121 protein-coding genes and 9 pseudogenes (1 of these 130 running past the window's edge) are annotated in these 112625 nt (G+C 52.2%); 35 read left to right on the plus strand and 95 right to left on the minus strand.

Going from position 1 to position 112625, the window contains the following annotated elements; genetic code table 11:
* Positions 1-227: 227 nt before the first annotated feature.
* From BHE81_RS26520 to parM, 13 genes and pseudogenes are all read right to left on the minus strand, one after another.
* Positions 228-545 carry a hypothetical protein gene (locus tag BHE81_RS26520; protein WP_110246719.1) on the minus strand — a complete coding sequence of 106 codons (318 nt, stop codon included), beginning with the start codon at positions 543-545 and terminating at the stop codon, positions 228-230.
* 34 nt (positions 546-579) lie between these two features.
* A complete protein-coding gene (locus BHE81_RS26525; protein WP_004118476.1) occupies positions 580-834 on the minus strand; it encodes a DNA polymerase III subunit theta in 255 nt (84 codons plus the stop codon).
* A 184-nt stretch (positions 835-1018) separates the two neighbouring features.
* Positions 1019-1210, minus strand: a complete 192-nt coding sequence (locus BHE81_RS26530) for a hypothetical protein (protein WP_001568047.1) — start codon at positions 1208-1210, stop codon at positions 1019-1021.
* A 42-nt stretch (positions 1211-1252) separates the two neighbouring features.
* Positions 1253-1759 carry an antirestriction protein ArdA gene (locus BHE81_RS26535; RefSeq protein WP_001568046.1) on the minus strand — a complete coding sequence of 169 codons (507 nt, stop codon included), beginning with the start codon at positions 1757-1759 and terminating at the stop codon, positions 1253-1255.
* A 42-nt stretch (positions 1760-1801) separates the two neighbouring features.
* Positions 1802-2230: an antirestriction protein gene (locus tag BHE81_RS28500; RefSeq protein WP_004152356.1), complete on the minus strand. Its 429-nt coding sequence runs from the start codon at positions 2228-2230 to the stop codon at positions 1802-1804.
* A 680-nt stretch (positions 2231-2910) separates the two neighbouring features.
* Complete coding sequence (locus tag BHE81_RS26545; RefSeq protein ID WP_001568044.1) at positions 2911-3678, minus strand: hypothetical protein; 768 nt, start codon at positions 3676-3678, stop codon at positions 2911-2913.
* A gap of 53 nt (positions 3679-3731) precedes the next feature.
* Positions 3732-4151 carry a DUF1380 family protein gene (locus BHE81_RS26550; protein ID WP_041937750.1) on the minus strand — a complete coding sequence of 140 codons (420 nt, stop codon included), beginning with the start codon at positions 4149-4151 and terminating at the stop codon, positions 3732-3734.
* 9 nt (positions 4152-4160) lie between these two features.
* Positions 4161-4382: a hypothetical protein gene (locus tag BHE81_RS26555; RefSeq protein WP_001568042.1), complete on the minus strand. Its 222-nt coding sequence runs from the start codon at positions 4380-4382 to the stop codon at positions 4161-4163.
* The gene (locus tag BHE81_RS26560) at positions 4382-5083 is read right to left on the minus strand and encodes a DNA methylase (protein ID WP_011977792.1); all 702 of its coding nucleotides are present in this window, start codon (positions 5081-5083) and stop codon (positions 4382-4384) included. Before BHE81_RS26560 ends, BHE81_RS26555 begins: the two co-directional genes overlap by 1 nt.
* 71 nt (positions 5084-5154) lie before the next feature.
* Positions 5155-5324: pseudogene (locus BHE81_RS26565) on the minus strand (hypothetical protein); the annotation flags it as partial.
* Positions 5325-5519: 195 nt separating this feature from the next.
* Positions 5520-5750, minus strand: a complete 231-nt coding sequence (locus BHE81_RS26570) for a hypothetical protein (RefSeq protein ID WP_001568040.1) — start codon at positions 5748-5750, stop codon at positions 5520-5522.
* A 62-nt stretch (positions 5751-5812) separates the two neighbouring features.
* Positions 5813-6484 (minus strand): plasmid partitioning/stability family protein, encoded by a 672-nt coding sequence (locus BHE81_RS26575; RefSeq protein ID WP_032435767.1) that lies wholly within the window; start codon positions 6482-6484, stop codon positions 5813-5815.
* Between the two features lie 2 nt (positions 6485-6486).
* Positions 6487-7458 carry a plasmid segregation protein ParM domain-containing protein gene (gene parM / locus BHE81_RS26580; protein ID WP_011977821.1) on the minus strand — a complete coding sequence of 324 codons (972 nt, stop codon included), beginning with the start codon at positions 7456-7458 and terminating at the stop codon, positions 6487-6489.
* A 233-nt stretch (positions 7459-7691) separates the two neighbouring features.
* Here parM and umuD point away from each other — a divergent pair, with 233 nt between their 5' ends.
* Entirely contained in the window at positions 7692-8123 is a 432-nt protein-coding gene (gene umuD, locus BHE81_RS26585) for a translesion error-prone DNA polymerase V autoproteolytic subunit (RefSeq protein WP_001568036.1), read from the plus strand.
* A complete protein-coding gene (locus BHE81_RS26590; RefSeq protein WP_149888858.1) occupies positions 8123-9394 on the plus strand; it encodes a Y-family DNA polymerase in 1272 nt (423 codons plus the stop codon). Before umuD ends, BHE81_RS26590 begins: the two co-directional genes overlap by 1 nt.
* A gap of 81 nt (positions 9395-9475) precedes the next feature.
* On the opposite strand, the gene BHE81_RS26595 is transcribed toward BHE81_RS26590, so the two are convergent.
* From BHE81_RS26595 to BHE81_RS26610, 3 genes are all read right to left on the minus strand, one after another.
* Entirely contained in the window at positions 9476-10450 is a 975-nt protein-coding gene (locus BHE81_RS26595; protein ID WP_011977819.1) for a ParB family protein, read from the minus strand.
* Positions 10450-11655 carry an AAA family ATPase gene (locus tag BHE81_RS26600; protein WP_011977818.1) on the minus strand — a complete coding sequence of 402 codons (1206 nt, stop codon included), beginning with the start codon at positions 11653-11655 and terminating at the stop codon, positions 10450-10452. The genes BHE81_RS26595 and BHE81_RS26600 overlap by 1 nt, the downstream gene beginning before the upstream one ends.
* Before the next feature lie 1037 nt (positions 11656-12692).
* Positions 12693-13559 (minus strand): replication initiation protein, encoded by an 867-nt coding sequence (locus BHE81_RS26610; RefSeq protein ID WP_004118283.1) that lies wholly within the window; start codon positions 13557-13559, stop codon positions 12693-12695.
* 535 nt (positions 13560-14094) lie between these two features.
* Between BHE81_RS26610 and BHE81_RS28430 the strand changes: the two genes are divergently transcribed.
* Together BHE81_RS28430 and BHE81_RS26615 are read left to right on the plus strand one after the other, a co-directional pair.
* Complete coding sequence (locus BHE81_RS28430) at positions 14095-14208, plus strand: hypothetical protein (RefSeq protein WP_014343462.1); 114 nt, start codon at positions 14095-14097, stop codon at positions 14206-14208.
* A gap of 128 nt (positions 14209-14336) precedes the next feature.
* Entirely contained in the window at positions 14337-14594 is a 258-nt protein-coding gene (locus BHE81_RS26615) for a hypothetical protein (RefSeq protein WP_013214010.1), read from the plus strand.
* Positions 14595-14651: 57 nt separating this feature from the next.
* Here the strand turns inward: BHE81_RS26615 and BHE81_RS26620 are convergent, their stop codons facing one another.
* From BHE81_RS26620 to BHE81_RS26650, 7 genes and pseudogenes are all read right to left on the minus strand, one after another.
* Positions 14652-15431: a site-specific integrase gene (locus BHE81_RS26620; protein ID WP_013214009.1), complete on the minus strand. Its 780-nt coding sequence runs from the start codon at positions 15429-15431 to the stop codon at positions 14652-14654.
* A gap of 183 nt (positions 15432-15614) precedes the next feature.
* Complete coding sequence (locus BHE81_RS26625; RefSeq protein ID WP_011977814.1) at positions 15615-16619, minus strand: hypothetical protein; 1005 nt, start codon at positions 16617-16619, stop codon at positions 15615-15617.
* 29 nt (positions 16620-16648) lie between these two features.
* Positions 16649-16852: a hypothetical protein gene (locus BHE81_RS26630; RefSeq protein WP_011977813.1), complete on the minus strand. Its 204-nt coding sequence runs from the start codon at positions 16850-16852 to the stop codon at positions 16649-16651.
* A 45-nt stretch (positions 16853-16897) separates the two neighbouring features.
* Complete coding sequence (locus BHE81_RS26635; protein WP_011977812.1) at positions 16898-17419, minus strand: hypothetical protein; 522 nt, start codon at positions 17417-17419, stop codon at positions 16898-16900.
* 57 nt (positions 17420-17476) lie between these two features.
* The gene (locus BHE81_RS26640) at positions 17477-17869 is read right to left on the minus strand and encodes a hypothetical protein (protein WP_011977811.1); all 393 of its coding nucleotides are present in this window, start codon (positions 17867-17869) and stop codon (positions 17477-17479) included.
* 36 nt (positions 17870-17905) lie between these two features.
* Positions 17906-18850 (minus strand): hypothetical protein, encoded by a 945-nt coding sequence (locus BHE81_RS26645; protein ID WP_011977810.1) that lies wholly within the window; start codon positions 18848-18850, stop codon positions 17906-17908.
* A gap of 160 nt (positions 18851-19010) precedes the next feature.
* Positions 19011-19259, minus strand: a pseudogene (locus BHE81_RS26650) (hypothetical protein); the annotation flags it as partial.
* A gap of 159 nt (positions 19260-19418) precedes the next feature.
* Here BHE81_RS26650 and pifC point away from each other — a divergent pair.
* The 5 genes from pifC (at position 19419) to BHE81_RS28440 (ending at position 26130) form a co-directional block, all read left to right on the plus strand.
* Positions 19419-20507 (plus strand): transcriptional repressor PifC, encoded by a 1089-nt coding sequence (gene pifC / locus BHE81_RS26655; RefSeq protein ID WP_041937753.1) that lies wholly within the window; start codon positions 19419-19421, stop codon positions 20505-20507.
* Entirely contained in the window at positions 20508-22694 is a 2187-nt protein-coding gene (locus BHE81_RS26660) for a KAP family P-loop NTPase fold protein (RefSeq protein ID WP_011977808.1), read from the plus strand. It abuts the gene before it with no gap.
* A 597-nt stretch (positions 22695-23291) separates the two neighbouring features.
* Positions 23292-24074, plus strand: coding sequence for a hypothetical protein (locus tag BHE81_RS26665; protein WP_048295721.1), 783 nt, complete (start codon positions 23292-23294; stop codon positions 24072-24074).
* A 92-nt stretch (positions 24075-24166) separates the two neighbouring features.
* Positions 24167-25309 (plus strand): hypothetical protein, encoded by a 1143-nt coding sequence (locus tag BHE81_RS26670; RefSeq protein ID WP_011977806.1) that lies wholly within the window; start codon positions 24167-24169, stop codon positions 25307-25309.
* Between the two features lie 398 nt (positions 25310-25707).
* On the plus strand, positions 25708-26130 hold the full coding sequence (locus BHE81_RS28440) for a hypothetical protein (RefSeq protein WP_011977805.1): 423 nt from the start codon (positions 25708-25710) through the stop codon (positions 26128-26130).
* A 50-nt stretch (positions 26131-26180) separates the two neighbouring features.
* Here BHE81_RS28440 and BHE81_RS26680 read toward each other — a convergent pair whose 3' ends face one another.
* Positions 26181-27521, minus strand: a complete 1341-nt coding sequence (locus BHE81_RS26680; protein WP_041937752.1) for a hypothetical protein — start codon at positions 27519-27521, stop codon at positions 26181-26183.
* A 308-nt stretch (positions 27522-27829) separates the two neighbouring features.
* On the opposite strand from BHE81_RS26680, the gene BHE81_RS26685 reads away from it, so the two are divergent.
* Complete coding sequence (locus tag BHE81_RS26685) at positions 27830-28411, plus strand: hypothetical protein (protein ID WP_011977803.1); 582 nt, start codon at positions 27830-27832, stop codon at positions 28409-28411.
* A gap of 183 nt (positions 28412-28594) precedes the next feature.
* A complete protein-coding gene (locus tag BHE81_RS26690) occupies positions 28595-29527 on the plus strand; it encodes an Abi family protein (RefSeq protein WP_048295723.1) in 933 nt (310 codons plus the stop codon).
* 59 nt (positions 29528-29586) lie between these two features.
* Here BHE81_RS26690 and BHE81_RS26695 read toward each other — a convergent pair whose 3' ends face one another.
* Complete coding sequence (locus BHE81_RS26695; RefSeq protein ID WP_048295724.1) at positions 29587-30291, minus strand: hypothetical protein; 705 nt, start codon at positions 30289-30291, stop codon at positions 29587-29589.
* A 176-nt stretch (positions 30292-30467) separates the two neighbouring features.
* Between BHE81_RS26695 and BHE81_RS29080 the strand changes: the two are divergent.
* A pseudogene (locus BHE81_RS29080) lies at positions 30468-30584 on the plus strand (IS3 family transposase); the annotation flags it as partial.
* Between the two features lie 57 nt (positions 30585-30641).
* On the opposite strand, the gene BHE81_RS26700 reads toward BHE81_RS29080, so the two are convergent.
* Complete coding sequence (locus tag BHE81_RS26700) at positions 30642-30920, minus strand: hypothetical protein (protein ID WP_048295725.1); 279 nt, start codon at positions 30918-30920, stop codon at positions 30642-30644.
* A 147-nt stretch (positions 30921-31067) separates the two neighbouring features.
* On the opposite strand from BHE81_RS26700, the gene BHE81_RS26705 reads away from it, so the two are divergent.
* The 4 genes from BHE81_RS26705 (at position 31068) to BHE81_RS26720 (ending at position 35966) form a co-directional block, all read left to right on the plus strand.
* Positions 31068-32315 carry a hypothetical protein gene (locus BHE81_RS26705; RefSeq protein WP_048295726.1) on the plus strand — a complete coding sequence of 416 codons (1248 nt, stop codon included), beginning with the start codon at positions 31068-31070 and terminating at the stop codon, positions 32313-32315.
* 683 nt (positions 32316-32998) lie between these two features.
* Positions 32999-34960, plus strand: a complete 1962-nt coding sequence (locus BHE81_RS26710; protein ID WP_048295727.1) for a tetratricopeptide repeat protein — start codon at positions 32999-33001, stop codon at positions 34958-34960.
* A 362-nt stretch (positions 34961-35322) separates the two neighbouring features.
* Positions 35323-35553 (plus strand): type II toxin-antitoxin system VapB family antitoxin, encoded by a 231-nt coding sequence (gene vapB, locus BHE81_RS26715; RefSeq protein ID WP_001261276.1) that lies wholly within the window; start codon positions 35323-35325, stop codon positions 35551-35553.
* On the plus strand, positions 35550-35966 hold the full coding sequence (locus tag BHE81_RS26720) for a type II toxin-antitoxin system VapC family toxin (protein WP_048295728.1): 417 nt from the start codon (positions 35550-35552) through the stop codon (positions 35964-35966). Before vapB ends, BHE81_RS26720 begins: the two co-directional genes overlap by 4 nt.
* Before the next feature lie 169 nt (positions 35967-36135).
* Here the strand turns inward: BHE81_RS26720 and BHE81_RS26725 are convergent, their stop codons facing one another.
* From BHE81_RS26725 to BHE81_RS26735, 3 genes are all read right to left on the minus strand, one after another.
* Positions 36136-38274, minus strand: coding sequence for an AAA family ATPase (locus tag BHE81_RS26725; RefSeq protein ID WP_048295729.1), 2139 nt, complete (start codon positions 38272-38274; stop codon positions 36136-36138).
* Positions 38275-38692: 418 nt separating this feature from the next.
* Positions 38693-38815 carry a hypothetical protein gene (locus tag BHE81_RS28990; RefSeq protein ID WP_256046161.1) on the minus strand — a complete coding sequence of 41 codons (123 nt, stop codon included), beginning with the start codon at positions 38813-38815 and terminating at the stop codon, positions 38693-38695.
* Positions 38816-38914: 99 nt separating this feature from the next.
* Positions 38915-39265 carry a hypothetical protein gene (locus BHE81_RS26735; RefSeq protein ID WP_167878626.1) on the minus strand — a complete coding sequence of 117 codons (351 nt, stop codon included), beginning with the start codon at positions 39263-39265 and terminating at the stop codon, positions 38915-38917.
* Between the two features lie 451 nt (positions 39266-39716).
* Between BHE81_RS26735 and BHE81_RS26745 the strand changes: the two genes are divergently transcribed.
* From BHE81_RS26745 to BHE81_RS26755, 3 genes are all read left to right on the plus strand, one after another.
* Positions 39717-40265, plus strand: a complete 549-nt coding sequence (locus BHE81_RS26745; RefSeq protein ID WP_001567366.1) for a thioredoxin fold domain-containing protein — start codon at positions 39717-39719, stop codon at positions 40263-40265.
* A 46-nt stretch (positions 40266-40311) separates the two neighbouring features.
* Positions 40312-40746 (plus strand): cell envelope integrity protein TolA, encoded by a 435-nt coding sequence (gene tolA / locus BHE81_RS26750; protein ID WP_001567367.1) that lies wholly within the window; start codon positions 40312-40314, stop codon positions 40744-40746.
* Positions 40747-41016: 270 nt separating this feature from the next.
* A complete protein-coding gene (locus BHE81_RS26755) occupies positions 41017-42420 on the plus strand; it encodes an ISNCY-like element ISKpn21 family transposase (protein ID WP_001567368.1) in 1404 nt (467 codons plus the stop codon).
* Between the two features lie 28 nt (positions 42421-42448).
* On the opposite strand, the gene BHE81_RS26760 is transcribed toward BHE81_RS26755, so the two are convergent.
* Positions 42449-43081, minus strand: coding sequence for a DUF6904 family protein (locus tag BHE81_RS26760; protein ID WP_149888832.1), 633 nt, complete (start codon positions 43079-43081; stop codon positions 42449-42451).
* 225 nt (positions 43082-43306) lie between these two features.
* Between BHE81_RS26760 and BHE81_RS26765 the strand changes: the two are divergent.
* Positions 43307-43774, plus strand: a pseudogene (locus tag BHE81_RS26765) (helix-turn-helix domain-containing protein); the annotation flags it as partial.
* Positions 43775-43840: 66 nt separating this feature from the next.
* On the opposite strand, the pseudogene BHE81_RS26770 reads toward BHE81_RS26765, so the two are convergent.
* From BHE81_RS26770 to BHE81_RS26790, 5 genes and pseudogenes are all read right to left on the minus strand, one after another.
* Positions 43841-44218, minus strand: a pseudogene (locus BHE81_RS26770) (Tn3 family transposase); the annotation flags it as partial.
* Between the two features lie 38 nt (positions 44219-44256).
* Positions 44257-45795 carry an IS66 family transposase gene (tnpC, locus tag BHE81_RS26775; RefSeq protein ID WP_016808813.1) on the minus strand — a complete coding sequence of 513 codons (1539 nt, stop codon included), beginning with the start codon at positions 45793-45795 and terminating at the stop codon, positions 44257-44259.
* 49 nt (positions 45796-45844) lie between these two features.
* Complete coding sequence (tnpB, locus tag BHE81_RS26780) at positions 45845-46192, minus strand: IS66 family insertion sequence element accessory protein TnpB (RefSeq protein WP_004114612.1); 348 nt, start codon at positions 46190-46192, stop codon at positions 45845-45847.
* Positions 46189-46566, minus strand: a complete 378-nt coding sequence (gene tnpA / locus BHE81_RS26785) for an IS66-like element accessory protein TnpA (protein WP_004114613.1) — start codon at positions 46564-46566, stop codon at positions 46189-46191. The genes tnpB (BHE81_RS26780) and tnpA (BHE81_RS26785) overlap by 4 nt, the downstream gene beginning before the upstream one ends.
* A 90-nt stretch (positions 46567-46656) precedes the next feature.
* A pseudogene (locus BHE81_RS26790) lies at positions 46657-49260 on the minus strand (Tn3-like element Tn3 family transposase); the annotation flags it as partial.
* A gap of 163 nt (positions 49261-49423) precedes the next feature.
* Between BHE81_RS26790 and BHE81_RS26795 the strand changes: the two are divergent.
* Together BHE81_RS26795 and BHE81_RS26800 are read left to right on the plus strand one after the other, a co-directional pair.
* Entirely contained in the window at positions 49424-49981 is a 558-nt protein-coding gene (locus tag BHE81_RS26795) for a recombinase family protein (RefSeq protein WP_001235713.1), read from the plus strand.
* A gap of 182 nt (positions 49982-50163) precedes the next feature.
* A complete protein-coding gene (locus BHE81_RS26800) occupies positions 50164-51024 on the plus strand; it encodes a broad-spectrum class A beta-lactamase TEM-1 (RefSeq protein WP_000027057.1) in 861 nt (286 codons plus the stop codon).
* Positions 51025-51166: 142 nt separating this feature from the next.
* Here the strand turns inward: BHE81_RS26800 and BHE81_RS26805 are convergent.
* Positions 51167-51409: pseudogene (locus tag BHE81_RS26805) on the minus strand (alcohol dehydrogenase catalytic domain-containing protein); the annotation flags it as partial.
* 94 nt (positions 51410-51503) lie between these two features.
* Entirely contained in the window at positions 51504-52688 is a 1185-nt protein-coding gene (tet(D), locus tag BHE81_RS26810; RefSeq protein WP_001039466.1) for a tetracycline efflux MFS transporter Tet(D), read from the minus strand.
* A gap of 95 nt (positions 52689-52783) precedes the next feature.
* On the opposite strand from tet(D), the gene tetR(D) reads away from it, so the two are divergent.
* Positions 52784-53440, plus strand: coding sequence for a tetracycline resistance transcriptional repressor TetR(D) (gene tetR(D) / locus BHE81_RS26815; RefSeq protein WP_000113282.1), 657 nt, complete (start codon positions 52784-52786; stop codon positions 53438-53440).
* A gap of 11 nt (positions 53441-53451) precedes the next feature.
* Positions 53452-54156 (plus strand): IS6-like element IS26 family transposase, encoded by a 705-nt coding sequence (locus BHE81_RS26820; RefSeq protein WP_001067855.1) that lies wholly within the window; start codon positions 53452-53454, stop codon positions 54154-54156.
* Here BHE81_RS26820 and BHE81_RS26825 read toward each other — a convergent pair.
* The 3 genes and pseudogenes from BHE81_RS26825 to BHE81_RS26835 all read right to left on the minus strand — a co-directional run.
* A pseudogene (locus BHE81_RS26825) lies at positions 54128-54661 on the minus strand (alcohol dehydrogenase catalytic domain-containing protein); the annotation flags it as partial. The gene BHE81_RS26820 and the pseudogene BHE81_RS26825 sit on opposite strands and share 29 nt — an antisense overlap.
* A gap of 45 nt (positions 54662-54706) precedes the next feature.
* Positions 54707-54982 (minus strand): metal/formaldehyde-sensitive transcriptional repressor, encoded by a 276-nt coding sequence (locus BHE81_RS26830; protein WP_002437846.1) that lies wholly within the window; start codon positions 54980-54982, stop codon positions 54707-54709.
* Positions 54983-55186: 204 nt separating this feature from the next.
* The gene (locus BHE81_RS26835) at positions 55187-55516 is read right to left on the minus strand and encodes a hypothetical protein (RefSeq protein WP_002210543.1); all 330 of its coding nucleotides are present in this window, start codon (positions 55514-55516) and stop codon (positions 55187-55189) included.
* 277 nt (positions 55517-55793) lie between these two features.
* Here BHE81_RS26835 and BHE81_RS26840 point away from each other — a divergent pair, with 277 nt between their 5' ends.
* Positions 55794-56171: a GNAT family N-acetyltransferase gene (locus BHE81_RS26840; protein WP_032738601.1), complete on the plus strand. Its 378-nt coding sequence runs from the start codon at positions 55794-55796 to the stop codon at positions 56169-56171.
* A 200-nt stretch (positions 56172-56371) separates the two neighbouring features.
* Here BHE81_RS26840 and BHE81_RS26845 read toward each other — a convergent pair whose 3' ends face one another.
* Both BHE81_RS26845 and BHE81_RS26850 read right to left on the minus strand, forming a co-directional pair.
* Positions 56372-57031: a type A-1 chloramphenicol O-acetyltransferase gene (locus BHE81_RS26845; protein WP_011152976.1), complete on the minus strand. Its 660-nt coding sequence runs from the start codon at positions 57029-57031 to the stop codon at positions 56372-56374.
* A 206-nt stretch (positions 57032-57237) separates the two neighbouring features.
* Positions 57238-57942 carry an IS6-like element IS26 family transposase gene (locus tag BHE81_RS26850; protein ID WP_001067855.1) on the minus strand — a complete coding sequence of 235 codons (705 nt, stop codon included), beginning with the start codon at positions 57940-57942 and terminating at the stop codon, positions 57238-57240.
* Positions 57943-58082: 140 nt separating this feature from the next.
* Here BHE81_RS26850 and BHE81_RS28445 point away from each other — a divergent pair, with 140 nt between their 5' ends.
* From BHE81_RS28445 to BHE81_RS28450, 3 genes and pseudogenes are all read left to right on the plus strand, one after another.
* Positions 58083-58238 carry a hypothetical protein gene (locus BHE81_RS28445; protein WP_000075580.1) on the plus strand — a complete coding sequence of 52 codons (156 nt, stop codon included), beginning with the start codon at positions 58083-58085 and terminating at the stop codon, positions 58236-58238.
* Positions 58239-58286: 48 nt separating this feature from the next.
* On the plus strand, positions 58287-59279 hold the full coding sequence (locus BHE81_RS26855) for a hypothetical protein (RefSeq protein WP_001145103.1): 993 nt from the start codon (positions 58287-58289) through the stop codon (positions 59277-59279).
* A 56-nt stretch (positions 59280-59335) separates the two neighbouring features.
* Positions 59336-59467, plus strand: a pseudogene (locus tag BHE81_RS28450) (ISNCY family transposase); the annotation flags it as partial.
* Here BHE81_RS28450 and BHE81_RS26860 read toward each other — a convergent pair.
* Positions 59464-60075: a DUF2913 family protein gene (locus BHE81_RS26860; RefSeq protein WP_000176305.1), complete on the minus strand. Its 612-nt coding sequence runs from the start codon at positions 60073-60075 to the stop codon at positions 59464-59466. The pseudogene BHE81_RS28450 and the gene BHE81_RS26860 sit on opposite strands and share 4 nt — an antisense overlap.
* A gap of 53 nt (positions 60076-60128) precedes the next feature.
* Positions 60129-60410, minus strand: coding sequence for a hypothetical protein (locus BHE81_RS26865; RefSeq protein ID WP_001568067.1), 282 nt, complete (start codon positions 60408-60410; stop codon positions 60129-60131).
* 181 nt (positions 60411-60591) lie between these two features.
* Here BHE81_RS26865 and BHE81_RS26870 point away from each other — a divergent pair, with 181 nt between their 5' ends.
* Positions 60592-60918, plus strand: a complete 327-nt coding sequence (locus BHE81_RS26870; RefSeq protein ID WP_004201125.1) for a C2H2-type zinc finger protein — start codon at positions 60592-60594, stop codon at positions 60916-60918.
* 945 nt (positions 60919-61863) lie between these two features.
* Here BHE81_RS26870 and BHE81_RS26875 read toward each other — a convergent pair.
* The 29 genes from BHE81_RS26875 to BHE81_RS27010 all read right to left on the minus strand — a co-directional run bounded on the left by BHE81_RS26875 (position 61864) and on the right by BHE81_RS27010 (position 92268).
* A complete protein-coding gene (locus tag BHE81_RS26875; protein WP_158656803.1) occupies positions 61864-62565 on the minus strand; it encodes a RepA family replication protein in 702 nt (233 codons plus the stop codon).
* 504 nt (positions 62566-63069) lie between these two features.
* Positions 63070-63321, minus strand: coding sequence for a hypothetical protein (locus tag BHE81_RS26880; RefSeq protein WP_103468676.1), 252 nt, complete (start codon positions 63319-63321; stop codon positions 63070-63072).
* A gap of 37 nt (positions 63322-63358) precedes the next feature.
* Entirely contained in the window at positions 63359-64951 is a 1593-nt protein-coding gene (gene tnpC, locus BHE81_RS26885; RefSeq protein WP_044596437.1) for an IS66 family transposase, read from the minus strand.
* Positions 64952-64981: 30 nt separating this feature from the next.
* Positions 64982-65332, minus strand: coding sequence for an IS66 family insertion sequence element accessory protein TnpB (tnpB, locus tag BHE81_RS26890; protein ID WP_021567584.1), 351 nt, complete (start codon positions 65330-65332; stop codon positions 64982-64984).
* Positions 65329-65736 (minus strand): IS66-like element accessory protein TnpA, encoded by a 408-nt coding sequence (tnpA, locus tag BHE81_RS26895; protein ID WP_048242260.1) that lies wholly within the window; start codon positions 65734-65736, stop codon positions 65329-65331. Before tnpA (BHE81_RS26895) ends, tnpB (BHE81_RS26890) begins: the two co-directional genes overlap by 4 nt.
* 98 nt (positions 65737-65834) lie before the next feature.
* Positions 65835-66383: a phospholipase D family protein gene (locus BHE81_RS26900; protein WP_227678548.1), complete on the minus strand. Its 549-nt coding sequence runs from the start codon at positions 66381-66383 to the stop codon at positions 65835-65837.
* Positions 66384-66413: 30 nt separating this feature from the next.
* Positions 66414-68606, minus strand: coding sequence for an F-type conjugative transfer protein TrbC (gene trbC, locus BHE81_RS26905; protein ID WP_064357960.1), 2193 nt, complete (start codon positions 68604-68606; stop codon positions 66414-66416).
* Between the two features lies 1 nt (position 68607).
* Positions 68608-69699, minus strand: coding sequence for a thioredoxin fold domain-containing protein (locus BHE81_RS26910; protein ID WP_172622156.1), 1092 nt, complete (start codon positions 69697-69699; stop codon positions 68608-68610).
* A 306-nt stretch (positions 69700-70005) separates the two neighbouring features.
* Positions 70006-70191, minus strand: a complete 186-nt coding sequence (locus BHE81_RS29190) for a DUF6504 family protein (protein WP_227538285.1) — start codon at positions 70189-70191, stop codon at positions 70006-70008.
* Positions 70192-71229: 1038 nt separating this feature from the next.
* The gene (excA, locus tag BHE81_RS26915) at positions 71230-71853 is read right to left on the minus strand and encodes a plasmid IncI1-type surface exclusion protein ExcA (protein WP_087843235.1); all 624 of its coding nucleotides are present in this window, start codon (positions 71851-71853) and stop codon (positions 71230-71232) included.
* Between the two features lie 65 nt (positions 71854-71918).
* On the minus strand, positions 71919-74063 hold the full coding sequence (locus BHE81_RS26920; RefSeq protein ID WP_103468673.1) for a DotA/TraY family protein: 2145 nt from the start codon (positions 74061-74063) through the stop codon (positions 71919-71921).
* A 41-nt stretch (positions 74064-74104) separates the two neighbouring features.
* Complete coding sequence (traX, locus tag BHE81_RS26925; protein ID WP_103468672.1) at positions 74105-74686, minus strand: conjugal transfer protein TraX; 582 nt, start codon at positions 74684-74686, stop codon at positions 74105-74107.
* The gene (traW, locus tag BHE81_RS26930) at positions 74683-75879 is read right to left on the minus strand and encodes a conjugal transfer protein TraW (RefSeq protein WP_103468671.1); all 1197 of its coding nucleotides are present in this window, start codon (positions 75877-75879) and stop codon (positions 74683-74685) included. Before traW ends, traX begins: the two co-directional genes overlap by 4 nt.
* 9 nt (positions 75880-75888) lie before the next feature.
* Positions 75889-78936: a conjugal transfer protein gene (locus BHE81_RS26935; protein ID WP_103468670.1), complete on the minus strand. Its 3048-nt coding sequence runs from the start codon at positions 78934-78936 to the stop codon at positions 75889-75891.
* 9 nt (positions 78937-78945) lie between these two features.
* Positions 78946-79509 (minus strand): conjugal transfer protein TraT, encoded by a 564-nt coding sequence (locus BHE81_RS26940; RefSeq protein ID WP_149888859.1) that lies wholly within the window; start codon positions 79507-79509, stop codon positions 78946-78948.
* A gap of 43 nt (positions 79510-79552) precedes the next feature.
* Complete coding sequence (locus BHE81_RS26945) at positions 79553-79954, minus strand: DUF6750 family protein (RefSeq protein ID WP_032440588.1); 402 nt, start codon at positions 79952-79954, stop codon at positions 79553-79555.
* 55 nt (positions 79955-80009) lie between these two features.
* On the minus strand, positions 80010-80543 hold the full coding sequence (gene traQ, locus BHE81_RS26950; protein WP_064357947.1) for a conjugal transfer protein TraQ: 534 nt from the start codon (positions 80541-80543) through the stop codon (positions 80010-80012).
* Between the two features lie 9 nt (positions 80544-80552).
* A complete protein-coding gene (gene traP, locus BHE81_RS26955) occupies positions 80553-81272 on the minus strand; it encodes a conjugal transfer protein TraP (protein WP_103468721.1) in 720 nt (239 codons plus the stop codon).
* 6 nt (positions 81273-81278) lie between these two features.
* Positions 81279-82619, minus strand: a complete 1341-nt coding sequence (gene traO, locus BHE81_RS26960) for a conjugal transfer protein TraO (protein WP_103468720.1) — start codon at positions 82617-82619, stop codon at positions 81279-81281.
* Between the two features lie 3 nt (positions 82620-82622).
* Positions 82623-83588 carry a DotH/IcmK family type IV secretion protein gene (locus tag BHE81_RS26965; protein WP_416333003.1) on the minus strand — a complete coding sequence of 322 codons (966 nt, stop codon included), beginning with the start codon at positions 83586-83588 and terminating at the stop codon, positions 82623-82625.
* 148 nt (positions 83589-83736) lie between these two features.
* A complete protein-coding gene (locus BHE81_RS26970) occupies positions 83737-84405 on the minus strand; it encodes a DotI/IcmL/TraM family protein (protein ID WP_196548568.1) in 669 nt (222 codons plus the stop codon).
* Between the two features lie 71 nt (positions 84406-84476).
* Positions 84477-84830: a conjugal transfer protein gene (locus BHE81_RS26975; RefSeq protein ID WP_103468718.1), complete on the minus strand. Its 354-nt coding sequence runs from the start codon at positions 84828-84830 to the stop codon at positions 84477-84479.
* Between the two features lie 33 nt (positions 84831-84863).
* Positions 84864-88079, minus strand: a complete 3216-nt coding sequence (locus tag BHE81_RS26980) for an LPD7 domain-containing protein (protein WP_103468717.1) — start codon at positions 88077-88079, stop codon at positions 84864-84866.
* Positions 88080-88096: 17 nt separating this feature from the next.
* Entirely contained in the window at positions 88097-88363 is a 267-nt protein-coding gene (gene icmT / locus BHE81_RS26985) for an IcmT/TraK family protein (protein ID WP_032440577.1), read from the minus strand.
* A complete protein-coding gene (gene traJ / locus BHE81_RS26990; protein ID WP_077255878.1) occupies positions 88360-89547 on the minus strand; it encodes a plasmid transfer ATPase TraJ in 1188 nt (395 codons plus the stop codon). Before traJ ends, icmT begins: the two co-directional genes overlap by 4 nt.
* Positions 89525-90292 (minus strand): type IV secretory system conjugative DNA transfer family protein, encoded by a 768-nt coding sequence (locus tag BHE81_RS26995; RefSeq protein WP_416333002.1) that lies wholly within the window; start codon positions 90290-90292, stop codon positions 89525-89527. The genes traJ and BHE81_RS26995 overlap by 23 nt, the downstream gene beginning before the upstream one ends.
* Before the next feature lie 47 nt (positions 90293-90339).
* Positions 90340-90807, minus strand: coding sequence for a DotD/TraH family lipoprotein (locus BHE81_RS27000; RefSeq protein ID WP_032440575.1), 468 nt, complete (start codon positions 90805-90807; stop codon positions 90340-90342).
* 22 nt (positions 90808-90829) lie between these two features.
* Positions 90830-91309: a lytic transglycosylase domain-containing protein gene (locus BHE81_RS27005; RefSeq protein ID WP_064357937.1), complete on the minus strand. Its 480-nt coding sequence runs from the start codon at positions 91307-91309 to the stop codon at positions 90830-90832.
* A 731-nt stretch (positions 91310-92040) separates the two neighbouring features.
* Positions 92041-92268 (minus strand): hypothetical protein, encoded by a 228-nt coding sequence (locus tag BHE81_RS27010; protein WP_103468714.1) that lies wholly within the window; start codon positions 92266-92268, stop codon positions 92041-92043.
* A 609-nt stretch (positions 92269-92877) separates the two neighbouring features.
* Here BHE81_RS27010 and BHE81_RS27015 point away from each other — a divergent pair.
* The 5 genes from BHE81_RS27015 (at position 92878) to BHE81_RS27035 (ending at position 98009) form a co-directional block, all read left to right on the plus strand.
* The gene (locus BHE81_RS27015; RefSeq protein ID WP_103468713.1) at positions 92878-93720 is read left to right on the plus strand and encodes a helix-turn-helix domain-containing protein; all 843 of its coding nucleotides are present in this window, start codon (positions 92878-92880) and stop codon (positions 93718-93720) included.
* A gap of 59 nt (positions 93721-93779) precedes the next feature.
* Complete coding sequence (locus BHE81_RS27020) at positions 93780-94709, plus strand: glycosyltransferase family 9 protein (protein WP_103468725.1); 930 nt, start codon at positions 93780-93782, stop codon at positions 94707-94709.
* On the plus strand, positions 94702-95196 hold the full coding sequence (locus BHE81_RS27025) for a molybdopterin-dependent oxidoreductase (protein WP_103468712.1): 495 nt from the start codon (positions 94702-94704) through the stop codon (positions 95194-95196). The genes BHE81_RS27020 and BHE81_RS27025 overlap by 8 nt, the downstream gene beginning before the upstream one ends.
* Positions 95193-96884: a hybrid sensor histidine kinase/response regulator gene (locus BHE81_RS27030; RefSeq protein ID WP_103468711.1), complete on the plus strand. Its 1692-nt coding sequence runs from the start codon at positions 95193-95195 to the stop codon at positions 96882-96884. Before BHE81_RS27025 ends, BHE81_RS27030 begins: the two co-directional genes overlap by 4 nt.
* A gap of 183 nt (positions 96885-97067) precedes the next feature.
* On the plus strand, positions 97068-98009 hold the full coding sequence (locus BHE81_RS27035; protein ID WP_103468710.1) for an Rpn family recombination-promoting nuclease/putative transposase: 942 nt from the start codon (positions 97068-97070) through the stop codon (positions 98007-98009).
* 150 nt (positions 98010-98159) lie between these two features.
* Here BHE81_RS27035 and traI read toward each other — a convergent pair whose 3' ends face one another.
* Entirely contained in the window at positions 98160-100088 is a 1929-nt protein-coding gene (gene traI, locus BHE81_RS27040) for a TraI/MobA(P) family conjugative relaxase (RefSeq protein ID WP_103468709.1), read from the minus strand.
* Positions 100089-100090: 2 nt separating this feature from the next.
* Positions 100091-100402, minus strand: a complete 312-nt coding sequence (gene mobA / locus BHE81_RS27045; RefSeq protein ID WP_103468708.1) for a plasmid mobilization protein MobA — start codon at positions 100400-100402, stop codon at positions 100091-100093.
* A gap of 289 nt (positions 100403-100691) precedes the next feature.
* On the opposite strand from mobA, the gene BHE81_RS27050 reads away from it, so the two are divergent.
* Entirely contained in the window at positions 100692-101111 is a 420-nt protein-coding gene (locus tag BHE81_RS27050) for a MobC (RefSeq protein ID WP_227538284.1), read from the plus strand.
* 290 nt (positions 101112-101401) lie between these two features.
* Here BHE81_RS27050 and BHE81_RS27055 read toward each other — a convergent pair whose 3' ends face one another.
* The 20 genes from BHE81_RS27055 to BHE81_RS27150 all read right to left on the minus strand — a co-directional run.
* Positions 101402-101722 carry a hypothetical protein gene (locus BHE81_RS27055; protein ID WP_032440568.1) on the minus strand — a complete coding sequence of 107 codons (321 nt, stop codon included), beginning with the start codon at positions 101720-101722 and terminating at the stop codon, positions 101402-101404.
* A gap of 53 nt (positions 101723-101775) precedes the next feature.
* Positions 101776-102009, minus strand: coding sequence for a hypothetical protein (locus BHE81_RS27060; RefSeq protein ID WP_032440567.1), 234 nt, complete (start codon positions 102007-102009; stop codon positions 101776-101778).
* Positions 102010-102166: 157 nt separating this feature from the next.
* Entirely contained in the window at positions 102167-102451 is a 285-nt protein-coding gene (locus tag BHE81_RS27065) for a hypothetical protein (RefSeq protein ID WP_103468707.1), read from the minus strand.
* Positions 102452-102494: 43 nt separating this feature from the next.
* Entirely contained in the window at positions 102495-102935 is a 441-nt protein-coding gene (locus BHE81_RS27070) for an antirestriction protein (protein WP_040027871.1), read from the minus strand.
* A 200-nt stretch (positions 102936-103135) separates the two neighbouring features.
* Positions 103136-103441, minus strand: coding sequence for a hypothetical protein (locus BHE81_RS27075; protein WP_103468706.1), 306 nt, complete (start codon positions 103439-103441; stop codon positions 103136-103138).
* A 61-nt stretch (positions 103442-103502) separates the two neighbouring features.
* Positions 103503-103913 carry a DUF1380 family protein gene (locus BHE81_RS27080; protein WP_103468705.1) on the minus strand — a complete coding sequence of 137 codons (411 nt, stop codon included), beginning with the start codon at positions 103911-103913 and terminating at the stop codon, positions 103503-103505.
* Positions 103914-104530: 617 nt separating this feature from the next.
* Positions 104531-104761, minus strand: a complete 231-nt coding sequence (locus tag BHE81_RS27090) for an Hha/YmoA family nucleoid-associated regulatory protein (protein ID WP_004187345.1) — start codon at positions 104759-104761, stop codon at positions 104531-104533.
* Positions 104762-104858: 97 nt separating this feature from the next.
* Positions 104859-105197 carry a hypothetical protein gene (locus BHE81_RS27095; protein WP_011091056.1) on the minus strand — a complete coding sequence of 113 codons (339 nt, stop codon included), beginning with the start codon at positions 105195-105197 and terminating at the stop codon, positions 104859-104861.
* Between the two features lie 190 nt (positions 105198-105387).
* Positions 105388-106248, minus strand: coding sequence for a DUF4942 domain-containing protein (locus BHE81_RS27100; protein ID WP_103468703.1), 861 nt, complete (start codon positions 106246-106248; stop codon positions 105388-105390).
* Between the two features lie 72 nt (positions 106249-106320).
* A complete protein-coding gene (locus BHE81_RS27105; RefSeq protein ID WP_103468702.1) occupies positions 106321-106500 on the minus strand; it encodes a cobalamin biosynthesis protein CbiX in 180 nt (59 codons plus the stop codon).
* Positions 106501-107106: 606 nt separating this feature from the next.
* Positions 107107-108390, minus strand: coding sequence for a DGQHR domain-containing protein (locus BHE81_RS27110; RefSeq protein WP_103468701.1), 1284 nt, complete (start codon positions 108388-108390; stop codon positions 107107-107109).
* Positions 108391-108453: 63 nt separating this feature from the next.
* On the minus strand, positions 108454-108720 hold the full coding sequence (locus BHE81_RS27115; protein WP_020805667.1) for a helix-turn-helix domain-containing protein: 267 nt from the start codon (positions 108718-108720) through the stop codon (positions 108454-108456).
* Between the two features lie 44 nt (positions 108721-108764).
* Complete coding sequence (locus BHE81_RS27120) at positions 108765-109214, minus strand: JAB domain-containing protein (protein ID WP_103468700.1); 450 nt, start codon at positions 109212-109214, stop codon at positions 108765-108767.
* Positions 109211-109696 (minus strand): DUF3085 domain-containing protein, encoded by a 486-nt coding sequence (locus tag BHE81_RS27125; protein WP_227538282.1) that lies wholly within the window; start codon positions 109694-109696, stop codon positions 109211-109213. The genes BHE81_RS27120 and BHE81_RS27125 overlap by 4 nt, the downstream gene beginning before the upstream one ends.
* A 21-nt stretch (positions 109697-109717) precedes the next feature.
* On the minus strand, positions 109718-109981 hold the full coding sequence (locus BHE81_RS27130; protein ID WP_103468699.1) for a hypothetical protein: 264 nt from the start codon (positions 109979-109981) through the stop codon (positions 109718-109720).
* Positions 109982-110125: 144 nt separating this feature from the next.
* Entirely contained in the window at positions 110126-110605 is a 480-nt protein-coding gene (locus BHE81_RS27135) for a hypothetical protein (RefSeq protein ID WP_103468698.1), read from the minus strand.
* Complete coding sequence (locus tag BHE81_RS27140) at positions 110598-110843, minus strand: sugar ABC transporter substrate-binding protein (protein WP_103468723.1); 246 nt, start codon at positions 110841-110843, stop codon at positions 110598-110600. The genes BHE81_RS27135 and BHE81_RS27140 overlap by 8 nt, the downstream gene beginning before the upstream one ends.
* A gap of 392 nt (positions 110844-111235) precedes the next feature.
* Positions 111236-111376 carry a hypothetical protein gene (locus BHE81_RS28460; protein WP_167877745.1) on the minus strand — a complete coding sequence of 47 codons (141 nt, stop codon included), beginning with the start codon at positions 111374-111376 and terminating at the stop codon, positions 111236-111238.
* Entirely contained in the window at positions 111366-111809 is a 444-nt protein-coding gene (locus BHE81_RS27145; protein ID WP_103468697.1) for a plasmid partitioning/stability family protein, read from the minus strand. Before BHE81_RS27145 ends, BHE81_RS28460 begins: the two co-directional genes overlap by 11 nt.
* Positions 111810-111811: 2 nt before the next feature.
* Positions 111812-112625 carry the 3' portion of a plasmid segregation protein ParM gene (locus tag BHE81_RS27150; RefSeq protein WP_103468696.1) on the minus strand. The gene runs 161 nt beyond the window's last position, so the window shows 814 of its 975 coding nt (coding positions 162-975); the start codon falls outside the window, past its right edge — the gene reads right to left on this strand; it ends in the stop codon at positions 111812-111814.

Genomic DNA, 112625 nt, shown 5'->3' on the forward strand with positions numbered 1-112625 from the left:
GCTCGACGACTGGACAGCGCAGCTGGCCGGGAGCCGAAGGTGTCCAGTGCGGGTGTGCTTTTAAAGCCTTTAAGGGTTAAAAAGAGACATCACAGCAGGAAGAAGAAGAGAAAGCAGACAGACAGCAGGGAGCAAGCCGGAAACGTAAAGATGCAGGCTGGAGAGAATATGTTTTTCATGCCGCCGGAAAGAAGCCATGATAAACCGGCGGCATACCAGACGGGGCGTCAGGAACGGAGCTTATTTTCCTTCCTGAACTGCGCAACGCTATACCAGATTGAAGCCAGGAAAGCGAAAACGGTGATCAGGACACGAAATTCTTCACCCGGCTCTTTCCCCTTCAGCATCAGCGTTATGATGATGCCGGCAACGATAATCCACGCAATGCCACTCCAGAGGCGCAGCTTATCCGCCACGACATTAATCAGAACAAAAGCAACGGCCAGGATAGCCCCCCACAGAGCCGGAACAGGCTGAAACGGAATAAAAAACAGGTTAATACCGGTTAAAAGCGTCACGGCTGCAAACATCAGAGACATACGCATAAAATTTCCTCCCTGGACACACTGACTATAAGAATCACTTCTGCTGCTCATCTCCGGGTTTATTATATTCGGGCGCATTTGCGCGCGGCAGCTGCTGACTGTTCAGTCGATGTACGCGGAGCCGTTCACGGAAATACTCGCGCAGGTGCTCAGGCTGTTCCCGCTCAACAAGTTCCGGCACGACGGGCTTGCTCATCCTTTCCTGCCAGGCGACAGCAGCGGCCACCTTATCAACGGCAACTTTGTCCTGCTCCTCTTTTGAAAAAGAGGCAATATTCCACTGCGACATACGCAAATTCCGCAAAAGAAGAAAAGGTATTCAGATATTACGCTCTTAATCCTTAACTGGCGACCTGTAGAGGTGAGGCCGGTACGCAGCGCCGCAGGCGTGGCGAACCGCCTCACCGGCAGGCGAAGCCTGCCAGGATTTTCGCGCGGCCGGAAGCGGCAGAGGTTCCCCCCTGCCCTGTGATTTATCGTGCCTTTCCCCCCTGAAGAATGAAATGGCCGCCAATATAGACGGCGCACTGACAGGTCATGTATTCGCAGATTTCATCCATCACCTGCGCAGTGGTCAGTTCCCGCTGACCGGCATCGCGGCGGCGGGCATTAATCAGGGCTTTGTACTGTCGCAGGATATCGCGGCTTTGTGGTGCAAGTTTCATGTGCTTTCTCCTTAACCGGCGGGCTTCCCCGCCGGATAGTAATCAGTTGCTGAATACATAGCCTTCATGGAAGACATAGCCGCTGCTGAACAGATCCCGCGCATAAGCCTCATAATCGAAATAGACGCGCAGGGATTCAGGCACCTCGTTTAACAGGCCGTGATCCTCCACAAAGCCATAAGCAAAATCCGCCTCGCTTTCAGCCTCGCCACAATACGCCTCATCAAAGGCGTCATAGTCGCACTCGCCGGTATAGTCCGCCCAGGCCACAAACGCGGCAGCGCGTCCTTCGTCCTGCGCCTGCCGGAATGCCTCGATAAACGCCCACTTAACAGAGGATTCAGAGGCAAACTGAGACGGGATCCCTTCCCAGTCCTGAAACATAAACTCGGGGTCATCCTCGGCGGCATGCAACGCCCGGCAGGCGTCATAAAATTCGTCTTCGTCGTCGAAGTCGGTTAAATCAAACCATTTGCCAAAAATACTGCCGCCGTTGTACTGGTGATATGTGCCCACGTAGACGGCCGGAACGGTTACTGATGAAGTCATTTTTGTCTCCCTGCGGGGCGGTGTAACCGCCCCGGTCGTTAATCAGTCCAGCGCGGCGTAAATAGCACTGCATTCGGGGTGAAAGGTGATGTGATTCCAGAGCTGGGCATCACGCAGCATATAAAGGCGAGTCAGCGCCGGGTTACTGCTGTCATGATGGGCCGCCAGACGGCGATTAATCGCCAGGCTGGTCAGAATAATGCCCGCCGCGTCGGCGCTGACAGTGCGATCAAACCAGTTTTCGCTACTGACCAGATGTACCCGGCCACAATCCGGCATCATGTAGCCGCCCCCCTCCGGCAGGCGAATAAAATGCCAGAAGCCGCCCTCATAGCCGGGCATCCATTTTTTGGCCAGAGCGTACACCTGTAATTCCGCGAGCATGAAATCCGTGCCGAACAGGTACGGCATAAAAGACAGGCGGTCGGACTCCTCAACATTCAGGACCGGGCATGTATTCACATACTGCATGGATAAACCTCCGTAATCACATAGACTGCGGCACCGGGTTGTGCCGTGCCGACACGACAGCCCGGCGAAAAGCGGAAGATGCAGGGGCGACACCGGAGGCCGCAGCGCAGATATAGCGCGAAGCTGGTCTGGACGGTTTTCGAGCGAAACCTGAGCGAGAAAACGACGGGAAGAACGGCGAGCATCATAAAAAAACTGCGACCGGGCGAGGATGGCGGCGTCAGCGCACCCTTGCATCTGCAGCGGCCGGGCTAAAGTGAAGGCACGGCACAACCCGTCGCGATGCAGGAGGTTGAATACAGGGTTTCTCTCCCCCGTTTTTCGACCACCGGGAGAAAAGCGGAAGCAGATGTCGCAACGCGACAGACGCAGGAATAAGGCCACGGACCGGAGGGATGGGGCCGGGTGAAGCGGAGCCGGCGGCAACGGCAAGCCGGCGACTGCCTTATCCGGGGATGGCGGCGCCAGCGAACTCCAGCCTCTGCGGCTGCCGGGCTAAAGTGAAGGCACGGCACAGCCAGCACACGGCACGGCGATAACAGAGGGTTGTGTTCACCCAAAAGGCCCGGAAACCGGGCCGGGTGGACGCGGAGCCGGCACGGCGACATCCTTATCGCACCACTCCTCCTGTGCCGGCAGGCTGACAAGGGAGGGTCCCCCTCCCCTGACGCTCCGGGCTGTCACTCCTGAGTTCTGCTGGCGCGGGCCTCTCTCACCATTTCCCTTAAAACCCGGCGATCAAACCAGCGCCGGACCGGAGTGTCCGTAAAACGCAGCTGATCAGCGATAACCCCTGCGCTCCTGATAGTTTCCTCCCGCTCGTTAACCAGGGTGAGCAGGACCGGGCAGAATCGCGCATCGCGAATAAGAATGGCATCGAGGACCTGATCCAGCCTGTCGGTTTCGTCTTCGTCCAGGCAGTTATCATGATCATACTCCACGGCCAGCAAGCGCCAGTCACCGATCCGCCTGTCCATCAGACGGGGAGTGACGGACGGCGTAAGCGCGGCGGCGATGCGCTTCGTATCCCGGTGGACGATTTCCGATATCTGCGTGAGGGAGGCTTTCAGAAAGGCCAGCAGATCGTCACATTCCGCCGCTGTCAGCCACTCCTGAGCGTAAGGCAGGCGGATAACCTGACAGTCAGCCAGCCGCTCCGGATGCGGATATGCCTGCACCGGAAAGAGATGCAGACGAGCCGGGGTTCCCGCCAGCCGCCGGGCGCTGGCGAGCAACAACGCTGCCCGGCCATACGTCAGCGGCTGACAAAGCTGTTCCGTAAGCGTGAGGATTTCCACGCCACTGAGAGAGCCGCAGGCGGCAAGCCAGCCGGGTACGGTTTCGGGGGCGACGGGCGCCATATCAACAGTGTCGGGCCAGCCAGCCTGGCGCAGCATCCGGTCGCCGTGACGCAGAATAAGCGTGTTAAGGGTTTCTTTTTTCATCATTATCGTCTCTGTCCGGGTTATATCACCCCGCCGCGTGGCGGGGCGATCTGCTGTCAGCTTTTCAGTAATGCCCGCACTTTTGCTGTATCCGCCAGGCGGCGCATTACGCTTTCCGGCACCGGGAGATTGCGATCCCGTGCGGTCCATTCCCTGTCCCACAATGCCTGTTCGGCGGTAATCAGCAGGGTTTCAAGCAGGTCAACCGGCACAGTCACCCTCTGCCCGTTCTCTTTCACCTGGTCTATCAGTGCCATCACCAGGCCGGCTGACACGCCCGACTCAAGCCGTTGTTCTTCCGGTATAGTGTCCATGCGTTCCAGTACTGCCCTTACGTCATGTTCTGAAAAGGAATATTCCATCCCGTCAGCCAGTGCTTCAATATCCGCCGGGGCCCAGATAATCAGGTTCAGCGGGGTTTCTGCGGGATATTGCTCATTCAGCATCCTGCAAAGATCTTCACGGGTTCCGTACATGTTCTCTCCTCAATCCAGAAAGCTTTCATCGAGCATCAGTGCAATATTGAACGCCTCATCCATCAGGACGCTGAGACGTCGCAGACTGATACCGGCAAGCCGTTCCGCCAGTCCGTCGTACCGGTAGTGGTACGTGTCTTCCAGCACTTTCAGGGTGGTTTTCAGGTCGCAAAGATTGTTCGCCAGCCCGGCCATATCGCGGCGCAGGGCTTCGTGTCCGTCGTAATTCATTACGCGGCCTCCGGGAGCCATTCATCGTTCGCCGCCGGGGTATTTACGGCCCGGTGCATGGCGTCCAGTCGTTCGGTTCCGGCCCGGTGGTACTGCGCCAGCATTTCGATGCCGATATAGCGGCGTCCGGCACGGTATGCAGCGACGCAGGTCGAACCGCTTCCGGCAAACGGGTCGAGAACAATCGCGCCCGGAGCGCTGAATGACTCAATCAGCGGCTGTAGCGCCTCCACTGGTTTCTGCGTCGGATGCAGGGTATTACCGGTATACGGGAAGGGCAGCACATCCGGCAGCGGTTTAAGGGGCGGCACGGGGCGGCCTTTGGCAAGGACATAAGCCCCTTCATGGCAGTAGTCCACAAATCCGCGTCGGGCCCTGGCGTTACGACGGTTGGAGGCATAGTTTTTGGTGAACACAAGCTGGCCCACGGCATAGAATCCTGCCGCCTTCCACGCGGCCATAAAGCGGTCCACACGGTTCCAGCTGTAGAAGCTCACCATCAGTGCGTCTTTTTTAAGGACGCGGTACATCTCCAGCGTGGCCGGTTGCAGCCATTCGTCCGTCACATCCCCGGCAATCTGTCTGCCCTGACGGTCCTTAAAACCGACGAGGTAAGGCGGATCGGTCACAATAAGGTCCACGGCACGGTCGGGGAATCCGCGCATCACATCAATACAGTTCCCGAGAATGAATCTGGACATGGCAGCACTCCTGTAGTCTGAGGGGGCAGGAGGCATCACCGCGATACCGTTCCCTGCCGCACGCTGCCTGTTCATCGCGTCCGGTCACGGGTCAGGCCGACCGTGGAATACCGCAGCCGTCCGTCTTTTGGACGGCAAGGATATGCCGCGAAAGCGGCTTGAAGGGCGTTCCTTAAAAGGGCGAGGGACTGGCGCACACTCTCAACGACGCCGGGCCGGAGCGGAAAAACCGCCCGTCCCGTACCAGACCGGACGCGAGACACTGGCAGCGGGCGGCAGGCTGGCGTTAACTCCAGGCGAACGGGGAATTACCGGCATACCTGTCCACAAATCCGGGGCTTAAAATTGTGGATAACCTGAAGGCAAACGACGGAGAAGCGCGGGAGAACAGACGCCACCACGTCTGTTCTTTTTTTGAACAACCGGAAAGTTTGTATCAGCGGTTCAGGGATTTATCCCCGGCCAGGGACAGGCCAATATAGACGCCAGCCCCCCAGATGACCTGCGACAAAATGAAAACCCACTGCGGAACGTCGAAAACCAGAAGCGGAAGCAGACATACCGTCACAATGCCAATCAGCCGGCTGCCAAATTTTCTGCGCACCGGTTCACTGCTGTCGACGGGAATGCGGGCGAGACGGAGAACATTTCTGAATCCTGGTGACATGAGAACCTCCCTGGGATGCCAGTCATTTGAAATCGGTATAGTAGTGGATGTGATTCGTACTGTTAGTCACCGAATGCACGCCGCATATTTTTCTTTATTTCCCGGGTATCCGCCCCGGACACCGGCGCGGCAGATGCTGCCGGCGTATCCGGTACTGCAGCTGCAGCCCTGTTCACGTCAGCGGTGCCGGCCATCTGCTGAACCAGAGCCTGCAGCTCACTGACCGAGGTGGGCGGTACCGGCATACTGGCCAGCAGGCGCGGCAGTTCAGGCGCCGTCGTGTGGAGGGCAAGACCGGTGATAATCAGGTTTCTCAGCAGATCCCCACGCAGACGGGATGACGCTTCCGTCAGCACACTTTCCACCCGTTCCCCACTCCGGCCATTCTGAAGCGTCAGGGTGTAACGCCGGCGCTGGTATTCCGTCTCCGGTGACACGGGCAGAGCAGCCCCACCATTTTCGGGCTCATCCGGAAGGCCGGTGAGTGAGGACCAGGTTCCGGAGACCAGGGCCATCACGGCGCAAAGGCGGACAGCGCTCAGCTGCCCGGCAAAGAACACCGGGATCAGCGCCGGTAAACGGGCATCCACCTGGTATACCACCGCCCCGGCGGTGGCGGCGGTACGGATGAACTCACCGCGCAGGGGCTGTGAGATGGTGCTGATGGTTGCCATCGCCGCGATGTCGGTGCGATCGTCGCTGTGCAGATAGAAAGAATACTGGCCGTCCGGCACGTTTAGTCCTCTTTATTGTAAAGGGCAATCTCCCTGGCCAGCGCCATCTGCGGATCGCCTATAACCTCGATACGGTCATGAGCCAGAGGCCAGGCCTGACGGATAGCTTCTTCTATGAGGGAAGCCCCTCCCCCGACCAGGAATACCCGGTTAACGTTCCTGAAGGCCGTCAGCTCACTGGTGACACGCGCCCCCAGGGAAGTGATCGCCTCTGTTATTTTGTTCCGAACCTCGTCGATTTTACCGGCATCGTTGATCACACGCTGCAGATACTGACGATCATTGCGGTTGCGGATGATAGTGTCAGCGATGAGGGCGCTGGTTTCGCTGTCTGCCGCACGCAGCGCGCCTGCAGCTGCGCGGGTGACCTGTGACACGCCGACAGACGGATTACCGTGCACCGCACTGATATCATCAAACTGGCCGACAATCACACCGGCATCGAGCGTGGTACCACCGAGATCGATAATCAGGGTGGTCTCAGCGGGGCCGGGTTTCAGCTCCGCGAGACGGGAGAACGCCGCCGGTAGTGATTCCGGCATCACCTTCACGTCCGTTACGGTAAATGCCCTGCCCTTATTCAGAACCAGCTCACGCATCAGGTTTTCCCGTTTGCGTCGTATGTTCTCCTCGTTCCGCTGGCAGTCCCCGTCGTAATACTCACTCAGGGGCAGCGTCACGGTCAGGCTCACCGGCTGCGGCTCCAGTCCGCTGTTCAGCAGCGCATGATGCACGGCCAGCAGGTTGAGATCACCGTACTGATATTCCACGTTTGTTGTCGGGATGGCATCCCGGCTGACGCTGTCCCAGGTGTATTTCAGCGTACCCACCTGATAGTTGAACGTTGCCGCACTGAATTCCGCCACTTTCCAGCCATGCCGGAAGGAGTTCGCAGAAACCCGGGTCTGAAGCTCATCGCCTTCAAACCATGCCAGCTTAACATTAGTTGAACCATCATCGCAGTAAATATTCATCAATATGCTCCGTTAGTTACACTCAATTTGATACCAATTATAAGAGCAAGATGAAAAAAACAAAGTAACATTTCTCAATATGAGCAATACAAAAATATCAAAATGATTAATATAAGCATTTTGAACACCTTTATTTACTCAAAATGTTCTTAAGGCATGCGATCTGGATTATCGTCACGCTGTTAAATATACTGTATGCATAACCAGTAAAAATTAGAGTGTCAGGAGGAAAGATGAAACTACAACTTTTCAGCACCGGGAAAGAACTCCCGCCACAGGCCCATCCATTGTTTGCCGATCTGGCCAGCTGCGGTTTTCCCAGCCCTGCTGCTGACTATGTCGAGTCCGATCTGGATCTCCATGATTACTGCATACGGCATCCGAGCGCGACGTACTACCTGCGTGCCAGCGGAGACAGCATGGCCGACGGCAGTCTGTACAATGGCGATCTGCTGGTTGTGGACAGTGCTGAAAAGCCGCGGCACGGCGATATCGTTGTCGCCAGCGTACAGGGGGAGTTTACGGTGAAACGGCTTCTGCTGACGCCGCGGCTGACGCTGCAGCCCATGAATGCCTCCTGGTCGCCGATTTATCCTGATCCCGACGAGCTGGATATCTTTGGCGTCGTCACGCATATCATCCACCGCCCGAGGGAGATGTACTGATGTTTGCCCTGGCCGATGTGAACAGCTTCTATGCCAGCTGTGAACGTGTTTTCCGCCCGGATTTGAAAGGAAAGCCGATAGTCGTCCTGAGCAACAACGACGGGAACGTAATCGCTCGCAGTGCCGAGGCGAAGCCCTGGATCAAAATGGGAACTCCGTGGTTTCAGATAAAAAACGAAAGGTACCCGGAAAAAATATATGCGTTTTCAAGTAATTATGAACTTTACGCCTCGATGTCGGCGCGCGTGATGAACTGCCTGGAGGAACTGGCCCCCAGGGTGGAACAGTATTCCATTGATGAGATGTTCCTCGACCTGACCGGCGTGGAGCACTGTATGGGGCTTGAGGACTTCGGCCGGCAGCTGCGTCAGCACGTGTATGACTGTACCCGCCTGACCATTGGCGTGGGCGCCGGACCAACGAAAACCCTCGCAAAATCAGCCCAGTGGGCCTCAAAAGAGTGGAAACAGTTTCGTGGCGTACTCGCGCTGACCAGGGGAAATCCGCAAAGGACGCGGAAACTGCTTTCACTGCAGCCGGTTGAAGAAATCTGGGGGGTGGGTAACCGTATTGCACGCAAGCTAAATGTGCTGGGCATAAAAACCGCGCTCGATCTGGCTCTGACGAACCCGGCCTTCATCCGCAAAAATTTTTCTGTGGTCCTTGAGCGAACGGTACGGGAACTGAACTGGGAAAGCTGCCTTTCGCTTGAGGAAGCCCCTCCGACGAAACAGCAAATTGTCTGCAGCCGCAGTTTTGGCGTGAAGATCACGGAGTACGAGTCACTCCGTCAGGCTATCTGTCAGCACGCAGAGCGGGCCTCTGGAAAACTGCGTAAAGAGCACCAGTATTGCCGGCATATTTCCGTTTTCATCAAAACGTCTCCGTTCGCCATTAAAGGGCCTTACTACGGCAACGTGGCTACGGAAAAACTTCTTACACCCACTCAGGACACCAGGGACATCATTGCAGCCGCTACAACGGCTCTGGAGCGTATCTGGAGGGATGGGCACCGGTATGCCAAAGCCGGAGTTATGCTGAATGACTTCACCGGCTCCGGCGTTTCGCAGCTGCAGCTGTTCGACGAACGCCCGCCACGCCCTCACAGTGCTGAGCTGATGAGGGTTCTGGACGGGATCAACAACTCAGGGCTGGGTAAAGTATGGTTTGCGGGGCGGGGTATGGCCTCGGAATGGCAGATGAAACGGGAGATGCTTTCTCCTGCTTATACGACACGATGGTCAGATATTCCTGCAGCGAAACTGGCGTGAAACTATGGCGATTTCACCTTGAAATTCTCAGCCTAAACTGCCTAATTACAATAAGTTAGATGTGAAATCGCCATGGCGAAATTATTGACTCAAATTTCTGTCAAGGACCTCGTTGATAGCCTTGTCCAGTTCATCCTGAATCACTTTTGACATACGGCTAAACTCATAAGTCAGCGTGCGCCCTTTCACACGCTTACGCGCGAACTTGTCCTTTTCTTCAAAAGACCAGAGTGGGGAAACCACTGACTTTTCCTTGGGAGATGGATCGATTAATGCCTGAGATGCCTGAGAAATCAGCTTCAGAATACTGGCTTTCTGTTCGTCTTCTGGTCGCTCGCCATCATTCAAAATTGCATCGAGCTGAGCTGATACAGCCTGAATGAGTTCTTCAGGAGTTAATCCCTTTTCACTAAGTTTTTCATTAACTTCTAAAAGAAGTTTATAGTCACTAAACGATAGCTCCGACTGAACCGGGAACAGAGAAATTAAGTCTTGCGGTACGGCCGCCGCCTGCAGCGCCCTGGTAACTTTAGCCTGAGATAACCCCTCCAGTTCAGCAATTTCCTTTTGATTAAATCCGGACTCTTTAAGAGCGATCAATCTCAGCCCAATCTCCCGAAGATTATGTTCTTTAGCTGTCTGGATATCTTTAGCCAGTTGGCGAGCTTCATCAGCTGATAAATGTTCTTCGGTAACCATTACATCAAGGCCTGTACGGACAAAAATTGCTGAGGCTCGCCGTCTTGAACCATCCAGTATCTCAATCCTTTCACTTTGCTTAATACCAATACAGGGAAAGAACTGCTGAAACTTAATCGTCTGGATAATGGATTTCAGGGACTCCCTGGTCAGTGCAAGTTGATCTCTTCCATTGTTTTCCTGGTTAACGAATGTCTTACTTTCAACTTCAGATGCAGGCACCCGAACAAACCTGAACGTTACCTTCCTGCCGGTTTTTAAGGTAAATACCTGGCTTCTACCGGTGTCCGTCATTTCCGCTATTGACGCCTGGGTATTTAACTGTCTGCCGATGGTTTTTCTTTTCTCATTCGACATCACATACCTCCGTTAGTACGAATGAACTCGATGCGATCAAAGACTGCCTTCGCAAAGTCTTCCGCTGCTGATTTTGCGCTTTTTAGTGCCTCTGTACTTCCATCATAGGTTGCTGGATTTGCTGAAATAACTGTGTCAAAAGTCTCCCCACAGCGTTCGAAACCATCCAGTCTCGGCAGAACCATGTCTAGCATATCGGCACCGAAAACCTCTTTGGCCTGACTATGGCAAATTTTGTGATCAGACTTGTTCAGGATCTTGGACATGAAGCCGACATTACCGATGAGATTGCAGGTGTGCCCATCCATTTCAATGGAATCTATGAGGGCAGGGAGGCTGGCCACAAACTTTAGGGAAGAATGAAAATCAACCGTCGCCGGTGGAAGAGGGGTCAACATCAGGTCTGCCGCTCCAATGCAGTTTTTCAGGAACGCATCAAGGTGAGGACCACTATCAAGGAAAATAAAGTCGTAGTCATGCTGGAGCTTGTCGATAATGTTCTCTTTAAGCACCGCATGAATATTTTTCCCTGGCAGATGTTCTTCACACAATCCCTTCCAGCCTTCAGCAAGGAATGCATCGTCAATGGAAGCGGGGATTACATCAACACCAGGGATAATAGACGGTACTATAAAATCGGAAAGTAATTCTTCTCGAGACACGTTCTGGAGCATGGCCTGAGCAGCCGTATTTTCAACCAAGCCCACTGAATTCTCATGGCTCAGGAACATTGTCAGAGATGCCTGCGGATCGAAATCGATGGCCAGAATACGCAGGTCTTCGAACAGAAGCTGAGGATGAGCTCGAAAAGCATGTGATAATGAAGCGGTAGAAACTGTCTTGGAACCACCACCTTTAAGATTACATACAAAAATCGTAAAGGCTTTATCGAAGCGATCCCTGTACTTCGGTACTTTACGATGGTTATACAGATCGATGACATTCTGAATCGTCATCGCGTATTTCATCGTATTACCAGAAGGTTTCTTTTTAAAAATGTAGCCACCGGCTTCCATTTCGGCCACAGCATACTCAACACTGCCTTTACTGAGCTTAGGCAGCTTATACAGAGCGGCTTTGCTGTATTCCTGATAGAACTCGGTAAGCTTCAATTCCTCTTTTTGCTGGCGGATACTTTCGCTCAAAGATGTCAGAAGCTTACCTGCACGTGTAGCGACTTTCCGTAACTGCTCAATATTGTCCATTTATCACCTCATGACGTTTTTTGTCATTTTGAACAAAAAGAGTCATGTTGCAAGCAAAAATTCATATTGTTTTGATTTCGCTCTCAACAGGAGAGGGGGGAAGCTCGACGGGCGTGCTACTAAATCACACTGCAGCAACACGCAGACGCACTTTTGACCATCAACAACAACTCATACAAAAGGGCTTTGAGAAAGGTATCCAACTTGCAAGACAGGAGGGTCATTCAGAAGGATTCTGATTTTAGTTACGACCAGTGCAATGCTGAGCCTTATGTATCAGCGCTCGCCGCAGCCATGTAACCGAGCGTAGCGAGCGAACTGGCGAGGAAGCGAAGAGGAACCGTTCCGGCAGATAGCTCTTACGCTCAGCACAAGAAGAGTTTTCCATCCTCTGTGGGAAACAGGTCAACTTTATGGACGCTCCGGACTATGGGAAACAGGTCAACTTCGCGGACGGTCCGGACTATGGGAAACAGGTCAACTTCACGGGCGGCCGGGAGTGTGGGGAACAGGTCAACTTCGCGGACGGCCCGGACTATGGGAAACAGGTCAACTTCGCGGGCGGCCGGGACTGTGGGAAACAGGTCAACTTTACGGACGGCCCGGACTATGGCAAACAGGTCAACTCCGCGGACGGCGCGGACTGTGGGAAACAGGTCAACTCCGCGGACGGCCCGGACTATGGGGAACAGGTCAACTTTGCAGACGGCCGGGACTATGGGAAACGGGTCAACTTTGCAGACGGCCCGGACTATGGGAACAGGTCAACTCCGCGGACGGCCCGGACTATGGGAAACAGGTCAACTCCGCGGACGGCCCGGACTATGGGAAAAAGGTCAACTTTGCAGACGGCCCGGACTATGGGAAACAGGCCAACTTTGCAGACGGCCGGGACTGTGGGAAACAGGTCAACTACGCAGACAGCCGGGATTGTGGGAAACAGGTCAAGTTAGGCAAGCACTATGGGAAATACAGCAAGTTTAGTTCCCCCCATATGTCAGCAACAAACTAAGGGGGGAGGGAAAATAAATTACAGACTATTGTTTTTTATCAAGAAAATTAAACAGCAAGCGACCATCTTCTTCAGTGGTATATGTTACCTTTAATGGCGTCTTCTCATTAATTTTCTTCAGAGCAGGTTCCAGGAAGGTACGCTTCATTTCAGCAATATTGTTTTTCTGCGAGGCAGGGAGCATAAACCTTTCACATAACCAGTCATGTGTGGTGATCCAGACACCAGTGCTCCGGAACTGACACAGGCTTTCATAAAGCCGGATGACACGAACACTATTAAGCTGGCCACAGTCATAGAGAGAATAGGTAGTGAACTGGGAGGTTAAGCCGACAAGGAATGGCATGACCTTGTAGTTAAATTCAATCTGCCAGGAACCCCGGCCTCGCTTCATTCCTGCTTCAGCCAGCCACGGACGCTTAACTTCTTCAAACTCACCTTCTTTTGGATAAAAGGTAACCGTTGATTCGCCCAGAGCATTTACCCCAGCCTTCACATCACGACTGGCGACAGACGTAGCGACATTGAAGTATTTGACGTAATCGGAAACGCTGATTTTGAAGAGCGGCAATACGTCAGAGTCATCTTCCTGGCTGTCGTTAAAATAGGCCTGCATGAGGCATAACCACAGCACACGTTTTGCCTGAAGAGGCAGGTAATATGCTGCTTCAGTCAATTCGTTAGATTGCTTTATACTGGCGCGTTTTTTAAACGTTTTAGTAGCTGGCAAGAGTGCTTGAGTATCCATTTCAATGCCTATGGGTAAATTTTTACCCACCCATAATGACAGTGAAAACAGAAATTGCAAGCTATCGCGATACTTATCCACCGGAAAAATCTGCACTTTATCCACAAGTGGATAATTGAGAACTGAACTTGACCTCTTTCCCATAGCTTGTTGATGCGTATCCCATAGCTTGTTGACACAAAACCCACTGATACGTGATTAATTTCCCATATTATGTTTACCAGTTGCCCATACAGGCCCCCTCTCAGGCCGCACTGTACGCGGCTTTCAGGCTCCCTAAAAGATGTAAAATATAGAAAAACAATAAAAAAGTACTTTATAAAAATATGCCCGTGGATAAGTGGATAACCACGAGGGGGAGGTGATTTTTCAGGCATTTAGCGTAAGCAGAATTTATAAGTTCTGTTCCCTGGTGCTTCCTCGCTCACTCGGGGCTTCGCCCTGTCGCTCGACTGCGGCGAGCACTGCTGGCTCGATCATATCCGTGGCCGGAAGATACTACTCCTCCCCCGAGTCGCTCTCCAGAGCCCGCTACAGCGAGACAACCCCCACGAAGATTTCTATCGTCCCTGCAGACATATTCGAATCGTTTTTATTAACCCTGGCTCCCGTCGTGACAGAACACTACGTCCTGTAAAAGGGGGACTAAGGCCCCTGAATCACACACCTGAAATTAATAATGCGGAGTTTTACGATAATGTCATTGCTGGAAACTTTCCTGACCGCTTCTCCCGCTTCTCAGGGGGCAACAATCCTGTTCCTTGCCATGCTGATCTACTGGCAAAAGCGATAAATCCATGCGGGCTGGCCTTTGGCCAGCTTCGCTGTATAAGGGGAAAAATGCGGCATATCCAGACATTTCACTAGGCAATTTGAATTCAGATATCTATGCTTGGGATCCGGTCAACAGGAGGTAACAAGATGAAACTTGAAACTATACATATAGATAATACCGTAAGAAGTGGTCTTAATTCTTTCACTGACGGGGTGATTTTTCGTGATACAAAGGTATTGATCACGCTCAATCTCCCGGATGGACAGAAAACCACTATTGAGGGGGAATGGCGGCATATGTCGGACGCCAACAGGTTGTCAGAACGTATTACGATGCTTCAGCATGCAATCTATGAGCAGTATGAGGAATACAGAGCAGATATTCCCGTCAGCTGGTCCAGATAACGTCTGACAGACCTCACCGGCGAGCAGGACGTTCGCCAGCATCATTCTCCTAAGTACTTAAATATTCCCTTTCAGCATGGCTACCGCATCCGCTTCGGGCATCTGAAACTGAACTCGATGCCGAGCAGCAACATCAAGTGCGAACACCTTCGTATAGACTTCCGTCGAGCTAATCGATTTGTGGCCCATCAGGCTCTGCAAAACCTTCAGTGGTATGCCGGCATACAGCATATGCATCGCGTAGGAATGACGGAACGTATGGGGGGTTACCGGTACTGAGAACGTCACCCCGTCGGCCGCTGCGGCCTCCACCGCTTCGCTAAGCCAGGTGCGCACGGTACGGTCTGTGATCTCCCAGATACGCGCCTTCTCCATTCTGCCGGTGCGCTTGTTTCGTCTTTCCAGCGGAATTTTCAGGGTGGCCACCATCATCTGCAGCTGGCTGACGTAGTGGTGATCGGAAAGCGGAACCAGGCGATGAGCCTGGCTACCGGCGGGAACTCGGCCGGCCGTTCTGGCGGCTTTCTCGGTGCGCTGCTTGAGCGTGGCCAGCTGCACGAACGGATACGGCGGCGCCAGCGAAAAATCCCCCCGGGTCAGCGCGAGCGCTTCATTAATGCGCGCGCCGGTGTTCCACAGCGTCGCCAGCAGCATCTTGCGGTGAAGATCCGGCACGTAATGGAGTAGGGCGCTCACTTCCGGCGCCAGCAGGTATTTCGGCAGTTCATCCTGCACGAGCGCCATCTGGCGCAGGGCGAGGGCGGCAGGGTAATCGATGGCCACCGGGAGCAATGTTCCGGGAGATTGCGGAGATCCAACTGGAACCAGGTTATTCATAATTTCTGTTAACTTTTTTCTTTGCCGAGAATTTTCTTCGTAATATTACCGGAGTCAGGATGACTAGCCAGCCAGAAAACAGACGAAGTCGCAAACAAAACTACTCCGTCAGTGATTACAGACACGATATTTTCGGGCACTGGTTTCAGTCCTCTTCAGTGGGTGGCTATGGAACGGGAACATTCATGCCACCAACATCCACTTGATAAAGTACAGAAAAATCACCACGCCCCCCCAGAATAAGGTCAGGTTAGCGACTTTCCCCCACAGGATAGAAAGGAGCTTTGTCTGCAGGTCAAGGAGGTATTCACTTTGCGAGGCAAGATCCCTTTCGAGCTCAACGATTTTTTCCTGCGACTGACTACACAGGGTTGCCAGCCGGATAACCCCGGTTGCCCGTTGCGCCACCTCCAGGTCAGAATCCCCGCTCTGCGGCAGAGACAGTTTTTCTGCCCGCAGTGGCAGGGCGTCACATTTCTCGTCCGGGAGCTGGCCCCCTTTCCTGTGCAACAGATGATAAAATGGACGATTCCTAAGTGAAGTAATTAACTGTTTTTGCGACCGTTTTTTGCCTTCGAGCTGCACGATTTTTTCCTGCAGCCCGCGATAACAGTCTTCCAGCCGGCGTACCGCGGATACCAGGGGCTCCACCCGGAGCGTTGAACACCTGCCCCGTGGCAACTGCAGTTCGTCTGCCCGCAGCGGCATTGAGCTGGTTTCCCCCGGCGGGAACCGGAAACCCAGCCCACGCCACAGTCTGCTCCGGCGGATCAGATTGTGAATGTTTTTCGCATCCACGGACGAAATGTGGATTTGTCTGACCAGCGTTTCCGGCGGCAGGGAGCGGGTCCAGAGCACCATCTGCTGCATGATCCAGCTGCCCACTCCCCGACCACGGGGTAAAAATTCATTCAGCATAAATTCAACACTGAACAGTTCCACACGGCCGTGCTCGAACTTCGCGACAATGGTCTGCGGTGTACTTTGTCCGTCACCGTACAGCGTCAGGCTACAGGTGATCCACAGATATGCCCCTGGCGAGTCCTCAGACCCGTAACGACATTCCTCCACCCGTCTGACGACCACAACCACCGTTTCGTTGCCCGCGCTCCCCGCCGGGACGGTCAGCAGCCACATGCCGTTATCATCAACAGACGTTTTTATGAAGGTTTTAGTTTTCGCTTCCATACCGGTCTCTTTGTCCCGTTGCGTAACTGTTACGTGGATGAATGGGTAATTCCCGTCAGTTCTGGTCTGCCATAAAACGGCCAGCGCTTGTCGCCCTGCGAGTAAACCTCGATCCACACCAGTGTGCCCTGCTCAAAATACAGGTGACAGCCGTCACTGGCGCTCAGGGTCGTCATCATCGGCAGCTGCGCAGCGGAAAACGAAACGCCCGGACCTGGTAATGCCGGCATCATTGACTGTTATCCTCCGTCTCCAGGAATGGCTCATTTGTGTTCAAATTAATCACAGTTCTGACCCACGATAAATATCGTCAGTCCCCCGGGAACCTTCATTGCGGCCAGTTCAGTACAATTCCCGGCCAGGATCTTCATGTTTTCCGCTGTGGCATCCACCGGATAAAGCGCCTGTGTCAGGAGTGACAGATTATGCTCACTGCAGGAAAGCCCCGCGCGGTGAAGACATGACAGGTACCCTTTTTTAACTGCTGCGGCATCGGCGGCATCCATCATATTGAAGTAATCCAGAGGCGCCGGCGAAAATTCCTCCTCCGCGACGGTTTCAAGAAACCGTAGCATCTCCGGGCGAACTGGCAGGGGCAGAACCGCGGCCTGAAATTCGTTACAGCTGAATCCACCGCAACTCTGCGTCGCCAGTCGCCAGCCATCGGTGTTACCGTTCGGCACAGTTACCGTAGAGGCCAGAACCAGCCCCGGCCAGCGATCTTCCCGATCAAACCCGTAATCAAAACACTGCTCAGGAATGTCCCGCAGATTCTTGCCATGTTGTCCGGGCGCTATCATCCCGAACCTGATTTGGGGAGTATGCTTATACACAGACTGGGCCTGTTCGTTAGTACTTTAGTTGAGAAACAGCGCTGGCATTTCATCTGACATCATCACATGGCGGGTCCGCTTCCCGCGAAAAATACGGCGCATCATCGGCGTAAAATCACAGGGCTCCCAGCCATAAGGCCAGGTATAGTAAATCCCGTCCTTCAGCTTACTGTCGCGTCGCTCAGGCCCTGCAACGATACGTCTGACCTCCCTGTTCAGCGCCTCACCGCGCAGGCCATACTGCCCCAGGTAGCGGCGCAGCCGCGTTCTGGGCATCCGCGGGTCAGTTTTCACGTAACCATTAACATCCATATGCTGCGTGGCGGTGATGATAGTCATGCCGTACCTGCGTATGGTGCGGAAGGCGGCGGCCATCACGTCCGTTTCGGTCTCTGGTTCGTCATATGTTCTGTTCATCTGGTTTCCTGTTATACGTTGCCGTGATGCACCGAATCATTCATCATTTTTTTCTGTATGTTCAGTAGCGTTATCCGGAGGGGTAGCTTCGGCCACTTCTTTCAGTATTGATGACCATCCCCCGGCAAACCATTCGCCCGGATCTTCACCACTGAGTACCTGCTGCAGCCAGCGGGAAGGGGAGCGACGTCTGGCGTCACGGAACCAGACCGGATGGTGCTGACCCATGACTGACCAGAAATCAAAATCCGGCTCCGGGGGGGAGAACACATACGCATTCATGACCAGATTCCCGCCGTGTTGTCTGAGGAACAACAAAAATTCTTTCAGGTTTACATACCCCCCCGGCCCCATACCGGCACCAAGGAAAAACGCCTCTGTTACCACGCCGGCAGTGATACGGCCGTTCTGCTCATGCTGGCGCAGGATCATCAGGGTGCCATCATGGCGCCCACCGGCGATGCGGATGAACTCAAAGACATACCTTTCATCATCATCCGGGAAGAAAAACTCCTCCCAGCTGACACCAAAATACGTCCCCAGGATCACCAGCGGGAACATCTTCCCGTCACCGGTGGTCAGCCAGTCTGCACTGGCGCCGAACCGGCTTTCAATCCGTTCAGCCAGCTCACGGGTTAACTCACCGGCGCCATCGATACAGTCCAGGAGCAGTCCCGGGGAAACATGTAACCGGTGAGCTATCCGTACCTGGTCGGCGATCCGCGTCGGCCCGGGTTGCCCGGCCCCCGGGAAAAAGCCGTCAGCGGACAGACGGTCAAACAGGGCGCGCAGACGCCCGCCACATTCCTTCTGCCACTGTTGCCGGCTGGAGAGGATTTCCGGAGAGGTGGTCCCGGCAGGATACTGTCTGGCCAGCGCCAGGCGGATCTCCCCTTCGAGTGAACGTTCATTTTTCATCGCTGACTGCTCAATGCGTGCAAACAGCGCATCGTCAACATTTCTGGCCTGGATCTTCGCCATGACTCCTTCCTTATGCAAAACGTATTCAGGACTGGTAAATGGTCTTTGAAGTAAACATGAAACCTGATTTACCGCTATAACAATAAATGTATACATTATGATTCATTTTGTACACAAAGGAAGAAATCAGCACATGACAAGGCATAAAACAGTCACGCGGCTAAATTACCGGATGGCCGTTTCCGGCAGATCCGATTTTTTTGCGTATAACAACTTTCCGGAAGTGTACCACGGTCAGGGAATAAGCAAAGCGGCGTTTTCCGGTGGTGAGCGGCCGGTTACGGGGCAGGGGAGGGACACAACATATAGGGTCACAGACAGCTGGAAAAACCGCTACATCTTGTGTTGCCGGGCCGCTGTGCGCCGGTGGGGTTCGCAGAGATCCGGAACTCAGGGTTTTCGGATCTGCGGAGAAATGAGAAGAGGCAGGCGTTGTTGTAGCATTAAAATGCTCACATGCAGTAATTTTAGAAGCATCACAATTTTCAAAAACTAAAAAACTGATTAATAGCTAATGATGGAATGCTAGGTTAGCATTAAGAACAAAACAAACATGAAAGGAACGATGATGCTCAGCCAGCTTAACCTGCGTTTTCACAAAAAGCTGATCGAGGCGCTGAAAGTGCGTGCCGGTCGCGAAAATACTTCGGTCAACGCCCTGGCGGAACGCTTCCTCGATAACGGACTGAAAACGGTCGCGCCCGGCGACGGGTATTTTCAGCTGGTAGCGGATCCGGATGCCACCGTCCGGCAGCTGTACCGGCATATCATTCTCGGCCAGACCTTCGGCACCGCTCCGGTCTCCCGGGATGAGCTGCGATTCATCCTGACCTATGCCCGGGAGGCCTTTATTTGCGGCCAGAACAGGCTGGCCACACTTCCTGCCCTGGGCACGCTGCTCAACATCACCCGCGACCTGCTGGCCTGGCAGGTTGAGAACGACCGTCCGGTTGACGGCCACTACCTGAAGGGGATCTTCCGCCTGACCGGAGAAAACTGGATGGAAGAGTTTGACGCCTTCCGGGCAGCGCTGCGCCCGGTCGTGGATCAGATGTATGGCGAACACCTTCTGCGTCCGCTGGAGAGTGACTGCTTTAACTTCGCCGATATTCCCGACAGTGCACTCGCTGGTATTTTTACCCTGCCGCGTCTGAAAGCCGTTTTCCCGCTGATGCTGCGCGGGCTGGACTGGAGCGGGGAGAAGGCCAGAGACCTGGCTCAGGAGCTGCGCCCCGTGATCCCGGCCGTAACGGAAACCATTGAGGCCGGTACGCTGCGCCTTGAGATCCGCATCGACGGCCAGCACCCCGGCGCGCGCCCGGGCGCCTGGTATGAGACACCGCGGCTGCATCTGCTGATCACCGGGCAGGACTTCGTGGTGCCGTACGGCTGGGAAGTGTTGTCCGAAATGCTGGGCCTGTTCAGCCTGTATGCCCGCTATCCTGAAGCGCTTGCGCACGGCCACCAGGGCGAGCGCGTGATGTTCTCCCCGCCCGGACACGTCACAGAGGAAGGGTTCTTCGGTACCGACGGCCTGCGGATTTTTATGCCGGCGGAGGCCTTTGCGACGCTGGTCCGGGAGCTGAGCACGCGATGCTCTGAAGGCAATCTTGCGGAGGCCCTGACCGGGCTGCGCTGCCTGTACGGAGATCTGTAGATGGCCACTGAAAATGCACTGGCCCGCGCCGGCTTTGAAGGCCCGGTACTGAAGGCTGAAGATGACCGTTACGGGTATACGGCGATAGCCGAAGGGCTGGCCCGTAGCATCAGCGCCCTGGATGAAAATGTCAGCACTGTGATTGGTATCGAAGGGCAGTGGGGCTCCGGCAAAACCAGCCTGCTGAATCTTCTGACGGACAAGCTTAAAGCTCAGGTACCGGCCACCACGCAGATCGTGGTCTTCTCCCCCTGGGTCAACTCACCGGATGAAAGCCCGGTTAATGCGCTGATGATGACCATTGCGGCCAGGCTGGCGAAGCTGGATACGTCAGCCATGGCGCAGGCTGGAAAGGTTGCGCCCCTCGCAGAGGATATCCTCAACTACGCGCAGCAGACTTCACGCCGGCTTGCGCCTGTGACGCGATTCGCCGGTAATTTTATTCCGGGTCTGGGGCTTGTCGCAGACGGTATGGATGCCCTCGCGAACACCGGCCTGAGCGGGCGGGAAAAAACCGCGGCTGAACTCCGGGCTGACATTGAAGATAAAATTGCCGGGCTGGGCGTCAGCTTTATCGTTGTGATTGACGATCTGGATCGTCTGGAGCCTGCGCAGGCAGTGGAAGTGCTTCGTATGGTACGGTCGGTTGCTGACTTCTCACGATTCCGCTACGTGATGTGCTATGACCGGGACGTCCTGGCGCATGCGGTTGAAACTGGCCTCGGTGTGCAGAACGGCAAACGCTACCTGCAGAAAATTATCCCGCTGTCGTTCAGCCTGCCCCGACCGGAAAACTTCGCTTTACGCAGGGAGTTTCACCGGGGAGCCATGACTATCTGGCAGGAAGTCTCCGGTCCTGTAACTGATAATGAGTCTTCAGAACTCCTTTCTCACTATGTGGATGTCTATGGTGAGGGGCTCAGTACGCCCCGTGAAGTCAATCAGGTACTGAACTCTATCCGGTTCCGCTATCCGGGGCTGCGTGATTATGTATTTTATCCCGACCTGTGCCTGCTTCAGCTGATTTCAGTGGTTAACCCTCTCTTCGCCGGCTGGGTCGAGCACTACCTCACCGTATGGTCTGTGGTTGAAAACCGGGACGGCATTGCACATGAAGACGAACAGAAAGCCCTGATTGCTGAACTTGCAGAGGCGCTAAAGAAATTTGGCGCGTCCCGCGCCGCTTCGGTATGGGAGCTGCGTGCCTGGATGCCAGGAATATCCGGGTTTGAATATGACCATCTCCGGTTGTTTGAAACTATTCCCCTTCAGGATACTGAACGCTACCGCCAGAAACGCAGGCTCTGCAGCGGTGAGTACTGGCGCTATTACTTTTCATATTCTTCACCCCAGAACGTTATGTCTGATGAAGATATCAGCAGCATTATGAAACTTGCAGCATGTAATTATGCGGGGCTGAAAAAACGTCTTCTGGACAGTGTGACCAGTAATGGTGTGTCATCCCGGACCTGGTTTGAACACATTCTCACGCGTCTTTCGCCTTCCGTTACGGTCGGAGCAGAAACCAGCGCAAAACGCAATTTGGTAAAATTCTTCTTCAGCTGCAGTGACCAGGTTCTGCCATGGTACAGGGCGCGGGATATCTTCTTTCGGCAGGAAAAAATCGGTATCGATGGCCTTGTCAGCCAGCTGGCTCTGCAGATGATTACCAGGGACCGCAGGCGGGCTATCAGTTTTATATGCCGGTGTTTCCGACAAACCCGTGCATTTGTCTGGGCGACAGTCTTTCTGCGCAATATCCGGGCTAACTCCGCTCAGGGCGACGCTGTTTTCACCCAGGATGAAATCACCATTTTCTGTACTGCGCTCAGTGAGCGACTGCAGGAAAAGCACATCCAGGAAAAAATGCCTGATGTACCGTATCTGGCTACCTTCTTGTATGCATGGCGTGACATAGCAGGCGAGCAAACCGTCGCGCAGTGGATCTCAGGAGTTGATCAGTCTGATCGTGATTTTCTGAAGATGTTGCTTAATCTGCGCACGGCAGTCAGCAGCAGTAATCAGGGTGATTATCTGCGGCTTGACCTGGATGTGATCGGTACTGTTTTTGGTATCACAGGGCTTATGGAGCGGTTTGAGGATATAAAAGCCAGGCAGGAAGCCAGCCTGACGGGTATGATAAGCGGGATTGAAGACGCCATCTTACTTAATAAAAATACTATCTGAAGCTTTCACTATTACGGCAACTGGCTACGTTCATTCGCCAGAGGGGATGGCTTCCTTCCAGACCGGAGTGCGTCGAGGTAATAAATGTCCGCTTGGTGCCAGGAGCAGACATTGATAACATTGAGATATGTTAATTTATGGGGAGCAGGTCAATTGACTGCAGCCTCCAGTTTTGGCGGATAGGCGGCCACTGTAGTTCTTACCAATCATTGAACTCTCCATGGACTGAGTGACCGCTGCCCTGCCAAGGTCGGAGATTCAGCAGAGCTGATCGCAATGGTAAGCAAGTTTCGTTGTGCCCATACTGCTAAAAGACCGCTATTCCAAGTTGAGTGCGAACAGGATTGTTCCGAGTCTTCAAAGCCGCGTTATAGCAGAACCAGCCAAGATAGATAACGTGGTTTGGAACTACTGTTGGGCTGGCTCATGCAAAAAACCTATTGGCTTGAGCACACAGATTTATGCAGCAGCGTCTATTGAGAATCGAACACTAAAGGCTCCGGCGCGATCGAGTTTTAGTGCATTGGTCAGTGCTTTCGCTCCTAAGACGCGATAATATTTAGGGAAAATAATTCATATCAAACAGAGAGGTTGGGAGTGACCAAGAGGGATGACTTCAAAGCAGCCACGAAATTAGCGCTTGCCCGTCGGGCTGCACATTTTTGCTCCAATCCGCGTTGTCTCAAGCTCACGATCGGGCCCCACTCCGACCCAAACAAAGCTTTGACTTCGGGTCACGCTGCACATATTCATGCGGCCTCCGAACTGGGGCCACGCTACAAGACCTCGCAGACCGTCGCAGAACGAACGTCCATAGATAACGGTCTGTGGCTTTGTCGGGAGTGCGGAGTCATTGTCGATGGTGACGACTGCGCTTACGACGCGGACTTGCTTCGCAAGTGGAAGCGAGACCACGAGAATATGGTATCAGAGGTCCGCACCGAAGGATATTCACGCAGCCTTGCCTTGCTTCAATCTGGGCGCATGGAACCGCAGATAGCGAAGGAAATCGTCTCTGCAATGACGGACCGTCGTTCGTTATGGGCCACATTCGATGCCGAATGTCCCGACCACGTACGACAGTCGCTTGATGAACTTCGTCGACGATTCACCGCTATTCGAGGGAATCTCCTCGACGGAACAGCACTTGATGAAATACTACTGTCGCTAACCAAGACGATTCTGATTTTCTTCGACGCGATGAAGTCAGTCGACCTTAGAACATTACGATGTAGTTCAGGTAATCCTGAGTGGCTCCATTTCAATGACGCACTGTCAGCACTTCGGAAATCCATAGGAATGCAGATTGCCAACCTTGCAAATGCCTACGGCATTGCCTTGTGCAAAGATCTTCAGAGTATTGCTCCGACCAGAATCTAGCCATCCTTTCACACAGGGTGCGCGTAGGGGGCCCATGAAGGCCCAAATAATGCAAGCCCGGGGCTTGCCAGCCTTGTTTGAGGAAAATCTTAGTGAATCCAGAGCAGATCGAGTTCAACAAACTTTTGAGCCAAAACCAGAAAGAAGCCAGCATAAAAGCATGCTTGCGAGCCGGCGACGATAAACTTAAGTGTTCTGGGAAAATTATCCACGCCCACTCTATCCAACGGGGAAAAATACTCGAATCTATCGCAGATGTAAGCGGAGAAAACGAGGGGAAAATATACCACCTTGGCTTAGCGCCGGCAGAGGACATGCAATCTATGCAGCCGGAATTCAAGCTACAAGGAATCAAAAAATTCAGCACCTTCACCGGATTCTGCGGCGGCCACGACAAAGCCATATTCCAACCGATTGAAGATGTAGCGTTCAGTGCAACGAACAAGCAGCTGAACATATACGCCTATCGGGCTGCAGCCAAGGAATTACACTCCATCCTTGAGTCAAAAGCTTTTTGCGAAGTTCTGCTGGGTGACAAGTTAAACGTTAATGACTTTCCAGCGCACTTCCAGATGACGCTACCGCAGATCAAGTCAGGCGAAATCAAGGTCCCTGACTTCATTCTCGAAGCCATGTTGCAAGGGGAGAAGAACCATCAAATTCGGGTACTGCACATGCAGTGCGAACATAGCATTTCTGAACTGCAGCAAATCTGCGACGAGTTGACAGACACTATCGAACGCGAGGAGTCGTTGGGATTCGAGCACGTCTACCATGTCCTCGACGGTGCTTTCCTTGTAGCATGCTGCGCGTCGTTTATCCCATACTTCGACCATGATGGCAGTCGGATCATATCCAAGCAGGAGGAGCAGCGAATGGCTCGATCAAGCGCAGCGAGCAATGCTGAAATAAAGAACGTGATGCTCAACGTTTTTCCGGAAGGCGATAAAACCCATGTCATCTTCACCTTCTCTAAGGGTAACCAGAGTTTCAAGGCGTCGATAGAACGACTGCTCAAGCTAGAGGATGAAGCGCTGAAGATTGGCCTTTCAAACATCGTGCTCAACTACGTTGAGAACTCCGCCTACGGTCCGAAGTACATTAACGATAACTTCAGCCCTGAACAGATCAAACACATTGCGGAGGTGTTCGCGGTCTCCGTATTCGACAGAAGTAAGTTTCGAAGGAGCGGTATCAACCTATTTGTTGGAAGACCAACCGCTGCGACCAAGTAACTTACCCCTAGAGGTTTTTTTCTGCGCTTGGCATATCCGCCTAGGATTTATTGCACACCTTGCGCAAAGGGCTGGCCACATTGTCGCTATTGGCCAGCAGTTTTCCCTTGTGATCCGTCAACTCGGCCGTCGCCCCCAACAGTGTTAGGCAATCCTGACCTGCTCACAGTTGATTTTTACACGTCAATGTTAGTCCTACATCCCTGCGGTTATGGCAAATGCCAACTTCCGCTGTTCGCTCATAGCGGACGTGGAACAGCGCTCTATTTCGCCCTGTTCTGTGATGTCGCAGGGCATGATGAACAAACCATTAAAGCCTTCTGGGCCAGCATAGCGCGCTTCTGGGTACTTGGTATCGTCGACAGGATTATTATCAGCAAATTAACCAGCTGCCAGGTGTGTTGGGATATGCTCCTGCTGACGGACTCAGTGAAGCCCATGCGGTGGGACTTTACAGCCGTGTCGCGGTGTTTCAGGATGAAAGCGGCCAGCAGGGACTCAGTCAGGTGCTGCTGACTCTTCGCACCGAGAATACGCGGGCGCTGCCGGCAGGCGCTTTTGAACAGTTTGAACCGCCGAACTGTATTGTTCACATTCTGACACCTGACCCAGGGTTCGGCGTACCAATTATTGGCCAGTTTAATTTCCTGTCAATGGGCTTCCGTTTCCGGGAAGAATCCTGCTCTCTGCACTGTTACACCGTGGAGGACTCCCGGGTCGGGGCCACCCAGACCCTGACGGAAGTAGCGGAAGCGCTCGTCAGTAACGTTGATGCCCCTCTCCGGGCCTACGCTTTACACCTTCCTGTCACAAGTCAGTAAGTTCCAGGCCGCTGCTGCGGCCTTTATTCTTTTATCTGGAAAGTGTTTATTCAGGAGAAGAGGTGTTCCTCAAGGCCAGCGCTTTCGTGTGTAAACCCGGCAAGTTTGAGGTTGTCTATCACACGCGAAGGATAGTTACGCCCTCCAATACTTTGGGACCAGATCTCTGATAACTCAGCTTCAATCGCCTGCGCAGTATCTGAAAAAGCAGCGGTCAACTCTTCTTTATAATATTCGTAGCAACGGTCATGTTCTTCACTGAAACGAAAACTCCGGACCTCCATTAATGCCTGTAGTCCGGCGACTCTCTCTGGCGTTGCCCACTGCATGAAACTGGCAAGAGAGGATTTGGTATCTCTAATCATTTTCATTTCATGCATCATCTCCTCGAACAGGTTCACAGGTACTACCGGGGTATCTGTAACTCCGGATATATCGTTACGTAATTCATCCTCCAGAGCATCCCGATCCCATGCCACTTTCCAGAAGTCATTGAGAATTAGCAAATCACTCATAGCCAAACCCGGAATAGTTACAGGCAGACCGATAATTCGTGCCAAATCTCTGCAACCTTGAATCATGTTCAATGCCTCCGTCAGTTCCCTGCTGCCGATGTCATTTTCAGATTTGATAGTTTGTATGATGTCATCAAGGCCTGCAGCCGGATCAGACCATGAATGCCGTGGCGGCAACTGAACGGCGATAGCATGAAGATCTTCACGACTGAGATTTTTGGTGAAAACGCCGGTGGAGTATTCCCTCTCCAGCCACTGAGTCAACCCGGCAAGTTCTTCCAGTTGCTCACGAATGACACGAAATTGGTCACGCAGAACTAATACATTGATAACACTGACATCTGTCAGATGTTTCTTGGCTTCCGTACTGTAACTGTAGCGAAATGTCTGACCGGTGGGATCTGTTTCACCAATACAGCGAATGAGAGGTTCCAGCGCTGACAGCTTTTCCTTATAACGCCGATCAAACGCAACCGCATGGCCTGAAAAAAAAGCCCATAGTTTCAAAATATCGTGCTGATTCAGCACCTTGTCTACTTCTGTATCGGGCGCAAGCGGCTGTTTTCTTAGTTTCGCAAGCCGGCTGAGATCCTCTATCTGACCCTTTATCGTTAATTCCACGGAGTGTCGCAGATTGAAACAGATAGGATAAATAAGCGTATCAAGCATTGCTTTTTGCCCCGAGGTAAGGGCATCAATGAGCAGGAATACGCTGTCAGCGAAACCATCAGCGTAGAAATAAAGGTCCGGACAACCGTTGTCTCCCACGCAGGCATTGTAAGCCCCCAGTGCATAATCTCCACGGAACAGGGCATTCCAGTTCCGTTGAGGTAGCTGTGAATCTGAACTTCCGTTAACTGTTGTTGAATCAACCATATGCATCCACTCTCTGTATAAAGCTTGCCGTTATAAACTGACCGGGCTATGTCAGAATGATTATCCCGCCGGACAAAGGTTTACTGCAACCCAGATAAAGAGTCGGTGAACGGGAGATAAAGATCAGTAGATCCGGGACAACCTTTTTTCGGATCTCCGAAAAATTAAGAAAGTGATAAAGGCATCATAATTAATTACATGCATCAAATTACACTTTAAAACATCAAATATAAAATATTGCATCACAATTACGCATGTGAGATGCTATAGCCAGTTTGCAGTCAATTGTCGTTAACAGGGTGCCCATAATGAAAGATGCCAAATCAAAAGACCCCTCTGAGTTGTTTAACACCATTACGGTGCGTAATGTGCCAGCTGATGTGGATGAAGCGATCACGAGGCAGGCTAAAGCCGCCGGCAAATCAAAGAGTGATTTTGTGCAGGAGTTTCTGACGGCAACGTTTGGCGATCTGATTGGCAATTTCATCCGTACCAGTGAACTGGTTGCCCTGATGGACCAGGAAATGGCGAGGATGGCCGGAACAGAACTGAGCGAGTATGTGTACGATCTGGAAATGACCCAGGCTGGTCACAGGGAGTTCTGCCGTATTCTCGGGATAAAGAACAACGATGATCTGCAGCGCATTATGCTGGCGGGTATGCCTTTCCTTGAGATACGAGCCAGGCAGTTGACGGGGGTTGGATACCTCGCAAGGGGGAACTCGCTCTATGCAGCACTGCTGGTCAATGCGGTATCGCGTGATGAAGAGACGGTACTGACGCTTCGCCAGTCACTCTTTAATATGATCCCTGAAAGTACCTTTCAGGAAATAGTTAATGAGCTGCGCAAGGCGATGCGAATGGAAACGTTTGAATGGTCGCTTATCTGAGCAGGTATATAAACGAGGGAAGCCCACCATAGGTGGGCTTCCGGTAACGCTTTGCCTGTAGTGCAACGCGACTAGAACCAGTAAAGGGGAAGTTAGCGCCGCAGGCGGATTCGTCAAAAATGATACATCCACTCAGCACGCAGGTCAACCCGACTGCGGGAGATAAAGTAATAAGGATCAGCAATGCCGCAGAATACCCCAATGAATACAGTGCTGCCTCTCATTTCCACTCCCCGGCTTGGTAGCTATATTGCCACGTTTAAACCTGTCGGCGATAATGAGCTGTACGGAACCTACGTCTGGAGCCAGCTTGCCGGTGGGTCGGTTTACCCGCTTTTGCAAAATCTTGAAATCACTCTGCGTAATGCTATCGATGCTGAAGCAAGAAGGCGTTTTGGCGAAAAATGGTGGGACAACCCTCAGTTCCGATGCGGGAAGATAATCACAACTACCGCTTTTTACGGAAAAATTCTGCGTGCCATTAAAAACCTTGACGATGCGTGGAAAAAGAGCCAACGGAAGAATAAACTCCCGACTCACCCACTTCCGCAGTGGAGCCATGATCAAATCGTGGCTGCGACGGACTTCAGTGCATGGCATTTCATTCTGAATAATGATTTTGCGGCACCTAACTCAACACAAAACCGGCATTACCTGTGGCCCGTTTCAACTGGCAGGGTTTTCAGACAGTACAGCAGAGTTTCTCGGGTTGAGAAAAAAGCCCGCACAACTCTCCAGGACCTGATCGTTGAAATGCGAGAATACCGTAATCGACTTTCACATAATGAACCTATATGGGTTAAAGCACCGAATGTATCTGACGCTGCCACCGCAATTGACACTATTCGCAATAAAATCAGGAAAATAGAGTCTTTGATAGGCATCATATCTCCTGATAAGCACCACATAATGGATAAAATGGGGCTGTTTAGTCATGCGTTGCGTATCTGCTCAGTACAGGAACTGGCAATCCATAATTTAAGCCAAACCTATTGCCCTCTGACACGACGACAAAAACGTAATCTTCGTGGCGTGATTTCCTTAGCAGGAAAACTAAACCGGTCACAAATGTTTGAGTACCACAACCGGATATATGCGCTTTACCAGGTCAGATAAAGCCGTAGATAAATGATAAATCTTGCTGTCCAAGTATGATATCAACCACCAAACAGGGTTTACCCTGGCTGGGATGTTAAAGTCTGTTTAACATGGCGCTTTCGCTCTTTCAGAAGTACCAGGGAAACTGAATGTGGTCCATCGGAAAGAGGTGATGCAGGAAAACCACATTGTCTCCTGAGGCATCTGGCCAGCGAAGATGCCCGCAGGCCCAGCGGTGTGATATAACGGGCCCGGATAGAGAGTAGTTCAGAACTGCTGCTACCGTACGCAAGGGCGTCGGAAAGATTACGAATATGGATGCGAGCATCAAGCAGCATTACCGGAAGTTCCATGATCCGATACATGTCCCATGCCCGCAGCGCTCGCCAGTCTCCCTCCACTCCCGCCAGACTGATTTCAGGGATCTTTGCGCTCGGAATGATCACCGGTTCTGCACGCGGAGCATCATTTTCTTGTATTTTCCCTTTATCAACAGCAATGTCTGCGCAATTGACTGCAAACGATTCAAGAATAAATATCAGTTGCGAACCAATAAAGCGTAACTCTGACGCCTGCTTCCGGTCACTCAGCTCCTGCTCATGCAGCCGTTTTTTCTCCGCCAGGATTTCGTCAAGCTGCGCTTTTTCTTTTATCGCTTTCTTTTCACGTGATCTGGTCAGTAGATGAGTCATCCAGACTATTGAAAGCGCCCCGGCATAAGGCCATCCCTGAGATAAAAAGCCCCAGAAATTAACCACCTGTTTCATCTGTTCAGTCGCCATCGAGCCTCCTCAATAAGACAGCCAGCTTTGGAAATAATGTCATATTTTTCACCGTTCTGCCTGGTCGGATGCCATCAGAACCGGAGACTGGGGTTTTCGGATGCGAAGTGAGAAAGCATATTTATATGATTATGGGGTTAATCCAAAGAAGGGGGGAGATGAAGCGTTTCTGAAAAAAAGATCGGGTCCGAACGGATATATTCGATTACATTGATGTATTCTACAACCGCAGTCGGCGCCAAAGTCACCTTGGCGCCGACAGTCCGGAGGCCTTTGAACCGGCCTTGTGGTGAAGACTGGATGAAGGGTCAGTCCAGTCAGACAGAGCTAATTTAGTTAAGGGATAAGCCCTAGCTTTGATTATCGGGGTTAAGATTTGAAGTCGTATTTTTCTCCTTAGGGAAGGCGGACCCATTGCAGCGAACCTCACCTTTGACGAACCTGTTACCCAGCGTCACAAATCCATCGATTTCAGCATCGGTTGTTCCATGAAGGTCCGGGTATAGTACTCTTAACTGTTCATCAGTTATGTTTGCGGTCTTTGCTCTGCTTAATACAGCGTGCCCCTCAAGGAGTCGCGCGGTTCCAAAGGGGTTGGTAAGCACTTGTTTTATAGTTTCTACAGACATCTTATTCGATCCTTTATATTGAATGGCGCATTTATTTTAGAAGGACGCGAAGATATGACTCAACCCTCGACTCGTCGCTTAAGATAGGGGTGGGGTTTTATGCCTGCTTCATTTAAGATCTGGTTTTTAATCTTTCAGGTGGATACTATGTCGAAAAAAGCAAAAAATAATGAGGAATTGATTAAGGTCGCTATGGCCAAAAATTCACTAAAAAATTTGGATAAATTTTTTATTCATCAGTGCATGGTGAGGAGATTTTTCAAATATAATCCGGAAGTTTTTAAAAAACTGAAAGAATTCAGGAGCCAGTTGGAGCGTATCGCTGAAAAAAATCTGGTATGTTCTGTGTCGCGAGCCCATGTTGTTTATTATGTAATGAATGCAATGCAGAATAGAAGAATGTTGACATTTCTTAAAAACGGCAGCATTACCGAATGTCGCAATTTTCTTTTTAGTCTGATCGAGCCGATAGACTCTTTATTCATGGTCAAGATTGAAGACCTGTTGGATGATGAAGTTGTGTATGAAATCATAGATTTGATGATTTTTACATGGCCGACTATTGATGATATATTGAGTAAAACGAATATGCTCCGTTATTTCACGTTTTACGCTTCAACTATCGTTATAGATTTCCAAAAACTGATGGTAATGCAGAAACTGGCTGAACAGGAGGAGATCCCATTGTATGCGATTAATGCTGAGTTTTCCCCAGAGTTGACAAAGTGGACTGGAGTTTCATTCAACCTCCTTGCAAAATATCCGGCGAATGTTTATGAAAGACATGGCTTAGGTAAAATATATCGGGACATTTATTGCCTTTTTAATTGTGGTGGAGCCGTAAGGAAGTTCAATTCGAATAATGTTACTATTATTGATGATAGCATTGGTAACGTGGTAGTTGATGGAGAAAAGAGCAATGGCAGGATGTATCTTTCAGTTCCTTACACCGAATTACCAGTCGATATTGATGAAGCCATGAGAATATTTAAAAATACTGTATCTAATCTATTAAAAGATAATGGGGTTTATCGCTACAATACGGGAGATGCGGACTACTGGCATTCGAACTTCTACAACAAAAATGATGGTGCTTCCATGCCAAGCACCCGGAATAAAAATAACATCGTTCTTCTTAAGCAGATAAATTCTATTTTAAAATTACAATCTGGATTGCTGGTCTGGGACAAGGTAAACATTGATGAGAAGTCAATAGAAGACTCATGTGAAGAGGTCGGTAGGTTGATTGAAAATAATAATGTTTTTACACGTTCTGAAAGCACACTGGCCAATGACTATGAATACGTTGCATCATTGATAAATCCAGAATCAAAATCTGGCGGGGATCTGTTGAGTAAAGTTTTATCAAAAAAAAATAATATCGTGGTGAAATAGCGAATGATATCAGCTGTTAGCTAATGGTGAAATGGGTGAAGTGAAACCGGTTTAAATGACGTTACGGAGATAACAGCATGCATTCAGAACACACGAGTTTAACCGATGTATTTCTGGAGGCTGTTTCCGATTGTTACTGGTTGCCTGGCGACTGACGAGCATGCTGATGGATCTGGTGCTGCTGGTGATTATTGTTACGGGACTGGTAGTCTACAGGTGCTGGCCATTTAAACGAAAAACGTGACATTGTGCAAAAGGCATAGAAATGATGCCTTTGACAGAGTGCCTGCTATTGACGACAAAAACGATGGCAATCAAAGATTGTCGGTGTGGTGAATCCCCCTGTGCGGCGGGGCGGAAACAGCATTGTTTTATCTGTTAAACCGAATGCGCGAGTCATGGTGGCTGACCAAAGACTTACCGGGAGGTACTCGGCACTACACCCACATTTGAGCCCACATTAGCTAGCGGTTGGCTCAAAGTCTGCTGAGTGCCAGAAGCGGACGTTAATCACATCATGTAGTGTTAGCCAATTGGCTCTGTTTTGCTGAAAATGTGATTTGCTAAAAGTGTACTTTGCTGGACATCAGCACAGGGCTTTTGGTAGATATTCACGTGTAATATAACTTACAATCAGTAAGGAAATGACTTAGGTCTTCATTTACATAGACTGGAAACCATTCATGAATTACCTCGATGATTTGCCTAAGCGGGATCAGAATCATGTTCACGATACAATGGCTAAGACTGCGTTCGAAGCTTTTATCGCTTCGTCAGGTGTGGTTCTCAAACAGAGTTCAGATGACAATGATTACGGCACTGATTACCAGCTCGAAATAATGCATGATGGAATGGCGACCAATGTCCGACTTCAGGTGCAGCTAAAAGGTACTGCTGCAGGTTTTAATACAGATGGATCTGTCAGTATTTCAGTTAAACGTTCAAACCTGAATTATCTCCTGATGAGTCCGGGTTCACTTTATGTCTGTCTTCATATTCCGACAAACACGCTGAAGGTTACCTCTGCTCAGAGTGTACTAACCCGCTATCAAAATATGGGCCCAAGCTGGCAGTCTCAGAAATCCGTCACCGTCAATTTCGCTGAAGATTTGACCATTCAGCACCTTATCAAGATTACCTCACTGGCCCGCCTTAGCGCACTTGACGCGCGCAACCGACGCGTAGCTCATAGGAAAATGAATGAAAATGACATGGTAGACCATGTAAGGGAATTGCTAACAGTTTATGAAGTCGCAGATGATACTGCCTCTGCGGTTCATCAACTTATAAACCTTTACAATAGTAATCAGACTGAAGTTATCAGTGCTGCATATGAACGATTCAAAACAGTATTAGGCGAAGAACATCCAGCAATGATGTTTTGCTATATGGCCGAGATTGATCTTGCAAGTGCTAATAAAATTTTTGACCGTCAGCGCGTTGAATTAGGTATTCTGAAATTGAAGGCTTATTCGCTTGCTGATGGTGCAGATCGTGCTGGGTTGCATTACTCCATTGGTAATGGATTTGCTGCCCTGAATGATTTCAACGAAGCACTAGAAGAATATAAAATAGCATGCGAGCTCAATAAGCAGAACTCTGACAATGAACTCATGGCGATGATTTTCAAAAATATGGGGGGCACCTATGCTGCTCTCGAAAATGAAAATCAGGCTGTCGAGTGTTACCTGCAGGCATTGAAACACAATCCTTATCTGGCTGAAGCCCATTATGCACTGGGTCTTTATTATCACAACACTGGCCAGTTCGAAAAGGCTTTGGAACAACTGGATAAAATTGTGTTTTCCAGCGATACGCAAGGAAGTTTAATTGATCTTCAGGGCTGGCGTATATCGGCTCTCTTCAATGTGGGTGAAGGCAGGTCTGCGTTTAGAGAAATTAACGCCCTATTGAGCCAGGCAGATAAGGCACAGTGGATATGGCCATGGTGTTTAAAAATTGTCTCGCAGTTTGGCCGTGAATCAATCGAGAATGCGAAGCTTAGTCTTACCTTTTGGGAATCGGCTTTGCGCCATTCTCCTGAAAACCCTTTAGTTCAACGAGAATTGCTGCTGGCTATAATCTACCTGCGAAATCGCAACATAAATGTTCATAAAACTTATCTCCAATTTAAAAATGATCTTGAGGCCTGCGCAAATAAAATAGGGTCAGATGCAGCAAGTGTACTGTGGGATCTGCTGGGTCATTGGGCAGAGGATGAGGAACTGGGAGATGAAGCCATATTATGTTTTGAAAAAGCCTATTCTCTTCAGAAAGGCGATTACGGGTTATGTCTTTCAATCGCGTTGAATAAACAACACAGGTATGAAGAAAGTAAAAACTTGATGAAAATCTATACGTTAGCCTTCCCTAATGACGATCAGGGATGGTACCGATTGGCGAGCACTTATGATTTGATGGGGCAATTGGAGAAATGCATTGAGCCTTATCTTCATAGCTTGTCTCTTAATGTCGATAACGACCATGCATGGTTTAATCTGGGTGGTGCCTTCTTCAATATGGGTAATTACCCGGAAGCACGGCGAGTCTGGAAAGAAGCAGTAAGTAGATTTCCGGACCATGAACTAACTGCGAAAATCAGAGCTGATATCCCCTTCATACTGACCGATGAGCCATTACAATAAAAAACAACACGAATAGCCACGGCTAAAGAGTATTCGCAAGAAGATGGTTAACTTCCGCTTCTCGCTCATAGCAGCCTGTCAATCTTCACTAAAACCATTCTAAAGTCCAATCTTGGCGTTATCCACTCTGCTCTCTTGAGATATTCACTGGCAAAGATCTGACTCTGGTATTTTTCGGATCTGCGGTGGAGAAATGAGAAAACAGGATATGTACAGCATATCCATATGCCGCGCATCTGCATATGGCAGACATACGCATATGCCAGTCATCTGCATATGTGACACCTATACAAGCCAATCCGGCATGCATATACTGCACATATGCACTCACACATCATGCATGATCAGTTGGAGGAACATCCATGCGCACAGTTTCGATATTTAAAAACGGCAATAACCGCGCCATCCGTCTGCCCCGGGACCTGGATTTTGACGGCGTCAGCGAGCTGGAGATCGTCCGGGAAGGGGACAGCATCATTCTGCGTCCCGTCCGGCCGACCTGGGGCTCGTTCGCGCAGCTGGACAGGGCCGATCCGGACTTTATGGCGGAGCGTGAGGATGTGGTCAGCGATGAAGGACGCTTTGAGCCATGAAGAAAACCTGGATGCTCGACACTAACATCTGCTCGTTCATCATGCGCGAGCAGCCGGCAGCGGTGCTGAAGCGCCTGGAACAGGCGGTGCTGCGCGGTGATCGCATCGTGGTCTCGGCTGTGACGTATGCCGAGATGCGCTTCGGCGCCACCGGCCCGAAGGCCTCGCCGCGCCATATTCAGCTGGTCGACGCGTTCTGCGCGCGCCTCGATGCCATCCTGCCCTGGGACCGGGCCGCGGTGGACGCCACGACGGACATCCGGGTGGCGCTGCGCCTCGCCGGGACGCCGATCGGCCCGAACGACACGGCCATTGCCGGGCACGCTATCGCGGCCGGCGCCATCCTGGTGACGAATAATACAAGAGAGTTTGAGCGGGTGCCTGCCCTGGTGCTGGAAGACTGGGTGAAGTAAACCCCTCTTTTCGACGTCAGGAGGTAAAGGCTCCAGGAAACAGCCCGTACACGGGCTGTTTTAGCAGATATCTACAGCAAGCTGTCCTGGACTGTAGCGTGTCTTAAAAGATCAGACTATCAGGGAGCGAAGGTCTCTCTTCCGAAATTATGGCGGTAAAAACAGTGGATCAGGCGGTACGAGAAACCGAGCTCTGGTTTGCTGCCGGTGGCAGGGCGATTATATTGTCACATTCCGTAATAACGTACTCCGGGATGAGATCAAATCTGGACGGATCCAGCTGACAGATGAATTCATTTTCAATGTGGTACGTTTCGTTAACGAATTTTCGTATTACCGGATGGTCCTGATCCAGTTCCAGTAAACGAAATACCTGCAGTTTTTCATAGCCGTTACGACAGCGATGGTACAGGTGTTTTATTTCATCTGGGCTGCTGACGAGAGCCTGAAGTCGCGGGTAATCAAAGCTGTCCACATACTCCCGGATATCCTGCCGGGCCTGCTGAAGTTTCTCAGGTGCCATTTCGGGGTAGCCCGTGCCCGCAGCTACTGGCTCGCGATGATCCAGCGGGACGATGCGTCGATGGAATAGATTGGACAGGAGCTGATAAGCATCGCCACTTTCGTCAACGATTTCAAAGTAGCGGCGAAGATAGATGAGCTTAATGATCTCCTCACAGTCTGCTGACTCGACGATGGATTTGCAGATCTGCATGAACGTCATGATATCGCCGTCGTTAACGGGTAATTCCTCCAGGACTCCGGCAGACAGACGCAGGCAGGAGGCGGTCACCAGATTATTGAACAGTTTTCTGACCGACTTCAGCGTGTCAATCACTGGCTCCACGTCATGCGTCAGCATGAGTACAGTCCGGTTCTTCAGGCATTCTCCGCTTGCGCGCCTGAACAGCATTTCGAGAATGGCGAACTTCTTGTTTTTGTCGAAAGAGGAGATGGGATCGTCAAGGATAATCAGTCCCGGATTTTTTGACAGGCATTCATACATGAACAACACAATCGCAAAGGCGTTCCGTTCTCCATAGCTGAGATGCTGGCTGCCACCGCTGACGTACCCGTCAAAATCCATGTGTCGTAGTCTGAGTTTTCTCTGGTCTCCCTCACCGGCAATATCCACCCTGTATTTATAGCCTGCATAAGTAAGGAAATTATTGATGTTTGTTTTGTGCTGTGCAATCAGCCGGACCATGCTGTCCCGGTGCCGATTAATCCTTCCTTGCAGCGGTCCGGCAAGGTTTATCAGGTCCTGAAGGGCCGCGTTCAGTCTGTTGGTGATCCCCTGCGTGTGTTCGCATTGCAGATCGGGGAAGAACTGCAGGTCAATCAACCTGGCAGTGAGCACCTCCCGAATGTTCTGCTGTTCCTGCAGGCTGAAAACATTCAGGCCTCTCAGCGCAGTAAGTTTCTCTGTCAGCGTGTCGGTCTGGCGTTTAAGCGCCACCAGGTACTCGATATGTTCGGCTTCTGGACCGTTCTGAAGCAGGGTGATGGACAGAAGGCGTTCTCTAGCCTCCTCCGTCAGGTAATTACCGAGGTTTTCCACTAGTCTGATGATAGCGGTCAGGTTTTTAATGGTGGATTTATCGTATTCCTCACTGACCTGGCGGATTTGCGCTTCCTTTTCCCTGATATCACCAGTACAGAACGGACAACAGCCATCTGAAATGGGTGAAAACTCGAGTCCCTTTGTCTGCCAGTCAATCCAATCAACGCGACGTTCACTGCGGATGTAGGGTTGATAGTTCTCAAGACCAGCCGGAATGTGGTGTATTTTATTTCCGCCTGATAGTCCTCTCATACCGGTAGAAGAACGTGAAATCCCGGAACTGGTTGATTTGAAGGCATTACTGAGTTCCTGCAGATGGTCTATCAGCGAGTTAAGCTCGGCATGTTCCGTGAAAACCTCCCGGATCGTTTGTGTCATCTCTTCTATTTCACGCTCTCTTTCCGCATGGGCTTCATTGCGGATAAGAATATTAAAGCTGTCACTAATGAGCTCGTCCGGTTGGAACGTAAACTGACCGACGTATTCCTCGTTAAAGCACATCACATCCCCAATCCCGTCAGCACCGATTACAGTGGGCCCGGCTTTATCGGGATTTCCTCCGCGCAGCCGGAAGGGCATCAGTGCCTGCAGTCCTTGTGTATTGTTCTGAGCCGCACAGCTTATGGCCCGTGACAGCGTACTTTTACCGGTACCATTAGGCGCAAACTTAATGTTAAGTTTATCGGGCGTAAGAATGATACGGGCTCGTACGATGTTATTGCAGTGGTGTATTTCAATGTCCATTTATCTGTCCTTTGCCAGTTATTCTGGGGGACTTCATATCGTGCCGCAATATGTGCCCGCATGCCGTGATGCAGATACATAATTGAGTCTGAAGGTAAACAGACAGCAAAAGCGTGATTTCAGGTAGTTTACTTCCACTTAATGCTCCAATTATAGTGTGCTTCAGTCATATACCCAGAGAACGTCAACGATGCGCTCAGCACGCCTTTTATTATCTGTAATACCGTTGCTTCTGGTAGCCTGTACCACAACAAAATCAACTGAGTCGGGTAAACCAACCGCCTCATCAGAAAAATCAGTAGATCTATTAGGGGAACTACGTGCCGGGCCGAATGCACCTGATGCAAAAAACCTAACACCTAAACCATAAGCAACAGGGTAATAAGCGGAACTTCCCTAAATAATCTGTTTTACGATATCAGTCTATGGTCGGACCGTCATAACCCCGTTGCCGCTGAGAACGCTCCAGCTCCAGCTCTTTTTCGTGCTGTTGTTGCTGAGACATCTGTTCGGCGGCTACCGCCATCTCATGACGCTGCACGACTCAGTTACCCACTCAAGCGTCGCGATAGCTTTCGCTAATCGCGTGTACTGGTGCAATATTTGCCGCTACCAGCGGCTGCGATCAGGAAAGTCTTTTTCATTGAGTTTGTTCTTTTATGTGAATTGTTCGCACATCACTCCCCGCATACACTTTGCAGGTATGACGGTTTGGCCGTGGTTCCGATTCTGCAATGCCGCCGTTGGCTAAATTAAAATCCATATGCCCGGATACGGACGCGTTTAGCGTAGCGGGGGAGCCGTCAACCGAGAGGATCATGCAATCCGCATCTATTTCTACGGTGTGCTCGCCAATTTTGTACAGTCGACCAGCGGGCTGGCCATCGTCGGCCATTGCGAACGTAATACCTGCCGCCACTATGGCGGCTATCAGTAAAGTCTTTTTCATAATCTTGCCATTAGCACAAAGGAAATTGTTAATGATGGTCAATTATTGACCTTGACGTACAATAATTTTCGATATCCAAACTAACCCCCTATAGTGTGACATGCAAGATAGCTGCTCTCCAGGACATGCCAAATGAGTGGAAAGATCAGTACCGTAAGGGAGAGCGACGGAGGACTTTACTTTTGCTGCGGGATAAGCGTCCAGCGGATGGTTTCCATCAGAAGTTGATAGTGCACAGACGGGCTTTTATCCAGCCGCAAACCCTTCTCCCAGCATTCATCCGAAAATTTTTCCGCTTCATTACCGTTACGCTCTATAGGCAGTGGAAAAAAGAGCGCGTATGGTATCTGGACACACTATAGCACCCTCGCGGATCAATGATGGAGTCGCATAAACAGGAACTATTGTTTTTTACAGATGATAAAAATATTCAAATCTGGCATGAACCAGGCATCAACAACCTGAAATTAATACTGAATAGGGAACAGGGATTATGAGTTTTTTTCTTAAATCATTAGCCGCAGGTGTTTTTACGATAGCCAGCTTCAGTGTTGGGGCTACAACTGCTCCTGTTTTAGACACAACGCCACAGATGGCCTATGAGGATATCTCTCGCTCCTTAACTGAATTGCAGCCGATTACGTTTCAGTCTGGAGTGGAAAAATATAAAATATTAGTTTTTGTAGATAATCAATGTGTTTATTGCAGCTATGTTGTAAAAAACATCAAGAAATACACTGATGCAGGGCTGACTATGTCATTTCTGACGGTGGTTCCATCATCCATCAAAGACTCAGTCATTGAAGATATGGGACGAGTATGGTGTGCATCAGATCGTCAGAAAAGTTTTCAAAATGCGATGGCCGGTTTTTTGCCAGACAATGATAGCTCAGAAAAATGTAAAAATCTGGTGATTAAACAATCTGAACTTGCTGATAGACTGGGCGTTACAGTAACTCCTGCTATGGTAGTGCTGGAGCCGTCTGTGCATACTTTCCTGGGTAGTGTTTCTCCAGATAAAATTCTCTCTGAACTCCAGTAAAAGGACTAAGCGAATGGTTACCTGGAGATGAAAACTGGAGTTTCACATGAATTTAAGAGCGTTCTCAGCCCCCATACTCACCCTGGTGCTACTTATAACAGCCTGTTCAAACCATACTCAAAAAACAAACGTCAGGGTAATGCCCGGCAACGATAAATCAGCGGAAGTTGATGATCTTTTAGGTAACCTAGGGTCTCCAACATTTCCCCCGGAGCATTCAAAAATAGTCGTATATGCAGCACAAATACGGAATGCCATTGTTGCCGAAATGTACGAACCCGATGCGTATAAAGGAAAAACCTGCTCTATTCGTATCTATCTTCAGCCTGATGGTTCAGTGAACAGTGCGACAGCAAAAGAGGGTGATGCAAAATTGTGTAAAGCAGCCATTTCAGCGATTACACGAGCGAAAATACCCGCCGCACCAGATAACGAAACATATCAGAGGGTCAAAAATGCCGCTCTTGATTTCAGACTATAGAAATGAAGTTTGAGGTGGTTATTGAGGAAATGCCCTATTGTGATCTATCCGTAATCCGTTTTTTCATCGCAAAGGTCGGGTTGTTGCAGCGACACTGATATGTCGCTGCAAGCTTTGCGATCTCAATGTAATTGACTAATATTTAACATAAAACGCATTAAGCGTAGTTGCACTGTAATGGCTCAATAGTAATGTCCGCCTGTGGCTCAATTCAGATGTCCGCGCTATGGTAAGCTTCACTGGTCCGTTTAAACTACCGGGAGGCATATCATGAGCGCAGAAAGCTCAGGAGTGTTTACTTTGAAAGAGATCAACCGGATCAAGATTATACAGGACGTCATTGAACGTCGCATCACAACGCGCCGTGCGGCCGAGCACCTCGGTATCAGCGACAGGCAATGCCGCAGACTTCTTGCCCGTTACCGTGAAGGCGGACCGCTTGGTATGGCCAGCAGACGATGTGGCATGCGTGGTAACCGCCAGTTGCCACCCGGGCTCGCAGATCAGGCTCTGGAACTGATCAAGACGCGTTATGCTGATTTCGGTCCGACTCTGGCGCGTGAAAAGCTCGAAGAACTCCACGGACTGTTTCTTGGCAAAGAAACTGTCCGGCGCATCATGGTGCGGGCTGGCTTATGGGTTCCCCGTAAACAACGTGCCGCAAGGATCCCTCAACCACGGTACCGGCGTCCGTGTACTGGTGAGCTGATACAAATAGATGGCTGTGATCACGACTGGTTTGAAGGCCGTGGCCCGGCCTGCACCGCGCTGGTCTATGTTGATGATGCAACCAGCAAACTGATGGAACTGTTGTTTGTTAAATCGGAGTCCACGTTTTCTTACTTCGAAGCCACGCGGCGCTATATCGATAAGCATGGTAAACCGCTGGCACTGTACAGCGATAAAGCCGGTGTTTTTCGTGTTAACAATAAACACGCCACAGGCGGAGACGGGCATACTCAGTTTGGGCGAGCCATGCATGAACTGAACATCCAGACTATCTGTGCAGAAACCAGTCCCGCCAAAGGGCGTGTAGAACGAGCTCACCTCACTTTACAGGATCGTCTGGTCAAAGAGCTGCGGTTACAGGGCATTTGTTCAATGGAGGCTGCAAATGACTTCGCTGAGGCCTATATGGCTGACTATAACCGCCGTTTTGGCAAAGTACCGCGACATGATTTTGACGTACACCGTGCTGTAGAACATGATGAGGACCTGGGGCTTATTTTCACTGTTCGTGAAAAACGTAAAGTCTCAAAATCGTTGACGATACAATATGATAAAATGTTGTACCTGATTGAAGACAGCGAACTGAGTCGCCGTGCAATAGGTAAATATATCGATGTGTATCACTATCCTGATGGCAGAAAAGAGCTGCGCCTGAACGGTACGCTACTTCCCTACTCTACCTACGACCGACTGTCAGAAATCGACCAGGGCGCGATTGTCGATAACAAGCGTCTTGGCCGAACCCTGGAGTTTATCAGTCTGGTGCAGAGCAAGCGGGATAACACGCGCTCTCAGTCAATTCCCGCTGGAGATGGCCCTTCCCGACGACGGCCAAAGCAGGAAGGGAAGAAATCCCAGCGCTCACTGGATAATGATGACATGCTCGAAGCACTCAAACAGCTTCAGTCACGTTCAGAGGACATTTTTGGTAAAAGAGCCCGCTGATGGTACTCACTGGCCGGACAGTGGTTGCTCACCAGTTGATATTGTCCGGCCAGACCCATGATGTATTATTCATTTCGTTCAGCATCTTTATGTCCTGCTTTTCACGGGCATACTTACCCCATAATGAATGAAAAGAACGAACAATACTGATTAACTGCTTTTTTCTTTGCTCCGGAGATAGGCTGATAAAATGGCAGCACCTGCTGTCAATATTATCCTCAATGAAATTAAAATCAGAGTCTGATGCATATTTTACTGTTAGCATAATATCATTCGACGTTGTTCTCTCAGACTCTGTTAATGCTGATTCTATCAGGTATTCAAAGGCATACATGACAGACAGCTGGTTTTTGTCTGTCTGAATATAACCCATTGAGTTTCTGAGTATTGAGGACTGTACCAGGACCAGAGGCCATAAAAGCTCAACACCATAAAGCTTATATGTATCATGTTGATCATACTGATGTTGCTCAACACGACGATTACCTTCCCGTGCTTTACGAATATCATAGGCAAGGGATAACATAAATCCGTCTTTAACTTTAATCAGTGGGCTTTCATCCACGATGTAATGAATGAGTTCATGTAATTCATTCAGGGCTTCTGAATCTCCCCACAGTATAAAACCTGCATTGTTCGGCGTTAACTCGTATCGAAGCATGGGCTCAATCATCCTGTTGTTTCAGTCGGAGGAAAGTCTATCAGTAAAGAGAATGAGAGATCAAAGTGGTCATTTTAATTGAGCTGGATAACGGACATTTCAATTGAGCCTTGACACATATTGTCAGCACAAAGCGTTATTGTCGTCTCAGCACAATTCACACGCGTCGTGTACGCTAAGCCTTCATTTTGCTCAGCACAGGACCGCGATCTTATGTTGGTGACTATGACAGACAAAGAACTTTACCGGCTTGGCATCATTCAGCGAGTATTTGACCGGGCTTTGCTTCAGCGCGACGCAGCAGACATACTTAAGCTCAGTGTTCGTCAGGTGCAGCGTCTTGTGCGTCTGTACCGGACAGATGGCGCAACCGCATTTGCATCTTCCCGCCGTGGACGTCCTGCAAACAACCGGATCGATGAAGAAACACGCTGTAAAGCCCTGGATTTGATCCGGTGCCACTATTCAGATTTTGGCCCAACGCTCGCAACCGAAAAACTGGCTGAACGCCATCATATATATCTCTCCGTTGAAACCATCCGTAACTGGATGACAGCCGACGGTCTCTGGCGTCCTCATTCCCGCCGGCGAACCCGGGTTTACCAGCCGCGCTATCGTCGCGACTGTTTCGGCGAACTGGTTCAGATCGATGGCTCTCACCATGACTGGTTCGAAGGAAGAGCCCCAAAATGCGGGGTCTGACGCTCAGTGGAACGAAAACTCACGTTAAGCAACGTTTTCTGCCTCTGACGCCTCTTTTAATGGTCTCAGATGTCCTTTGGTCACCAGTTCTGCCAGCGTGAAGGAATAATGGCCGAGCATATTGATATGTCCGTGGCAAAGCGGGGAGAGGCGTGCGATATCTTCATCATTCAGTGTTTCACCCTGCGCCCGGAGATGATCCAGGGCTGCCTGCATATAAATAGTGTTCCATAACACGACGGCGTTAGTGACCAGCCCCAGTGTGCCCAGTTGATCTTCCTGACCGTCGGTATATCGTTTTCTTATCTCACCTTTTTGACCGTGACAGATGGCTCTGGCAACGGCATGGCGACTTTCTCCCCGATTAAGCTGGGTCAGAATGCGCCGGCGGTAATCTTCATCATCAATATAATTAAGCAGATACAGCGTTTTGTTGGTAAGCGTACAGCGAGAACCGTATTGACGGGGATGTGTTATTCAGTTGGCAGTGTGATGCGCCAGGGTAGCAGCTCGCTGACCCGGTTGACCGGCCAGTCAGCTATGACGTCAAGGACATGGCGAAGGTAGCTTTCTGGATCCACGCCGTTCAGTTTGCACGTCCCGATCAGACTGTACAGCAACGCTCCCCGCTCACCACCGTGGTCTGAGCCGAAGAACAACCAGTTTTTACGACCCAGACTGACCATCCGCAGCGCATTTTCAGCGATGTTATTATCGGCTTCGGCCCAGCCGTTTTCTGCATAGTACGTCAGGGCCGGCCACTGGTTCAGGGTGTACGTGAACGCCTTTGCCAGCTCCGAGTGTCGCGACAGCGTTTTCATTTTTTCACGCAACCAGCTTTCCAGGGTACTAAGCAGCGGTTTCGTTTTCCGCTGACGTTCAGCAAGCCGTTGTTCCGCCAGCATTCCTCTTATTTCCGCCTCCACGGCATACAGTTCGCCGATACGCTTCAGGGCTTCCTCCGTCAGGGCTGACGGCGTGCGAACGTGCACATCGTGGATTTTACGGCGGGCGTGAGCCCAGCAGGCGGCTTCCGTTATCCGGCCATCGCGGTACAGCTCGTTGAACCCGGCGTACGCATCCGCCTGTAGCACACCGCTGAACCCCGCAAGATGGGTCTGCGGATGGATGCCTTTTCTGTCGGGGCTGTAGGCGAACCACACCGCCGGTGCCAGCGCTGACCCGGCGTTGCGGTCATCACGAACATACGTCCACAACCGCCCGGTCTTCGTCTTCTTATTGCCCGGCAACAGCACCTGGACCGGGGTATCATCGGCATGGAGTTTACCGTCAGTCAGGACATAGTCCTGAAGCGCCTCCTCCAGCGGGGACAGCAGCCGGCAGCATGCATCCACCCAGCCCGACAGCAGTGAACGGCTCAGTTCCACGCCCTGGCGACCGTATATTTCAGACTGACGATACAGCGGTGTGTGCTCTGCATACTTTGAGGTCAGCACGCGGGCCATCAGCCCCGGTCCGGCGATACCCCGCTCAATGGGGCGCGAAGGCGCGGGGGCCTGCACGATGGCATCACATTTTGTGCAGGCATGTTTTTCCCGTACGGTCCGGATCACCCGGAAGGCGCTGCGCATCAGCTCCAGCTGTTCAGCGGCATCCTCACCCAGGTAACTCAGCGCACCACCACACTCCGGGCAGCAGGAACCCGCTGGCCGCAGGCGTTTTTCATCGCGGGGGAGTGATTCGGGGAACGGTTTGCGGGTGCGGGTCTGACGCAGAGTGCGCTGTACTGCCGGGTCATCCACCCGACCGGTCAGCGTATCGCTCTCTTTCTGAAGCCGGTTCAGATCGGCTTCCATTTGTGCGATACGGCGGGAGACTTTTTCGGAACGGCTGCCGAAGTTCATCCGGCGAAGTTTATCCAGCTGCGCCTGCAGATGGTCTATTTCGCGCTCCCGGTCTGCCAGCTTTTCCAGCAGGGCACGGTTCAGCGCTTCCTGTTCGGCAAGGCGCTGTTTCAGCAGAAGGATGTCGTCAGAAGAGATGTCATTCATAAGCCAGCATTTTACCAGGCTTATTCTGCGACAACCAGGATAAAGAAGCCTACAGCATGGTCAGGGAGGTCAGCAACCGCTTCGGCTGTCGCCAGTCGATGCCTTCCAGCAGCATTGCCAGCTGCGCCGGGGTCAGGAACACTTTGCCATCGCGAGCTGACGGCCAGGCGAAGCGCCCGCGCTCCAGCCGTTTGGTCAGCAGGCACAGCCCGTCGCCGGTGGACCACAGAAGTTTAACCTGACTGCCGCTGCGGCCCCGGAAGATGAAGACATGGCCGGACATCGGTTCGTCTTTCAGCGCCGTCTGCACTTTTGCAGCCAGCCCGTTGAAGCCGTTTCTCATATCGGTAATACCGGCAACCAGCCAGATTTTGGTGCCTGTTGGTAGCGGGATCATCGCTTCAGTTCCTGTATCAGCAGAGTCAGAAGCTTTTCGCTGACAGTGCCGTTGAGGCGGAGTGTCCCGTGCCGGAACGTTACCTCACAGCAGATGCTGAGCTCTGAGTCCTCAGCGGGCGGTTCTGGTTGTACGGCGGTGGCATCGAGAGTCACAGGAAGTAACTGAGGACTCTCAGAGGAAGGTAATAGCAGCTTTCCCTCGCGCCACTGCTGGCGCCATTTAAAGAGCAGATTGGCATTAATGCCATTTTCAAGCGCCAGTTTTGAGATGGATATCCCGGGTTCGCAGGAGGCAGCAACGAGTTGCTGTTTAAACTCAGGAGAATAATTAGGGCAGCCTTTACGCCTGCCGGGAGTCATATTTTTCTGCATATCTGACACTTTGGTTCCCACTACTTATTTGGTGGACACCACTTTGTCGGATGCTTCAGATTATGACCAGACGGTTCACGCTGTACGCTTACTTTTGTTGATGCGCCCCACTTCAATGATTGCCTGAGTCAGTCCGGAAGGACGTTCACTTTTCAGCAATGAACGGACCAGCACTGAAACCTGTACTTTGCCCAGCTTCAGGGAGCCAGCGGTCCGGATCATTTCGTCCCACTGAAGGACTATTTTTCGGGGATCTGATTGCCCTCTGGCAATATCATTCAGCACGCCATAGTCGGCATCATGGTCCATTCGCCAGAAAACCGAAGCACCGGCATCAGCCAGGCGTGGAGAAAACTGGTATCCCAGCAGCCAGAAAAGGCCAAAGACAAGTTCGCTGGCACCTGCTGTATCGGTCATAATTTCGGTTGGATTCAGCCCGGTCTCCTGTTCCAGAAGACCTTCCAGCACAAAGATAGAGTCCCTCAGCGTCCCCGGTATAACGATGCCATGAAAGCCGGAATACTGATCGGACACAAAGTTGTACCAGGTGATCCCTCTGTTATTACCAAAGTATTTGCGGTTCGGTCCGGCATTGATTGTTCTGACTGGCGTAACAAAGCGCATTCCATCTGCAGATGCCACTTCTCCTCCACCCCATATCTGTGCCAGTGGCAGCGTTGCCTGAAAATCAACCAGTCTGGCATTAGCGCTGGTGATAGTTTCAGCCCGCAGATAGTTCGCTTTTGTCCAGTTCAGCCGGTGTCGGGTCAGTGCAGGAACATTTGATCTGATCAGTGGTTCCAGACCGATATTGCAGGCTTCAGCCATCAGCACGGCGCTGATGCTGACGGGCAGATCATCAACTCTGGCACTGGCTTCACTAGCATGGAAAAACTCATCAGCAAATCCGGTATGGGCGTTAATTTCGAGCAGCAACTCCGTTAAATCCACCGGAGGGAGTAGATCACTGATCATTTTGCTCAGTCGTTTCAGACTGTCCGGCTCATCAAGACTGGCGAGGGGAGAAATTGTCAACCGGGGCTTCGGGCCAGAAACATCGAGTTCGACAGCCTCATTTTCGCAAAGACGTGCAGCAACCTGTCTGTAACGACTATCAAGCTGATGACCCAGAGATTTTATTGCTTCCTGCGGGTCTGTCGGGTGCCCCAAAGAACGATAAACCTTAATCCGGTTTGCCTGCCAGTCAGCACCCTGTAGTAATCTTGCACGAGGATCTCCCCACCGGTTACTGCCGGTAACGTAGACATCCCTCCGCCTCAGACTATCCTGCAGTTTACTGAGAAAGCAGAGCGTGTATCCCCTGCGGGTGATATGTTTTTCCTTGTTAATCACCAGCCGTTTCCATGACCGACTGATAATTTCCGTTGGTGCGTCGTCAAAAAACTGCCGCCGTGAGCTGAACTCCCGGCTGAGGTAGTCACAGGCATTCAGAGTGGTAACCCCGGCAGGTGCGGATGAAAATTTAACGGTATTCAGCAGATGGGGCAGGAAACGACGAACGCGCCCGTACTGCTCCACCATTTCTTCATGAAAATTATCGTCTGAGGGCCGGGCAATTTCACGGACAAGCGTGATGATTTCAGCCAGCTTTTGCCTTGGGATGTAGCTGAACACCTCAGCACGAATCGATTCGTCCGGTGTTTCTTCTTTCAGCAGGTACGAACATGCGCTGGCGAGCGCCAATGCAGATTTATCCAGATCCTTCAGCGAGCGGAGCCGTTTTTTCTGCCCAATCTTTCTGGCGTCACGGATGATAACGGCCAGCATGGCGTCCAGAACGTCCAATGCATCATCCAGCGCCAGCGTTTCCCATGCAAGGACAAAGGCAACCAGAACCGCCATCCTTTTCTGCGGTGACATCCTGGCAATATTGAACACCGAAGTCATACCAGCATAACGTGCGAGATTTTTCAGGCGCACAGCCGGGAGTGTACTCAGGTTTTCAGCATGCAGGCCAAAATCGTTCAGAGTTTTCCAGCGTTCAATTGCTTCATTAAACGCCGGACCACTGATGGTCACAGGGCCCTTTTTCAGTGATTCCAGTAAAGACAGGCGGCTGCAATCAGTTGGCCCCAGCAGCATCTCCAGCTGTGAACGCTGTTCGGCTGACGGTATCAGTGCCAGTTTGTTCCACAGGCGCAACGTCGCCTTTTCCCTTACCTCTGAAATCAACCGGGTCAGCGTAGTGGCTCCGGGGAGAATAATACGATGTTGCATAAGCCACCCTGTCGCCAGATCGAAAAGCAGGCCAGGACGTTCGTTGCTTATCCAGCTCCGGGTATATAAAAGACGGGTAAGGCGAAATGTCCAGGGCCAGGCAAATTCACGATACTGATAGTGCTGACGTATCAGCGCTGCATGCTCACGGCGGGTATTTTCCCTCTGACCGTATTCTGCAAGAACGGTGATATCACGAATCCCGAGCTGTCTGGCGGTAAAATGCCGGACGCCGGAAGGAATATGATTCATATCGGTGAGGAAGGTGCCCAGAAAACGGACACATCCAATTTGCAGGGCAATGCCCAGACGGTTGTGATCACCTCTGCTTTTTCCGATAAATTCCTTGTCTGCTTCATCAAGGTGAAAATATCGTGCCAGCTGAAGCTCATCCGGTTCACCGGTGAATCTGCCATAGCTTTCAGTCTGCTCAGTGGTCAGAAAGTCAACGGGCATATCGGCCTCCCTGCCTGACGGGCATTTAGTAACATTTTTCCAACCGTACGAAATGTTATAAATTATCGGACATCGTAAAACTGTTACATTAATATGTCTATTAAATCGTAAATTTGTAATAATAGACATGAGTTGTCCGATATTCGATTTAAGGTACATTTTTATGCGACTTTTTGGTTACGCTCGGGTCTCAACCAGTCAGCAGTCTCTTGATCTTCAGGTCAGAGCACTCAAAGACGCAGGTGTGAAAGCAAACCGTATATTTACCGATAAGGCATCCGGCAGTTCAACAGACCGGGAAGGGCTGGATTTGCTGAGGATGAAGGTGGAGGAAGGTGATGTCATTCTGGTTAAGAAGCTCGACCGTCTTGGCCGCGACACTGCCGATATGATCCAACTGATAAAGGAATTTGACGCTCAGGGCGTGGCAGTCCGGTTCATTGATGACGGGATCAGTACCGACGGTGATATGGGGCAAATGGTGGTCACCATCCTGTCGGCTGTGGCACAGGCTGAACGCCGGAGGATCCTAGAACGCACGAATGAGGGCCGACAGGAAGCAAAGCTGAAAGGAATCAAATTTGGCCGCAGGCGTACCGTGGACAGGAACGTCGTGCTGACGCTTCATCAGAAGGGCACTGGTGCAACGGAAATTGCTCATCAGCTCAGTATTGCCCGCTCCACGGTTTATAAAATTCTTGAAGACGAAAGGGCCTCGTGATACGCCTATTTTTATAGGTTAATGTCATGATAATAATGGTTTCTTAGACGTCAGGTGGCACTTTTCGGGGAAATGTGCGCGGAACCCCTATTTGTTTATTTTTCTAAATACATTCAAATATGTATCCGCTCATGAGACAATAACCCTGGTAAATGCTTCAATAATATTGAAAAAGGAAGAGTATGAGTATTCAACATTTTCGTGTCGCCCTTATTCCCTTTTTTGCGGCATTTTGCCTTCCTGTTTTTGCTCACCCAGAAACGCTGGTGAAAGTAAAAGATGCTGAAGATCAGTTGGGTGCACGAGTGGGTTACATCGAACTGGATCTCAACAGCGGTAAGATCCTTGAGAGTTTTCGCCCCGAAGAACGTTTTCCAATGATGAGCACTTTTAAAGTTCTGCTATGTGGTGCGGTATTATCCCGTGTTGACGCCGGGCAAGAGCAACTCGGTCGCCGCATACACTATTCTCAGAATGACTTGGTTGAGTACTCACCAGTCACAGAAAAGCATCTTACGGATGGCATGACAGTAAGAGAATTATGCAGTGCTGCCATAACCATGAGTGATAACACTGCTGCCAACTTACTTCTGACAACGATCGGAGGACCGAAGGAGCTAACCGCTTTTTTGCACAACATGGGGGATCATGTAACTCGCCTTGATCGTTGGGAACCGGAGCTGAATGAAGCCATACCAAACGACGAGCGTGACACCACGATGCCTGCAGCAATGGCAACAACGTTGCGCAAACTATTAACTGGCGAACTACTTACTCTAGCTTCCCGGCAACAATTAATAGACTGGATGGAGGCGGATAAAGTTGCAGGACCACTTCTGCGCTCGGCCCTTCCGGCTGGCTGGTTTATTGCTGATAAATCTGGAGCCGGTGAGCGTGGGTCTCGCGGTATCATTGCAGCACTGGGGCCAGATGGTAAGCCCTCCCGTATCGTAGTTATCTACACGACGGGGAGTCAGGCAACTATGGATGAACGAAATAGACAGATCGCTGAGATAGGTGCCTCACTGATTAAGCATTGGTAACTGTCAGACCAAGTTTACTCATATATACTTTAGATTGATTTAAAACTTCATTTTTAATTTAAAAGGATCTAGGTGAAGATCCTTTTTGATAATCTCATGACCAAAATCCCTTAACGTGAGTTTTCGTTCCACTGAGCGTCAGACCCCGTTTCACACTGGTCACGCCCTCACCGACCTCAACCACCACCCCGGCACCTTCATGGCCGAGCACCACCGGGAACAGACCTTCCGGATCATCACCGGAAAGCGTGTAGGCATCGGTATGGCATACCCCGGTGTGACTGATTTTCACCAGCACTTCACCTTTCTTCGGCGGTGCCACATCAATTTCAACAATTTCAAGGGGTAAACCCGGCCCGAAGGCGACTGCTGCGCGTGATTTCATAACGGTTCCTCTGTGTCTGAGGCTTATCATGGCAGGCGATAAGCACGAATGCCGTCCACCATACCGCACAACAGCGCTGCCTGTATAGCGCCGGTCAGCAGGTGGCCGCCACCGGTGCCGGTTTTCTGATCAGCAGACAGATTGCCAGCAGCAGACCGTACAGTGCCGTGCCAATCAGCCACACCGTACCGTCCGCACTCTGCTGTGTCTGACTGAAAATAAAAGCAAACAGCAGCGGGCCCGCCACGCCGGTCAGATTGGTCAGGCTGACCAGCACACCCTGTAGTTTTCCCTGATTTGCCGCCGATGCCCCGGCAGAGATAATGCCCTGCAATGCAGGCAGTGCAATTCCGCCGCCTGCCAGCAGGATCAGGACCGGATACACCATCCATCCGGAAGTGATAGCAGACATCAGTAAAAACGCGGTGGCATCGGCAATAAATCCGGCGAAAATAATGGTTTTCTCACTCAGCCGTTTTGCCAGCGCCCCGGCAACCACCGCCTGAAACAGTGCATGCATCGCCCCGAGTCCCGCCAGTGAAAAACCGACCGCCGCGCTGTCCCAGGCAAAGCGGCTCTCCGTAAACAATACCCAGACAGTGGCCGGGATCTGCCCGATAAGCTGCGCGGTAAAAAAGACAAACAGCAACAGCGCCAGAGGTTTAAGCAGTGTGATAAAGCTGATACCTGCGCTTTCTTGTTTCTGCTCCGCCGGTTTTTCTTCTGTCTGTACCGCCGGTTTAAAGATAAAAAAGACCATCAGAAAGGTGCAGGCATTCAGTATTGCCGCAATGACAAACGGCAGATGCGGTGAGATATCCCCCGCCAGTCCGCCGATAGCCGGCCCGGCAATCAGCCCGGCACCAAAGGCCGCACCGAGACGGCCGAACCAGGCGGTACGCTCGCTGACCGCCGTGCTGTCCGCCACTACCGAAGCCGCAACCGCGCCGGTGGCACCAGTGATCCCGGAGATAATCCGCCCGAGATACAACATCCACAGCACATTGGACAGTGCCAGCAGTGTGTAATCAAACGCGGCACCCGCCAGGGATAACAGCAGCACCGGTCTGCGCCCCAGCTTATCTGACCATCTGCCCAGCAGCGGAGCAAAACAGACCTGCATCACCGCATACAGCGCCAGCAGAATGCCGTAATGGTTTGCCACATCCGCTTCCGGGAGATATTCCCGCAGCAGTGACGGTAATACCGGCATGATCAGACCAATTCCCATCGCGTCCAGCAGTGTAATCACCAGCGCGATGACAGCGGGTTTATTCATTTTTCAGATCCTGTGTTAATTCCCTATCATTGATAGAGTTGGAATATATCCCTATCAATGATAGAGTGTCAATCTGAAAATCGGAGGAGACGGTCATGGCACGGCTGAACAGAGAATCGGTTATTGATGCGGCACTGGAACTGCTGAATGAGACAGGGATTGACGGGCTGACGACCCGCAAGCTGGCGCAGAAGCTGGGAATAGAACAGCCGACACTTTACTGGCATGTGAAAAATAAACGGGCGTTACTGGATGCGCTGGCGGTGGAGATCCTGGCGCGTCATCATGATTATTCACTGCCTGCGGCGGGGGAATCCTGGCAGTCATTTCTGCGCAATAATGCAATGAGTTTCCGCCGGGCGCTGCTGCGTTACCGTGACGGGGCAAAAGTGCACCTCGGCACCCGCCCTGATGAAAAACAGTATGATACGGTGGAAACCCAGTTACGCTTTATGACAGAAAACGGCTTTTCACTGCGCGACGGGTTATATGCGATTTCAGCGGTCAGTCATTTTACCCTTGGTGCCGTACTGGAGCAGCAGGAGCATACTGCCGCCCTGACCGACCGCCCTGCAGCACCGGACGAAAACCTGCCGCCGCTATTGCGGGAAGCGCTGCAGATTATGGACAGTGATGATGGTGAGCAGGCCTTTCTGCATGGCCTGGAGAGCCTGATCCGGGGGTTTGAGGTGCAGCTTACGGCACTGTTGCAAATAGTCGGTGGTGATAAACTTATCATCCCCTTTTGCTGATGGAGCTGCACATGAACCCATTCAAAGGCCGGCATTTTCAGCGTGACATCATTCTGTGGGCCGTACGCTGGTACTGCAAATACGGCATCAGTTACCGTGAGCTGCAGGAGATGCTGGCTGAACGCGGAGTGAATGTCGATCACTCCACGATTTACCGCTGGGTTCAGCGTTATGCGCCTGAAATGGAAAAACGGCTGCGCTGGTACTGGCGTAACCCTTCCGATCTTTGCCCGTGGCACATGGATGAAACCTACGTGAAGGTCAATGGCCGCTGGGCGTATCTGTACCGGGCCGTCGACAGCCGGGGCCGCACTGTCGATTTTTATCTCTCCTCCCGTCGTAACAGCAAAGCTGCATACCGGTTTCTGGGTAAAATCCTCAACAACGTGAAGAAGTGGCAGATCCCGCGATTCATCAACACGGATAAAGCGCCCGCCTATGGTCGCGCGCTTGCTCTGCTCAAACGCGAAGGCCGGTGCCCGTCTGACGTTGAACACCGACAGATTAAGTACCGGAACAACGTGATTGAATGCGATCATGGCAAACTGAAACGGATAATCGGCGCCACGCTGGGATTTAAATCCATGAAGACGGCTTACGCCACCATCAAAGGTATTGAGGTGATGCGTGCACTACGCAAAGGCCAGGCCTCAGCATTTTATTATGGTGATCCCCTGGGCGAAATGCGCCTGGTAAGCAGAGTTTTTGAAATGTAAGGCCTTTGAATAAGACAAAAGGCTGCCTCATCGCTAACTTTGCAACAGTGCCTGAAATTTCAGCGCAGACCGTGTACTCACTGAAGGTACTGGTGCCCATGTAGTGATAAATCGGCTCGCCGTTATAAGAAAAACGGGTGGTGCCATCCGGCATCAGGCCTTTACCCTGGGTGGCGCGCACGGCCTGGCAGAGGTTAGTTTTACCGGATTTACAGAACTTACACTCGCCGCATTCGGCGGTATACAGCGGAATAACGTGATCGCCCGGCTTCAGGCTGGTGACGCCCTCGCCGACTTCAACCACAATTCCGCCGCCTTCATGGCCCAGCACCGCCGGGAAAACGCCTTCCGGATCGTCACCCGACAAGGTAAAGGCATCGGTATGGCATACCCCGGTGTGGGTGATTTTGACCAGCACTTCGCCCTTCTGTGGCGGCGCGACGTCAATTTCCACAATTTCCAGCGGCTTGCCAGGGCCAAATGCGACGGCTGCACGTGATTTCATATCGTCTCTTCCGTTGTTGTAAAAGATAAGGGGGAGTCGTAACTATTATTTTAGATAAGCCCGCAGCAAATGGCCGATTTCATCCATACGCTGCGCACGTTGTTCGCGGGTGGTTTCGCCATTGACCAGTTCATCATTGAGATGGATTTCCACCATCTCGCCCATCAAACCGTTGGCCGCGCCGCGTACCGCGGCAATTTGTTGCAGGATAGCGATGCACGGCTCGCCCGCTTCAAGCGCGCGCTCCAGCGCCTCAACCTGACCCCGGATCCGCCGTACCCGGGTCAATACGCGTTTTTTATCTTCAGGTGAATGGGGCATGATCGCCTCCCGTAGATACTATAGGGGGGTATAGTAACAGGATCGCCAAACGTTTGTAAAATTAATGGGTTCGTTTTTATTTAGCAGGCCAGATGAGAGGGAGATACGCCCTGTGTCCCCATCTGGCGCAATGCCCGGTTGTCAGGTGCTCCGGCTGACAGTGAGAGGAAGAAACGGTAATGTGGATAAATGAAAGGAATTAACTCAGAGGATTATTATCGGTTGCCCTGTCCGGGTTTTTACCTGTTTGAGTTGTTCTGTGGGGCCGCTGGTGCATTCGATGCGCTCATACTCTGTCGGTTTCATCCACGACGACTGAGATGTCATTCCTTTGCCATTGATCCGATGAAAATCCCAGGTCCCGTTTGCATTTTGCCGTAACTTATCAAGCACCATGCTGGCCGTTTTTGGTTTCACATTTTCATTGTTGGGCACAGGTATAAAAGTGGAGAAACCTTTACACTGAACAGGCTCTTCACTTTTCGCGCACCCCGCCAGAGTTAAAACGCCCAGTAAGATAAAAACGGGTCTCATGCTACATATCCTTATTTTTTAGATTCAGCAGTCGCATGATAGCGCGGGCCGCAGGGGTGAGGAAGACATGTGCTGCCGGGTTGTTCAACGCTAATATGATGATTCATAATTGATCCGAGACCAGGGTCTTCCCGACGGCAATGTTTGGTAAACAAAAGGAATGAACATGGAGGTAACCGTAGAGTTATGTCCCCCGGACGAGTGGGAATCCATGGTAGGGATTTTTACCGAAATGGAAGAACACTATTATGGCGAAGGTATCATTCAGGAAGCGTTGATGAAGGATTATCTCTGTAAAAAGTTATTCAACCGGCTTTCCGGTACCCTGGTGATCAGAGCGCGCTGCGGCAATAACATTACTGGCCTGGCATGTTGCAATATTCTTTATCCCTCGCCCCGATACAGCGGTCAGCTGCATATTAAAGAGCTGTATGTTTCTCAGTGCGATCGAAATAAGGGTACGGGTAAAGCGATAATGCGCTTTATAGCCCGGCTTGCGCTTGAACAGGAATGCCTTAGCCTTAGCTGGAACGCTGAAAAATCTAACCCCGGCGCTAACCGTTTTTATCAGGCTTTGGGAGGCAGAATAAATGATCATATCGTCAAATATTACCTCCACGGGGAGAGCCTGAGCAAACTGGCCTCAGGCATTTGAGAAGCACACGGTCACACTGCTTCCGGTAGTCAATAAACCGGTAAACCAGCAATAGACATAAGCGGCTATTTAACGACCCTGCCCTGAACCGACGACCGGGTCGAATTTGCTTTCGAATTTCTGCCATTCATCCGCTTATCATCACTTATTCAGGCGTAGCAACCAGGCGTTTAAGGGCACCAATAACTGCCTTAAAAAAATTACGCCCCGCCCTGCCACTCATTGCAGTACTGTTGTAATTCATTAAGCATTCTGCCGACATGGAAGCCATCACAAACGGCATGATGAACCTGAATCGCCAGCGGCATCAGCACCTTGTCGCCTTGCGTATAATATTTGCCCATGGTGAAAACGGGGGCGAAGAAGTTGTCCATATTGGCCACGTTTAAATCAAAACTGGTGAAACTCACCCAGGGATTGGCTGAGACGAAAAACATATTCTCAATAAACCCTTTAGGGAAATAGGCCAGGTTTTCACCGTAACACGCCACATCTTGCGAATATATGTGTAGAAACTGCCGGAAATCGTCGTGGTATTCACTCCAGAGCGATGAAAACGTTTCAGTTTGCTCATGGAAAACGGTGTAACAAGGGTGAATACTATCCCATATCACCAGCTCACCGTCTTTCATTGCCATACGGAATTCCGGATGAGCATTCATCAGGCGGGCAAGAATGTGAATAAAGGCCGGATAAAACTTGTGCTTATTTTTCTTTACGGTCTTTAAAAAGGCCGTAATATCCAGCTGAACGGTCTGGTTATAGGTACATTGAGCAACTGACTGAAATGCCTCAAAATGTTCTTTACGATGCCATTGGGATATATCAACGGTGGTATATCCAGTGATTTTTTTCTCCATTTTAGCTTCCTTAGCTCCTGAAAATCTCGATAACTCAAAAAATACGCCCGGTAGTGATCTTATTTCATTATGGTGAAAGTTGGAACCTCTTACGTGCCGATCAACGTCTCATTTTCGCCAAAAGTTGGCCCAGGGCTTCCCGGTATCAACAGGGGGCACTGTTGCAAAGTTAGCGATGAGGCAGCCTTTTGTCTTATTCAAAGGCCTTACATTTCAAAAACTCTGCTTACCAGGCGCATTTCGCCCAGGGGATCACCATAATAAAATGCTGAGGCCTGGCCTTTGCGTAGTGCACGCATCACCTCAATACCTTTGATGGTGGCGTAAGCCGTCTTCATGGATTTAAATCCCAGCGTGGCGCCGATTATCCGTTTCAGTTTGCCATGATCGCATTCAATCACGTTGTTCCGGTACTTAATCTGTCGGTGTTCAACGTCAGACGGGCACCGGCCTTCGCGTTTGAGCAGAGCAAGCGCGCGACCATAGGCGGGCGCTTTATCCGTGTTGATGAATCGCGGGATCTGCCACTTCTTCACGTTGTTGAGGATTTTACCCAGAAACCGGTATGCAGCTTTGCTGTTACGACGGGAGGAGAGATAAAAATCGACAGTGCGGCCCCGGCTGTCGACGGCCCGGTACAGATACGCCCAGCGGCCATTGACCTTCACGTAGGTTTCATCCATGTGCCACGGGCAAAGATCGGAAGGGTTACGCCAGTACCAGCGCAGCCGTTTTTCCATTTCAGGCGCATAACGCTGAACCCAGCGGTAAATCGTGGAGTGATCGACATTCACTCCGCGTTCAGCCAGCATCTCCTGCAGCTCACGGTAACTGATGCCGTATTTGCAGTACCAGCGTACGGCCCACAGAATGATGTCACGCTGAAAATGCCGGCCTTTGAATGGGTTCATGTGCAGCTCCATCAGCAAAAGGGGATGATAAGTTTATCACCACCGACTATTTGCAACAGTGCCCTCTATTGCGTGACGTAGATTCGTGACGTATAGTTACTGCAACTTATTTGTTTATAACTACCGTCAGGTACAAAATTATGTCTCCCGTACAAGCTAAACAAAAGCAGCATGAACGCTACGAAGCCGTAGCGGTGCAGGTTTTGCGTGGTCGTGCCGGTTACAAACCTGCCGTGAAAAGCCGCTTCAGTAAGTCAGCTAGTAGCAAATTCGCTCATACTATCGCTTTTGCCTGATCCTGAACTTTGAGGCACAATAAACCATCATTCGCTGATGGTTTTTTTATGCCTGTTCAAGACGTTATTCCCCCCTATGAGCAGATGTACCTGCTAAATCAGCAGCTGATCTGCAACGCTGATCAGTTCAAACATGCCGTTATCACAGTTGGCGGTCAGGCTGTGCAATACTGGATATCCTATTATCATGCACAATACGGCGACAGATTGCCTGATGAGCGCCTCACCACATCTGTTGACTGCGACTACAGCGCCCGGAAAGATGATATTGCGGCTATAGCAAAAACGCTCAACGTTAAGACGTGGGAGAACAAAGACGGTCAGCCCCCATCCCTTGCGCAGTTTATGCTTATCGATCAGGATACACACGATATCAAACGGGATGATGGACGCTTATTTGCCGTACCGGATGCGCCTGACGAGCCAAATGTGGTGGATATTATCGACCGCCCCGGAGGCTTTGACCGTTCTGATTTTCAGGGGAAAAAGCTTTACCTGTATACCGCCCCGTTTTATGTAGAAGCAACCGGCCCCGGCATGCCTGAAATGAATGAAAAGGTAAGGGTATTGAACCCTGTCGCCTGTATGCGCTCGCGCTTTAGCAATCTGATTGCCTTGCGCCGTGATGCTGAAATTGAAATTGCGCGTATTAACGCGCTCAAGATCCCGTGTTATTTCTTTCTCATCGAACAGTTTGATGAACAGCCGTTCAAAGTTGCACGAGGAATCTTTATGGATTTATGGAGGCTCGCGAATGACGAAAGCTGTCTGCGCCATCAGGCCTTCTGGCATAGCTGGCAGGGGCCGCTTCTTGAAGGGCAACAAAGTAACAACATCACTCTGATTGATGTGTTGGAAGGCGTACATGTATACCTGGAAGGGCATCTTGATGACTTTGAAATACCGGAAGCCTTTGTCACCAAAGAAGTACCGCTAAAGCTCGCACAGCTGCGTGAACGCTGGGAGCGTTACGTGGTACTCAATGCTGAATGGGCAGCAAGAGGGCGCAGGGGATTTGAACGTAATCCCCGTGATGATTAGCCCCCTTTGGGCTGAAAAATTTGCGCATGTGCAAACCACCGGAGCACACGCTAATAGGCCGTTCAGAAGGTGAGCGTCAGGCCACTCTGAAAATTGCCCGTACCATGCTGCAGAACGGCATTGACCGCAATACTGTCATGAAAATGACCGGTCTGACTGAAGATAACCTGGCACAAATCCGCCACTAATCCCCCTTTCCTGGCACTCCCTGCCGGGCCATCAGTGAAAACTGGTGGGGCAGGGAGGCATCAGACTCAGGCTCAGCCTGCCAGCCACAGCGATTTAACAGTTTCATTATCCCAGTTACGTTCCCTGTCAGACGTACTGTCAGCGGATTTGTCTGTTGGCCATTGTCGTCAAAAGCGGCATCAAGGTTTGTCCGTAAGAGATAAACACCGTTTACTCCAGGATTGAGTACCAAAGCATATCGTCCGGCCCATTCTCTGTCGCTCATTACGCGGTAATTCCAGCCCATGTCTTTCGCTGTTTCCAGCGCATACGTCAGGCGGAACATGTCGTTCTGTTCAGTCAACTCGCCGCTGCAGGAGCGCCAGACATAGCCCAGTTTGTCGGCCAGCTTAGCTCTCACACCCAGCAAACGCCCCTGATTCAGTAACCACCCGATATCCTGTGCCACATCGCGCGAGAATCGCCGTTGCTTCAGTGCTGCCGCGAGCCAGCGGGTGAGAAAGAGATTTTCCTGTGCGGGAGAGAGTTCTCCCTGCTCCTGTCTGGCCAGTGCCAGCGCGACCAGTGCACACCATGCCAGATGGCCTGTTTTTTCTGTCAGCGTCATAACAGATACCTCCCTTCAGTCTTACTGATTCCCAGGTCTTAAATCTCAGTTGTTCAGCTCTGTACAGTCGGTCTCAGCTGCCATGTTGCCCCACCAAAACAGGTCACACCGACCACCTGCTCCCAGGTTTCCTTCTGCTCCAGCAGCTTCTCCAGCGCATGAAAGTCCGCGCGCGAGAGCACAATATCTTCCCGCTCGCCGGGCGACTCCAGAATATACCCCTCAGGTATCCGCGTGGCCGATTCAGCAGCCTGCCGTGAGGATATGCGGTAAAAGGTTTTGATGCATCCTCCGCGAGTGAGGGCATCGAGGATGATGCTTTCGGCAACGCGCATGACTGGCTCCGGTTAAAAGTGTTTCACGTCTTTGCCGGTGTGCAACTGGCGACGCTCATCATGCCGCGTAGTGCTTCCACAGACAACGGCTTTGCCTCATTGCCCCGGTGGACCATCGCATGGCAGTTCGGACAAGGAATGCTATGGTAAATATAACCTTCCCCTTACACTCATGAAGCTTATGGAAGAATTATTCACTTGTCCGATATGTAAACTCTCATTTGGCCATAAAGCTAGGTTGAGAAAGCATATAAAAAAGCATACGAAATCCCTTGAAAAGAATCTCGCTAAGGCCAACTCAACCAAAAAGGCTGAGCATGAAAAGATGCTTATTCAGGAGAGGATTGCAAGGACAGGTAGCGCTTTTAAAAATGAATCGGAGAGAAATAAGTACTTTGAAAGAAGGCGTGCTGAAAACCCCATATTTGATATCGATACGCCGATCAGAAAGGCCTCGTTTATAGTGAATGCCGGTGCCTTTGGTTTGGGTAAATCCAGAAAAAACTAGCCGTTTTTTTGGCAAAAGCAGATCTAATGTCCCCGTGGTGAGTATATAAAAAATTACGGGGAGCTGAGCGACCTTCGTCTAGCTCTCTTCTTGTTTTTTTGCCGCAGCGGACTCTCGCGTGCGTCAGACACAAGTGGCGCAGGGGACGGGTTTTTGATGCGCGTCAGCGCATGGGAGGCGCCATGCGCCGGAGACCCCCGCAGCGAAGCGAGGACGAAAAAAGCATTACGGCTTCAGCCGTAATAATCCCCCACACTGCTAAGCCCAGAACAAACCCGCTAAAAACGATACAGAAGCTGCTGTGCGCGGTCGGAGTGGTCACGACAAGGCGATAGCCGCAGTCGGGGCGTATCTCCGCGTTAGCGGGCCGTTAGGGCCGCTTACGAGCGTGTACGCCAGAACGAAAAGCAACACCACCCACAGCAATGACAAGATCTAGTTACAACATCCGCCATTCTAAAGCGATGGTGTTCCCCGGCCTTCGGCCGGGGGCGGCGGCGCTTTTCAGTGGTGGGGAGGGGCGTCTGGCTGGCAAACCGGCGCCGATTTTATGACGAAGGCTTTTGTGAAGGCTGTAACTAATTTTATTCGCCGTCAGGGGCCCGTCGCGTAGCGATGGGAGCTACTTTTGAGGCGCTTGCGCCGATGTTTTTAAGTTATTCACTTTTTAAAGGGGATAACAGTAATGTCTTTTATTTGGTTTTATCTTTTATATTACGTAAGTAATTAAAAGATAAACCAAAAGAGTAATTGCAGGATATCGTTTGCACTTCAACAGTATTTACCCACAACCTGTACCAAACTTACTCCCGCTATCGGCAGGGAAACACGTAAAACCAGCCAACGGGGCATGCTGTTAACTAAAGGATTGTTCATTTTCCAGGCGGACTTTTATTTACGTCGTGTGGGATCCCCGCCAGTCAAGGCGGTTCATACGCGGCCTTTTCAGGCCAGTACGGGGGGTTGGGAGAAATATTCCCGTTTACGCTGGCGAGCTACGTCGCGCCTGGCTTTCATTCGCGATAAACCGGCGGCGGCTTTGCGGGTCCAGTTCTCGACTCTGATGGCAATCAGGCGAATATCTCCCGACGAGATGACTTCATTCGGATCAGCCTCCAGTAGCCTGGCGCGTTCACGGTATGCCTGTTTCAGGGGAATTCCCAGAATGGCAAAGAACTCCTCAGTCACCTCTATGTGCTTACAGGCGCAACGGGCGTCATAAGGATTGAAGGGAGCTTTTTCTGTGATGATGGCATTAAGCCAGGAGAGGCGATCGCATCCGCGGCTGGCCCGGGAAATCGACTTATGACCGCCATCACTGCGCGTTGCCAGGCCTGCGCGTTCAGCCAGTGTTTCAAGGTTGTGCCGGGTCTGCCAGTCCCGTAAATCAAGATCGTCGAGAATGGCCAGCATCAGCTCGCACAGCGTTTCAATGCCGTACTTATTTGCTTCATTGACCCAGTATCTGTTATGCCGGATACGACGCCGCAGTTCTGCTTTGATTTTCTGACGGCCCGCAGGGGTGGCAAGTGACCTGATCCACCGGTTCAGGAACCGGCGGCGGCGACGAGAAGCCACGTTATAGCAAGGGGTCTGATTGGGTACGCCCGAAGGACGGGCTTTAAGATGAAGACCTGTTTCAGTCACACCCGCCCGGACTTATGGCGAGTAGGGGTTGTGTTAGAATATGCATTTGCTATAATCCTTCACAGGCCAGCGCCTGCTTTTGGACCCCCTGATTTCTGAATCTCCCGCCAAGTTGATAGCAGATTTCAGGGGGTTTTTGCATTCAGGGGCCGTAAATTCGTCACCCCTTCCCTTTGGACGCTATTCCGGGAACGTCCCACCCAAGTAATTCCTACAAACCGTTGTAAACTACCATGTTGCGTAGCAAGGATCAATTTATAAAAGGAGATCCGTGAATGATCGCTCACAATAAAATCACGCATATATGCAATATATGACATAATCGCATATATATGATTTTTCACAAAAAAAACTGCATCACTAAGTCCTAAACGCATTCAAGATCGTATTGAAGTCCCTGTTTCTATAGGCAAGTCAGTGTACCACCTGCCGATAGCATCCCTGTGTGTTGTAACACTATCAGACCATAAAAAAAGGCCGCCTGAATAATCAGACGGCCTAAGGTTATTTTTTTTCTGCGGATGTTCCTTTTAACTGTTCGGCGAAAGCCAGACAGTCAGACAGCCAGAATTGCCTTGTCTTCCCCTTTAACAGACTTACCGGTGCCGGTAATGTTATTTCTCGGAAAATATTGGTGGTGGCTGCCGCGACGCCTAGTTCATGCTCAGGTACACCCAGCATGAGCGCAAACTCGCGCGTCGTGATTTGTACATCGTTATCGCGGCGGGCTTTTTTTCTTTGTGTGTTTTCAGACATAACAGCCGTAAGCGTTAAGTGAGCGCCGTATTGACGGCTATTTATTGGTGAGATCTACGTTCCATGGCAGCAGTTCGGCCACTTTGTTGATGGGCCACTCCGGCAATACGCTCAGGATATGGCGAAGGTAACCCTCTGGATCGATACCGTTCAGCCTGCACGTTCCGATCAGACCATACAGCAGGGCACCACGTTCACCACCATGATCACTGCCGAAGAAGATGTAGTTTTTCTTGCCCAGACAGACCGCTCGTAGCGCTCGCTCAGCAGCGTTATTATCCGGCTCTGCCAGACCATCATCGCAGTAGTAACACAGGGCATCCCACTGGTTCAGTGCATAAGCGAACGCCTCGCCTAACCGGGATTTTTTCGACAGAGTGGCACTTTTCTCCACCAACCAGTCATGCAGGGATATCAGCAACGGTTTACTTCGGGACCGTCTGGCGGCCAGCCGCTGAGATGCCGGAAGGCCGCGTATTTCCTCTTCTATCGCGTATAACTCACTGATGCGCTTCAGAGCCTCCTCTGCTGTGGCCGTCCGGGTGCTGATATAGACGTCATGGATTTTGCGCCGCGCATGAGCCCAGCATGCCGCTTCTGTCAACGGGCCACCTTCACGCTCTGCGCTGAACAACCTGTCGTACCCTGCGAAGGCATCTGCCTGCAGCACGCCATGATAGTGCCGAAGATGTTGCTGAGGGTGTTTCCCCTGTCGGTCCGGTGAGAAGGCGAACCATGCCGCTGGCGGATCTGATGAACCCGCGCTTCTGTTATCACGGACATATGTCCAGATACGCCCGGTTTTCGTCTTCTTTCTGCCCGGCGCCAGCACGGGCACCGGAGTGTCATCCGTATGCAGTTTGCGGCAGTCCATCACGTAGTGGTAGAGGGCTTCATCCAGCGGGGCCATTAACCGGCAGCACGCATCCACCCAATTGGAGAGCAGCGCACGACTCAGATCCACACCCTGACGGGCAAAGATTTCGCACTGGCGATACAGCGGCAGGTGTTCACAGTATTTGGCCGTTAACACGCGGGCCAGCAGACCCGGCCCGGCGATGCCCCGGTCGATAGGACGTGAGGGCGCTGGCGCTTCAACGACGCAGTCGCATCGGGTACAGGCCTTTTTCACTCTGACCGTGCGGATCACTTTCAGGGCGCTGGAGACCAGCTCCAGTTGCTCCGCGCTGACTTCGCTGAGATAGGCCATATCACTACCGCAACCAGGACAGCTGGTTTCAGCTGGCTCCAGTCTGTTTATTTCGCGGGGAAGATGTTCCGGTAACGGGCGACGATGACGGGACTGGCGCAACTGACGCGGAACCTGCTGATCATTGTCCCGGCCGTTGTAACGATCGCTTTGCTGCTCCTGCTGTTTCAGCAGGGCTTCGGCTTCTTCGACCTGCCGGCGTAGCTTTTCTGAACGGGTACCGAACAGCATTCGGCGCAGTTTTTCTATCTGAGCCCGCAGATGTTCTATTTCACGCTCTTCGTTCTCTATTTTCTCTTCTGCGCGGGCCAGCGCCGAACGCAGGAACGACTCAGTCTCAGCAACGAGACTGAGCTGGCTGTCTTTCTGGCGAAGCGCGTCTTCCAGCGCAGCGATACGGGCGAGATAGTCCTGACTCATGACCCCATTTATAATGCGGTCATGCGCTTTTTACAACATCGTCAGTGAGTTAAGGCGTGCAGTTTTAGGTTGCCGCCAGTCCAGCTTATCGAGGAGCATGGCGAGTTGTGAGCGGGTGATGGCGATTTTGCCGTCGCGTACAGCAGGCCAGACGAACTGTCCCTCTTCCAGACGTTTGGTAAACAGACACAGACCGTCAGCATCAGCCCAGAGGATCCTCACGGTGTCACCTTTACGACCACGGAAGATAAACAGGTGGCCGGAGAACGGATTGTCATCAAGAACATGCTGGACCAGTTCGCCCAGACCATTGAAGGACTTACGCATATCGGTGACCCCGGCAACCAGCCAGATACGAGTGCCTGACGGTAAGGGTATCATCGGCTCCTCCCGCTCAGCTCGCGGATCAGCGTTTTCAGAAGTGCAGGTGATAAATCCCCGGACAGACGCAGGCTGGCACCGCCGACAGTCACCTCGCATGTCATGGCCTCGCGGCAGGCTGGAGCGGCGGATTCATAGTGCGGCTCAGCATGGTGTGACAGGACCATATCAGGCAAGACAACGGGGATAACAGAGTCTTGCTCTCTGATTGACCGTTGTATTTCATCGGGCAGAAGATGTCTGTAACGCTGGCGCCAGGTAAACAGCAGATTGTCATTAATTCCATTATCCCGCGCCAACCGGGCAACACAGGCTCCAGGCTGATATGACTTTTCGACGAGAGCCAGCTTAAAGTCCATTGAGTAGGACGCCCGCGCCCTGCGGGGCTGAAGAGTGTTTGACATTGATAGAGTCCATTAACGTTAATAAGAGGACTCTATCATCGTCAATCGTTAGTAATCGCAACAGGCGGCAGTGGCTTGACGCTTACTAACAGCCTTTGTTAATACGTCGATTTCCAGTCACGTCCCGTGTCCCAGCGGGACTGCCAGTGTTCCAGATAGACGCTGGCCACCTGTGGCATATCATTCAGAACCAGCGCATTTTCTGAATTCGAATACTCCGCAGCTTTACTGAAGTTGAATGAGCCGGTTTCAACCGTGTTCTGGTCGATGATAATGACTTTGTCATGGTGGATTTTATAGGCATCCGTCAGACGCACGTTCACGCCGGCATTCACCAGGATATTGAGTGCCGCTTTCGAATATTTGTTCTGGTTTTCTCTATTATCCAGGATGACTTTAACGTCCACACCACGCCGGCTGGCGGACGCCAAGGCTTTCGCAATATCCGCAGCGGTAAAGTTGTATCCCATCATACGGACGGACTCACGGGCATGATGGATGGTGCTGAGCACCAGTTCCCGGGCGGTCCCTTCCGGGCTGAAACCGACCTGCACGGAAGGAGCGGCGATCGCTGACAGGGACGAAGAGAGTGTGGTGGCCATTACGGCCGCCACCACTATTTTTTTTAACATGGGGATACCTTTCATGATGTGGCCACCGGGACAGGCAGCCGAAGATCAGTAAACGAAACCGTCAACCTGTTGAGTGACGGCCGACTGGTGAATGTGCTGGTATTTTTCCAGTTCATCCTTTTTGACGGACAGTTTTTCCGGCTCCGGGTATTCGACGCTGTAACGGCCCCGGGTCTCGGTCAGTACCGAGGCGGCGAGGCTGAGCAGCTGCGTCGCGCGCCGGACTGTATCGGGGGGCACGGGGGAGACTTCGTCGAAATACATGGCTTCATCGGCAATGGCATACAGCACGCCATCCTGAATGATCATGCTGTCAGGGGCGTGTCTGATGTTGTCGTTTTTCACGATGGCCATAATGCGGTTGATACTGGCCGGACGAGGGCGGTCACGGCGGACTTTTGCCGGCAGCAGGTGAGACAGGCTGTCATACGTTGGCCATTCCACCTCAACAAACCGGTTGATGCGGACGTCCTTGTCGGTGATTTTGTCGTCATCCGCGATGTACAGGGCGTTGTTCCGGATCACGGCCCCTTTGAAGACCGTGGCCTGCTCACCCTGGTTTAAAGCCTGCAGTTCATCAAAGGGCAGTTTCGGTTTCTCCTGGACCGTAACGCGCCCGGTATCGGCATAGCTCCCCCCGATCGCGCCGGCGCGGTATTCCATACTGTCCTGAATGGCCTGGTATTCCATCCCGGCTGATTTCGCGGCGAACTCTGCGGTTTCAGTTGGATCGATGATGGTCCCGAAGATGCGGGTGAACATGTTGCCGAGCAGCGTCCAGAGCTTGTCCCCTACAGCCGTTTTGAGCTTCTGCAGGTCCTGACCTGCCAGAACGAGCGCATAGCCGAGGGAGCGGACCTGGGTGGCCAGCTGACCGATGGTATCGGAGTAGTACGAACCGACTTCATCTGCCAGCCATAAAAAGGGAAAGCGGTCCCTGAATTTTTTGATAACCAGTATGTCTTCCGCTTTCCCCTCCATCCTTTCGCCCAGGTCCTGGCTCAGGATCATCGCCAGCTGTGAGGTTGTCAGTCGCCCCAGCGTGAGCGCTTCTGACGCGGATAGCTCCAGTGCCGGGATAAGGATGACAAGAATACGGTCATTGTGGACCACATCCCGCAGGTCAATATCCCCGGCGCCGGATGAAAACACGTGGCCATAGGTATCGCTGAAGAGTGACAGCATACGGTTGTACTGGCTCGTCAGATAACCATGCTGGTTACGCGCCTCCTGCGACCACTCTGATGGCTTGGTGATCAGACTCATATCAAAGCCCGGCACGCTGGTTGAGAGATAATTACGCAGCCCGGTTCGAATTTCTTCGTGCCATTCCTCAGCTTCAGCCTGCAGATAGAGCTCCGCGAACTTATCCAGGGAGAGGTACTCCTGGATCAGCCGCTGCGACATCACCTTTTGTTCCTTGCGGCTTTTGTAAATCAGGGCCTTTGTCAGGACCTGGTTCATCCCCTTGGCTTTTTCCTGCCAGGTACGGTCGTTGCCGGCTTCCGGCATCATGGAATCCATCAGCTGCGTGATGTAGGTTTCCTGGGCCAGCGCAAACGGGTTCGTGTTATTGGACTGCTGGCGTGATTTGTCATTCTCCAGCAGGCGCTGAGAGCGGCTCTGGCCGCCGGTGATGTAGTTCAGCAACCGTAGATCGTCTTCACGGCCAAAGCGGCGGGACAGGGAGGCGACAGCAAACCAGACGTCATTCTGGGCCTTACCGTCAGAGAAGATCAGCCCTTTCGCCCAGCACAGTGCATTTAACACAAAACCAAGCAACATCTCGGTTTTGCCGGCACCGGTGGTGGCCATAAGAATGAGATGGCGCGTCAGGTCATCCATGCGCAGCCATATCTCACGGCCGCCATCGAGCGTGCGTTCGTATCCGGTATAGAACACGCCCGCCGCCTTTTCCATATGCCGGTTAAGCTTAGTGACGGGCAGAAAGCCCAGCAGTTTGCCGGGCCGCATGGTTTCCGTTGACGGATCCAGTCTGTCCATGTCCATTGGCATCCTCGCCGGCATTCGGAATTCATTCAGCATGAACATCGGGACCCAGACCAGCATGACCGGAATGGCCGCCCACAGAAGGACAGGCCAGACTATTGCCGCACCAAATATGGCGATAATGGCGAGCAGCAGGGGGCCGGTGCGATACGCCATCTCTTCGACCATGCTCTGATGTACCTGACGCTGCAGCCGGGCGGCATCGACCGGTTTCTGCTTCTGTTGCATATCAGTTCTCCGCGTTGCTGTGCTCTGCCATGAAGGCGCGCAGGGTGGCCGGATCTTTCATCGTTGATTGCGGTACATGGCGGCCGTCGTCGGCAATGACCCAGGGCGTGCCGGGGATACGGTATTGCCTGAACGCGACATCGTTAATGGCCAGCGCCTCGCCGGCGATTTTCCAGCGTTTATCATCGCGTTGTGCCGGGGTTTCTTTTTGATCGTCACCGGTTTTCTTTTTGCCAATGGTGAGCATGCCCTCGTCAACCGAAAACAGTTTCTTCCAGGCCGCTGCGCGGTGCGCCGTCTCCAGATACAGGACAGACTGGATTTTCCGGACAGATTTCTCTTTACCAATCGCAGAGACGGGGAAGACCACCACGTTGTATTCATTACCTAATGCTTCGACGACCGGCTCCCAGTTTTTGCAATTAGGGCACTCCGGATCGGCAAAAACGTACAGTGTCCGTTCGTGTCCGGAAGACAGGGGGACGGTGAAATAGCCGCGGCCTGCTGCTTTCTGCAGGTTCTGCATAATGTGTGGGCTCAGCGTTTCCTGACTGGCCACGGAAACCGGCCGAGTTGCTGAGGGCCGGACAGGGGAAGCTGCCGGCATCGGCTGGCCATTGTCGGCATTCGGTGTTGTGTGGTTGCCAAAATAGGGATTACCCGGCGCAGGGTTGCGCAGCTCCGGTAGTCCCTGGAAGCGCGGTGCGGCCGTTTCCGCCGTGGCATTCCGGGGCTCTGCCGGTCCGAACGGCGGCACGCCCTGCGAGGGTGTTGCAGGCGCAAAACGCCAGACGGCAAAACAGGTAACAAGTAGCGCAGCCGCGGGCAGGAGCGTGCTCTTCCACTTTATTTTCGGCTTACGATCGCTGAGTACCCGGGTAATGACAGACAGCAGTTGTTCTGCCTCTTTATAGTCCAGGGCCCGGTATACCGGATGGCTGCTGTAGGTATTCAGGCTGGCCATCAGTGTGCCCCCCTCGATCCAGAAACTCGGGTCCTCGCTCACATTGAGAGAAAAAATCGGTGTGTCGTCATTCAGTGAAGCAATCAGGTGATTACCAGATATACGGGCATTAAATGTCGGAGTCATCATCGTTGGGGCCTTATATAAAAGCAGGTTCATCGTCGTCCGCCGCCTCACCGGCTGCGGCGTCATGTGATACGTGAGGTGCGGTAACGGTCGATACGGCAGCTGAGGCGGTATCAGTGAGGGGGGAAGTGGACGGCCCGGTGTGTCTCCCGGCGTCCTGGTCGGGATGCGCCTCCGCTGCAGCAGCGTTATCTTCAGGCTGTTCTGCTTCTGCAGGTTCCGGTTCATCGCCCTGGAGGTCAGTAAAGCTGTCCTGGCTGAGCGTCGGGGGTAACCAGTCAGGTTCTTGCTTCCGGCGTTCGGTTTTCTTCACGCGTCGCTCATGCACCAGACCCAGCCCTTCCAGCTCGTACTGCAGCCCGTCGATGGCGGATTCGACATAGTCGATCTGCAATGGCAGCTTCTCTTTTCGTACCACGATTTCAAAACGCGTCTGAGCAATGACGCCCGCCCCCTCCACAAAAACGCTGGCGGTATCGGCACCGTGCAGGGCATACCAGAGTGTGCGATCGATGGGCTTCAGCCAGAGATACTGTGACGGCGGCAGGCGAATATCGTGGCCCAGCAGGCCGCTGAGAGCCGTTCTGACGTACTGGTGTGTGGCATGGATTTCTTTCATCCCCTCCGCCTGCCAGACCTTCTGAAAGGCTTTTTCTGCCCGGGAAAAATCAGGACGGTACAGATTTTTCGTGCGCTTACGTTCTTTACGGTTGCGCGGGAGGCAGCTGCGGTTCAGATCATCCAGCAGTTTTTTGGCGGCTTTCCGGTTATTCATCAACACCTGCAGGCCGAACACGGCAAACAGGGCTTTCTCATAATCCTGCAATGTGTCCGGAGAGGCCGACAACCGTGTACCCAGCTGAGAGATAAAAACGTCACGGGCTTTTTCCCGGTCCAGTATGCGCGAGGCGATAAGACCATGCCTGGTGGCGAACTCTTCCGGTTTTTCCGCCCAGCGGCGTTCCGGGCCGTCATCGTTCATTAACAGGTCCGCCGACCGGCTTTCTGCCAGCACCGGCACAATGGCCGGCGACCATTTGCTCATGATCTGCGGCAGCGTGTGGATATTGACGATACGCTTGCTCTTTATCGGCCGGGACGGATGGTTTTTGATACTGACCAGCGCACCGATGGCAATGGGGAGCAGAAAAATAAGCAGGATGCCGGACGTTTCATTCATCACGGCGAACCAGTCATGCCAGGAGACAGCCTGGGCGTGATTGCCGGTACGGGCCAGCAGGTTGATTTTTTCCGCGACCCAGGGATGGATACGCTGAAAATCGACCATCCCCCATAGCCAGTAGAGCAGCAGGCACGATACCCATACAAATTTACTGAACCACAGCCAGCAGATAATCACGAGGGCGGCAGGGATCAGCAGAAAGCCGTAGGCGTCATCATGGCCGGAAGCGGCCTGACGGTTCTGAGACATAGGGACCTCATTAACACGATAAGCAGATCAGGGATGCAGAAACTGAAAGCCCCCGGGACTCGGGGGCGGTATGGCAGAGGTGACGTTAACGCGACGGAGTGTCAGGTGTAGCTGAACATCGCCAGTCCGGTCTCTTTGCGGGCGGTACGGGCACGCTCATGGACCTTCTGAGGGAACTGCAGATCCGCATACTGCCGGTGCTCCATCGCACAGATGACGTCATATAGCGCGGAGGAATACTTCTCACCGCCCGGTGCATCGACGCTGACGCTGGGGAGTTCCGGGTTTTTGGTTTTGAGGGTGATGACATCCCCCTTATACGCCACCCGCGTCCAGCTGGACATGTCCAGCCCCATCACATCGTATTCCCCCTTGCGACGCATACTGACGTAAAGCAGGGTTCCCCGGATGGCATCCACGCCCAGATAGGTCCGGTTGCCCGAAATGATGACGTTCCCTTTCTGTGGCATAAACTCCTCACCACTGACGGCATTCACCACGCTGTTCAGCGCGCGGCGTCGCTTGCGCAGGGTAAACTGACGAATGATGAAGGGCGTCACAAACAGCACCCAGAACAGTAGCGCCTTGCCATCATCTTCAGATCTTGAAGATATGGTACAGATAAAGGCGAAAAGCAGGCACACAGGGAAGTAGATCATCGCGGCCCAGAATTTTAACAGTGACACGAAAGTTTCCATGCCGGTACGTTCCCGCTGGCTTTCCATAAGCTGCCCTCGTTGTTAATTTATGGTTAAATTATAACATAACCCATTGATCCGGGATAAGTTCGTTATCCTTTAAATCCATCCTTGTCCCCGGGGGTACGCTCTTTGGCATCCATTCCCGGGACGCGGCCCGGGTTAACCGTGCGCCCGACGCCAGCAAAGATATTCGAGACCGAATCGCTCAGGCCGCTGAACAGAGAAGCCCCTTCACGTCCGCCCAGGAAGCCGATCACGTAATCCGGGATGACGACCAGCATCGAGAACACTTTGGTGGCCACGGTGGTGGAAATCCGGGCATAGATAAGCAACCAACCAACGGCAGTAAACAGCCCGGTCCAGGAGTCAATCTGTGCGTTGGCCAGCGCCGAGGCAAACAGCAGGTTCAGGATCGTGCCGGCTGCCACGATAGCCACAGAGGCAAAGAAGAAGGCCAGTACCATCAGGCTGGGGCGCAGCATCATGTCGATAAGAAAGACATAGCCGTAGGCCGCGCGGCTTCCCCGGTCCTCTTCGGTGCCTAGGTGCGTGGCGGACCACATCGGGCCGGCGGCACAGCCAACCAGCACGCTGACGGACCAGTTCAGGACGCCGGTCATCCAGTAGATGAACGGGATCGCTGGCAGCAGCACTGACAGGCTGAAGCCCGCCGAGAAGAGGATCAGCAGCAGGAAGTAGAACGGAGGGGACAGCGCCTGCATGATAGCCACCAGGGTCGCTTTCCAGCCGGTCAGCCCGTTGGTAACTCGGCCCACGATATTATTACCGCTCCATGCAATCGACCCCTGAATGGCCACATAAGATGTCAGCGCCGCACCTACGGTATCCAGGGTGTAGTCCCCGATGGTTTTCATCTGCAGCAACGGGTTGAGCTGGTTGCTGTCGTCATTTACCTGGCCGATATTCCTTGTCGCAATCCAGTTTGTCAGCTGCTGCATCGGGCTGTTAAACAGTCCGATGAACACTGATTTCGGATCCTTTGCCCGGCCCGTCTCGATGTCCGTTTTGCTGGTCTTGGTACCGAGCGTTGCGGTGTAGCTGCTATTCTGCAACTGGGTGTTATAGGCGGTGAACACCTGCTGATACAGGTCGGTGTTGCCCATTTCCCCCAGGCCCGTCGGCCCGCTGACGGTGGGTGCCGATTTACCCACATCAGAAGTCTTGGCGTTCGCAGTCGCAAACGTCTGGTACCAGGCACCCAGAGCGATCCAGCCGTAGGTTTTCATGTTGCTGGTCAGGCTGCTCTGCAGAGTGTCTTCATAGTCAATCTGATTGAGCGCAGAGTTAATGGTGTTCTCATAGGCGGTTGCCGCATTCTGGATAGTGGTTTCGACATCGGTCAGCGTACCGGAGTCATCATCACGTTTGCTGATATAGGTACTGACAAATGCCTGTGCGGCGCTGTCGAGGGTCGTCTGCATGGTATCCAATGCTGACTTCTGTGCGCTGACAATAGCGTCAGTATCCACATCGGAATCAAACAAGACCGACCAGCTGCTGCTGCGCGTGGTCGTGGGGATTTTCGCGGTCCCACAATAGGCGCTGCCGTTGCTGGTTTCATAACTGCCGTCACTGCCGGAAGTGCTCATCTCTGACGTGCTCGCTGAGCCGGCATCGTCGTAGAAGCCGCTGAGCTGTTCGTTGATGGCATACTTGCACAGGTTCATCTCAAAAATCTGCTGGGCTGCATCCCGCGTCGAGCTGGCGACGGGTTGCGTGACCAGTGAATACCCGTCATCCATCATATCCACAGCTTTGTTTGTCAGCAGATTGGCGCCGCCCACCCCCATGATGGACGCCGCCCACAGCATGATCAGCTGCGAAAGCGACCAGCCGCTCGTTGTCGGGACCAGGGTGATGAACCCGACAAAGGACATGAGGGGCGCCATCGCGGTGCGCGTACTGCCGAAGACTTTGCCGGCATTACCCGCTTTGACAATGCTTTTGAGGGTGACAGTCAGAAACCAGAACAGAGCAATGGCACAGATAACGCCGTTCAGGATGCCGAACAGGGAACCGATGACGGTGGTATCCGTTGAAGTAAAGGGCGACGTCACCACGTCGCCAAAGATGGTAACCAACGCCTGGCGGGAGAGGTCACTTGAATTTTCAGCAGCGTCACGAATGGTGCTGTACGTCACGTCATCGGCCAGGGCCGGCAACGAGATGAGCAGCAGCAACAGACCCTGCAGGGGCTGCTTAAATAGTTTCATAGAAAGCCTGCGCGTAAATGAGTAAGAACAGAGGGACCCGTTCAGATAGGGTTCAAGGCGTCTTTGATCCAGTGTGCGTGGTGGAGGAAATCGCTGAATCGTCCGCCTTCTTCGTCACTGACGCGGCGTTGCTGCAGCTGCCAGAGGCGGTACTGACATATCACAACCTTCAGTGCCGCCAGACTGGCCAGCGCGGCGAAGATCACCACAAAAATGATCGCCCGCCAGAACGTCATCGAGGGCAGGGTGGAGGCCGTCAACAGTATCATAGCCATCAGAACGGGCGTCAGGACCAAGAACAGCCCGGCGACCACCCACCACAATCGCTTGAGAAAACGGTACTTCCACAGCAACTGCGGCAGACTGTAGCCACTGGCCTGGACAGCCTGTTCAAATGTCAGCTTCTCGCGTTTTTCCTCACGCGCCTGACGCCGGAAGGCCTTCAGCCGGAAGATACTGCTCTTCAGGGACTGGCTGACGTCCGCCCCCACACGGCGCATGTCGTTTATGGGTGTAAAAATCGAGACCGACAATGAAAGGGCCTTGCGGGCCCTTTTTACTGCCGTTGAACGCGGTGTCTGTCCGGCCGGTTCGGTCTGGTCATCATGGGATTTGTGTGTCATTTGGCGACGCCTCCGCTGATTTCCTGCATCAGTGCCTGCAGCTGCGGGCGATATTCCCGGTCAGCCGCCAGGGCGAGTTGCTGGCCGGCGATAATGTTGCTTTCCCTGAGCTGGTTCTTAATGCCGAGCTGCAGATAATTTGACAGTGACTGTACCCGGATCAGTTCGCGCATCAGGTTATCGCCATCCATTGCCTGCAGGTCTTCCTGGTAATCGGTATTGGCATACCGGCGGCCGACTTCGAAACTTTCAAACTCGCGGGCTGACATCTGGTAGTTACTTTTGGCCAGATCTGACGCGGTGTCATCGAAATACGACCTGGCGGATGCATTTTCCAGCGCTTCTTTCAGCGCGGTGGTCGTGCTGCTGTTGGGTTTACTGTCCGCAATCATCGATAACTGCGGTTGCTGGGCGGCACTCTGAATCGCCTTGTACTGCGTCAGCAGGCCCTGGTACTGCCAGCCGGTTTCATTCTTGATTTCTCCCTTGCCGAGCGTGCGCCCGGGACTGTGTTTCGCGCTGTTCCGCATGTACGCCATCCCGGCATCGATCTGGTCATCACTGAAGGTGAGTTCCGGCTCTTTACCCGCGGCGCCGGCACCGTCATAGAGCGACTGGACCTGGATGTCGCCGCCAGGCATGTCGGAGGACACCGACTGGCACAGCGAGGTGCCGCCATACACCGCGTATTCGGCACTGGTGCAGTAATTCGCGTGAATGGCGGCGCTGCGGTAATCATCCTGCGCGGGGAGAACCGGCGCGGAAGCCACAGCTTTCTGAATGGCCGAGTTGCTGATCCCGCTGCCTGACGCCAGAGAGGACGCGGTGGCCCGGGCAGTATTATGAACCTGATGCGCCACGCCGGACGCCGATTCGCTGCAGATGCTGTCCGGCACGCTAAAGCTGGCGCGAGCCTTTTCCAGACGTTCGGTTTCACGGCCGAAATTGTCCGCCTGACGTTGTGCCTGGAAGCCTTCTGTCAGTGTCGCCGTGTTTTTATCGCTCGCCTGGGTAATGGCGCTGCCGATTTCCGTGTTGGTGGTCAGGATTTCTGCCAGCGTGGTTTGCATCGTTGTCAGATGGGGCACAACCTGGCTTGTGATCGGCACGCTGGAAATAACGCTAACCGGGTAGGCAGCAAGAGCCTGTCCGCATGCGATGGACAATGCGGCGGCTAAAAGTTTTCGTTTCATGGATTCACCTCAGAGGCGGTAACCGCGTTTTTCGATAATTTCCCGGGCGAGATGGCGGGTGACGTTCCCGGCGTCCTGTTCGCCGGCCTTCTTGCGACGGAATTCAATGACACGCTGAGCCGAACCGTGCTCAAAGTTTTCCGCCAGAATGTCGCGCGCGGTGGCGCCATCCAGTTCCTCATACAGATAATCCCGAAGGGCGGTGTCGCCCGGCGATGAACTCAGCGCCCAGAGTTCTTTCGGGCCCGCGGTGTTTTTCAGAATGTGGGCGATGCGACCGGCTTTCGTGCGGAATACGGCAAGAAAGCTCGTCCCGCTGCCATCAGCGGCCGGGCCTTTCGGTATTTGCATGAACTTCCGGATGGTGACTTCCGGTACCTGGAAGTGGTCGACAAGCGCCCGTTCATCTTCGGGGCGGCAGTGCATGAGATACACCGAGTTGGCCGATTTCAGAATCGTGTCAGGGAAGTCGGTCAGGTACTGTGAGCACAGTACGGTACGGATACCAAATTTACGTTGTTCACGATCCTGCGTTTCCAGCATCGGGAAGATAAACGGCACGTCCGAAGCGTTGTGGAGTTCGTCGTAGTATTTCGACTTCACTTCCTGGTCAAGCTGATCCAGTTTTTCCATGTGCATCGGCCGGTACATCTCCGGTACCGCGGCCATCAGCTCTTTACGGTACTGCGGCAGGATGAAGTCTCCGCCGCTCACCTGGCCGGCGAAGAGGTACATGATGCCGGTACGCAACTGCCCTTCGGCACTTTTATCCCCGACGACATTATTCAGGTCGATGGCAATAATGCGGGTGGCCGGGTTAATAATGAACCGGGTCCGGCCGGCCAGCATTTTATAAGTGTTACACGCCTGGCCGATCACGCGGGCGACATACTCTGTCAGCAGCTCCTGGGAGTTATCACGACAGACGTTGCCGAAGCTCGCTTTGATCTCCGGGCTGTTGATGTACTCGCTCATGTCGGAGAGTTCCGGCACGGCGAGGAACTGTGCCAGCTGGGCCTCTTTCACGTAGCCGGCGCTGAACAGCATGTCGCGGACGTCATACCAGGGACAGTCGTCCCACCATTCCTCGTCATACCGGGTCCAGAGGCCGGACGCTTTTAACGCCCGGGTGATCTCCGGCGATGCGCCGTCTGAAAACTTATTGGGGCTGGTTTCATCCTTATCGCGATAGGCCATCGTAATCACCCGCTCCAGCAGGACGTCGATATCGCGGGAGTTAGGCGGCAGACCGGTGTTGGAGTCAATACACATCGCGGTCAGCATGCTTTTCATCCAGGTTAGTTCCGGGGCGATGGGGTAACGGGCACCCAGCTGGATGTCAAACATATTGCGGCAGTGATCGCTGTGATTGCGCAGCGCCCAGCCGATGGCTTCATCCTTGCGTTCCGGGGGCAGGCTGTCCCGGATAAGCTGGATTTGTCCCTGGGCGCTGTAGCCCTTATCGACAACCGCGATAAAGGGCAGTTTTTGCTGGGCGTTGCACACAATAGCATTGCTGAGCATGTTCATGATGAGCGACTTACCCGAACCGGGTTCACCGACAATCACCTCGGTGTGCTTATTCTGCTTCGCTGACGCCAGCCCCACCGGAATGATTTTGCCGTCAGGGGTTGGGAAAACAATCGAGGCATCATCGGACCAGGCTGACGCGGGCCGGCTTAACGGCAGCAAGCTGAGCGCATCTTTCAGCGGTGGATACAGGTTGTGTGGACCACCACCAGTCCGGGCCGCCAGTAACGTTGACGCCCAGGCACGGTAGGGATTACCAAACGTACTGGTCACCTCACAGACGCCCCAGCCCTGAAACGCTTTGGTCAGCAGGGTGAGGTTCAGCGTTGCCTCTTCCTTCGTTTCTCCCCAGGTTGAAGCCACTATCGTCATCACACAGACCGGATCGTGACTGTCGCGCTTCTTCAGTTCTTCCACCGCCTCCCAGATGGGGCGCAGTGGCGGGATATAAGCGGTATACGTGAGCAGGGTGCCTTTCCATGACAGACTCTTCAGTCCTCCCGGCATGACATCCATGCGAATACGGTACGGTACGGAACGGGGGATCCGGGCTTTCAGCTGAGCGAAGGTTAATAGCTGCTGTGGGCCCATCGCCACGGAGAGCGTGGCGTGCCACATGCCGTTAATGTTAATGAAGTTGTTTTCGGCGTCGGCATCCACACCCATGAGCTGGTAGTTCAGCCAGGGGGCGAAGAGCGGTGAAGCGTCTTCCCGGTTACGTTTCCCGTGAGGTCTGACGCGATCGGACGCCAGCACCGGCCGCCAGGCTTCATCGGTGCCCTTCCTGTCCACCTGACGGCGGATCTCCCGGCCCAGTTGATGGACATCCATCAGATCGATAAGCTGGCCATCCCCCCCGTCAAAAAGGGCGGTTTTTATCGTGTTGAGAAAGGCGTCATGGCGAATTTTCAGCCCTGTCAGTTCGGAGAACGCGGGGACCTGGCCAAACTGCGTGCCGGGCGCTTTACTGACGAGTCCGCTGATCCGACGCATGTCGCCTTTCAACTCCTGAGGCGAAAGGGTTTCTCGCCCCGTCCAGCAGGTCAGCCAGACGCGTTCACGGCTGACCCACGGGGAAATTTTGGCGATCTTTTCATCCAGAATGTCCGCCATGTCCACACCAGTGCGGGCAATGGAGCGGTACTGGTGTGCCAGCAGGCGCTTCAGTTCCGCATTGCCCTGGTTGGGGTCATTCTCCATCACCATCGAGATTTTGTGGCCCGTCGATTTAAAATCCGTGGCCATTGCCGTGGCCACTTTATTGATAAACCCGTCAAAACTGAATTTCTGACTGGCGGGGGCGTCCTCATCCATTTCACAGAAGCCACCCTGTACCTCAAAAGTAGAGGCATAATGGCCGGCGTCGGTAACGGCGATAAAGGGGACCTGCATATCCGGATAGAAGTTGCGATCTGACTCCGTCAGATTGACGATGGTCCGCAGGTCGCAGTAGTCCGGCATTGCATTAGAAACCGTGTGCCGGCTGACCGAGGTGATGAAATCTTCAACCGCATTCATTAATGACATATATAGCTCCTACAGCCTGGGGAGTGTGAGAGTGTTCAGCAGGGCGTCCGCGTCCATGCCGGCAGGCAGCAGCAATGTGAGATCGCTGAACACGGTGGCCGGCAGGACCAGATGACAGCCTGCCAGTCGCTGACGGAATGCCCGCCGGTCATCCGGGTGTAAGCGTGACATCACCGCCGCAAATTCAGCCGGGCGGGACGTATCCCAGGCGCGTTCGGTTTCCCGTTTGTGGCGGCGCATCCATAGCAGCACCCGTTGCCCCTGTTTTTTCGCGTGACTGTTGCCGGCGATGGCCGCGATACAGGCGATCCGTTGCAGGTTCACGACGTCTGCGGCATGAAGCCCCGGTAACCAGCACAGGTCGCCCTGGTGTGCTGACGCCGTGTCCAGGTTGTGGCTTATCCAGCAGACTGCACAGACCGCGTCGTTCTCTGCTTCACTGAGCCGGAAAAGCCGCCGGGCGGGCCACCGGCACCGTGAGCAACATTCAGCATTTACCTGAACTGGTGAGGGCGGCGTGTCATCACCGCTGACATCCAGCCAGGCGACATCATCAACACCTTTTTGTGTCACTGAGACCTCCGGAGGGCAGCACGAAGGCTGCCCGTTGTGATGATTAGCTACCGGAACCGACGGTGACTTCGGTCAGACCCACCTGGCTCTGCGAACGGCGAACGATTTCACCCAGCCCGATGAGGAAGATCCCGACAACCCAGCCGATAATGATGCCTTTGGTGGTGATGTGCGGACTTTTCTCCTTGTTCTTCATGGCGATGATGGTCGCAAACACGATCAGCACACCGACACCTTCGGCGAAAACCAGCGCGTCTTTTTCCACATCGCTCATCCCGCTCGCCCCCTCATCAACCATGTCGGTCAGGGTACCGTCAGCGAGGGCGCTGAGCGGGGTTAACGCCACCAGGCTTGCCATACCGGCAGTGAATTTACGTTTCATGGAATGGCGCAGCTCATGTGCAGTGATGGAAGCTTTTAAGACACGATCGAAGATTGCAGACATAACGTCTCCTTACAGGTAGTTTTGGTTTAAATGTTCCGCGAGAGCGGAGGACAGACTAGAGAGACAGACCGAGGCTGGTCTGGATAGCATCGAGCAGTGTCGGGGCGCAGATAAGAAACACCCCGGTAATGAATTTCACGGCGCCGGTTCCCACATCTTCACCGGCTGACAGACCGGTGTGGCCGTCTTTCAGTGAACGTTTAATGCGCTGTGTGCCGGACAGTGCATAGGCTATACCCAGCGTCTGGAGAAGCGTCAGCAGGGCATTGGCCGCATCGGCACCCTGACCAAAGGTGTCGGTGGAAACATACGAGACCTCATCAAAGGTGACATCAGACCAGCCGAGCTGGGCGGCCCCAGCATTGATTATCTGGGACAGCCCTATCAGCATGCCGCCGAGAATGACGACGCCGATGATTTTTCCCGTACCGTTGTGGCCCGGCACCTGGCGGGCCAGTCGGGCCTCTTTGGTCAGTGCGAACATCACCCCATAAATGCCAAGCACAACAGCCAGGGCGAAGATGAACCGGTTACCACTGGTGTGGATCGCACTGGCCAGGTTGACCAGTGCCGTCAGGGCATCAACCATGTATCCCCCTTAACGGATCACGCCTTCAGTCGTGAATACCTGGCGGTTTGCCGAATCGATCCGGATGATGTTGACTTTACCGTCAGCCAGGGTATCGCCCTCACGGACGGCCCAGGTTTTGTTTTTCCAGAAGATCCACGCCGCACCGTCCTGGACTGAACTGACCTTCATGCCTGACGTCAGCAGGCGCGGGCGATGGGGGGCGGACGTTGCGGTATTGACCTTCTCCACCTCCAGTGTCGCCACCCGTGACTTCAGGATGTTGATCTCCTCCCGATACTGGCTCTGCAGCTGCTGCGCGGTGGCCGCCTGCTGCTGCAGGGTTTTCACGGTGTCGGACAGCCGCTGGATGGCTGTACGGTTGGCTTCCGCGTAGGTTTTGACGCCGTTCACCATCGTGGCCACTTCCTCTTTCACGTTATCGCTGGCCGGTGGTGACAGTGTTGAGGACAATGACCGGTTGTCTGGTTGTGAGGCTGCCGGAGGAACGTTTTCAAAGCCGGCCGCCGCATTCAGCTCATCCTGTGATGACGGGGTGGTGGTGCCAAAGAGATACCAGATGGCCAGGGTGGCGGCGATGAGAATGCCGATAAGCCAGGGACCGTTCAGTCCCAGAACATACTGTTTCTCCAGAAGAAGATATTTCAGACTCGGTTTCTCATGCTGCACGATGGCCGATATATCTGGCTGATCATCCTTGTCTGTGGCGGGATGATTAAATTCATTCATGTTGTTTTACTCCGACGTGTTTTCAGGCTGTGACTGGGTCCGGATGCGTGACTGCGTTTGTTCCCGTAGCTGTGCGAGCGTAGGGCTGACCGGCGAAAGTGCGTTGCCGGTATGGCTGTCCTGCGGGTTTGCCAGCGGGGTGGCCGTGTTGCCGGTGGTGTTCTGACCGCGAGGCTTGATTTCATCAGCCGTGGTGACAGCAGCCATAAACTCGACATAAACGGCCTGGCCGGCATCCACCGTGACCTGAGTCGGCGAAATTTTGGCGGCGTCCGACTTGAGCACGTCAGCGGCATTGGACGCGGCACCGCCTGCCACCACGCCGGCCACCGCCTCGCCATTCGGCATCCCGGCATGGCTGGTCACCGTGCTGTAGCCGTTGGTCAGGATCTCGGTATTGGCATCCGCATAGAGGTCACCGGCTTTACCGATACCGGCAGCAATCGACGGCAACAGGATGCGGGACATATAGTGGTGATTCACGTCAGTGGCCACATTGGCCATGAGCGTGTCGTCTTTCAGCGCATAGGCGTCAACACGGTAGTTTTTGCGGTTCCAGTACATGGTTGTCATGTGGATCACCACGCCGTCCCCGCCGAGTTGTGCCTGAGAGGCTTTCAACACCGCACCCTTATAGGGGCCGGTATAGAGCCTGACGACCGCCGGCGAATGGTTGTTGTCGGAATCAATACCAAAATCCACTGAGCCGGGCACACGTGTATAAGCCGGGATCAGCTCGATGACCGGGGCCGTGCTTTCCCCCCCGCCGGATAATCCCCCACCGGTTGTCCGGGGCATGATGGACGATGTCCAGTCAGCATAAGCCGATTTGGCCTGACTGCCTTCGGCGGCAGCGCCCGGCTCGGTTGCCACGGCCAGAGAGACCTGCTGCAGATCCGGCGACTGTGCCGACGTGTCCATTGATGCGAGGAGTTTATTCAGGGCTGCCTGGTCTGACTTACTGAGGCCCTCGTCCTTTTTCTTCTCCTGCTGTTTTTCCTCGTGAGCGGGCTTCCGCTTTTTCTCTTTCGGGGGGGCTTCCACGGTATGCACCGGGGTGCTCCCGCCTACCGGGATACTGGCGATGAAACTGGAATTATCCGCCCGTGCGGCACTGGCGCCCTCCCGGTTGTATTCGTGCAGGAGCTGACGGTACTGCTCAGTTTCTGCACTCTGGTGTTTCCCGGCACTGGCAACGTTGGTCACATTGATACGGGAAGGTGTCGGCGGCGGGGCAAAAAAGTGGTTCCAGAGCAGGTAGCCCCCTCCGGCAACGCCGGCACAGACGAGGGCAGCCAGCCCGACCAGTAATGTCTTATCGCGACTTGCGTCATTTTCGTTGGCCATGCTTCACTCCAGAGTAATGTTCAGTGCCTGAGAACGCCCCATCACGGAGAACGTCACATAGGGCGTGACCGGGAGCTTAAAGAGGTGCATCCCATCAGCGGAGGACAGCGTCTGATCAAACTCATCGACTATCTCAGCGCGCGTCCGGATAAAGAGGTCGTCGCCCAGCTGCCAGACGGTGGTATCAGGCACCTGCCCGGTCGCTTTCAGGCGGTGTGCCTCCCTCGGGGGCGTACCATCCAGGAAGGCCTGAAGCGTGTTGTCGTAAAGGCCGATTTTCGATTCCGGCGCGGCCATCGGGCGGGCGGACGGTCCCCGCTGCGGAATGCGCAGATCCAGACGGTTATCGACGGTCCACACCCGGGACTGGCTGTCGGTGTCACCGCTGGTAACTTCCACCGAAATCGGTACGGACAGGCCTTTCAGCAGGACGGTAATGCTGCCGCTCGCATAGGGCCGTTTGGCCACAATGGTGACGATGGGTGAGTCCGGGATGTAATACACATCAAAGTCCTTCGTCATCGGGTTCGTCGGCTTGCCTGCCACAGGCCAGGGGGCACCCGTGGCATCGGTAAAACTCAGGTTGCTGGGATGGTTTACCGCTGTGCGGACCAGAGGCAGACTGGAACCCGGTGACAGATTCACCGTCTGCGCACTGATGCGGGGTACCACCGTCATCGCCGGGGAAGCCAGCGCCCGGTTGATATTCTCTTTCTGCCCCCGCAGTTGCCGGACTTCATCCGGTGTCAGGGGCGCAACCTGCTTCTGCGCGGCACTGTACAGCGGCGAAGGCGGCGGGAGTTCGTCACTACCTGGCGTCGCCGCCGGTGCCGGGTCCGTCTGCGAACTGGCCTGTGGCGCGGCGGCTGTTGATGCAGATGGCGGTGCGGCCTGAGTGGTTTCAGGCGGTTGCACCGGCGGCGCCGGTGGCTGTTCAGCGGACTGCGGCGGTAATCCGGCTTTATTCATCAGCGCGGCATCCTGTTGGGGGCCGTCAGTGACCAGTATCGGATCGGCAGAGTGAGGTACCACGGTCTGTTGAGTCTCCACCGCCCCGACGTTGCAGCACATCACGGCGAGTAAAGAGAGTGCAAAATACGGTTTCATGCGTTCTCCGTTAATGACTGGAAGTCATGATGGTCTGCCTGACCTCCAGGCCGAGGGGCTTTTCCCGTGGATCGGTTTGCTGGATAGTCAGCTCGATGATGTAATTCGCTGCGGGCAGGCTGCGCTCCTGGCCATCGAGCTTCAGGGAGACGGGATACTGAACCCTGACGGTATAGATCCCGTTAATAATGCCCTGGCTGTGTACGACCCCCGGCGAGACGGTGGTGGACAGGTTCATGCGTTGATCGCGCACCATCTTCAGCACGTTCGAGCTCGTCAGCGCCTTGTAATAATCGGCGTATCCCTGATTGGTAAAGCGCGTCATCACTGATGTCATCTGCTGACGGTAGTGAACGAAGTCCATCGTGAAAGCCCGCTGGATGGTGTCGGCGCCGAAGCCGGCAATGTCTTCCATCGACCAGGCCGGTTTGTTCAGTGGATAAATCGGTGTGACACGGCCGCTTTCCGTGGCGAAGTAGTGATTATCCGGGTGATACACTTTCCACAGCGTCACGCCGCTGAGGGAAGTGGTGAGCAGGAACGCGGTGCCCAGAATGAGGTTTGATGTCAGCAACTTACGGGCGAAGGTCGCCCCCAGCGCCTGCTCATTTTGCAGGCGAATGGCTTCGTCGTAGACCTGTTGTTCCTGCGCTGAAAGGGAACGCGTTGTCTGAGGCACAGACGAGTCTGTGCCCCCTGTCGCGGGTGTATTCATGGCGTTTTTCCGTAAGAAAAGGAGACGGTCGGGGATTAGTTGGTTAACTCATCCCAGGGGTCAATACTGGACGGGATATAGCTGTTCACTTCACTGACCACGGTACTGCAAATTTCATCCGCGTAGCCATTCAGAATGGAAGACAGGCTGCTGAAATTTGGCATGGTAATGGACAGGGTCCTGATTTTATCCAGGCAACTCTGCAGGGAGTCAGAGACATCTGATTCCCGTTCATACCAGGCTTCGGCCGCTTTTTTTGCTGTCTGGTATCCCGTGTCACTGCCTGTCTCGGCCGCGGTGGCAGCCCGGCAGGTGGCGGCCTGCAGCGAGAGGGGGGTCAGGAAGAGGGCGCAGACAACCAGGGCGCCCAGTGTTTTTTGTACTGGCATAATGGATTCCTCATGAGGGTCGGGTGCTGCGTGTTACCCCGGGCGTCCGGCTCCCGGTGCGGCCTTGTGATGATGTTCTGCCCGGGGCTGCGACTTTGGGTAGTCGGTGTCGGGACGGAAAGGTTCATCAAATCCGAGTCTGGCGTGGATAGTCCGGGGTAAGGTTTCCGGATTTTCCAGCTTACCAATCAGCTTTTTGTCCGTGTCGGTCTCCCCCGCGAAACGAAAGGCCATGGCATCCCGCGCAACGGGCTTACCTTCCACCTTGTTTAAGGCCTGTCCGTATCCCACGGTTTTGAGGCCATCAGGGGTTATCGCGTTGATAATCAGACTGGCATTGCTCTGATTTCCCGTCATGGAAGCCAGGACGTGCTGGTACTGTCCGTTAATCTGCGCAATGCCCTGTAGGTAAGGGCCATGCCCTTTGACCAGGTGCAGTGCCAGCTGTCCGTCATCCCGCCAGGCGCTGACGACCGGGGTCGTGGACTGGCCATCTTTAGCCGGAAGTTTTACCGTGGCCGGGTCGCCGGCATCGCCCGTTCCCCGCCCGTCGGGCCGTATCCACAGCAGGTTATTTTTCTGCTCGGCGATCGGTGGCACGTTCTCTGCCTGCACGGTGCGCAACAGACGGGCCTGTATTTTGCTGTACTCATGGAGATCATACGCGGAGAGTGTTTCCCCGGTAGTGGGTGTCGCCGGCGGGCGAACGCGGGGATTAACCAGCGGCGTCATGCTCCATGAATTTCTGTGCGCCGTGATCTGTTCGTATCCCTGGATTTTTCCGTCCTTCATGACGGGCTGATTGACGGTGACAGGTTTATTCCCTTCAAACTTCAGACTGACGACCTGACCTTCACTGACGCGGCTCTGATTGATGGCCTGTTCCAGCTCTTTTCCCCAGACCTCCCGGACTCCCTCGCGGGTTTCGAGATGAACGTAATAGTTCATGCTGTTCCGTTCATTGAACTGGTAATGCGCCCGGCCATGCTCCAGCAGGCGCCCCTTCACGCCGTCTTTAAAGTCCTCGGCTTTCGTCGCTAAAGGTGGTTGCCCCGCCGGTTCAGAGGCCTTAACCGGCGGTACGGCCGTACCACCGGGCGGGACCGGGGAGGGTTGTTCTCCTGCCGGTGCTGGACCGGGCGCGTTTTTGCCGGGACTGGTCTGAACGGACGCATCCGCAGGCATCACGGGCGTGGCATTGATACTGTCGCGGACATCCGGCCTGTCAGCGGCCTGTTGTTTCAGGGCCTCGTTTAACATGGCCTGCTGTACCGGATCGCGCATCTGAACATCCAGCCCGTGTGATGCAATCAGCCCGATAACTTTCGTCTGAAAGGTCTCGCTGCCGGTGATCTGGATCCTGCGACCATAATGCTGCATTGCCGTGAGCAGCGCGGCCATCACCATGTCATCCTGCTTACTGGCATCCGGGGTTTCCATTGTCATCCGGTTGCCATGATCGCGAAATGCCGGCTGGCCATCGAGCTTGTACAGCACCGTGTTGCTCTGCATTTCATGCGTGATGCGCTGAAGCAGGGCATTGGTATCAATTAAGGTTGATGCGGGCACTGTCTCTGGGGTGAAGTTACCTTCGCCCGGCGCGCGGGGCCCCCATACAATGGCATTTTCAGTTTCATCCGGCTCATTCGCAGCGGTCGTCGAGTTTTCTGCCGTGGTTTTTGCTTTTACCGGTGCCAGATTGTCATCTGCCGCCGGATCTGCAGATACCTCTGGTTCCGCAGGTGCTGAGGTCACTTTCAGAAGGCTGGCGAAGGTGGGCGTCGCTGCTGCTTCCGGTGCCGCTGCTGCTTCCGGCGCCGCTGCTGCTTCCGCAGCCATCATGGCTTCATAACTCTCCATATCTGCGCTGGTATTGTCAGGCCCTTCCTGTGATACGTTGTCATACGCGGGGACCGGCTCAGCGAAGGGCTGCGCAGGTGCCTGCTTTTCAACTGGAACTGTCATTGTTTGCGTCTCCGGGTGATACAGATGTGCAGCAAGGCCGGGTGTCTCCGCCAGTACGGTTTTCAGTGAATCCAGCCCGCGAGCTGAATGGAGATCGTTGAAATCAGACAGCCCTGCTTTCATTTCCTGCTCAGTAAATGGCGGTATCACAACATGTCCGTCAGGCACACGATCGGCGGCCTGTAACGCCATAAACAATCCCTTCATTTCCTTCAGTTTTTCTTCATCCATATAGAAACCCGGATCGCTAGGGACAAAACGGGAGGACTGAATGGCAAGGTACAGATCGTCTTTGTTATCGTTTTTCTTCAGGTCCATATCGGCCATGAAGAAGTGCGGGCTGTCGGGGAACCGCTGTCCGAATCCTTCCGCTATCGTTCTCATATTGCCGGCATCGATGGCCATCACGACCGGGAAGCCTGTCGCTGCAGTGAGGCTTCTGGCCGTCGCATACCCTTCGGCATACAGAATGGGCTGGCCATTCACCGGCATGCCGCCGGTGATAAAAAAATTGCCGGCTTTGGGCGCTTCAGAATAGAGTTTCTTTTCCCCATCTTCGGCGATGTACTGCAGGGACTGAAATTGACCGTCCTGGTTATAAAACGGTACTACCAGTCGGTTGTTGCGGGTGACACGTAATGCCGGATCGGCGGAAACGCCTTTACGCATCAGATAAGGATGTGAGTCTGTCGCCGGGGCCAGCTGGTCATAAAGCTGGCTGGCCGCACGGGCTTTTTCCGCATAGGCCTGCTGCCGGACACGTTCGCTATCGTCCTGCGCCTGGCGGGTTGCAGCGCGAATGTGCAGCCGTGTCAGCGGGTCCGTTTCTCCCCCCTGAGCCCGCCACCGTGAAACTTCTTTTTCCGACGAACGGTGATAATTCACAAAAATGCCGGCGGGATGGCCGTCAGTGAACCCTTTATAGGCACCGCCCCCTTCCCGGTGTGATTTACCTTTTTTATCCTCTTCGACTTTGGCCCGGTGCCATTTCCCGTCCATGACGGGGAGGCCTTCCAGGATGAAACCGGCTTCCTTTAACCTGTCAGCAAACTCCACCCGGGGGTCGGCGTCACCCGTTGCCCGCGCGGAAGTATCAGGGAGCCATAACCGGATGCCTGCTAAGGCGGTGCCTTCCCGTGCATACCAGAGCTTATCGTCCGGTGACCAGCTGATATTGGGTTTGCCGTCACTGGCGAGGCCGCCTGCGGCGACGGCTTCATCTTTTTCTTCATGGGGTACTGCGAGCCACAAACGTCGGTCTGCGACCTGAGCATGCTGAGCCATACACGATACCTGCTGAATTATTCATAGAAGCGGCGATACCACCAGGGACGACCGGCCTTCCGGCTTCCCCGCACCATGTGTAGAAGACGTTGCAGCAACACCGGCCACGACCAGCCGAAATGCGCGATAACGCCGAAGAACGTCAGTACGCCCGTGCAGATCCACAACGTCATGAAGGTCGGGAACTTGCACCAGACGAGATAGATCAGGAACATCCCGACCGGGACACCGTAAACGGTCAGCGGCCGGCTGGATTCACGCCAGCGGTTTTCCACGCTTCTCATACGCAGGCCTCCATTTCCCGAAGTTCTGCAGGCGATACAACGGAGAGCATTTCATCGCGGTCAATGATGCCCTCCCGGAGCAGCGTGAAGGCTTTATCAGCGATGCGGCCTTTCTTCTCCCGCACTTTCCGGTTCAGCAGGTGGCCCCATTCGGTATAAGGCACCTGAGCCATTTCGTTTCGCAGAGGCTGGTCGAATACCAGGTATTCGCGTACCGCCTGACGTTTGCCGTCTGTGGTTCTGAGCAGACGCTGGACGATGATGTACTGCATCGTGCCCATCACATCGCGTGCCGTCGCCTCCCGGATTTCAATCGGGATACCGGCTAACAGACGGGGGATCGTTTCGCCAACGGAATCCGTGTGGAGGGTGCTCAGGCACAGGTGACCTAACAGTGCGCTCAGCACGGCGGCCAGAATGGTCTCGGTGTCGCGCATTTCCCCGACGCCGATAATGGACGGTGCCCGGCGAAGCGCCGCCCTGATGGCTTCAGCGAAGGTGGCAACATCCCGGCCGAGCTCCAGCTGTGTCGCCGGCAGCACATCGCCTTTACGGCCGATAATGTACTCCACCGGATCCTCAGCGGTGGTGATTTTGCGGTCAGGGAAGAGGTTCGCACAGTAACGGTAAATGGCGGCCAGCAGGGTGCTTTTCCCTGACCCGGTTTCACCGCAGACCAGACCAAGGCCTTTATGGGGCAACAGTGCTTCAAACAGGTCCGGCTCGATCCCCATCGCTTCCAGCTCAGGAATGGCTGTCGGGATGACGCGCTGTGTCATGGCACAGGTGGTCAGCATGTTGGCTGCGGTTGCCTGCACAACATTGCAGCGAAAGCGCAGGCGTTCACCGCGATCGAGGCCATAGCGTTTATTCTGATCCCCATCGAGCTGTATGGCCCGGTCCTGGGGGGTTCCTCCCCGGACCTTAGCGCGAAGTTCCGGGTCAAATAATCCGTCAATAATGTCCGAGAGGATATTGTCCGGTAACGAGAAGGGCGTCACCGGTACCATCCGGCCATAGCGTTCGATGACGATGGGGTTGCTGCCCTGAACGTGAATGTCGCTGACGGCATTTTTGGCTGCCCATACCAGAAAGGCTTTGTAACTTTGCACATTAACCGCACCACCGAAATCAAACATTTCAAGATCGGGGGTGGAGGGATCAGAAGGTTTGGTGGGATTCATGGTGTGACTCCGTGTTGATGACCGGTTTCCAGTGACCTTTATTTGGATTGAACTCGGCATGCCTGCGCAGATTGCGGACGCGATCGCCTGTGACCAGTTTTTTATGGCCGCCGCTGACGCTCTGTTGTTGCTCGGTAATTTCCGGGCGAGAGATATAGCCTTCCCGCAACAGGCGTGAGTAGAGCAACATGCCCCGGTAATCCCGGGTCAGGCGGTTAAAATTGGCCTCCAGTGTGTGATCGGCACCGTCACGTCCGTCCTGCCAGCCTTTCTCCACCGCTTCCTGCCAGATTTTCCGTTCATCACTGTTTTTGGGGATGACGCCACCTTCCTGGCCAGAGGGGGATGTCGTGCTCAACCCGGCCAGTAACCAGCGGCGCCAGGACGGCGGGTTACTGACAAAGCGTTCCGGCAGAATGATTTGGTACACGCGGCTTGCGGTGCGGATCTGATCGTCGGTGATATGCGCCACATCCTGCGCTTCGTCGATGACAGGCGGTAACCAGCCTTCCTGACTGACGAGCGTTCTGAAGTCATACAGGGCATTCAGCGCGCTTTCCCGGGCATTCAGCGCGTTAACCAGCTCAAATGCACGTTGCGCTTTCCCGCCCCGGAATCCGATGGTGTGACCTGCTGATCGGATGATGGCGGCCCGGGCGTCAGTGATGTCACTCTCACTGTCATTGCTGATGTCCAGGTAGTGTTCCATACCCTGTGGGATTGACGGCTCGCTGTCGTCTGCCATCGCATATCCGGCGACACACAGACAGAGCAGCGCGATAGCGGTATGTTTCATCGGCGGCCCCCCGGCGTTGCTTTCACCGGCATAAACTCGACCTGCAGCAGGCCCGGATACTGGTGCAGCGTGGCACGCCAGCTGATTTGCGATTCGACAAGGCGCAGCAGATTCTGGAACGTCATATCGCGGACATGAATGTTCAGCGGTAACGGCAGGTGGACGCCGCTGTAGTTAAACTGAAGACCGCGCTGTCTGGCCAACTGGGCCAGCAGTTCGATCGCATCGCCGTCCCAGTCGAGTGAGAGGCGCGTGCTGTTAGCGTATATCGTGTCTGCCGGTAGCGGTGTGCGAATATTGATGACCTTCTCGTCCCAGAGCTGGTATTGCTGAGCTCGCACTACCGAGACGTTCTGTGACGTTTTTTCCGGCGGAACGTACGGCGCCGTAATGACGGATTTCGGTTGCTGGCAGCCGGCCAGCATGAACGAAGCCACTACCGTGGCCAGAAGCTTTTCTATCATGGGGAACCTCAGTCTGTGCGGTTTAACTGGCACGGTGCTGCCTGGCGTACAGGCGTTCGTAGATGGAGCGGATTTCTGCGGCGTAGTTCTGACGTTTTAGTTCCTGTTTCGGGTCATCTGAGAAACCGGCGTTATAGGAGCCGAGACAACGCCAGGTGTTACCACATTTTTTCAGGTGTTTTGCAAGCACCCAGGCGCCGGCCTGAACACATAAGCACGGGTCTTTTAACAGATCGTCAGCAGAAGAAATGACACCCATCGATACCAGCGCCCGGACGTTCGCCGTATTGATTTGCATGAGGCAATAATCAGAGCTGAGCAGCCTGCCGGCTTTATCGTAGTTACGGCCGACAGCGTCAGGGCGGAGGCTGCTTTCCCAGATTGCGATGGATTCAACGACGAGCGGGTTCTGGTTGTACTTCGATGCGGCATAGTTAAAACAGTAGGCCTGCGCCTGGGGCAGAAAAAGCAGGGAGCAAAGAAAAATTGCCGGCAGTTTCATGGACCCCTCCCGTTACTGATGGCTGAAGAGACGAGGTCGGGGGCTGTATGAGGTTATCGTGATTCGTGACTGTCCCCATTCAACCGTCGCGTAGAGCGACTTCGCCGAGACCAGATTATTGAGTACGCGCGGCCACTGATCGTTAAGAGACAGGTTCACCCGTTGCCGGCGCACTTTTTCCAGACCCGGGGACCAGTTGACTGACCAGCCGACAGGAATGATGCGTTGTGCGGCATCCTGAACGGTAATGTTCCGGGCGTAACCAGCGCGTTGCGGGAATGATAAAGGTCCCGGGCGCCCGTTGTAGGAAACATGGCTCAGTGCCGGCAGTTGAACGTTTTGCGATACCGGAAGGGACGGGCTTCGGTAAGGTTCGATCACTCCTGGTCTGACAGGCGTTGAAGGTGGTAACGGTTTAATCAGTGCAGTAGGGGATACCGGTCGGGCCGGATTCGGTCCTGTCTGGTGAAGGCCGGTCTGGGCCTGGCTGATAGTCTGAGCGCTGTCTGCGATTAGACCATCGATGTATATGCTGGCAGGGGCGTCAGTGCTGGCTGAGTGTGAGACACAGCCAGCCAGAACTGCGGGGATAAGCAGCCCTGGAAGTAGATGTTTCATAATGATGGCTCCGACGAAACGGGGGTATTAGACCGAAACACTTAACTTGATAGAAAACAAAGTAATATACATAGATACGTCAGGAAAGGTGCTAGACGGAAACTTAGATAAGGTCAGGAATCATCCGACTTTATTATCGCTTCAATAAATTCATTCTTTGCATTTTCTCCATAATGATCAATTAAAAATTGGAAAAAACGAGCTGTAGAGACTTTCCTCTTGGTACTGTAAGAAATCTCAATAGTCATTTGGTCTATTCTATCTTTACGTTCAGCACCAATGTAAATGACATTATCTGATGTACGGTTTTTTCTTTTTTCAGGCGGCGCATTAATTGCCATTATTTCTCCTCTTGCTTTTGCCGGAAGGCATATAAAAGTGATTAAGCAAAGCCCACTCTTCAGTGGGCTTTAATCAATACTTTATAATTACGCTAGATACTTCGTTTACCGTATCAGTGTTGCCCGTTCCACGTCTGCTTTCGCAGAGGTAACCTTCTCAAGCGACAGATCGTCCCGCTTGATACGTCGCATTTTTGCGTAGGGGTCTAAATAGGAACTCTGTATCAATTCGATTTTACACATTGTTAAAGAGCAATTTAAAAAAACCAACATTGTTGCGTATGCAAAAAAGTGATGGGCAAGCCACGGTGTAATAGCTACTGACTTACATCCCTTTTTGAACTTCGAGCTCACCCCTTCCCTGGCGCTGTTTTATAGCCACAGCAACAAACCAACCCCAGGTTGTGTATATGTGTAACTATAACGCATATGTTATAGAACTATCTGTATATGTCAACCTGTGGTTGGATTACACGGCAAATTTACAACCTCAGGTTAAAACCTTTAGGAGTAAAGTTATCGGAAAAGATTGTTTTTACTGATAAAATGCCTCTGCCTTATACCTGTAGTTACTTTATGCGTGACGCTCCAAACAAGAGGTGAAAAGTGATGAATAACAACACAAACTGGATCGGAGATCTGGTTGCAAAAGTTCTAACGAGTGGTGGCGTACCGGAGAAGAAACATTCAATGCATGTGGGGCATGTCCTTGAGATGTCTTCTACTGCGGCCACTAAAAAATTGGCAGGAGGAAGTGAATGGCGAGTTCAGCAGCTGCTTGAAGTTGTGCATTCCGTTGGTATGAGGCTGGATGATTTTTTTCGACTTTACTATCAGGAACAATCTAATAAGGATGTTGAAGTTCATGAGGCAGTTTGGAGCGATGGGGAATTGAATGAGCCCTGTAAGATCTATATTTCTGAAAACCCATCGGAACCGACAAATTACTCTGCATTAAAAATAAATGATGTGTGGCATGTTGTTAAAACGAGCAGTATCCGTGATGATGTGCTATTTGAATCAAAAATGAATATTGATTTAATCGAAATTATTCCAAAAAAAATAGACAAAGAAAAGCATAGAATTGCTGTGCTTGATGACGATAAAAATATCGTTCAGAGCCTATCATCTCTTCTTGAAGGGGATAGATACACAATAAAGGAATTCTATAGTATAGATGAATTAGATGATGCTATCGAACAAACCCCGTTCGATGCATACATATTAGATTGGATTGTAGATAATAAAACCGTTTTCAATACAATTAAAAAAATCAGATCATCAGGAAATAAGCATGCGATGGTTATGGTTTTAACAGGACAGTTATCCGGGGCAGTTGATAGCGAGATCTCAAGAGCTATTAACGAACTTGATATTATTGGCCCCTATGAAAAGCCTATAAAATCTTTCGTTATAAAATCAAATGTAGATAAGTTTTTTCCAAACAAATAGCCATGAACAGTTGCTTATTAGAATATACAGGTAGTCTTCTGTTGAATGGGAGATACATCGTGTCTCCCTATGGAGTGAATAAGAAAAAACCTGTTGGTGATCTTGCTCCATTGGCATATAAAACAGTATATAACAATGCATTAAACAAGGTTAATGTTGATTATAAAAAAATAAAAAAAGTCACCATAATTAATGGATTAGGGGTAACCCTTGGAGATTCAATCATTGGAATCTCTGCTCTGCATGCAATTAAATCTATAAATCCGGATATTCATATAACATTGATTAGGCCGGAGCATTGCCAGGACTATGTCGAACAAATTTATCACATGGCATCAGGCATTATTGATAAGTTATTATACTTACCTTTTGACATCTCTAAAATCAACCATGCAGACGTTAATATAGATATGGGAAATCAGCTTTATTGGGAAGATTTTGATAGCATCGAGATGCATGATTTTTTTCTAAATAATCTTGGAATCAACCCCAAAAGCATTAATGATAACATCAAAAATAACTCCTGGCTTTTAAACACAGATGTACCAAATTTTGATCTGGGGGAGTATATACTGTTTTGTCCTAACGCGAGTACAAAGATAAGAAGCATCCCCTCACGATTTCATGTTGAAATTGTTGAAGAATTGAGCCACGAGTTCGGCGTTAAAGTATTAGGTTTCAATGACGTAGATCACCCTAATTTCTTTAATATAAGCAACATATCCCGTGATACGTTATCTTTCGCAGGAATCATAAAACATGCATGTTTTTTGTATACCTGCGATTCTTCTGCGCTTCATTTAGGAGCAGGCTTTAATATACCCACAAGGTGTATATTTACCACTGTCAAACCTGAGTTGCGTAGTCTTTACTATACTAAATGTGAATCAATTTATATCGGAAATAACCATACCGAAGGTGTTCATTGCAGCGAAGATGATTATATGCTGGAAGTATTAAATAAAGAATTTGAGGAATTTTATGCATAAGTTTAAACTTTCATTTTTCGCCACGATTTTGTTTGTGACCTCTCAAGCAATGGCTGCGACTGAAGATATAAATATTGACGGAATGATTAGCCATAGAAACAATGACATTGGATACACACTCACATTCAATGACTTTATTAAAATGCCAATGGCACACATAAAGACAACGACACCGTGGACGAAACCAAAAACTAAAGTAGATTTTGAGGGTGTTAGAGTTAAAGACATATTAAAGTTAGTCGGTGCTCAAGGGAGAACATTAAGAATGAGCGCACTAAATGATTACTCAATTGATATCCCTGTCTCAGATGTTGAAAATTACAATATCATCTTTGCTTACAAAATGAATGGTAAAAAACTTAAAGTAAGAAATTTTGGGCCTTACTTCGTTATATACCCACTCGATGAGCACGCTAGCGAGATAAACAACCCATTGTATTTATCGAGATTCATTTGGCAGGTTAACAAAATTACGGTGCTAAAATGAAAAAGATTCTTATTGTTCTATCTGGAATGGCAGTTACATTAACTTTTGTTGTATCGACAATAGTTAGATACGATTCTATGTTGTCTGACAAGTCTTTTTATGCCATAAGCGGCACTCAGGAAAACTATGCATGGGCAATTGCAAAGTTTTCAATCCAATTGTCTGAGTTTTACTCTCTTGTTAAGAGCGAAGACAAAGATATGGATAAAATCCGATTAAAGCTAGATATCCTTTACTCTCGCATTCATGTTATTAGAGCAAGAAGCGAATCGACTGAACCTTTATATAATCAAGAAGGGTACAAGCAGATCATAGATTCTATTTATTACAAAATAAAATCGGTAGACTCGTATATAAACACCCCTAACCCAAACATTAAAAAAGTTATTGAGCTAGTTAATAAAATTGAACCAGACTCAAAATCATTGAACAACATAGCAGACCATGCCGAGGTCAATCAAAGAACAAAAGCCCTTGAGGACTTTAAAGAAAAAAGGCAAAGCCTTATTATTTTATTGGCAATCGTAACAGTTTTAATCTTTGCTATGTTTATCATAGTAGCTTTTCAGTTATATAAAACCAATAAATTATTAGAAGCTGAAAAAGCTGCGTTTAATAATAAAAATGCTTTTTTGGGTGCATTAGGGCATGAATTAAAAACGTCTCTGCAGGCAATCACATCTTCAATTGAAATAATATCCTTAAAAAATTCAGGATTGGATTCAAAACATATCGAAAGACTGGAGAATGCCGCGAAGAGGATGGAAAACCAGATGAAAGACCTGGCAGAGTTCGCTAAGGTTGACAATGGAAATGTAGTGGTAAACAACATATCATTCAACCTTGCCAAACTTATAAAAGATACAGTTAGCGAATGTGAATCAATTTCCAATAAACATTCTATTGATATTAGAACAGACAATATTAGCGATACTTATATAATAAGCGACCCTTTCAGGATTGCACAGATCACAGAAAACCTAGTAACTAACGCCATAAAGTATACCGACAAAGGTCATATAACTATAAATGCTTTTTTAGACGGTGATAGAACACTTGTCATAGAGGTTGAAGATACAGGAAGAGGCATCCCAAAAGATAAACTAAAATCGATATTCCTCCCTTTCATTCGAGTAGCTGATGGAGTAAAAGTTCCCGGATTTGGTATGGGGCTTGCCATTGTTATGGGGGTTGTCAAAACAATGAATGGAAGTATTAGTGTCAAAAGTGAGTTAGGGCTTGGAAGTCTGTTCAGAATAACGCTGCCTGTAAAAAAAACGACTAAAGAAGAATTGGCTATTTCCGATGTTATTCGAAATGAAGGTTTTACGGCTAACGATCTCAGCATATTGATAATTGATGATGATGAGTTGGTTTGTGAGTCGCTCGCATCAATTTTACAGGGTATATTTCAAGTAGAATATACCTCATCTCCGGAAAGGGCGCTGGAGAAGTTGCGACGTAAACCATACGATCTTGTGCTTAGTGACCTGCAGATGCCAATCATGACTGGCGACGAGCTTTATATGGCAGTAAAAACAGGCTCAGGTCCCAACACACAAACACCATTTATTTTCATCAGCGCTTATTCAAGCGAGAGTCCAGTTGATGGGGTTGAGCTTCTTACAAAACCAGTCAGGCTTAACGATATACGAAAAAGTATCGAGAAAATATATTCAAATAGATAGTTCGGACACAACATCAAGGCCAGCATTGTATCCGTAAATGATTTTCCTGGGGGCAGTTTAGTGTAAGGCAACGATCCTACCCGCCCCCATAAAGAATGGCGGATGGTCATTCCTTTCAGCGACAATTATTACTTTTCCGGATTGTGATAACATATCCATGTCATTTTTAACAGGCTATTGCCGATGAAGAAAAAAAACAGCACCCCCACACCCCACGATGCCACATTCAGGCAGTTCCTGACGCAACCGGATATTGCCCGGGAGTTCATGGAAATTCACCTGCCTGCAGAGCTGCGCACCGTCTGCGATCTCAGCACGCTCAAACTGGAATCCGGCTCGTTCGTTGAGGATGATCTCCGCCAGTATTTCAGTGACGTGCTCTACAGCCTGAAAACGACAACAGGGGAAGGCTATGTCCATGTACTCATTGAACACCAGTCGTCTCCGGATAAGCATATGGCATTTCGTCTAATCCGGTATGCGGTAGCCGCGATGCAGCGTCATCTTGATGCCGGTCATAAAAAGTTGCCACTGGTGATACCGGTGCTGTTCTATACGGGGAAACGCACCCCGTATCCATACTCCACCCGGTGGCTGGATGAGTTTGACGATCCGGCGCTGGCAGGCAAACTCTACAGCAGCGCTTTCCCGCTGGTAGACGTTACGGTCATCCCGGATGATGAAATCGCCGGACATCGCAGTATGGCTGCCCTGACCTTACTGCAGAAACACATTCATCAGCGGGACCTGGCTGAACTGGTTGATCGACTGGTGCCCATTTTACTGGCCGGATATCTGTCTTCATCACAGGTAATATCGCTGGTACACTATATTGTACAGGCAGGCGAAACAGCCGACGCCGAAGCCTTTGTACGCGAACTGGCACAGCGTGTGCCGCAACACGGAGACGCACTGATGACCATTGCACAACAGCTTGAACAAAAAGGCATCGAGAAGGGCAGAGCTGAAGGTCTGCAGCTCGGTGAACAACGTGGTATCGAAAAAGGCCGCAATGAGGGTAAGCTGGAAGTAGCCCGTACCATGCTGCAGAACGGGATCGACCGTAGTACCGTCATGAAAATGACCGGTCTGACGGAAGACGACCTGGCGCAGATCCGCCACTAATCACTTTTCCTGGCACTCCCTGTCTGGCCATCAGCGTACGCTTGTGGGGACAGGGAGAAATTCCCTTCAGATCCGCCTGCGACAGCAAAGTCAAATACCCTGACATCCCCTCAGATGCTCTGTCGTCTTAATGCTGCACCGAAGCGGTTTTTATGGCTTATAACTGCTGTCGTCATTGTGGCGAACATCGTCGTAATAACGATCGTCATATTGCTGACGAAGTGCTTCCCGTTCGCTGTCCGTATACCGGCCTTTCAGCTGGTTAAACTTCTCCCGCGTATAGTCGTATTGTTCCCGGTCACTCGGCACGATGATACTGTCACGATGATGCAGGTTGTGTGCAGCCACCGCATCGCCGGCAGCATAAGCGAAACTGCCATCCCGGCTGAATTCGACACGCTCGCCTGATTTCCAGGCCACCATGTCAACGGCAATGCGCGTGTTGAGGTCACCGTCATCATACGGATTAATGACTTCAACGCGGTCTCCCCGATCAATGATGGCATCCTGCCCCTGGCGGGAATAGACAACCGCGCCGTCACGATGCAGGCGGGCCTCGTAACCATCTGCTTTGAGCAACGAGGTGTCATCTGCAGGTGCACAGTAAATAATATTGTCAGAGGCCTGCGGTGTCCGGTTTTTACGATTCTGTCGGTAAGACCAGCCACGCAACTGACTGAGCGCAGCCTGATCGCCGTGAAGCGCCTGTTGTTCGGTCCAGGCACGGTAGCTCAGCGGCCGCATCATGCCCTCGTCATACAACTTCTGGCGTTCTGCCTTCAGTGCAATACGCAGCGCTGCCATCGACTTCTCACGTTCAAACTCCACGATGTGGTACATGAGCTTACGCATATGCGCGTCTTTCTCGTTATCCCGGATATGGGTCTTCTGTTCTTTAAATGCAGCGGACACAGCCCGGAATCGTTCAGCGGCATGAAGGTCAGGTTTTTTCCAGGCATTGCGGTACTTCTCGTAGCGTTCGCGCAAATCGATACGGGCGTCAGCGCGTGCCTGCCGGCGCTCCGCACGGGCACCACGATCGCGGACATGCAGTTTGTCACTGTAAGGCGTCTGAACACTTTGCTTAACCATTTCCGCAGAACGTGGTGAGGGAACAAAGGTTCCCAGCGCAGGCTCAAGACGGGAAAGCGTCATACCAGGGTGAACCCTCGATGATTTAACGGCCAGTTTCTCGTCGCCACACACATCACGCACGATCAGTCCTTTGCCGGAAGTCTCTAACATTAAACCAGCATCATTCATGACTTGATGCAGTTTTTCCCATGACGCGTTCTTCTCACGGAACATGGCATTAACAGGCTTACGAACATGCTGGACTGCAAAATGATGAAGGGACTCTTTATCAGAGAAGTGTTCAAGCTGTCGCGCTGAACGTGGTGCATTGCGATACCCTTTTCTGGCCCGCACAATGTTGTTGTCAGCATCACGAACCCAGCTTCCGTTATCCACTTTAAATCCGTGCTTCAGTTCCAGTTCCCGGCAGGTACGCTGAAGTTTATCCGCGTCATTCCAGACATTAGCCGCGCGATAAGAAACCGGGTGGACGCGGTTAGCTGCAACATGAACATGTAGATTATCCGTGTCACGGTGAATCGCCGCAACATACTGGTGTTCTTCCATACCCAGGCGCTTGAGTGAGTGTTTCACACTATCAAAAACCTGATCGTCAGAAGGATTTTCATCTTCCTGCCAGCTCAAAATATAGTGATAAACCGCATCCTTTACGTGCAGGTTCTGCATGGCAATGCTGTTCATCTCCATTGCGGCTGTTTCAACCGACATCAGGTTATGCTGACAGATAACACCGTCAACAGAACAGCGGACATCTCCTTCCGGACTCATGTCAGTTATCTGCTCGGTGATCGTTCCTTCGCTACGGTTCATGTAGTCAACAAGGCGATCAAAAATGGCCTGGCGGGAACGTGACGGTCGCTGGAAACGCTGGTCTTCTTTCAGTTCGTCTTTTAACGGGACATCATCACGCACAGAAACGTACGCGACCAGCTGAACAAAGCTGGACTTCTTGTCGCGACGTTTGGGTGGAATGATGGCGTTCATGTCTAGTCGTTCTTTTGCTCTATCCTGAAAATGGCTGCCTTGATGGCCTGCAGTATCTCTGCGTACTCCTTACTGCCGACCCCGTTCCCTTCTTTAAAGAGGTGCTTCTGTAAACCGCCAAGACGTGAGAGCTCGTTAATGAGTTTGTGATCTGTCTGCGGGGCAATCTTCCTTCCTAACGCCGCCCTCAGCATAAATGCACCAATGCTGAGGCCCGCATCCTCCGCCTTCTCACGAACTGCCTGCTTGTCTTCAGGGGTGCAACGGATGCTGGGTAGAAGGGCTGTCTTCTGACGGGTCTCACTTTTACTCATTCAGCAAATCCTGTTTACGGTTCTGGTAGATAGCACAGTCTGGGGTGTCGGGGCTACGCCCTGACCAGGAGTTTTGGAGTGACGCCACCGTGGTGGCGGTGCTACAAAACATATCCTGTCCCGCTTTTGAACTTCGCAAATGAGTTTAGCAAATTTGCGACCTGTATGCCAGATGACAAAGGGAGTGCGCTGCACTAGTTCAGGTATATTGATATGCATGCAGGACACATCATCGCCTGTGATTCAAAGAGAACGGGATAGGCTACGCTTCCTGTAACGCTAAGGGATTATGATTTCCGGAGATGGTTATCCAAATTTTTACGCAGAAAATTTTGCTCTGCTTGTAATGATTTTTTCGGTAGATACAATGAAAATTTTTCCGGTGGAGGATTCCAGAATGGTTGCCAAAAAATCGAAGCTGTACAGCACAACAGACATCGAATCTATTCGAGGTCAGCTGGCTGAACTTCCAGATGTGACCCAAGAAAGATTACAGAAACGAGATGTACTTGATTCCCTGAAAAGTGATATTGAGACGCTGATTAAAAACAAGGGATACACACTCAGCGAAATCCTTGAGCACCTTAAAAACTTTGGTTTTCATGATGTGACGCTTAAAGATTTAAAAGAGATTACTGAAGGAAAAAGAACACGTCAGAGAAAGCGGGTCTCTTCATCTACTGAGGATAAATCGCCAGTTCAGGCGTGAAATTCCCCCTGCTGAAAGTTAATAAAACGGCGCTGCCATGAGCGCCGTTCGTTACTTTACATACTGTATCCCATGTAATATTCAAGCCAGAAACAGAAGTGTCGCCACTCCGGTCCGTTCATCGGTGGTACTCTCATTCGCTTACCCTTTGCAAGATCCTCGGCAAGCTGTAGAATGGATAATGACATAAGCAAACCTCACATTTTCTTTTGTCAACCTGCCGGATTGTGCTCGCAATCCGGCCCCCTTTTTTTCTCTACTTTTTAAACCCCCTTTAGTGTTCCAGATTTTTACCAGTCCCAGTGCTGAAGCTCTTCCACGATGGGTGCATCAGCCTGGAAATGAACCCAGTCATATCCTTCACATTCCAGCACTCTAAGATTTGATATGCAGCCGTCACTTACCCCAAAATTTTTCAGACGCTCCTCCCATTCATCGGGCAGAGCACACAACCGAAATAACCAACCGTGAGCAGTACTGCTTATCCAGAACTCTCCAGATTCTTTCCAGTTGTTCCAGAGAAACTCAGGGATAATCTCTGAATCTTGATGGCTAACGTGGCCTGTACAGATCACCGCTACCTTTACTGTTTCAATACCGGTTAATACCATTTCTTAATCTCCTTCCGGGGGAGTTTCTCCCCCGCTCCCGTCGATAATCAGTGCTAATTTATTGGTCTGATATAAGGCATAAAACCGTTGATAAAATCGCGGGAGAACGTGAAATCTCGCCAGATAAGATCACCACTGTTGTCACGCAGTTCAAGTTGAATGGCGTCAATAGAGTAGAAGTTAATTTTCAGATTAGGCAGGAGGCCAAGAGGGTATGCCTGAGACGCTACGGCGTTAATTTTCCGTGCATCAGAGTCAGGTAATTTTGCAGTATCATTGAGTTCCATTTTTTTTACCTCGTCGCCAGTCGGGGCGCTACCGCGAAAGGCTCAACTGCCTTTCGATGTAATAATTATACGTCTAATGAGCCATTTCGTCAACTCATCAGACGTATTTTTTTAATTTAATTTTGTTCAAATATGAACATTTAATGATGTCAGCCATCTAACATAATGGCTTGAATTTGGCCTTGTTGTAGGTGATCCGGTAGTCTTTGCACTTCCCGTTCTGCCGCAGGAACTCCAGCGAGACAACGTTAGCAGCGGCAAAATTGATGCACATAATGCTTTCCAGCGCCTCGAACAGGTCGGCTCCATTGGCCAGCGGAAACCACAGATCGTTGTCGCTACCGCTTAATTTTTCATGCAGACAGAAATGCACAGCACGCATGCCGCCAAATTCCGTAACCAGCACCGTATTGCTGGCGCGAATATCAGTTAGTGTTAACATTTTTCCCCCTGTCAGTATTGGCCCCCTCGCGGGGGCCGCCGTTTCAGTCAATCGCGCGGTAAATCAAACCGGCTTCGGCGTGCTGGTCGGCATATAATTTGAGCTTTTCCTGCTGGGTGATCAGCATGTCGCAGATGTGCTGATAGCCTTCTTCATGTGCGTGCCAGATCATGTGGTTCAGGGTGAACAGGGTCAGCACGATACCGGTAGCTTCTGCGGACAATTCCCCTTCGAACCAGTTACCGCTAACCGATACCGTGAAGCGCTCTGCGCTCAGTGGGTACATGAAGCCGCTACCGCAAGACAGTTCGACGAACTCCCAGGAACCGCCTTGATAATCGGCGCAGAGAGAACGTGCGTGGTTGTAGACACCGGCCTCACCTGTGAGATACCAGGCGCCGAACAGGCGTGGCAGAAAGGCCATGCGGCGGTTATTGGGGATAATGCGTGCAGTGATGGCGGGTTGATTCAGTTCAGTAGACATTTTCTGTACTCCTGCGCCAGTCGGGGCGCTACCGTCGAAAGACCGGATTGCCTTTCGATGTGATCATTATACGTCTAATGAGCCATGTTAATCAAGCAAAATATTCCCGCCTGCCTGAATATTTTCAGGCGGGAGAACTCTTTCCCCTGTCCATTTTTGGGGGCAGGATCACGCCTGCCCCCTTCTGATTCACATGATTACTATGACTTTGTTTCAGCGTTAAAGTGTACGGCTGCGATCCTGACCAACGGGATCACCGCGCTTTCCTCATCGAGCACACGAAAATTTATCGCTTCCCCCAGGTGCATCAGGTTAGCGATAAAATCAACGATGATTTCGGAAACCGGGTGTCCGTCGCTGCCCTGCTCATTCAGGCGCGCAAACAGCGCCAGCGCCTTAGCGGCCTTGATTGCCCGCTCTTCGTTCTCTTCGTTCATACTGCCGAAACACCATTCCCCCTTTTCAATCAGGGCCAGCGTGTCGTAATAGGCTTCATTCTGGGACATGTTTTTTCCTCCTGCGCCAGTCGGGGCGCTACCGTGAAAGTACGCTGCGTTACTGCGTAAATTAGCCGTTAATCGCCTGAGTGATACAGTCCAGCGCCTCAGACTCCTGCGGATAAAGTCGGCGTGCAGCTCCTTCGCCAGACTGGATCTCTTCCTGCCGGACAAACTGCGCCGCCAGCGCCACGACTTTTTGCAGTGCTTCTGCATTAACCTCAATCTTTCGATCGCGGGCGGCATCTTCGCGCACCTGCTTCGCCAGGCTCCAGACGGTATCTTTTCCGACGCCATAACGGCTGTGTGAACTGCATTCCGCGATTTCTGCCAGAACGGCTTCGGCCTCATCGTCAGTGAGGTTCATATCACTGGTGCAGTCATGGACATCTTCAGCAGTCCAGATCAGAAGGCTGATCCGCTGCTGTGGTTCAAAACTATCGAGAAGCCTTGCGCAAATTTCATTTACGTTACCGTGCATTGTAAAACTCCTGCGCCAGTCGGGGCGCTGCCGAGAAAGACCGGATGCCTTTCGATGTGATTATTATACGTCTAATGAGCCATACCAATCAAGCGATTTTTCACGCTCATAGCTGCTACAGGCAACGCTGTAGCAGTTTGCATCCAGTTCTGAAGGCCAGTCGTCACGCCCGCAACCTGATAGCAGGCAGGCGCTGAGGTGCCCAGGGCGATAGTCGAGATGCTGGCATGAGGCGCAAAGGTCATCATCTGAGATTGAGCGGCCTGCACAGATAGGCGGCGCTCCATCAGTGGGAATTTCTCGAAAATGTAGCGTTGTCACTTTTTTACTCCTGCGCCAGTCGGGGCGCTGCCGGTTAGCGATGCAGGGGGCTGTCGCCCCCTGCGGCGGTTCAGTCCTTACCCTTATCCTTCATGACTTTAATCAGCCCGGTAATGGCTGTAATGAGGGCGGCCATGGCCGTGATAATCTGAGGGAGGTTATGGAGGATTTCAGAAGAGGTCATAATGCACCTGTAAGGCTGTTTAGGAAGGTACTGATTTGAATCAGTAAAAACATTATACGTCTAACGAGCCACACATGCAAGCAAAAAAACGCCCCATGTAGGGGCGCTGTGATTATTTTACATACTGCCAGACATGCGGCGGGATCTTATCCCAGATGCGTCCCGATGCCAGCTCTGCGCGGCGATGGTCGGCGGCAGCCTCAAAAGCCTCGGTGTCCTCCGGCGGCACCTGTCCACGATCCCGCATGGATTCGTACATTTTTTCCAGTGTGTCCGGGTTACGACTGCGCCGAAAACGGAGAAGGTAAAAACGCCTCCGCGCCTGATAAACTGTTTCCGCCATGTATCTGCGTCCTGAGCGCCTTGTTATTTCGCATAGTATTCACGTTTTGGTTGAATAAGTCTTCGACTATACGCCCCTTGCGGGGCGTAGCAGGCGGTCAGCCCCAGGTGCTGTAAAAATGGCTTTCGTTAGGATCGGTCTTATAAGCCTGTTCGTACTCGTCAATGCTGACAGACGGATGCTCATGGTTTTCACGGATGCGACGGGTCACGGGTTCGCCTTTAAACTCGTTCAAAACCGGCTTTAACTCGCCAGACATTGCACTGTCTGCTTTCACCTGCTGCGCAGCGATGCGGCGCAGTACGGCAGTTTTCTTACCACGCAGGGCGATAACCTGATAAAAACAGGTATTTGTCTGCTCATAACCCCAGCTGGAAACAAAAACATCACCAAGAGAAACGGAGCCGTTACGGAACTGAAGGGATTGAATAGCCATGTTTATTACTCCTGCGCCAGTCGGGGCGCTACCGTCGAATGACCGGATTGCCTTTCGATGTGATCATTATACGTCTAATGAGCCATAGCAATCAAGCAATAAATACATACCCGGCGTGATTTTCTCAGACCGGGGAATACTTCCTTTCCCTGTTTATATTTCAGACCGCAAATGCGGCCTGCCGTCTGCATTACACGCGAGGGGGTAACATCCCAGGATAGTGACTGGCAACCAGATTATTGATCTTCTCAACCAGATCCGGGCGTTTAAACGTAATGTGCGCGCTGCCCTTTTTGTAATATCGCACGCTGAAGTAATCACACTCGAACACCTTACCGTTGAACTGGTTTTCACTGAAAAAGGCATCCAGTCTGGCACCGTCAGAAACGCGGTAATCTGGCACGTTACGCCCGTCCAGCACGTAGAACGGCCGCGCCAGATCGTCAATTTTGGTGTGCCCGTCTGAGCTGAAGCGCACCCAGCCACTGCGCCAGACATCGAGCAACGGCGCGATGATGATACGCTTGCCAAACATGCAGGGGTTATTGGTTTTATAATCCCACGACAGGGATTTAAAGATATCAATCAGCCCTTGCGTGAAGGTATCAGCCTTGCTTGCGTTCAGGTGCCGGAACGTACTCATAACGTTATCCAGCGTTATCGGCGGCATTTCTTTGCCTGCCACCTGCCGATCCCATTCCTGACGTTGCTTGTTGCTCATCAGCGTATACATACCGGTTTCCGTCATCAGCCGATCCCAGATTTTTCCGTCGATAACGCGGGAAATAGCCGTTTCGGCCTGATCTGGCGTGGTGTCGCTCCATTTGATGGCGCTCTCTACGGCTTTGTCGTAGTCATACAGGTACTGACAGCCTCCGGCCTGCTGCATCAGATCGCGCGCTTTTCGCAGCTTGTCTATGCCGTCGAGATAGACGCGGAGACCTTCATTTCGCAACGAGATAATGCGCTCAATAGCAATGGACGGGATCACTTCACCGCCATGCTGGCAAGACATCAGATCGACCGACGGGAGAGTATTTTCAGATGACATTTCAGACTCCTGCGCCATGCGGGGCGCTACCGTAAGGGTTGAACAGGGCTGGTAATGCCAGCCCTTCAGTGATTATTTGCAGCTCTGAAGCAGTTTACTGACCTGCGCGGCCAGCGCATACGTGGACGCATACGGACCGCTTAAACGGCGGTTAGGGATTTCGTTGAGGGCATACAGGCACGCCTTCAGCAACGCATCTTTCTGCGTGTCCAGTTCAGCTTTAAGCAGGGAGGGGGTCAGTGCTTTACTCATAATTTGTTACTCCTGCGCCAGTCGGGGCGCTACCGCGAAAAGCCTCATTGCCTTTCGATGAGATTATTATACGTCTAATGAGCCACAACAATCAAGTGTTATCTGATTAATTTTCTTTGTTTTTCCCTTGACGATTGTCCCAGGAAATTTTGCTTTCAGATCCCCATCTGCCAACTGACGATACTTTGTCAGCATGGTGAAGGGGTTCAGGCATCAGACACTAGCGATAGCCCGAAACCCCGCAGGGGGTTCGGCGGAGCTGCCAGGCTTCGCCTGGCGAGCGGAGTGTGGCTGACGACTGCCCGACGGGCAGGAGCCGAAGGGGCCCGGAGGTGTTTTAGTACGGCAGGCCTGCCAGAAAACGCCGGCAACTGAGCAGAAATGAACAGGGAAGACACGCTGTGCGGGCGCCAAAAGTAAGTTAACTGGCAGCCACCAGGGCGGGATCACATCAGAATGGGCAAGAATGGGGGTCAGGACTCGTCAAAGACATAAAAACGATGATGGGTACAGGTTTTTTAAATGCGCACTCAGAGAGCGGCTCAGCGAGTTTCAGGGCAATACGGGGTCGATGCCCGTATTGCCCTGCAGGCGGCAACCACCGCGTCAGCTTTCAGCCCCGGTCAGATAGCGGCTTAGCCCCTCACGTGAAGCCAGCACCGACGCTCTGAACTGCGGTTCGCCGTCACCCAGCGCCTTCAGCTTCTCCACGATATTGATCATCGGCACGGCTGTGCGCTGCTTATAACTCTCGATGTCAGCTGCATATTTCAGTAATGCCGTATCACTCGCCTCTTCCGCTGGCAGATAAGCACGCAACCACAGCGCATCTGCGAACGGATCTATCAGCTTTTGCAACGCTTCAGCCGTTGCTTCAAGCGCCCGCCGGTCAGTTTTAATGGTGCCAGTCTCCGGATCAACACACTTCCCTTCCCAGCACTCAGGTACAAACGACTCCCGATAATGAAAACCGTTGTCACCGTTTTCCGCGCAGGCCAGAAGGTTCTCGATGCTTTCAGGTGTTCTGTGCCGTAACATCCTGGCCGTTGCCATACCGATAGCATTTATCATGATGCCATGCAGTCCCAGCGCCTCCTGACGGTACTCCGCAGCGATATCATCCTGGGCAATATCATTCCAGCGCATCGCCTGTGCCCAGGCAGTCCAGAGCTTTTCTGCCATATCACGCTGTTGCGTTGAGGGAATGCTGTTGGCCCGCAGGTTGAGCATTTTTTTCGTCGCATCGTTCAGTGCTTTAAAGCTGATCAGCCGTGCGCTTTTCGCCGGGACCACGTTGTGTTCAAAATCCACTGAGCCCGCCAGCCCGGTGACGGTTCGGGCCAGATGCATTGCCAGCTGGTTGACCGGATCATTGTTGTTATATGCCATACTGATCGCCGCAGCCGGTTTGCTCGCGTTGTTATTAATATCAGCGAAAAACTGCTGGCGTAACTCAAGTGGCAGGCCAACGGTAAGCAACAAGCTGATCGTATCTTCCGTATTGGAATAATCGCGTACAAATTCAAAAATACCCAGCGCACGGTGCTGGCCATCGAATAATTTTAAATCAGCGTCCATCGGAATTTTAAGAATTCCCACTGCCGGCGATAGTTCGCTGGGAAGGAATTCAACATGACTATCAATATTTCCGGTAATTGACGGCAAAATATAGGGGGCTCGTTTTGATGTTGCGCCGGCAACATAATTCCGTATTTTTTTGGCCCGCGTTTTGTTCGCTTCTCGCTGGCTGCGATCCATAACATCGCCATCATTGTCCATTGCAAGAATACGACGTAACACGACCATAGGAACCGTCAGCATGTATTGTTCTATGCCGCCCTGTATTCCGCGTGTGGCCGGTACTCTGAAAAAATAGTTATCAGTATTCATCATATTTCCTTCGTATATCCGATACGTTCAGGAAGCACGTTTGCGCGTCGGTGTTTTGCGCTGCTATTTCCAGATCGGCGGCAAGCCGGCATCGATGCAAAGGACGCACCAGACGGAATACGCGATGTCACTTTCTCCAGTCACCCAACGGCGCACCGTTCTGCCGTTAACGCCAACATATCGTGCCAGCCCCTCCTGACTCAGGTTGAGCACATTTTCCAGCAGATAGCGGAGCTCTTCCCCCGTTGGCGGGGTCCATTTGTCAGCGGGACGGAAACAGCTTTCGCGGATCGCGCCCACGTTAAGCGGCACGGTATATTTATTGCCCATAGCAAGCCTCCAGAGCCGGCCGCACCCCTGTGCGGCCGCGGTTGTCAAATCAGACCATGTTCAGCAAAAGAGTAAATATCACTGCCGCCCACTATCAGGTGATCGAGGACACTGACATCAACCATCCCCAGCACCTGCACCAGACGGTCTGTGATCAGCTTGTCAGCCTGACTGGGTTCAGTGGAAGCGGAGGGATGGTTATGCGCCAGCACCACGGCGGCGGCATTATGATGCAGGGCGCGTTGCAGGACGATACGGGGATGAACGGTGACACTGCTGATAGTGCCCTTAAACAGTTCTTCAAACGCAATCACGCCGTTATGGCAGTTCAGAAAGAACGCGCAGAATGATTCGCGTGGTTCTGCAGCAAGACGAAACCGCAGCAAGGAACGCGCGGCGTCGGCACCGGTGATAAAATCCGTTGTGGTAATTTTGCCGGCAATAATGGCGTCCGCCTGGCGGATAATGTTGAGTTCTTCTGCTGAAAATTTCATATATTTCCCTCGGTAGGGGACCTGAGCACCTTGCCCGGCCACAAATATATACTAGGACATTTTGTCCTAGATGTAAATACAGTTATAAATAAAAAAGCCCGATTTAACGGGCTGTTATGATTTATTTCTGCCCCCTGCAATAACTTCCAGTTCCGTCTCTGAAAGCATAATTTCAGGCAGGGTTTGGTACGGCTGAGAAGTTCAATCGACCTCGGATCGAGGTCCAGGGATTCGCAAAAATCATCTCCGCCACAGGCATCACGCATCCGGTCCCAGAGCTCGTCAAAATCCGTTGTATCCGGATTGAAACCATTGGCGTAACAGACATTGTGCATCCCATTACTGTTTTTCTCACCTTTCGACGCCATCACATACACGCCATGATCTTTGACAAAAAGAAGCGGGCAATTAAAACGCTTAACTTCAGCAATAACGACGTTGAGCATAGGATCAGTAAAAACAAGTTCTGATTGCATGGTCATAGTGTATTTACTCCCTGAAAGCTATTTGCTGACCGCAGCAGCGGTGAGAATGTCAGAAAGGGACCCCAGCAGATATAATTCGGTGAGCTCGCCTGTTTCATTCAGAAGAAATAGCCCTGCAGGTCGGCCATTATGAAAAATAATGGCTTCATGCGATTGATGTAATTCACACTGACACAGCGAGAAATAAATAAGTGTCCATTCAGGGGAAATAACGGTTTTATTACCATGTTCCCGGATATAACGGGCAACATCAGCCTGTTGCTGAAAATTGAGAGCAGTCATAGGTTGACTCCTGCGCCGGTCGGGGCGCTACCGTCGAAAAACAGGATTGCCTTTCGATGTAATTATCGTACGTCTAATGAGCCATGAAATCAAGTTGATTTTGTTGCTTTCTGGTTTAAAGAGATTCCTTCCCCTGTTAATTTTTTATTTCACCTTCTCAACCAGCTGCAGTGAAGGATGCTCACCGGCCAGCAGTAACAGAAAATTGAATTCCCCGGTCTTGAGCTTCACGCCACGCTGTCCCGCCTTCTCTTTGGTCTGCCATGACGCCGGCTTATAGCCAAACAGCGCTGCAATTTCAGCGTGTTTCAGCCCCAGCGCCAGACGCAGGCGGCGAACATCTTCGGCCGTGGCGGGCTCTTTAACCATATCATCCGGGCTGAATGTCCTGTTCAGGCGATAATCAGGATGCACGCCGGCGATCAGCATCAGCATGTTATATTCGCCAGGGCGTAGACTGGTCTTGTTGTACTGACTGAGGTCGTCGCTGATGGCTTCCTTACGCTGCCAGGCACGCAGTTCATACCCCATGACGGCCCCTAATGCGGTTTCAGTCATGCCCATTTTTCCCCGGAGCGTCTTCACCGTTTCCGGCTGCGGAACGACGCTAACCATCTTAATCATCACCCTTCTCCCAGAAGTCAGAATTCAGAAATATTTTCACCTGGCGCGTGCGGGGATAGTCCTGGTGTTTCAGTCCCTCCCGCGTGTCAGACAGGTACTGCGTCTCCTGCTGCACCTTATTGATTTTGCCATTCCATTTGCGGACCAGCGCCCGGTAACTCCCGTTCTCCAGCTGATAAACTTCAAACGTATACTTGCTCGAACCGCTCCAGCCTTCGTTGTAGTAGACCTGTTTCATAGGATCTGCCTGATCAATGCGCCCCGTAAACATGACATCCCGGCTGCAGTGCCTGAACCAGTAACCGCGGGGCATAGCCGGTTGCCGGTCGCTTATTTCCCGCCTGGATAGCGTGCAGAAAGGCCTTGAGCGCAGGTGACTTCCTGATCTCAGGTTAATCTGGCATGACGTGTGGTGCAGGAACCTGCGCTGCTGCCGCAGGCAATGGTCACTGGTGATCACCGGCACGATACGGGAAACGAACAGGGGGAATGATTGCATGGTTTTACTCCTTCGCCAGTCGGGGCGCTACCGAAAAATGAGTCTTGATAATACGACGAATGAGCCACAATAATCAAGTTAACATTCAGGCGGCAGAGTGTCTGCCGCTGCTGTGGGTGAGTACCGAGAGGTCACGTTCTTCCCTTCGCCCCACAAACGGGAAAATGCGCGTTCACACCGGTGTCAGTTACTGCAGGCGAGCCGCTGATCAGCACCACATTTTCCACATGACGACGGTCGGCGATGGCGCGGAAGTTCACCTTAGTCATCATCCGGGAACAGATGCTGGATGTTCTTACGGGTTTCTTCCAGGTTCTTATCCTCCGGTTCTGCCGGTTCGGGGGGCACGGCGGAGCTGTTTTCCGGCGTTGCGCCGCCTGCCGGCGGTAATAAATGACTGCCACCGCCGGTGGCCTGCAGAAACGCCTCAAACAGGCGCGCCATCTCTCCCGTATCCTGCTGCGGCAGCGTACTGCTAATGATCCGCTGAATATCCTGCATCGAGGTGTTCTCCGTCAGAAATTCAGCGATCAGGAACGGCAGGCGTTCGTCCTGTTTCATCAGCGCGGCACCACAGAGCATCATGGCGCGCATCGCGCGGCCGCGCTCTTTCTGAGGCAGTTTCTCAAGAAAGCCGTCGGCTACCCGGTCTGCCGCATTGCGCTCCGGGTAGATATAAAACGAGCACTTACGGTTATCTGTCATACTCAGCCCTTCATTGCCACCATACCCAGAACCAGATCGAACTGCGGGTTATCACTGACGAAGAATCGATCGTCACTCACACCCGTCGCCTTCTTCACTGCGCCGGCGACCAGGCTGGCACCGCCACCCACAACCATGACGTGCGTGAAGCCGGCAAAGCGGCCAACTGAATCGGTGACACGATGCGTCAGGGCTTTTTCACGCTCATGCAGCACCTTCATTACCTGAGCCCGCTGGTCTGCGTTCTGAAGATAACGGGAAAGAAACGACTCATCATGTCGCGCCTGGATCAGACGGTCGGCAAAATACGAACTGGTACGGGTGCTCACGCTGGCATCCAGTGCATGTTTTACCGCTTCGGTGATGATCGACACGCCGGTTTTAGGATCGCAATGTGTCTTGGTGAAGCCGGACATTTTGCTGCGAACGTGTGCGATATCAAGCGTGGTTCCACCGATATCCACAATCAGCAGGGAGTCCAGATCGTCCAGATCCTTCAGCACACTGAAGCCTGCAGGGACCGACTCTGGCAGCACACTGACTTTACGCACGGTAAAGCTTTCACGCCCCTGAACGGCGACCGCACGCTTCACGTTCGCTTTTTTCCGCTCTATCTTGGCCATATCAGGCTGATCGTTCTCATCCAGGTACTCGCCCAGCGGCAGCGTCACCACAATGTCAACCGGCTGCGGTTCAATGCCGGACTGCATCAGCGCGTGGTGGATAGCAACAACATTCACATCACTGTACTGATAGCGGGTTTCCGTGGTGCGTACAGCATCCGGGCTCAGCTGATCAAAGCTGTACTTTTCCCCG

This window comes from Klebsiella sp. AqSCr, assembly GCF_008452795.1.
GTDB lineage: Bacteria > Pseudomonadota > Gammaproteobacteria > Enterobacterales > Enterobacteriaceae > Klebsiella > Klebsiella pneumoniae.

Bases quoted from the DNA above. Each gene is read 5' to 3' on its own strand.
- vapB (WP_001261276.1), top strand. From the start codon at position 35,323: ATGCGCACAGTTTCGATATTTAAAAACGGCAATAACCGCGCCATCCGT.
- traO (WP_103468720.1), bottom strand. From the start codon at position 82,619: ATGGCCAACGAAAATGACGCAAGTCGCGATAAGACATTACTGGTCGGG.
- BHE81_RS26935 (WP_103468670.1), bottom strand. From the start codon at position 78,936: ATGTCATTAATGAATGCGGTTGAAGATTTCATCACCTCGGTCAGCCGG.
- parM (WP_011977821.1), bottom strand. From the start codon at position 7,458: ATGAATATTTACTGCGATGATGGTTCAACTAATGTTAAGCTGGCATGG.
- BHE81_RS26845 (WP_011152976.1), bottom strand. From the start codon at position 57,031: ATGGAGAAAAAAATCACTGGATATACCACCGTTGATATATCCCAATGG.
- BHE81_RS26760 (WP_149888832.1), bottom strand. From the start codon at position 43,081: ATGCTTCGATACGAGTTAACGCCGAACAATGCAGGTTTTATACTGTGG.
- BHE81_RS26635 (WP_011977812.1), bottom strand. From the start codon at position 17,419: ATGATAGCGCCCGGACAACATGGCAAGAATCTGCGGGACATTCCTGAG.
- BHE81_RS26615 (WP_013214010.1), top strand. From the start codon at position 14,337: ATGAAACTTGAAACTATACATATAGATAATACCGTAAGAAGTGGTCTT.
- BHE81_RS27090 (WP_004187345.1), bottom strand. From the start codon at position 104,761: ATGGCGGAAACAGTTTATCAGGCGCGGAGGCGTTTTTACCTTCTCCGT.
- BHE81_RS26620 (WP_013214009.1), bottom strand. From the start codon at position 15,431: ATGAATAACCTGGTTCCAGTTGGATCTCCGCAATCTCCCGGAACATTG.
- traI (WP_103468709.1), bottom strand. From the start codon at position 100,088: ATGAACGCCATCATTCCACCCAAACGTCGCGACAAGAAGTCCAGCTTT.
- BHE81_RS26900 (WP_227678548.1), bottom strand. From the start codon at position 66,383: ATGAAAGGTATCCCCATGTTAAAAAAAATAGTGGTGGCGGCCGTAATG.
- BHE81_RS26920 (WP_103468673.1), bottom strand. From the start codon at position 74,063: ATGAAACTATTTAAGCAGCCCCTGCAGGGTCTGTTGCTGCTGCTCATC.
- BHE81_RS27075 (WP_103468706.1), bottom strand. From the start codon at position 103,441: ATGTCCCAGAATGAAGCCTATTACGACACGCTGGCCCTGATTGAAAAG.
- BHE81_RS27115 (WP_020805667.1), bottom strand. From the start codon at position 108,720: ATGGGCAATAAATATACCGTGCCGCTTAACGTGGGCGCGATCCGCGAA.
- BHE81_RS26560 (WP_011977792.1), bottom strand. From the start codon at position 5,083: ATGTCCAGATTCATTCTCGGGAACTGTATTGATGTGATGCGCGGATTC.
- BHE81_RS28460 (WP_167877745.1), bottom strand. From the start codon at position 111,376: ATGATGACTAAGGTGAACTTCCGCGCCATCGCCGACCGTCGTCATGTG.
- BHE81_RS26685 (WP_011977803.1), top strand. From the start codon at position 27,830: ATGAAAGATGCCAAATCAAAAGACCCCTCTGAGTTGTTTAACACCATT.
- BHE81_RS28445 (WP_000075580.1), top strand. From the start codon at position 58,083: ATGTCTCCCGTACAAGCTAAACAAAAGCAGCATGAACGCTACGAAGCC.
- traJ (WP_077255878.1), bottom strand. From the start codon at position 89,547: ATGAATCCCACCAAACCTTCTGATCCCTCCACCCCCGATCTTGAAATG.
- BHE81_RS27000 (WP_032440575.1), bottom strand. From the start codon at position 90,807: ATGATAGAAAAGCTTCTGGCCACGGTAGTGGCTTCGTTCATGCTGGCC.
- BHE81_RS26570 (WP_001568040.1), bottom strand. From the start codon at position 5,750: ATGTCACCAGGATTCAGAAATGTTCTCCGTCTCGCCCGCATTCCCGTC.
- traX (WP_103468672.1), bottom strand. From the start codon at position 74,686: ATGACACACAAATCCCATGATGACCAGACCGAACCGGCCGGACAGACA.
- BHE81_RS27130 (WP_103468699.1), bottom strand. From the start codon at position 109,981: ATGACTGCTCTCAATTTTCAGCAACAGGCTGATGTTGCCCGTTATATC.
- BHE81_RS26700 (WP_048295725.1), bottom strand. From the start codon at position 30,920: ATGTCTGTAGAAACTATAAAACAAGTGCTTACCAACCCCTTTGGAACC.
- BHE81_RS27080 (WP_103468705.1), bottom strand. From the start codon at position 103,913: ATGCACGGTAACGTAAATGAAATTTGCGCAAGGCTTCTCGATAGTTTT.
- traQ (WP_064357947.1), bottom strand. From the start codon at position 80,543: ATGGTTGATGCCCTGACGGCACTGGTCAACCTGGCCAGTGCGATCCAC.
- tnpB (WP_004114612.1), bottom strand. From the start codon at position 46,192: ATGATCCCGCTACCAACAGGCACCAAAATCTGGCTGGTTGCCGGTATT.
- BHE81_RS26800 (WP_000027057.1), top strand. From the start codon at position 50,164: ATGAGTATTCAACATTTTCGTGTCGCCCTTATTCCCTTTTTTGCGGCA.
- BHE81_RS26910 (WP_172622156.1), bottom strand. From the start codon at position 69,699: ATGATGACTCCGACATTTAATGCCCGTATATCTGGTAATCACCTGATT.
- BHE81_RS27120 (WP_103468700.1), bottom strand. From the start codon at position 109,214: ATGAAATTTTCAGCAGAAGAACTCAACATTATCCGCCAGGCGGACGCC.
- BHE81_RS26595 (WP_011977819.1), bottom strand. From the start codon at position 10,450: ATGTCGAATGAGAAAAGAAAAACCATCGGCAGACAGTTAAATACCCAG.
- BHE81_RS26520 (WP_110246719.1), bottom strand. From the start codon at position 545: ATGCGTATGTCTCTGATGTTTGCAGCCGTGACGCTTTTAACCGGTATT.
- BHE81_RS27010 (WP_103468714.1), bottom strand. From the start codon at position 92,268: ATGGCAATTAATGCGCCGCCTGAAAAAAGAAAAAACCGTACATCAGAT.
- BHE81_RS26630 (WP_011977813.1), bottom strand. From the start codon at position 16,852: ATGATGCCGGCATTACCAGGTCCGGGCGTTTCGTTTTCCGCTGCGCAG.
- BHE81_RS26975 (WP_103468718.1), bottom strand. From the start codon at position 84,830: ATGCCAGTACAAAAAACACTGGGCGCCCTGGTTGTCTGCGCCCTCTTC.
- tnpC (WP_044596437.1), bottom strand. From the start codon at position 64,951: ATGAGTCAGGACTATCTCGCCCGTATCGCTGCGCTGGAAGACGCGCTT.
- BHE81_RS26695 (WP_048295724.1), bottom strand. From the start codon at position 30,291: ATGGCGACTGAACAGATGAAACAGGTGGTTAATTTCTGGGGCTTTTTA.
- BHE81_RS26525 (WP_004118476.1), bottom strand. From the start codon at position 834: ATGTCGCAGTGGAATATTGCCTCTTTTTCAAAAGAGGAGCAGGACAAA.
- BHE81_RS26535 (WP_001568046.1), bottom strand. From the start codon at position 1,759: ATGACTTCATCAGTAACCGTTCCGGCCGTCTACGTGGGCACATATCAC.
- BHE81_RS26860 (WP_000176305.1), bottom strand. From the start codon at position 60,075: ATGACGCTGACAGAAAAAACAGGCCATCTGGCATGGTGTGCACTGGTC.
- BHE81_RS27070 (WP_040027871.1), bottom strand. From the start codon at position 102,935: ATGTCTACTGAACTGAATCAACCCGCCATCACTGCACGCATTATCCCC.
- BHE81_RS29190 (WP_227538285.1), bottom strand. From the start codon at position 70,191: ATGCCCTGCACGGTGCCGATACCGCCAGCGTTTTTGTGGAGGGGGCGG.
- BHE81_RS26680 (WP_041937752.1), bottom strand. From the start codon at position 27,521: ATGGTTGATTCAACAACAGTTAACGGAAGTTCAGATTCACAGCTACCT.
- BHE81_RS26850 (WP_001067855.1), bottom strand. From the start codon at position 57,942: ATGAACCCATTCAAAGGCCGGCATTTTCAGCGTGACATCATTCTGTGG.
- tnpC (WP_016808813.1), bottom strand. From the start codon at position 45,795: ATGAATGACATCTCTTCTGACGACATCCTTCTGCTGAAACAGCGCCTT.
- BHE81_RS26840 (WP_032738601.1), top strand. From the start codon at position 55,794: ATGAAGGATTATCTCTGTAAAAAGTTATTCAACCGGCTTTCCGGTACC.
- BHE81_RS26555 (WP_001568042.1), bottom strand. From the start codon at position 4,382: ATGAATTACGACGGACACGAAGCCCTGCGCCGCGATATGGCCGGGCTG.
- BHE81_RS26835 (WP_002210543.1), bottom strand. From the start codon at position 55,516: ATGAGACCCGTTTTTATCTTACTGGGCGTTTTAACTCTGGCGGGGTGC.
- tolA (WP_001567367.1), top strand. From the start codon at position 40,312: ATGAATTTAAGAGCGTTCTCAGCCCCCATACTCACCCTGGTGCTACTT.
- BHE81_RS26550 (WP_041937750.1), bottom strand. From the start codon at position 4,151: ATGTACGGAACCCGTGAAGATCTTTGCAGGATGCTGAATGAGCAATAT.
- BHE81_RS26830 (WP_002437846.1), bottom strand. From the start codon at position 54,982: ATGCCCCATTCACCTGAAGATAAAAAACGCGTATTGACCCGGGTACGG.
- BHE81_RS26745 (WP_001567366.1), top strand. From the start codon at position 39,717: ATGAGTTTTTTTCTTAAATCATTAGCCGCAGGTGTTTTTACGATAGCC.
- BHE81_RS27125 (WP_227538282.1), bottom strand. From the start codon at position 109,696: ATGACCATGCAATCAGAACTTGTTTTTACTGATCCTATGCTCAACGTC.
- BHE81_RS26545 (WP_001568044.1), bottom strand. From the start codon at position 3,678: ATGATGAAAAAAGAAACCCTTAACACGCTTATTCTGCGTCACGGCGAC.
- BHE81_RS26530 (WP_001568047.1), bottom strand. From the start codon at position 1,210: ATGAAACTTGCACCACAAAGCCGCGATATCCTGCGACAGTACAAAGCC.
- tnpB (WP_021567584.1), bottom strand. From the start codon at position 65,332: ATGATACCCTTACCGTCAGGCACTCGTATCTGGCTGGTTGCCGGGGTC.
- BHE81_RS26995 (WP_416333002.1), bottom strand. From the start codon at position 90,292: ATGGCAGACGACAGCGAGCCGTCAATCCCACAGGGTATGGAACACTAC.
- BHE81_RS26720 (WP_048295728.1), top strand. From the start codon at position 35,550: ATGAAGAAAACCTGGATGCTCGACACTAACATCTGCTCGTTCATCATG.
- BHE81_RS26660 (WP_011977808.1), top strand. From the start codon at position 20,508: ATGGCCACTGAAAATGCACTGGCCCGCGCCGGCTTTGAAGGCCCGGTA.
- BHE81_RS27105 (WP_103468702.1), bottom strand. From the start codon at position 106,500: ATGAGTAAAGCACTGACCCCCTCCCTGCTTAAAGCTGAACTGGACACG.
- umuD (WP_001568036.1), top strand. From the start codon at position 7,692: ATGAAACTACAACTTTTCAGCACCGGGAAAGAACTCCCGCCACAGGCC.
- BHE81_RS27055 (WP_032440568.1), bottom strand. From the start codon at position 101,722: ATGGTATTAACCGGTATTGAAACAGTAAAGGTAGCGGTGATCTGTACA.
- BHE81_RS26590 (WP_149888858.1), top strand. From the start codon at position 8,123: ATGTTTGCCCTGGCCGATGTGAACAGCTTCTATGCCAGCTGTGAACGT.
- excA (WP_087843235.1), bottom strand. From the start codon at position 71,853: ATGGAAAGCCAGCGGGAACGTACCGGCATGGAAACTTTCGTGTCACTG.
- BHE81_RS26980 (WP_103468717.1), bottom strand. From the start codon at position 88,079: ATGGCTCAGCATGCTCAGGTCGCAGACCGACGTTTGTGGCTCGCAGTA.
- BHE81_RS27005 (WP_064357937.1), bottom strand. From the start codon at position 91,309: ATGAAACTGCCGGCAATTTTTCTTTGCTCCCTGCTTTTTCTGCCCCAG.
- BHE81_RS27145 (WP_103468697.1), bottom strand. From the start codon at position 111,809: ATGACAGATAACCGTAAGTGCTCGTTTTATATCTACCCGGAGCGCAAT.
- BHE81_RS27050 (WP_227538284.1), top strand. From the start codon at position 100,692: ATGATTTCCGGAGATGGTTATCCAAATTTTTACGCAGAAAATTTTGCT.
- BHE81_RS26820 (WP_001067855.1), top strand. From the start codon at position 53,452: ATGAACCCATTCAAAGGCCGGCATTTTCAGCGTGACATCATTCTGTGG.
- BHE81_RS26625 (WP_011977814.1), bottom strand. From the start codon at position 16,619: ATGGAAGCGAAAACTAAAACCTTCATAAAAACGTCTGTTGATGATAAC.
- BHE81_RS26610 (WP_004118283.1), bottom strand. From the start codon at position 13,559: ATGGGAAAGAGGTCAAGTTCAGTTCTCAATTATCCACTTGTGGATAAA.
- traP (WP_103468721.1), bottom strand. From the start codon at position 81,272: ATGAATGAATTTAATCATCCCGCCACAGACAAGGATGATCAGCCAGAT.
- BHE81_RS27060 (WP_032440567.1), bottom strand. From the start codon at position 102,009: ATGGAACTCAATGATACTGCAAAATTACCTGACTCTGATGCACGGAAA.
- BHE81_RS27140 (WP_103468723.1), bottom strand. From the start codon at position 110,843: ATGAAACAGGTCTACTACAACGAAGGCTGGAGCGGTTCGAGCAAGTAT.
- tnpA (WP_048242260.1), bottom strand. From the start codon at position 65,736: ATGTCAAACACTCTTCAGCCCCGCAGGGCGCGGGCGTCCTACTCAATG.
- BHE81_RS26855 (WP_001145103.1), top strand. From the start codon at position 58,287: ATGCCTGTTCAAGACGTTATTCCCCCCTATGAGCAGATGTACCTGCTA.
- BHE81_RS28430 (WP_014343462.1), top strand. From the start codon at position 14,095: ATGCGGAGTTTTACGATAATGTCATTGCTGGAAACTTTCCTGACCGCT.
- BHE81_RS26870 (WP_004201125.1), top strand. From the start codon at position 60,592: ATGGAAGAATTATTCACTTGTCCGATATGTAAACTCTCATTTGGCCAT.
- pifC (WP_041937753.1), top strand. From the start codon at position 19,419: ATGCTCAGCCAGCTTAACCTGCGTTTTCACAAAAAGCTGATCGAGGCG.
- BHE81_RS27025 (WP_103468712.1), top strand. From the start codon at position 94,702: ATGCATAAGTTTAAACTTTCATTTTTCGCCACGATTTTGTTTGTGACC.
- BHE81_RS28500 (WP_004152356.1), bottom strand. From the start codon at position 2,230: ATGCAGTATGTGAATACATGCCCGGTCCTGAATGTTGAGGAGTCCGAC.
- BHE81_RS27100 (WP_103468703.1), bottom strand. From the start codon at position 106,248: ATGTCATCTGAAAATACTCTCCCGTCGGTCGATCTGATGTCTTGCCAG.
- icmT (WP_032440577.1), bottom strand. From the start codon at position 88,363: ATGAGAAGCGTGGAAAACCGCTGGCGTGAATCCAGCCGGCCGCTGACC.
- traW (WP_103468671.1), bottom strand. From the start codon at position 75,879: ATGAAACGAAAACTTTTAGCCGCCGCATTGTCCATCGCATGCGGACAG.
- BHE81_RS27135 (WP_103468698.1), bottom strand. From the start codon at position 110,605: ATGATTAAGATGGTTAGCGTCGTTCCGCAGCCGGAAACGGTGAAGACG.
- BHE81_RS26710 (WP_048295727.1), top strand. From the start codon at position 32,999: ATGAATTACCTCGATGATTTGCCTAAGCGGGATCAGAATCATGTTCAC.
- BHE81_RS27015 (WP_103468713.1), top strand. From the start codon at position 92,878: ATGAATAACAACACAAACTGGATCGGAGATCTGGTTGCAAAAGTTCTA.
- BHE81_RS26755 (WP_001567368.1), top strand. From the start codon at position 41,017: ATGAGCGCAGAAAGCTCAGGAGTGTTTACTTTGAAAGAGATCAACCGG.
- tnpA (WP_004114613.1), bottom strand. From the start codon at position 46,566: ATGCAGAAAAATATGACTCCCGGCAGGCGTAAAGGCTGCCCTAATTAT.
- BHE81_RS27035 (WP_103468710.1), top strand. From the start codon at position 97,068: ATGAAGAAAAAAAACAGCACCCCCACACCCCACGATGCCACATTCAGG.
- BHE81_RS27065 (WP_103468707.1), bottom strand. From the start codon at position 102,451: ATGTTAACACTAACTGATATTCGCGCCAGCAATACGGTGCTGGTTACG.
- BHE81_RS26725 (WP_048295729.1), bottom strand. From the start codon at position 38,274: ATGGACATTGAAATACACCACTGCAATAACATCGTACGAGCCCGTATC.
- BHE81_RS26600 (WP_011977818.1), bottom strand. From the start codon at position 11,655: ATGGACAATATTGAGCAGTTACGGAAAGTCGCTACACGTGCAGGTAAG.
- mobA (WP_103468708.1), bottom strand. From the start codon at position 100,402: ATGAGTAAAAGTGAGACCCGTCAGAAGACAGCCCTTCTACCCAGCATC.
- BHE81_RS27110 (WP_103468701.1), bottom strand. From the start codon at position 108,390: ATGAATACTGATAACTATTTTTTCAGAGTACCGGCCACACGCGGAATA.
- BHE81_RS26645 (WP_011977810.1), bottom strand. From the start codon at position 18,850: ATGGCGAAGATCCAGGCCAGAAATGTTGACGATGCGCTGTTTGCACGC.
- BHE81_RS26795 (WP_001235713.1), top strand. From the start codon at position 49,424: ATGCGACTTTTTGGTTACGCTCGGGTCTCAACCAGTCAGCAGTCTCTT.
- BHE81_RS26880 (WP_103468676.1), bottom strand. From the start codon at position 63,321: ATGTCTGAAAACACACAAAGAAAAAAAGCCCGCCGCGATAACGATGTA.
- BHE81_RS26640 (WP_011977811.1), bottom strand. From the start codon at position 17,869: ATGAACAGAACATATGACGAACCAGAGACCGAAACGGACGTGATGGCC.
- BHE81_RS26945 (WP_032440588.1), bottom strand. From the start codon at position 79,954: ATGTCTGCAATCTTCGATCGTGTCTTAAAAGCTTCCATCACTGCACAT.
- BHE81_RS26865 (WP_001568067.1), bottom strand. From the start codon at position 60,410: ATGCGCGTTGCCGAAAGCATCATCCTCGATGCCCTCACTCGCGGAGGA.
- BHE81_RS26690 (WP_048295723.1), top strand. From the start codon at position 28,595: ATGCCGCAGAATACCCCAATGAATACAGTGCTGCCTCTCATTTCCACT.
- trbC (WP_064357960.1), bottom strand. From the start codon at position 68,606: ATGCAACAGAAGCAGAAACCGGTCGATGCCGCCCGGCTGCAGCGTCAG.
- BHE81_RS26965 (WP_416333003.1), bottom strand. From the start codon at position 83,588: ATGAATAAAGCCGGATTACCGCCGCAGTCCGCTGAACAGCCACCGGCG.
- BHE81_RS26705 (WP_048295726.1), top strand. From the start codon at position 31,068: ATGTCGAAAAAAGCAAAAAATAATGAGGAATTGATTAAGGTCGCTATG.
- BHE81_RS27030 (WP_103468711.1), top strand. From the start codon at position 95,193: ATGAAAAAGATTCTTATTGTTCTATCTGGAATGGCAGTTACATTAACT.
- BHE81_RS27095 (WP_011091056.1), bottom strand. From the start codon at position 105,197: ATGGCTATTCAATCCCTTCAGTTCCGTAACGGCTCCGTTTCTCTTGGT.